Source organism: Lentzea sp. NPDC058450 (assembly GCF_042721395.1).
GTDB lineage: Bacteria > Actinomycetota > Actinomycetes > Mycobacteriales > Pseudonocardiaceae > Lentzea.
Genome location: NZ_JBHXLO010000023.1, coordinates 1 through 113196, shown reverse-complemented (window position 1 = coordinate 113196; position 113196 = coordinate 1). Strand labels below are relative to the sequence as shown.

The 113196-nt window shown below is 69.3% G+C and carries 99 protein-coding genes and 2 pseudogenes (1 of these 101 only partly in view); 48 read left to right on the top strand and 53 right to left on the bottom strand.

Annotation, left to right across the window (positions count from 1 at the left end):
• On the bottom strand, nucleotides 1-382 hold the 5' portion of the coding sequence (locus ACFWNN_RS30290) for a MarR family winged helix-turn-helix transcriptional regulator (protein WP_382443335.1). It extends 56 nt beyond the left edge of the window; the window shows 382 of its 438 coding nt (coding positions 1-382); the start codon lies at nucleotides 380-382; its stop codon lies off the left edge, out of view.
• 83 nt (nucleotides 383-465) lie between these two features.
• Between ACFWNN_RS30290 and ACFWNN_RS30285 the strand changes: the two genes are divergently transcribed.
• Both ACFWNN_RS30285 and ACFWNN_RS30280 read left to right on the top strand, forming a co-directional pair.
• Entirely contained in the window at nucleotides 466-1230 is a 765-nt protein-coding gene (locus ACFWNN_RS30285; RefSeq protein WP_382443334.1) for an SDR family NAD(P)-dependent oxidoreductase, read from the top strand.
• 52 nt (nucleotides 1231-1282) lie between these two features.
• On the top strand, nucleotides 1283-2068 hold the full coding sequence (locus ACFWNN_RS30280) for an aldo/keto reductase (RefSeq protein ID WP_382443387.1): 786 nt from the start codon (nucleotides 1283-1285) through the stop codon (nucleotides 2066-2068).
• A gap of 199 nt (nucleotides 2069-2267) precedes the next feature.
• On the opposite strand, the gene ACFWNN_RS30275 is transcribed toward ACFWNN_RS30280, so the two are convergent.
• From ACFWNN_RS30275 to ACFWNN_RS30250, 6 genes are all read right to left on the bottom strand, one after another.
• A complete protein-coding gene (locus tag ACFWNN_RS30275; protein ID WP_382443333.1) occupies nucleotides 2268-3602 on the bottom strand; it encodes an ABC transporter permease in 1335 nt (444 codons plus the stop codon).
• Nucleotides 3602-4321 carry an ABC transporter ATP-binding protein gene (locus ACFWNN_RS30270; protein ID WP_382443332.1) on the bottom strand — a complete coding sequence of 240 codons (720 nt, stop codon included), beginning with the start codon at nucleotides 4319-4321 and terminating at the stop codon, nucleotides 3602-3604. The genes ACFWNN_RS30275 and ACFWNN_RS30270 overlap by 1 nt, the downstream gene beginning before the upstream one ends.
• Nucleotides 4321-5316: an efflux RND transporter periplasmic adaptor subunit gene (locus tag ACFWNN_RS30265; protein WP_382443331.1), complete on the bottom strand. Its 996-nt coding sequence runs from the start codon at nucleotides 5314-5316 to the stop codon at nucleotides 4321-4323. Before ACFWNN_RS30265 ends, ACFWNN_RS30270 begins: the two co-directional genes overlap by 1 nt.
• 194 nt (nucleotides 5317-5510) lie before the next feature.
• A complete protein-coding gene (locus tag ACFWNN_RS30260; protein WP_382443330.1) occupies nucleotides 5511-8378 on the bottom strand; it encodes an ATP-binding protein in 2868 nt (955 codons plus the stop codon).
• Between the two features lie 69 nt (nucleotides 8379-8447).
• Complete coding sequence (locus tag ACFWNN_RS30255) at nucleotides 8448-8636, bottom strand: hypothetical protein (RefSeq protein WP_382443329.1); 189 nt, start codon at nucleotides 8634-8636, stop codon at nucleotides 8448-8450.
• Nucleotides 8633-11239: a type 2 lanthipeptide synthetase LanM family protein gene (locus ACFWNN_RS30250; RefSeq protein ID WP_382443328.1), complete on the bottom strand. Its 2607-nt coding sequence runs from the start codon at nucleotides 11237-11239 to the stop codon at nucleotides 8633-8635. The genes ACFWNN_RS30255 and ACFWNN_RS30250 overlap by 4 nt, the downstream gene beginning before the upstream one ends.
• A gap of 142 nt (nucleotides 11240-11381) precedes the next feature.
• Between ACFWNN_RS30250 and ACFWNN_RS30245 the strand changes: the two genes are divergently transcribed.
• The gene (locus tag ACFWNN_RS30245; RefSeq protein ID WP_382443327.1) at nucleotides 11382-12551 is read left to right on the top strand and encodes a helix-turn-helix domain-containing protein; all 1170 of its coding nucleotides are present in this window, start codon (nucleotides 11382-11384) and stop codon (nucleotides 12549-12551) included.
• Here the strand turns inward: ACFWNN_RS30245 and ACFWNN_RS30240 are convergent.
• Nucleotides 12548-13138 carry a superoxide dismutase family protein gene (locus ACFWNN_RS30240; RefSeq protein WP_382443326.1) on the bottom strand — a complete coding sequence of 197 codons (591 nt, stop codon included), beginning with the start codon at nucleotides 13136-13138 and terminating at the stop codon, nucleotides 12548-12550. The genes ACFWNN_RS30245 and ACFWNN_RS30240 overlap by 4 nt on opposite strands.
• A 13-nt stretch (nucleotides 13139-13151) precedes the next feature.
• On the bottom strand, nucleotides 13152-15545 hold the full coding sequence (locus tag ACFWNN_RS30235; protein ID WP_382443325.1) for a hypothetical protein: 2394 nt from the start codon (nucleotides 15543-15545) through the stop codon (nucleotides 13152-13154).
• Between the two features lie 119 nt (nucleotides 15546-15664).
• Here ACFWNN_RS30235 and ACFWNN_RS30230 point away from each other — a divergent pair, with 119 nt between their 5' ends.
• Complete coding sequence (locus tag ACFWNN_RS30230) at nucleotides 15665-17542, top strand: S41 family peptidase (RefSeq protein WP_382443324.1); 1878 nt, start codon at nucleotides 15665-15667, stop codon at nucleotides 17540-17542.
• A 57-nt stretch (nucleotides 17543-17599) separates the two neighbouring features.
• On the opposite strand, the gene ACFWNN_RS30225 is transcribed toward ACFWNN_RS30230, so the two are convergent.
• Complete coding sequence (locus ACFWNN_RS30225; RefSeq protein ID WP_382443323.1) at nucleotides 17600-18169, bottom strand: hypothetical protein; 570 nt, start codon at nucleotides 18167-18169, stop codon at nucleotides 17600-17602.
• Nucleotides 18170-18243: 74 nt separating this feature from the next.
• The gene (locus tag ACFWNN_RS30220) at nucleotides 18244-19170 is read right to left on the bottom strand and encodes a LuxR C-terminal-related transcriptional regulator (RefSeq protein ID WP_382443322.1); all 927 of its coding nucleotides are present in this window, start codon (nucleotides 19168-19170) and stop codon (nucleotides 18244-18246) included.
• A gap of 182 nt (nucleotides 19171-19352) precedes the next feature.
• Here ACFWNN_RS30220 and ACFWNN_RS30215 point away from each other — a divergent pair, with 182 nt between their 5' ends.
• Nucleotides 19353-21149: a S8 family serine peptidase gene (locus tag ACFWNN_RS30215; RefSeq protein WP_382443321.1), complete on the top strand. Its 1797-nt coding sequence runs from the start codon at nucleotides 19353-19355 to the stop codon at nucleotides 21147-21149.
• A gap of 51 nt (nucleotides 21150-21200) precedes the next feature.
• On the opposite strand, the gene ACFWNN_RS30210 is transcribed toward ACFWNN_RS30215, so the two are convergent.
• Complete coding sequence (locus ACFWNN_RS30210) at nucleotides 21201-22448, bottom strand: glycosyltransferase (protein WP_382443320.1); 1248 nt, start codon at nucleotides 22446-22448, stop codon at nucleotides 21201-21203.
• A gap of 83 nt (nucleotides 22449-22531) precedes the next feature.
• Here ACFWNN_RS30210 and ACFWNN_RS30205 point away from each other — a divergent pair, with 83 nt between their 5' ends.
• Entirely contained in the window at nucleotides 22532-23278 is a 747-nt protein-coding gene (locus ACFWNN_RS30205) for a PIG-L family deacetylase (protein WP_382443319.1), read from the top strand.
• Between the two features lie 55 nt (nucleotides 23279-23333).
• Here the strand turns inward: ACFWNN_RS30205 and ACFWNN_RS30200 are convergent, their stop codons facing one another.
• The 4 genes from ACFWNN_RS30200 to ACFWNN_RS30185 all read right to left on the bottom strand — a co-directional run bounded on the left by ACFWNN_RS30200 (nucleotide 23334) and on the right by ACFWNN_RS30185 (nucleotide 29575).
• A complete protein-coding gene (locus tag ACFWNN_RS30200) occupies nucleotides 23334-23945 on the bottom strand; it encodes an LPXTG cell wall anchor domain-containing protein (RefSeq protein ID WP_382443318.1) in 612 nt (203 codons plus the stop codon).
• Nucleotides 23946-24080: 135 nt separating this feature from the next.
• Complete coding sequence (locus ACFWNN_RS30195; RefSeq protein WP_382443317.1) at nucleotides 24081-26951, bottom strand: DEAD/DEAH box helicase; 2871 nt, start codon at nucleotides 26949-26951, stop codon at nucleotides 24081-24083.
• Nucleotides 26952-26962: 11 nt separating this feature from the next.
• On the bottom strand, nucleotides 26963-27625 hold the full coding sequence (locus tag ACFWNN_RS30190; RefSeq protein ID WP_285646032.1) for a Ku protein: 663 nt from the start codon (nucleotides 27623-27625) through the stop codon (nucleotides 26963-26965).
• A 564-nt stretch (nucleotides 27626-28189) separates the two neighbouring features.
• Nucleotides 28190-29575, bottom strand: coding sequence for an SDR family NAD(P)-dependent oxidoreductase (locus ACFWNN_RS30185; protein ID WP_382443316.1), 1386 nt, complete (start codon nucleotides 29573-29575; stop codon nucleotides 28190-28192).
• Between the two features lie 192 nt (nucleotides 29576-29767).
• Here ACFWNN_RS30185 and ACFWNN_RS30180 point away from each other — a divergent pair, with 192 nt between their 5' ends.
• The 3 genes from ACFWNN_RS30180 to ACFWNN_RS30170 are packed head-to-tail and all read left to right on the top strand — an operon-like array spanning nucleotide 29768 to nucleotide 31977.
• Entirely contained in the window at nucleotides 29768-30307 is a 540-nt protein-coding gene (locus ACFWNN_RS30180) for an HAD hydrolase-like protein (RefSeq protein WP_382443315.1), read from the top strand.
• Between the two features lie 54 nt (nucleotides 30308-30361).
• The gene (locus ACFWNN_RS30175) at nucleotides 30362-31564 is read left to right on the top strand and encodes a DUF4231 domain-containing protein (protein ID WP_382443314.1); all 1203 of its coding nucleotides are present in this window, start codon (nucleotides 30362-30364) and stop codon (nucleotides 31562-31564) included.
• Nucleotides 31561-31977, top strand: coding sequence for an SLATT domain-containing protein (locus ACFWNN_RS30170; RefSeq protein WP_382443313.1), 417 nt, complete (start codon nucleotides 31561-31563; stop codon nucleotides 31975-31977). The genes ACFWNN_RS30175 and ACFWNN_RS30170 overlap by 4 nt, the downstream gene beginning before the upstream one ends.
• A 279-nt stretch (nucleotides 31978-32256) precedes the next feature.
• Here the strand turns inward: ACFWNN_RS30170 and ACFWNN_RS30165 are convergent, their stop codons facing one another.
• A complete protein-coding gene (locus ACFWNN_RS30165) occupies nucleotides 32257-32940 on the bottom strand; it encodes a DUF2306 domain-containing protein (protein ID WP_382443312.1) in 684 nt (227 codons plus the stop codon).
• A 91-nt stretch (nucleotides 32941-33031) separates the two neighbouring features.
• Between ACFWNN_RS30165 and ACFWNN_RS30160 the strand changes: the two genes are divergently transcribed.
• The 9 genes from ACFWNN_RS30160 (at nucleotide 33032) to ACFWNN_RS30120 (ending at nucleotide 45836) form a co-directional block, all read left to right on the top strand.
• A complete protein-coding gene (locus ACFWNN_RS30160) occupies nucleotides 33032-33247 on the top strand; it encodes an RNA-binding S4 domain-containing protein (RefSeq protein ID WP_382443311.1) in 216 nt (71 codons plus the stop codon).
• Between the two features lie 376 nt (nucleotides 33248-33623).
• Complete coding sequence (locus ACFWNN_RS30155) at nucleotides 33624-35117, top strand: sugar transferase (protein WP_382443310.1); 1494 nt, start codon at nucleotides 33624-33626, stop codon at nucleotides 35115-35117.
• Nucleotides 35118-35131: 14 nt separating this feature from the next.
• A complete protein-coding gene (locus ACFWNN_RS30150) occupies nucleotides 35132-36154 on the top strand; it encodes a Gfo/Idh/MocA family protein (RefSeq protein WP_382443309.1) in 1023 nt (340 codons plus the stop codon).
• Nucleotides 36154-37155 carry an NAD-dependent epimerase/dehydratase family protein gene (locus tag ACFWNN_RS30145; RefSeq protein WP_382443308.1) on the top strand — a complete coding sequence of 334 codons (1002 nt, stop codon included), beginning with the start codon at nucleotides 36154-36156 and terminating at the stop codon, nucleotides 37153-37155. The genes ACFWNN_RS30150 and ACFWNN_RS30145 overlap by 1 nt, the downstream gene beginning before the upstream one ends.
• Nucleotides 37156-37490: 335 nt before the next feature.
• Nucleotides 37491-38621, top strand: coding sequence for a DegT/DnrJ/EryC1/StrS family aminotransferase (locus ACFWNN_RS30140; protein ID WP_382443386.1), 1131 nt, complete (start codon nucleotides 37491-37493; stop codon nucleotides 38619-38621).
• Nucleotides 38622-38832: 211 nt separating this feature from the next.
• A complete protein-coding gene (locus ACFWNN_RS30135) occupies nucleotides 38833-43545 on the top strand; it encodes a DUF4082 domain-containing protein (protein WP_382443307.1) in 4713 nt (1570 codons plus the stop codon).
• Nucleotides 43546-43552: 7 nt separating this feature from the next.
• Complete coding sequence (locus tag ACFWNN_RS30130) at nucleotides 43553-44200, top strand: acetyltransferase (protein WP_382443306.1); 648 nt, start codon at nucleotides 43553-43555, stop codon at nucleotides 44198-44200.
• Nucleotides 44197-45276, top strand: coding sequence for a DegT/DnrJ/EryC1/StrS family aminotransferase (locus tag ACFWNN_RS30125; protein ID WP_382443305.1), 1080 nt, complete (start codon nucleotides 44197-44199; stop codon nucleotides 45274-45276). Before ACFWNN_RS30130 ends, ACFWNN_RS30125 begins: the two co-directional genes overlap by 4 nt.
• A complete protein-coding gene (locus ACFWNN_RS30120; protein ID WP_382443304.1) occupies nucleotides 45276-45836 on the top strand; it encodes an acyltransferase in 561 nt (186 codons plus the stop codon). Before ACFWNN_RS30125 ends, ACFWNN_RS30120 begins: the two co-directional genes overlap by 1 nt.
• A gap of 44 nt (nucleotides 45837-45880) precedes the next feature.
• Here ACFWNN_RS30120 and ACFWNN_RS30115 read toward each other — a convergent pair whose 3' ends face one another.
• Nucleotides 45881-46348 (bottom strand): hypothetical protein, encoded by a 468-nt coding sequence (locus ACFWNN_RS30115; protein WP_382443303.1) that lies wholly within the window; start codon nucleotides 46346-46348, stop codon nucleotides 45881-45883.
• Nucleotides 46345-47079, bottom strand: a complete 735-nt coding sequence (locus ACFWNN_RS30110; protein WP_382443302.1) for a maleylpyruvate isomerase family mycothiol-dependent enzyme — start codon at nucleotides 47077-47079, stop codon at nucleotides 46345-46347. The genes ACFWNN_RS30115 and ACFWNN_RS30110 overlap by 4 nt, the downstream gene beginning before the upstream one ends.
• Before the next feature lie 107 nt (nucleotides 47080-47186).
• Between ACFWNN_RS30110 and ACFWNN_RS30105 the strand changes: the two genes are divergently transcribed.
• Together ACFWNN_RS30105 and ACFWNN_RS30100 are read left to right on the top strand one after the other, a co-directional pair.
• Nucleotides 47187-48038 carry a helix-turn-helix domain-containing protein gene (locus tag ACFWNN_RS30105; protein ID WP_382443301.1) on the top strand — a complete coding sequence of 284 codons (852 nt, stop codon included), beginning with the start codon at nucleotides 47187-47189 and terminating at the stop codon, nucleotides 48036-48038.
• Nucleotides 48013-48189 (top strand): DUF397 domain-containing protein, encoded by a 177-nt coding sequence (locus ACFWNN_RS30100; protein WP_382443300.1) that lies wholly within the window; start codon nucleotides 48013-48015, stop codon nucleotides 48187-48189. Before ACFWNN_RS30105 ends, ACFWNN_RS30100 begins: the two co-directional genes overlap by 26 nt.
• Here ACFWNN_RS30100 and ACFWNN_RS30095 read toward each other — a convergent pair.
• Both ACFWNN_RS30095 and ACFWNN_RS30090 read right to left on the bottom strand, forming a co-directional pair.
• Nucleotides 48173-49501 (bottom strand): O-antigen ligase family protein, encoded by a 1329-nt coding sequence (locus ACFWNN_RS30095; RefSeq protein WP_382443299.1) that lies wholly within the window; start codon nucleotides 49499-49501, stop codon nucleotides 48173-48175. The genes ACFWNN_RS30100 and ACFWNN_RS30095 overlap by 17 nt on opposite strands.
• Nucleotides 49480-50343 carry a hypothetical protein gene (locus ACFWNN_RS30090; RefSeq protein WP_382443298.1) on the bottom strand — a complete coding sequence of 288 codons (864 nt, stop codon included), beginning with the start codon at nucleotides 50341-50343 and terminating at the stop codon, nucleotides 49480-49482. Before ACFWNN_RS30090 ends, ACFWNN_RS30095 begins: the two co-directional genes overlap by 22 nt.
• A 137-nt stretch (nucleotides 50344-50480) precedes the next feature.
• On the opposite strand from ACFWNN_RS30090, the gene ACFWNN_RS30085 reads away from it, so the two are divergent.
• Entirely contained in the window at nucleotides 50481-51446 is a 966-nt protein-coding gene (locus ACFWNN_RS30085; protein WP_382443297.1) for a hypothetical protein, read from the top strand.
• A 16-nt stretch (nucleotides 51447-51462) separates the two neighbouring features.
• Here the strand turns inward: ACFWNN_RS30085 and ACFWNN_RS30080 are convergent, their stop codons facing one another.
• Genes ACFWNN_RS30080 through ACFWNN_RS30070 form a run of 3 tightly spaced genes read right to left on the bottom strand, consistent with a single transcriptional unit; the run spans nucleotide 51463 to nucleotide 55126 of the window.
• Nucleotides 51463-52656: a glycosyltransferase family 1 protein gene (locus ACFWNN_RS30080; RefSeq protein WP_382443296.1), complete on the bottom strand. Its 1194-nt coding sequence runs from the start codon at nucleotides 52654-52656 to the stop codon at nucleotides 51463-51465.
• Nucleotides 52653-54104 (bottom strand): lipopolysaccharide biosynthesis protein, encoded by a 1452-nt coding sequence (locus ACFWNN_RS30075; RefSeq protein WP_382443295.1) that lies wholly within the window; start codon nucleotides 54102-54104, stop codon nucleotides 52653-52655. Before ACFWNN_RS30075 ends, ACFWNN_RS30080 begins: the two co-directional genes overlap by 4 nt.
• Nucleotides 54101-55126 (bottom strand): glycosyltransferase, encoded by a 1026-nt coding sequence (locus ACFWNN_RS30070; protein WP_382443294.1) that lies wholly within the window; start codon nucleotides 55124-55126, stop codon nucleotides 54101-54103. Before ACFWNN_RS30070 ends, ACFWNN_RS30075 begins: the two co-directional genes overlap by 4 nt.
• A 109-nt stretch (nucleotides 55127-55235) precedes the next feature.
• On the opposite strand from ACFWNN_RS30070, the gene ACFWNN_RS30065 reads away from it, so the two are divergent.
• Complete coding sequence (locus tag ACFWNN_RS30065) at nucleotides 55236-56081, top strand: glycosyltransferase (protein ID WP_382443293.1); 846 nt, start codon at nucleotides 55236-55238, stop codon at nucleotides 56079-56081.
• Here the strand turns inward: ACFWNN_RS30065 and ACFWNN_RS30060 are convergent.
• The 3 genes from ACFWNN_RS30060 to ACFWNN_RS30050 are packed head-to-tail and all read right to left on the bottom strand — an operon-like array spanning nucleotide 56053 to nucleotide 61146.
• The gene (locus tag ACFWNN_RS30060; protein ID WP_382443292.1) at nucleotides 56053-57279 is read right to left on the bottom strand and encodes an MFS transporter; all 1227 of its coding nucleotides are present in this window, start codon (nucleotides 57277-57279) and stop codon (nucleotides 56053-56055) included. The two genes, ACFWNN_RS30065 and ACFWNN_RS30060, sit on opposite strands and share 29 nt — an antisense overlap.
• A gap of 5 nt (nucleotides 57280-57284) precedes the next feature.
• A complete protein-coding gene (asnB, locus tag ACFWNN_RS30055; RefSeq protein ID WP_382443291.1) occupies nucleotides 57285-59108 on the bottom strand; it encodes an asparagine synthase (glutamine-hydrolyzing) in 1824 nt (607 codons plus the stop codon).
• Between the two features lies 1 nt (nucleotide 59109).
• Nucleotides 59110-61146 (bottom strand): glycosyltransferase, encoded by a 2037-nt coding sequence (locus tag ACFWNN_RS30050; protein WP_382443290.1) that lies wholly within the window; start codon nucleotides 61144-61146, stop codon nucleotides 59110-59112.
• A 75-nt stretch (nucleotides 61147-61221) separates the two neighbouring features.
• Here ACFWNN_RS30050 and ACFWNN_RS30045 point away from each other — a divergent pair, with 75 nt between their 5' ends.
• Nucleotides 61222-62553 (top strand): glycosyltransferase family 4 protein, encoded by a 1332-nt coding sequence (locus ACFWNN_RS30045; protein WP_382443289.1) that lies wholly within the window; start codon nucleotides 61222-61224, stop codon nucleotides 62551-62553.
• Nucleotides 62553-63848, top strand: a complete 1296-nt coding sequence (locus ACFWNN_RS30040; RefSeq protein ID WP_382443288.1) for a UDP-glucose dehydrogenase family protein — start codon at nucleotides 62553-62555, stop codon at nucleotides 63846-63848. Before ACFWNN_RS30045 ends, ACFWNN_RS30040 begins: the two co-directional genes overlap by 1 nt.
• Before the next feature lie 229 nt (nucleotides 63849-64077).
• Here ACFWNN_RS30040 and ACFWNN_RS30035 read toward each other — a convergent pair whose 3' ends face one another.
• Together ACFWNN_RS30035 and ACFWNN_RS30030 are read right to left on the bottom strand one after the other, a co-directional pair.
• On the bottom strand, nucleotides 64078-64488 hold the full coding sequence (locus tag ACFWNN_RS30035; RefSeq protein ID WP_382443287.1) for a hypothetical protein: 411 nt from the start codon (nucleotides 64486-64488) through the stop codon (nucleotides 64078-64080).
• The gene (locus ACFWNN_RS30030) at nucleotides 64485-65213 is read right to left on the bottom strand and encodes a PIG-L deacetylase family protein (RefSeq protein WP_382443286.1); all 729 of its coding nucleotides are present in this window, start codon (nucleotides 65211-65213) and stop codon (nucleotides 64485-64487) included. Before ACFWNN_RS30030 ends, ACFWNN_RS30035 begins: the two co-directional genes overlap by 4 nt.
• Before the next feature lie 35 nt (nucleotides 65214-65248).
• Here ACFWNN_RS30030 and ACFWNN_RS30025 point away from each other — a divergent pair, with 35 nt between their 5' ends.
• Both ACFWNN_RS30025 and ACFWNN_RS30020 read left to right on the top strand, forming a co-directional pair.
• Entirely contained in the window at nucleotides 65249-65785 is a 537-nt protein-coding gene (locus tag ACFWNN_RS30025; RefSeq protein WP_382443285.1) for an SLATT domain-containing protein, read from the top strand.
• A 770-nt stretch (nucleotides 65786-66555) separates the two neighbouring features.
• A complete protein-coding gene (locus ACFWNN_RS30020; RefSeq protein WP_382443284.1) occupies nucleotides 66556-67374 on the top strand; it encodes a MarR family transcriptional regulator in 819 nt (272 codons plus the stop codon).
• Nucleotides 67375-67437: 63 nt separating this feature from the next.
• Here ACFWNN_RS30020 and ACFWNN_RS30015 read toward each other — a convergent pair whose 3' ends face one another.
• Nucleotides 67438-68337, bottom strand: a complete 900-nt coding sequence (locus ACFWNN_RS30015) for a hypothetical protein (RefSeq protein ID WP_382443283.1) — start codon at nucleotides 68335-68337, stop codon at nucleotides 67438-67440.
• Between the two features lie 25 nt (nucleotides 68338-68362).
• Between ACFWNN_RS30015 and ACFWNN_RS30010 the strand changes: the two genes are divergently transcribed.
• The gene (locus ACFWNN_RS30010) at nucleotides 68363-68587 is read left to right on the top strand and encodes a hypothetical protein (protein ID WP_382443282.1); all 225 of its coding nucleotides are present in this window, start codon (nucleotides 68363-68365) and stop codon (nucleotides 68585-68587) included.
• 227 nt (nucleotides 68588-68814) lie between these two features.
• Here the strand turns inward: ACFWNN_RS30010 and ACFWNN_RS30005 are convergent, their stop codons facing one another.
• Both ACFWNN_RS30005 and ACFWNN_RS30000 read right to left on the bottom strand, forming a co-directional pair.
• Complete coding sequence (locus tag ACFWNN_RS30005) at nucleotides 68815-69594, bottom strand: enoyl-CoA hydratase/isomerase family protein (protein ID WP_382443281.1); 780 nt, start codon at nucleotides 69592-69594, stop codon at nucleotides 68815-68817.
• A complete protein-coding gene (locus tag ACFWNN_RS30000; protein ID WP_382443280.1) occupies nucleotides 69585-70541 on the bottom strand; it encodes a magnesium transporter CorA family protein in 957 nt (318 codons plus the stop codon). Before ACFWNN_RS30000 ends, ACFWNN_RS30005 begins: the two co-directional genes overlap by 10 nt.
• Nucleotides 70542-70610: 69 nt before the next feature.
• Between ACFWNN_RS30000 and ACFWNN_RS29995 the strand changes: the two genes are divergently transcribed.
• Nucleotides 70611-71936: a serine/threonine-protein kinase gene (locus ACFWNN_RS29995; protein WP_382443279.1), complete on the top strand. Its 1326-nt coding sequence runs from the start codon at nucleotides 70611-70613 to the stop codon at nucleotides 71934-71936.
• Here the strand turns inward: ACFWNN_RS29995 and ACFWNN_RS29990 are convergent.
• Both ACFWNN_RS29990 and ACFWNN_RS29985 read right to left on the bottom strand, forming a co-directional pair.
• On the bottom strand, nucleotides 71921-72784 hold the full coding sequence (locus tag ACFWNN_RS29990; RefSeq protein WP_382443278.1) for a hypothetical protein: 864 nt from the start codon (nucleotides 72782-72784) through the stop codon (nucleotides 71921-71923). The two genes, ACFWNN_RS29995 and ACFWNN_RS29990, sit on opposite strands and share 16 nt — an antisense overlap.
• Nucleotides 72777-73268 (bottom strand): RNA polymerase sigma factor, encoded by a 492-nt coding sequence (locus ACFWNN_RS29985; protein ID WP_382443277.1) that lies wholly within the window; start codon nucleotides 73266-73268, stop codon nucleotides 72777-72779. The genes ACFWNN_RS29990 and ACFWNN_RS29985 overlap by 8 nt, the downstream gene beginning before the upstream one ends.
• A gap of 79 nt (nucleotides 73269-73347) precedes the next feature.
• Here ACFWNN_RS29985 and ACFWNN_RS29980 point away from each other — a divergent pair, with 79 nt between their 5' ends.
• The 3 genes from ACFWNN_RS29980 to ACFWNN_RS29970 all read left to right on the top strand — a co-directional run bounded on the left by ACFWNN_RS29980 (nucleotide 73348) and on the right by ACFWNN_RS29970 (nucleotide 77785).
• Entirely contained in the window at nucleotides 73348-73830 is a 483-nt protein-coding gene (locus tag ACFWNN_RS29980; RefSeq protein WP_382443276.1) for a GNAT family N-acetyltransferase, read from the top strand.
• Between the two features lie 36 nt (nucleotides 73831-73866).
• Complete coding sequence (locus tag ACFWNN_RS29975) at nucleotides 73867-75159, top strand: beta-propeller fold lactonase family protein (RefSeq protein WP_382443275.1); 1293 nt, start codon at nucleotides 73867-73869, stop codon at nucleotides 75157-75159.
• 115 nt (nucleotides 75160-75274) lie between these two features.
• Complete coding sequence (locus tag ACFWNN_RS29970; RefSeq protein WP_382443274.1) at nucleotides 75275-77785, top strand: glycoside hydrolase family 97 catalytic domain-containing protein; 2511 nt, start codon at nucleotides 75275-75277, stop codon at nucleotides 77783-77785.
• Here ACFWNN_RS29970 and ACFWNN_RS29965 read toward each other — a convergent pair.
• On the bottom strand, nucleotides 77782-77970 hold the full coding sequence (locus ACFWNN_RS29965) for an MbtH family NRPS accessory protein (RefSeq protein ID WP_382443273.1): 189 nt from the start codon (nucleotides 77968-77970) through the stop codon (nucleotides 77782-77784). The genes ACFWNN_RS29970 and ACFWNN_RS29965 overlap by 4 nt on opposite strands.
• A gap of 111 nt (nucleotides 77971-78081) precedes the next feature.
• Here ACFWNN_RS29965 and idi point away from each other — a divergent pair, with 111 nt between their 5' ends.
• Nucleotides 78082-78681 carry an isopentenyl-diphosphate Delta-isomerase gene (idi, locus tag ACFWNN_RS29960; protein WP_382443385.1) on the top strand — a complete coding sequence of 200 codons (600 nt, stop codon included), beginning with the start codon at nucleotides 78082-78084 and terminating at the stop codon, nucleotides 78679-78681.
• Here the strand turns inward: idi and ACFWNN_RS29955 are convergent.
• Nucleotides 78647-79195, bottom strand: coding sequence for a LysE/ArgO family amino acid transporter (locus tag ACFWNN_RS29955; protein WP_382443384.1), 549 nt, complete (start codon nucleotides 79193-79195; stop codon nucleotides 78647-78649). The two genes, idi and ACFWNN_RS29955, sit on opposite strands and share 35 nt — an antisense overlap.
• A gap of 99 nt (nucleotides 79196-79294) precedes the next feature.
• Here ACFWNN_RS29955 and ACFWNN_RS29950 point away from each other — a divergent pair, with 99 nt between their 5' ends.
• From ACFWNN_RS29950 to ACFWNN_RS29925, 6 genes are all read left to right on the top strand, one after another.
• Nucleotides 79295-80152 (top strand): LysR family transcriptional regulator ArgP, encoded by an 858-nt coding sequence (locus tag ACFWNN_RS29950; RefSeq protein ID WP_382443383.1) that lies wholly within the window; start codon nucleotides 79295-79297, stop codon nucleotides 80150-80152.
• Nucleotides 80153-80184: 32 nt separating this feature from the next.
• Complete coding sequence (locus ACFWNN_RS29945) at nucleotides 80185-80910, top strand: SDR family NAD(P)-dependent oxidoreductase (protein ID WP_382443382.1); 726 nt, start codon at nucleotides 80185-80187, stop codon at nucleotides 80908-80910.
• 80 nt (nucleotides 80911-80990) lie between these two features.
• Nucleotides 80991-81698, top strand: a complete 708-nt coding sequence (locus ACFWNN_RS29940) for a DUF998 domain-containing protein (protein WP_382443272.1) — start codon at nucleotides 80991-80993, stop codon at nucleotides 81696-81698.
• On the top strand, nucleotides 81623-82033 hold the full coding sequence (locus tag ACFWNN_RS29935; protein WP_382443271.1) for a hypothetical protein: 411 nt from the start codon (nucleotides 81623-81625) through the stop codon (nucleotides 82031-82033). The genes ACFWNN_RS29940 and ACFWNN_RS29935 overlap by 76 nt, the downstream gene beginning before the upstream one ends.
• Complete coding sequence (locus tag ACFWNN_RS29930; RefSeq protein ID WP_382443270.1) at nucleotides 82033-82599, top strand: TIGR03086 family metal-binding protein; 567 nt, start codon at nucleotides 82033-82035, stop codon at nucleotides 82597-82599. The genes ACFWNN_RS29935 and ACFWNN_RS29930 overlap by 1 nt, the downstream gene beginning before the upstream one ends.
• 20 nt (nucleotides 82600-82619) lie before the next feature.
• The gene (locus tag ACFWNN_RS29925; protein ID WP_382443269.1) at nucleotides 82620-82949 is read left to right on the top strand and encodes a hypothetical protein; all 330 of its coding nucleotides are present in this window, start codon (nucleotides 82620-82622) and stop codon (nucleotides 82947-82949) included.
• Here the strand turns inward: ACFWNN_RS29925 and ACFWNN_RS29920 are convergent.
• The 4 genes from ACFWNN_RS29920 to ACFWNN_RS29905 are packed head-to-tail and all read right to left on the bottom strand — an operon-like array spanning nucleotide 82942 to nucleotide 86973.
• Nucleotides 82942-83640, bottom strand: coding sequence for a class I SAM-dependent methyltransferase (locus ACFWNN_RS29920; RefSeq protein ID WP_382443268.1), 699 nt, complete (start codon nucleotides 83638-83640; stop codon nucleotides 82942-82944). The two genes, ACFWNN_RS29925 and ACFWNN_RS29920, sit on opposite strands and share 8 nt — an antisense overlap.
• The gene (locus ACFWNN_RS29915) at nucleotides 83633-84301 is read right to left on the bottom strand and encodes an NAD-dependent protein deacetylase of SIR2 family (protein ID WP_382443267.1); all 669 of its coding nucleotides are present in this window, start codon (nucleotides 84299-84301) and stop codon (nucleotides 83633-83635) included. Before ACFWNN_RS29915 ends, ACFWNN_RS29920 begins: the two co-directional genes overlap by 8 nt.
• Entirely contained in the window at nucleotides 84302-85915 is a 1614-nt protein-coding gene (locus tag ACFWNN_RS29910; RefSeq protein WP_382443266.1) for a hypothetical protein, read from the bottom strand.
• Nucleotides 85912-86973 carry an AAA family ATPase gene (locus ACFWNN_RS29905; protein ID WP_382443265.1) on the bottom strand — a complete coding sequence of 354 codons (1062 nt, stop codon included), beginning with the start codon at nucleotides 86971-86973 and terminating at the stop codon, nucleotides 85912-85914. Before ACFWNN_RS29905 ends, ACFWNN_RS29910 begins: the two co-directional genes overlap by 4 nt.
• 157 nt (nucleotides 86974-87130) lie before the next feature.
• On the opposite strand from ACFWNN_RS29905, the gene ACFWNN_RS29900 reads away from it, so the two are divergent.
• Entirely contained in the window at nucleotides 87131-89107 is a 1977-nt protein-coding gene (locus ACFWNN_RS29900) for a cellulase family glycosylhydrolase (RefSeq protein WP_382443264.1), read from the top strand.
• A gap of 575 nt (nucleotides 89108-89682) precedes the next feature.
• Here ACFWNN_RS29900 and ACFWNN_RS29895 read toward each other — a convergent pair.
• The 3 genes from ACFWNN_RS29895 to ACFWNN_RS29885 form a co-directional block, all read right to left on the bottom strand.
• The gene (locus ACFWNN_RS29895) at nucleotides 89683-91161 is read right to left on the bottom strand and encodes a glutamate--cysteine ligase (RefSeq protein WP_382443263.1); all 1479 of its coding nucleotides are present in this window, start codon (nucleotides 91159-91161) and stop codon (nucleotides 89683-89685) included.
• 102 nt (nucleotides 91162-91263) lie between these two features.
• A complete protein-coding gene (locus ACFWNN_RS29890; protein ID WP_382443262.1) occupies nucleotides 91264-91908 on the bottom strand; it encodes a 4'-phosphopantetheinyl transferase in 645 nt (214 codons plus the stop codon).
• 2 nt (nucleotides 91909-91910) lie between these two features.
• Nucleotides 91911-92729 carry a metallophosphoesterase family protein gene (locus ACFWNN_RS29885; protein WP_382443261.1) on the bottom strand — a complete coding sequence of 273 codons (819 nt, stop codon included), beginning with the start codon at nucleotides 92727-92729 and terminating at the stop codon, nucleotides 91911-91913.
• A 753-nt stretch (nucleotides 92730-93482) separates the two neighbouring features.
• Here ACFWNN_RS29885 and ACFWNN_RS29880 point away from each other — a divergent pair.
• Nucleotides 93483-93839 (top strand): annotated as a pseudogene (locus ACFWNN_RS29880) (transposase); the annotation flags it as partial.
• A gap of 134 nt (nucleotides 93840-93973) precedes the next feature.
• Here the strand turns inward: ACFWNN_RS29880 and ACFWNN_RS29875 are convergent.
• The 5 genes from ACFWNN_RS29875 to ACFWNN_RS29855 all read right to left on the bottom strand — a co-directional run bounded on the left by ACFWNN_RS29875 (nucleotide 93974) and on the right by ACFWNN_RS29855 (nucleotide 98865).
• Entirely contained in the window at nucleotides 93974-95149 is a 1176-nt protein-coding gene (locus ACFWNN_RS29875; protein WP_382443260.1) for a sensor histidine kinase, read from the bottom strand.
• A 14-nt stretch (nucleotides 95150-95163) separates the two neighbouring features.
• A complete protein-coding gene (locus ACFWNN_RS29870; protein ID WP_382443259.1) occupies nucleotides 95164-96906 on the bottom strand; it encodes a cation acetate symporter in 1743 nt (580 codons plus the stop codon).
• Complete coding sequence (locus tag ACFWNN_RS29865) at nucleotides 96903-97304, bottom strand: hypothetical protein (protein ID WP_382443258.1); 402 nt, start codon at nucleotides 97302-97304, stop codon at nucleotides 96903-96905. Before ACFWNN_RS29865 ends, ACFWNN_RS29870 begins: the two co-directional genes overlap by 4 nt.
• The gene (locus ACFWNN_RS29860; protein ID WP_382443257.1) at nucleotides 97301-98215 is read right to left on the bottom strand and encodes a LytR/AlgR family response regulator transcription factor; all 915 of its coding nucleotides are present in this window, start codon (nucleotides 98213-98215) and stop codon (nucleotides 97301-97303) included. The genes ACFWNN_RS29865 and ACFWNN_RS29860 overlap by 4 nt, the downstream gene beginning before the upstream one ends.
• A 362-nt stretch (nucleotides 98216-98577) precedes the next feature.
• On the bottom strand, nucleotides 98578-98865 hold the full coding sequence (locus tag ACFWNN_RS29855; RefSeq protein ID WP_382443256.1) for a hypothetical protein: 288 nt from the start codon (nucleotides 98863-98865) through the stop codon (nucleotides 98578-98580).
• 338 nt (nucleotides 98866-99203) lie between these two features.
• Between ACFWNN_RS29855 and ACFWNN_RS29850 the strand changes: the two genes are divergently transcribed.
• Complete coding sequence (locus ACFWNN_RS29850; protein WP_382443255.1) at nucleotides 99204-99905, top strand: hypothetical protein; 702 nt, start codon at nucleotides 99204-99206, stop codon at nucleotides 99903-99905.
• Here ACFWNN_RS29850 and ACFWNN_RS29845 read toward each other — a convergent pair.
• Both ACFWNN_RS29845 and ACFWNN_RS29840 read right to left on the bottom strand, forming a co-directional pair.
• Nucleotides 99883-102372 (bottom strand): DEAD/DEAH box helicase, encoded by a 2490-nt coding sequence (locus tag ACFWNN_RS29845; RefSeq protein ID WP_382443254.1) that lies wholly within the window; start codon nucleotides 102370-102372, stop codon nucleotides 99883-99885. The two genes, ACFWNN_RS29850 and ACFWNN_RS29845, sit on opposite strands and share 23 nt — an antisense overlap.
• A 10-nt stretch (nucleotides 102373-102382) precedes the next feature.
• Nucleotides 102383-103717: a glutamine synthetase family protein gene (locus tag ACFWNN_RS29840; protein WP_382443253.1), complete on the bottom strand. Its 1335-nt coding sequence runs from the start codon at nucleotides 103715-103717 to the stop codon at nucleotides 102383-102385.
• A gap of 305 nt (nucleotides 103718-104022) precedes the next feature.
• On the opposite strand from ACFWNN_RS29840, the gene ACFWNN_RS29835 reads away from it, so the two are divergent.
• Complete coding sequence (locus ACFWNN_RS29835) at nucleotides 104023-104598, top strand: MarR family winged helix-turn-helix transcriptional regulator (protein ID WP_030474059.1); 576 nt, start codon at nucleotides 104023-104025, stop codon at nucleotides 104596-104598.
• Between the two features lie 446 nt (nucleotides 104599-105044).
• On the opposite strand, the gene ACFWNN_RS29830 is transcribed toward ACFWNN_RS29835, so the two are convergent.
• Both ACFWNN_RS29830 and ACFWNN_RS29825 read right to left on the bottom strand, forming a co-directional pair.
• Nucleotides 105045-106400 carry a pyridoxal phosphate-dependent decarboxylase family protein gene (locus ACFWNN_RS29830; protein ID WP_382443252.1) on the bottom strand — a complete coding sequence of 452 codons (1356 nt, stop codon included), beginning with the start codon at nucleotides 106398-106400 and terminating at the stop codon, nucleotides 105045-105047.
• A gap of 39 nt (nucleotides 106401-106439) precedes the next feature.
• The gene (locus ACFWNN_RS29825; RefSeq protein ID WP_382443251.1) at nucleotides 106440-108464 is read right to left on the bottom strand and encodes a glycoside hydrolase family 95-like protein; all 2025 of its coding nucleotides are present in this window, start codon (nucleotides 108462-108464) and stop codon (nucleotides 106440-106442) included.
• A gap of 380 nt (nucleotides 108465-108844) precedes the next feature.
• Here ACFWNN_RS29825 and ACFWNN_RS29820 point away from each other — a divergent pair, with 380 nt between their 5' ends.
• From ACFWNN_RS29820 to ACFWNN_RS29805, 4 genes and pseudogenes are all read left to right on the top strand, one after another.
• Nucleotides 108845-109531: an energy-coupling factor ABC transporter permease gene (locus ACFWNN_RS29820; RefSeq protein WP_382443250.1), complete on the top strand. Its 687-nt coding sequence runs from the start codon at nucleotides 108845-108847 to the stop codon at nucleotides 109529-109531.
• Nucleotides 109528-109809, top strand: coding sequence for a PDGLE domain-containing protein (locus tag ACFWNN_RS29815; RefSeq protein WP_382443249.1), 282 nt, complete (start codon nucleotides 109528-109530; stop codon nucleotides 109807-109809). Before ACFWNN_RS29820 ends, ACFWNN_RS29815 begins: the two co-directional genes overlap by 4 nt.
• A pseudogene (locus ACFWNN_RS29810) lies at nucleotides 109810-110403 on the top strand (energy-coupling factor transporter transmembrane component T family protein); the annotation flags it as partial.
• A 72-nt stretch (nucleotides 110404-110475) separates the two neighbouring features.
• Nucleotides 110476-111225 carry an energy-coupling factor ABC transporter ATP-binding protein gene (locus tag ACFWNN_RS29805; RefSeq protein WP_382443381.1) on the top strand — a complete coding sequence of 250 codons (750 nt, stop codon included), beginning with the start codon at nucleotides 110476-110478 and terminating at the stop codon, nucleotides 111223-111225.
• Here ACFWNN_RS29805 and ACFWNN_RS29800 read toward each other — a convergent pair.
• A complete protein-coding gene (locus tag ACFWNN_RS29800) occupies nucleotides 111204-111716 on the bottom strand; it encodes a TetR/AcrR family transcriptional regulator (protein ID WP_382443248.1) in 513 nt (170 codons plus the stop codon). The genes ACFWNN_RS29805 and ACFWNN_RS29800 overlap by 22 nt on opposite strands.
• A gap of 73 nt (nucleotides 111717-111789) precedes the next feature.
• On the opposite strand from ACFWNN_RS29800, the gene ACFWNN_RS29795 reads away from it, so the two are divergent.
• Nucleotides 111790-112206, top strand: coding sequence for a nuclear transport factor 2 family protein (locus ACFWNN_RS29795; protein ID WP_382443247.1), 417 nt, complete (start codon nucleotides 111790-111792; stop codon nucleotides 112204-112206).
• A complete protein-coding gene (locus tag ACFWNN_RS29790; protein ID WP_382443246.1) occupies nucleotides 112203-113105 on the top strand; it encodes a phosphotransferase enzyme family protein in 903 nt (300 codons plus the stop codon). The genes ACFWNN_RS29795 and ACFWNN_RS29790 overlap by 4 nt, the downstream gene beginning before the upstream one ends.
• Nucleotides 113106-113196: the final 91 nt, after the last annotated feature.

Sequence of the window (113196 nt, the reverse complement as noted above, 5' to 3'; positions counted from 1 at the left end):
CCGACAGCGACTGGCTCAGCACCTCGTCGTGCGTGGGGCGGGCGTCGGCGAGCAGCGCGTGACCCTTCTCGGTGACCTCGGTGTAGATGCCGCGCCGGTCGGTGGGGCAGAGGTAGCGCGCGAGCAGGCCGCGGTCCTCGAGTCGCGTGACCAGCCGCGTTGTGGCTGACTGGCTGAGCACGACGGCGTTCGACAGCTGGTTCATCCGGAGGTGGAAGCCGTCCTGGCGGTTGAGGACGTCCAGAACGGTGTACTCGCTGACGGAGAGCTCGTGGGCCTTCTGCAGCGCGCGTTCGAGGCGGTCCTCGATGCGGGCGTGCAGTGCCGCGAGTGTGCGCCAGCCCTGTGCGCGCGCCTGGACGGCGTCGTCGTCCAGTGACATAGGTCAACCCTTCTCGAATAGACAGCGTGTGCAACTATTGCGTACGCTCGTAATCGTCTTCAACAAGTCTACCGGGGAGAGACATGGATCTGTCGGGACGCACGGCACTTGTGACGGGCTCCACCGCCGGCATCGGCTTCGCCGCGGCGGAAGGCCTGCTCAAGGCCGGTGCCGCCGTCGTCATCACGGGCCGCACCGAGGACCGCGTGGCCGAGGCGGTCGGCAAGCTGAGCGCTCACGGTGACGTGCGCGGTGTCGCGACGGACCTCGCGACAGCCGAGGGCGCCGCGTCACTGGTCGAGCAGGTGCCGGACGTCGACGTGCTGGTCAACAACCTGGGCATCTACGGCGCGCAGCCGGTTTTCGAGATCGACGACGCCGAGTGGCAGCGCTACTTCGACACCAACATCATGTCCGGCGTCCGCCTGGCCAGGCACTACACGCCCCGCATGGTCGAGCGCGGCTGGGGCCGGGTGATCTTCGTGAGCAGCGAGTCCGGCGTCTTCACGCCGACCGAGATGGTCCATTACGGCATGACGAAGACCGCGCAGCTCGCGCTGTCGCGCGGCATGGCCCAGGAGGTCAAGGGCACCGGCGTCACCGTGAACTCGGTCCTGCCCGGCCCGACCCTGACGCCCGGCGTCGAGGAGTTCATCCGCGACCGCGTCGGCGACGGCGGCGAGGCGGAGTTCGTCCGCACCGAACGCCCCACGCTGCTGCTGGGCCGCCTGATCCGCCCCTACGAGGTCGCGAACCTCATCACCTACGTCGCGTCGGACCTGTCGTCCGCGACGACCGGAGCCGCGTTGCGCGTCGACGGCGGCACCGCACCGACGCTGATTCCGTAACAACCGTAAGGATTTCGCTTTGAACACCGTGAAGCTCAACAACGGCGTCACCATGCCCCAGCTCGGCTTCGGCGTCTGGCAGGTGCCCGACGCGGAGGCCACCCCGGCCGTCGCGGAGGCGCTGAAGGCCGGCTACCGCAGCATCGACACGGCCGCCGCCTACGGCAACGAGGCGGGCACCGGCGCGGCCATCGCGCAGTCCGGAGTGGACCGCGACGACGTCTTCGTCACCACCAAGCTGTGGAACGACGACCACGGCTACGACAGCACGCTGCGCGCGTTCGACGCCTCGATGTCCAAGCTGGGCCTCGACGTCCTCGACCTGTACCTGATCCACTGGCCGACCCCGGCCCGCGACAACTACGTCGACACCTGGAAGGCGTTCGTCGAGCTGCAGAAGGAGGGCCGGGTCCGCGCGATCGGCGTCTCCAACTTCCAGCCCGCGCACCTCCAGCGCCTGATCGACGAGACCGGCGTCGTCCCGGCCGTCAACCAGGTCGAGCTGCACCCGTACTTCCAGCAGGCCGAGGTGCGCGCGTTCAACGCCCAGCACGGGATCCAGACCGAGGCCTGGTCCCCGCTCGGCCAGGGCGGCGACCTGCTGACCGACCCGGCCGTGCAGCAGATCGCGCGGGCGCACGGCAAGTCGGCGGCGCAGGTCGTGCTGCGCTGGCACCTGCAGAACGGCACCGTGGTGATCCCGAAGTCCGTGACGCCGTCGCGGATCCAGGAGAACTTCGACGTGTTCGGCTTCGAGCTGGCGGGCGCCGAGGTCGAGGCCCTGAACGGACTGGACCGGGGCGGCCGCATCGGCCCGAACCCGGACGACCTCAACTAGGCGCTGTCCGGCGAGTTCATCGGGCGACAGTGGCCGCCTCCGGGTCTCTCGCCCGCGCCTCTCACCTGACCAACTCGCCGGACAGCGCCTGGGCTGGGAAACCCGAAACCCCGGACCGCATCTCCGCGGTCCGGGGCTCCGCCGGCGCCGAGCCCAACCCCCGGTGCCGGTCCACCCCCCGTTTCGACGGCCACAGCACTCAGGCCCGCATGACTGTCGCGATCGGGATCCGCGCCGCCCGGATCGCCGGGATCAACCCGCCGAGCACACCCGCGACCAGACCCGCGATCACCCCGGCAACGCCCGCCTCCCAGGGGAACGTCGTCCCCTCCAGCGACGGGAACCGGCTGCCGAACATCAGCAGCGCCACGTGCAGCCCGGCCACGCCCGTGCCGATCGCCAGCCCGGCGGTCAGCAGGCCGGTCAGCAACGTCTCGGCGAGCACGATGCCGGCCAGCAGCAGACGGGACATGCCGACCGCGCGGCGCAGGGCGAACTCCTCGACGCGTTCGCCGACGGTGGCGAGGCCGACGTTGAGGATGCCGGCGACGCCGATCAGCAGCACCATGAAGGCCATGCCGAGGAAGATCAGGCGCATGATCCTCAGCTCGGACTCCATGTTCTCCTTGGACTTCACGACCTGGAAGTGCAGCTGGTCCTGCGGCACACCGGCGGCCACGATCTTGGACTTCAGCAGCTGCTGGAGGTCGTCGGTGCCTGGCTGCAGGTAGAGCTCGAGGCTCGTGCCGCCGCCGCGGAACTTGTCGGCCTCGCTGGTGTTCGCGGCGGCCGAGGGCATCCAGGTGCGGAGCTCGTCGAGACGCATGTAGGCGCGCGGCTGGCCGTAGCCGTCCTGCACGACGCCGAGGATCTGCGGCGTCATGTGGTGGGTGGCGCCGTCGACCATCATCTCGCCAGGGACGCGGTACTGCTTGAGGCCCTTGGCGGCCTCCTCGTTCAGCACGATCCGCGGTGCCAGGGAGGGCGTGGTGTCGAACTCCAGCCAGCTGCCGGAGACCGGGCGGAACGGCTTGAACGGGCGGATGTCGCCGGTCAGCGCCACCAGGCCCACCTCGATGGCCTGGCCGTCCGGCTTCTTCTCCTGCTGCTTCTGCTCGGTGCAGGTGCCGTTGGCGTCGCAGTAGACCATCGGGCCGCCGTAGTAGTCGCCGCCGCGGCCCGCGTACTCGAACGGCATGCCGCCCTCGTTGACGGGGCGGACGCCCGGCTCGCCGATGATGGCGCGCGAGCTGATCATCGCCACGGCGTCGGTGCGGCCCTTCAGCGTGGACTCGACGATGCCGGGCGCGCCCTTCTCGCCCGGGACGTAGCCCATGACCGTGCCGTCCTTGCCCGCCTGGAGCTCGATGTTGGTGAGCATCGCGCGTTCGGCGATCTCGGAGCCCGCCTGCACCGCCACGACCGCGAGGACGCCGAGGAACAGCGACACCATCGACAGGAACGTGCGCAGCTTGCGGGCGCGGATGCCCTGTCCGCCGATGACGACGGCGGACCGGAACTTGCCGGAAAGCATCAGTTGAACCGCCCGTCGCGCAGCTCCATCACGCGGCCCATCTTGGCGGCGTGGTCGTGGTCGTGCGTGACCAGCACGAGGCCGCAGCCCTGCCTGGTCGTGTTGAGCAGCACCTCGACGACGAGGTTGCCGGTCTCGGTGTCGAGCGCGCCCGTGGGCTCGTCGGCGAGGATGATGCGCGGCTGTCGCACGAGAGCGCGGGCGATCGCGACGCGCTGCTGCTCACCGCCGGAAAGCCTGCTGGGCTTGGACTTCGACAGGTGCGCGATGCCGACCTGCTCCAGCGCCTCCATCACCTGCTTCTTGCGCTTGCTCCGCGACGACCAGCCCTGGCCGTTCACCAGCGCCATCGCCACGTTCTGCGCCGCGGTGAGGTGCTTGAGCAGGAAGAAGCGCTGGAAGACGAACCCGAACTCCGCGCTGCGCAACGCCGCGGCCCTGCGCTCGGCGAGCTTCGTGATGTCGTTGCCGTGCAGGAGGTACTGGCCCTCGTCGGCCTTGTCGAACAGGCCGATCAACGACAGCAGCGTCGACTTGCCGGAGCCGGAACGGCCGAGGATCGCGACGCTCTGTCCCGCGTGGACGGTGAAGTCCACTCCGGACAGGATCGTGCGCGGTTCTCCTTGGCCCTTCAGGACTTTCGTGATCCCGCTGAGCTGCAGCAGCGGCGCCTGGGCCGCCTGCACCTGCACGGTCGGTTGGTCGAAGGACTGCGTCATCACGGTCCCGTCGGCTTGGTCTGGTCGCCGCCGCCCTGCTGCTGGCCCTCCGGCAGGTTCGGACCCGGCACCGCCAGCTCCTCGTCCCCGGTCAGGCCCGACTTGATCTCGATGACCTTGCCGTCGGTCAGGCCCAGCGTCACGTCCGTGGTGCGGCGCGAGCCGTCCTGCGCGATCACGTCGACCTTGCCCTTGCCCTGCTGGCCCGCCACGGCCTCGACCGGCACGACCAGCGCCTGCGCTGCCTTGCCCGTGGTGACCTCGATCGACGCGGTGGCGCCGTTGATCATCTGCACGTCCGCCGGCGCCGTGCACACGATCCGCAGCCCCGTCGAGGAGCTCGGCTGCTGCTGAGGTTGTTGCGGCTGCTGGGGCTGCTGCGGCTGGTCCTTCTTCTCGCCCTCCTTGGTGTCCGGCGTGACCGGAGGCTTCTCCGGGATGGTGCCGGTCGGCAGCGCGGCGATCGTGCCGAGCACGGTGCACGGGAACGGGCCCGGCCCGTTCTTGATCTGCGCCGTCACGTCGGTCAGCGCGCCGTTGATCTTGTACGCCTGCTGCCCGTCGATGTCGCCGACGATCGCGTACCCCACGTGCTTGGCCGACGCGATCGGCATGCCCGCCGTCACCGTCGCCTTGTCGTCCACCAGCCTGCCGCTGAACGTCGATCCCGCCGGGGCCTCGACGTAGTTCGGCGTCTGGCCCTTCCACACCGTCGCGACCCGGATCGGCCGCGTCGGCGTGCCGTTCGGCGTCGGCACGTCGAAGTACCTGACCTGCCCGTCGGTCGGCGCGACGAGCCCGAACGTCGGGTTCAGGTCGACCTTGCCCGCGATGCTGAGCTTCGTCGTCAGGTCCTGCTTGGTGGGCTTGACCTTGGTCATCTGCGTGCCGCGCGGCGCCAGCTCCGGATTGGCCTGATCCGGACCTGACGGACTGCACGCGGCCACGCTCACCGTGACCAGCGCGCACAGCGGCGCGAGAAGAATTTTGCGCACGAATGTCCCCCATGTCGTTTCGGCCAACCTACCGATAAGGACACCTGATGACGCGGGGAGGTTGCATCGGACTTTCGGCCGATGTACATCGACCTGCTGGTCATGGGTTTTCGTGCGCGGGACACCCGTGAATGCGCTTGCCGCGGTGTGCGGTAACGTCTTCGGGCTTGTGGCCCTGCCCGAAAGGCTTGACGTCAGCGGCCCAGCTCCGCGGCGTACGCGGACAGGGATTCCCGGTCGGGGTGACCGGTCTTCGCGATGAGCGACGCCACGTGCTTTTCCACCGTGCGCGGGGAGATGTGCAGCCGCGTGCCGATCGCCTTGTTGCCCATTCGGTCAGCCAGCAGCACGAACACCTCGAACTCGCGCACCGTCACGCCGTGCCCGCGCAGCTGCGACGGCACGGAGTCCGTGCCGCTGCGCCGTTGCTGCACCGGCACTCCCGCCTGTCGCAACAACCCCCGGCACGCCGACGCGACGGCGGGAACCGTGGCCTGGTGGAAGAACTCCTCCGCGGACCGCAGCCACGCCACCGGATCACCCCACCCGGCCGCCGAGACCGCCACCAGCCGCAGCCCGAGGTGCCGGGCCAGCGGGTACGGCGCGGCGGCCTCCTGCGCGCGGTCGAACGCCTCCAGCGCCTCGGCGAACCGGCCGGAACGCCCCAGCAGCACCGCATGCGCTAGCTCGGTGAACTGACGGTTCCAGCGCATCGCGGCGGCGGAAGCGGCCGTCAGCGCCGTGTACTCCGGCCAGTCGAACCGGCCGTCCAGCACGCCCAGCAGCACCCGCAGCCCGTGCGTGCCGGACAGGTGGAACGTCGTGGGGTTCTGCGACTCCAGGTCGAGCGCGCGGTCGAGCTCCGTCATCGCCAGGCCGTGGTTCTCCTCCAGCAACGCGCAGAACGCGCGGGCGAGCCCGAAGCACAGCGGGTACTCCTGGGCGCCGCTCTTCGCCACGGCCTCGAACTCGCCGATCGCGTCGTCGGCCCCGGCGCGGTCGCCCTGGTGCGCCGCCAGCACGGCCTTCGTCATCAACAGGTACCGGGTCAGCGCGTGGAACCGCAGCCGCGTCGTGATGCGCAGGCAGCGGTCGACCTCCCCGGCGGCCACGGCGTAGTCGCCGGTCAGCACCGACTGCAACGCGAGGATCGCGTCCACGTTGTGCGCCACCGTGATCGCGCCCACCCGGCACGCCTCCGCGTGCGTGCGGTCGAGCGACGCCGTGCTGCCGTGCCGCAGCCAGTCGTTGCCCGCCAGGCGAACCAGCGCGTAGACGTGCTGAATCGGCAGCTGGTGTTCGTCGGCCAGCGACAGGGCCTTGCTGAAGCACGCGTTCGCCTCGTCGATGTCCTGCTCGCGCGCGATGATCCCGAGCAGCTGCCACGCCTCGCACGCGACCATCGGCAACCCGGCGCGGTCGGCCGCGAGCGCCGCCTGCCGGGCGAGGCCCGCCGCCGACGAGATCCGGTCCGCGCTCGGGATGTTCAGCGCCAGATAGGCGGAGTTGACGTCCAGCTGCGCGGCGAGCTCGTCCGGGGCGTCCGGCCCGAGCAACGTCCGCGCGATCCGCACCTGTTCGACGCCCTCGGTGAACCACCCGGCGAGATAGGCCACCCTGGACAGTCGCGTGTGGAGCTTCGCGCGCAGGGTTCCCTGCAGGTCACCGACATCGAGGGCGAACGCGCGTTCGAAGTCGCCGGTGTCGGCCAGCGCGGGCAGCAACGTGTCGAGCACCTCGGCCCGCGCGCCGCACTCGGAGTGCAGCAGGTCCTGCGCGCGGTCGAGCAGCGCGACGGCCGACTCGGCGGCGCCGCCGGCCAGCGCGCGTCTGCCCGCCTCCGCGAACAGAAGTCCCGCCTGCGCCTGGGAACCGGCGTCGAACCGCAGCTTCGCGACCAGCGGGCACCAGTCACCGGGCAGGCCGGGATGCAGGTCCTCGATCGCGTCCGCCGTGCGCGCCGAGAGGTCCACGCGTTCGGCCAGGGTCAGCTGCGCCAGCAACGCGTCGGCGGTCAGCGGATGCCGGAACGCGTACCAGTCCGGTGCGGGCTCGTCCGGCGTCACGAGCTGCGCGGCCACTCCGGCGTGCAGGTGGCTGAGCAAAGCCCGGTCGTCCGTGCCGGTCACCTTCTGCACCACCGAGAGCGGGAACCGGTGCCCCAGCACGGCCGCGATCGACAGCACCTCACGGCCCTGCGGCCCCAGCCGGTCCGTGCGGTGCGCGACGCTGCGCACGAACGCCGCCGGCACGGGGAGTTTCAACGAGCCCAGCACCTGCCAGCCGTGCGCGCCCGCGACCAGCAGACCGCCGCTGACCATGCCGTGCAGCAGTTCCTCGATGACGAACGGGTTCCCGGCGCTGTCCGTCCACAGGCGATCGACCAGCTCGGCCGGCACCAGCTCGCTGTCCAGACAGGCGGACGTCATCTGCCCGACCTCGTCCTGCGAGAGTCGGTGCAGCTCGACCAGCGAGCCGGACCCGCGCTGCACCATGCGATGCACGAGCTCCAGCGCGTTGCCGGGCTCGGTGCGGATCGTCGCCAGCAGCAGGACCGGCTGGTCCTCCAGATTGTCCGCGAGGTACTCGACCACGGCGAGCGTCTCCGCGTCGGCCTCGTGCAGGTCCTCCAGGACCAGCAGGCACGGCGTCTTGCGCGCCACCGACGCGAGCAGCCGCAGCACCGCCTCGGCCAGCACGACGACGGACTCGGTCGTGGACCTGTGGTCGTGCCAGTCGGGGATCAGCGTGCCCAGCACCGGTTTGTACGGCCCGAGCGCCGAGTCGTCCGGCGGATCACCGCGGAACAGGCCCAGCAACGCCTCCGCGATTGGACGAAACGGCACCATAGGGCCGATGGTCGTGCCGCGTCCTTTGAGCACCCGCATGCCCGCGTCGTACGCCTGGCCCGCGGCGTGGCGGGCCAGGCGTGACTTGCCGATGCCCGCCTCCCCGATCAGGAAGACGGCGCCACCGCGGGACTCGCGCGTGTGTTCGAGTGCCCCCGTGATGGCCGTGACCTCGCGATCACGGCCGACCACGTGAGGCGCTCGGGTCTGCATGTCTGGACCCTAACGTTCCCGTGACTGGTTCCGTATCGGCTGCCCAGGCGTATTAGGGGTGAAACTTTCTTACTTGGCGCTCACCGTGGTGTCCGTCATGGCCGGGGTGAGCGCGACGAACGCGCTCATCGCCATCGTCAGACCCATCAACGCACGGGCGCGCGCACCCGCGAACGTCTTCGGCGCGAGCTCCATCTCCCCGATCGCGTGCTCGGCCGGTTCGTGCTGGTCGGCGGTGCGGTGCAGGGACTCGTTCATCGGGAGGACTCCTCTTCTCGGTGTGGTTGCATCAACAGCACTGACGGGATCGGGAACCCTTGTCGCAGCAGGCCGTGACCGATGCCGGCCAAGCCTGTCAGGAGTCCGGGCGAGGGGACACCACCAGGCGTGGCACAGTGCGCGCCGTGTTCGTCCAGTGCTCCCAGCACCAACGCCGTGCGCCGGGTCGCGGCGCTCGGGTGGTGGACGGCGAGCGCCTCGATCACGCCCAGCTCGCCGTGGCAGAGACTCATGTCCCGCAACGGTTCCCGGGTCGCGAGCAGCCCGGCCAGGCGTTCGTCGTCGCGCGCGAGGGCGACGCCGGCGAGGCCGGAGCACCAGCCGATGTCGGTCGGATCGAGGTCGTCGCACTCCAGGAGATGCCGAGCGGCCATCTGAGACGGTTCGTCACGAACCGTTGCCGCGTAACGCTTCAGCGCCCATCCGATACCCGCACGCCCTCGGGCGAAACCGCTTGCGGTGCTGAAGGACCTACGCAGAGTAGAGGCGTAGTGGTCGGCCAGTTTCCGCGCTTCGGGCGTGCCGACGGCGAGCACGGCGGCCAGCGAGCCCGCGACGCCGTCCACGACCGTGCACGACGAATCCTCTTGGGGCATCAGCCGCACGGCCCGCGTCAGCAGGTCCGGGTCGAGGTCGAGCAACGGCGTGAGGCGCGCGAGGCCGTAGGCGATGCCACCGAGGCCGTGCACGCCACCGCCCGCGGCCGTGACGAGCTCCGGCTCTGCGGCGAACATCTCCAGCAACGCCGGCAACGGCCGCAGCGCGTCGCGGGCGAAGTCGACGTACCGCGCGGCGCCGGTGAGCGCGCCCAGCTCGGCGAGGAACAGCGCCACGCCCGTGTACCCGTTGGTGAGGCTCGCGCCGAGCGGCTGCACGGTCCAGTGCCGGTCGTCGACGAGTTCGAGGCCGAGCCAGTTGACCCGGTCCCGCCCGGTGACGGCGTGCGCGAGGATCTGGTCGGCGATCCCGCACGCGGCGGACAGCAGCCGGGCAGGGTCGGGGTCGACGGGGGCGACGTGCGCCGTGCACGCGACTCCGCTGTGGTGCGACACCGGCCGCGGCCGGGAGGCCAGCAGTGCCGTGATCACCCACTGCTGGTCGTGCCGGTCGACCTCGCTCATCCCGAGGATCTTGCGGGTGACCGCGTGCAGCCCGGGCTCCGGCAGCATCCCCGGCAGCCGGAGCCCGGACGCGGTCCACAGGTCGGTCGACCCCGGCCTGCACGTGAACAGCGGCACGTCCCCGCGCCACAGGTCGGACACCTCGAACGGCACGAGCCGGTCGAGCAGTGGATCGTCCACCACCAGCACGCCGAACGCCAGGTCGCGGTCGAGCGCGTCGGCGAGCACGGACGGGTGCGTGGACTCGTCGAGCAGCCGCGCGTACTGCCGCGTCGCGCGCGCAACGAACCGCACTTCTTCGTTGGCGCACTTCCGGACGAGCCGCAGCAGCTCGTCCCGGTGCGCGACTATCGCGTCGTAGGCCGTCTGGAACCCGGCCAGCAGCGAGTCCTGGTAGTCGGCGGGTTCGGCCGGGACGCCGTCGAGGATCGGCCGGTTGGCGGCGCCGCTCGCCGCTTTGGGCCGTCTCACCAGCCGCATCCGGTCCGTGCCCGGGTCGGCCCAGTCGACGGCGTTGAGCGGTGACAGCACGCCTCGGTCGCCGCCGACGCCGGACACGTCCGCGACGCCGTTGTCACCCAACAACACGTGGGGGAGCAGGGCCGTGCGGTGCACAGAGTCGACCAACGCCCGTGCGGCGGGATCGGTGTCGGGCGTGAGCGTGGGGTGGAAGAGCGTTTCGACGTCCACGAGCACCGGCTGGTCACCGCACGCGATGAGGTTCTCGTAGTGCATGTCGGTGCCGTCGGTGGCGTACAGCAACGCGAGCAGCGCGCCGAGCCGTTGGTAGAACTCGGCGACCCCGGCCACGTCCGCGCACGGCTCGTGCGGGATGTGCTCCAGCCAGCCGTAGCCGTTCCGCGGCAGGAGTTTCGGCGTCCTCAGCGTGATTCCGGTGTGTGTGGAAAGCCAGGCGAGCTGCTCCTGGAACCGGACGTGCAGGCCGATCGGGCGGGGCCGGTAGACGAGCTTCGCGCCGGTCTCGAACGTCAGGATCGCCACGGTCCGGCCCTGCTGGTGGGCGTCGCCCTGGCCCGTCTCGACGGAGACGAGCGTGCCGGGGTCGTCGCCCGCGAAGAGCGTGCGGACGATCTGGGAGCGGTCGCGGGTGAACCGCGACGACAGCTCGTGGTGCGTGGACACCGCCTGTTCGCAGGCCTGCGCGAGGAGCCGCGCGAGCACCGGGTAGCGGGTGAAGATCGCGGACAGGCTGAGCGTGCGGGTGAACTCGGTGAACCGCTCCGCGCTGGTAGGGCTCGTGAGCGTCGGCTTGGCGGTGTGCAGTTCGAGCACGAGGGTGCGCGCCGCGATGGCCACCAGCCGCCGGCCGAGCTGCTCGGCGAACGCGGCGTCGAACGGCGGCGCGACCTCGGCGCGGGACGCGTCGATCAGCGGGCGCAGGGCGTGGGCGAACGCCGCTGTCCAGCTCTCGCCCGTGCTGGTCTCGGCCGCTGAGGTCACCCGGCCAACCTCGCACGCGCGGGCGCGCGGCACATGGGGACCAACCCCCCAGATTTAGGTGGGCGACGTGAATATGGGGGATCGCCACCCATGTATCGCCGGCCGATCGGCCCGAGACTCAGTGTCTAGGGAGGGGAACGGGATGAGGGAGTTCGGAGAACTGCTGCGCACGCATCGCATCGGCGCGGGCCTCACCCAGCAGCAGCTGGCTGACTTCGCGATGGTGAGCGTGCGGGCGATCCGGGACCTGGAGTGCGGACGCACCCGCTCGCCCAGGGCGGAGACGGTGAGACTGCTCGCCGAGGGCCTGAGGCTCGACGAGGGCAGCCGCGCGGACCTGCAGCAGGCGGGAGGACGGGCAGCGGGCCGCACGGCCGTGGCACCGCCCGCGCCGGCCGGGTCGTCCGGGGTGATCGTGGGACGTGAGGCGGAGGCGGCGGCGTTGACGGCGCTGCTCACGGAGGGAAGGCCCGGAGTGGGGGCTCCGGGTGCCCGGGACGTGAGCGGTCGTGTGCCGGAGGCGCGCGGTGGTGCGGGGGTCGTGTTCGGCGCACCCCTCGACCGCACGTCCGGCCGGCTGATCACCATCACCGGCGTGGGCGGCGTGGGCAAGACCCGCCTGGCCCTGGAGGTCGCGGGCGACCTGCACTTCCGGCACGGCTGGTCCGTGCTGTGGCACCCCGCGCAGGCGAGCCCGTCCGTCGACGACGAGCAGAACACGGTCCTCGTCACCGACCAGCGGCCCGACCCGCGCCTGCTGGAGGAGCACCCGCGGCTGCGGATCGTCGTGACGGCCCTGGCGCCGACCGGGCTGCCCGGCGAGCACGTGTTCCCGCTGGGAGCGCTCGGTGACGACGCGGCCGTCCGGCTGCTGCTCACGCACGTGCACCGGGTGCGGCCCGCGTTCAAGCCGGAGCCCGCCAACCAGGCGGCGCTGATGGGCCTGGTGCACGAGCTGGACGGGCTGCCGTCGGCGCTGGAGTTCGCGGCCGGGTGGTTCATGGTCTACTCGCCGCAGCACCTGCTGGAACGGCTGCGGTCCAACCCGCTCGACCCCACGTCGGCGCACCTGCGGGACGCGCTGCGGCGTTCACTGTCCACGTTGGACGACGAAGGCCGCGAGCTGCTCGCCAGGCTGGCCGAGGGGGAGGACGCCGGGCACAGCGCCCCGATGAGGGACCTGTGCGTGCGAGGGCTCGTCCGTCGCGCGGGACCCCGATACGAGGTGCTGAACCTCGTCCGCGCGGCGGTGCGGGAACCGGTGTCAGGGCCGCACCTGGCAGCAGGCGTGGCCCTGACCTGGCCCGTCTAGAAACCGGCGGTCAAGCAGGCGAGGCGGTCACCGGCGGTGCCCGCCTTGCCGTGCTCGGTGCTGGAGTGCGTGGCGTGCACGATGACCGAGTTCGCCTCGCCCTTGCGGAACTCCCACTTCACGCCCGCCTTGCCGGTCGCGGTGCCCGAGGCGTCGGTGGTGAAGTCGAGCCAGATCTCGTTCTCCGCGTTGGCGTACTTCGAGTCGACGCTCGGCGACACCGGGTCCTTCTCGTTCTGGTAGTGCGGGCCCGCGTCGGCACCCTTGGCACCGCACGGCTTGGTGTGCACGTGCGCGCCGTACTGGGTGTTCGGCAGCAGGCCGGAGACCGTCAGCTCCACCGAGGTCTGTCCATTCGCGACGGACGAGCCGGTGGAGAGCTTGGCGCCCACCGGAATCCGTGCCACGTCGTAGGTGATGCCCTTCGGCTGGTCACCGGTGGCGGCGGGGGCGGCCACCGACGTCTCGGCGATCGGCTTGATCGCCGGCGCGGCCGGGGGAGCGGGCGTGTCCGGCGTGCTCGAACAGGCGGCGAGCCCTCCGGCGAGCAGAACGGCACCCACGAGGGTCGCCACAGTCGTGCGCATGTCTCTCCTTGAGTCAACTGCGTTCCAGGTTCCCACCCCCTGCACGTTCACGATCGGGCGACTGGTTCAGATCAATTGAGACGAGCTCGGCGAACGCGTCCCGGTAGGCCGCGCACAGGTGATAGCCGCCGTGAGTCTCCACTGTGTCCTCTCCGCCGCCCTTCTCGTCGGCGCGGCGGTCCACGGAGTTGGCCGCCCACCCGTGCACCGGGAAGCCGAGGTAGTCGGTGCGGCGCCACAGGTTCAGCCAGCTCTTGCCGAGCAACGCCGACAACCCGCCCTCCGGTGCCGCTCCGGCCACCCGTCCCCACGGGTCGCGCGAGAACATCGCGCCGGCCCGCACCGAGGGCGTTCCGAGCACCGCGGGACCCAGCAGCTCCGGGAAGATCCGGCCGAAGTACGGCCGCAGCTGCACGCCGTACGTCAGCAGCCGCATCCGTTTCAGGTACCCGGCGGGCAACGCGTACAGCGCCGCGACGGCCAGCACCGCGCCCAGGCTGTGCGCCGACAGCACGACCCGGTGGTCCGGCGACTCGTCGAGGAACTCCCGCGACCGGTCGGCGATCTCCGGCACCGCGCGCTCCGCGTAGCAGGGTGGCGCGAACGGGTGCGCCGTGCGCGGCAGGAAGCACATCAGGTCCCACACCAGCCCGAGCGGACGCCGGTTCGTCAGCATCCCCGCCCCGACGAACGACCCGACCACCGCGACCCCGGCGAGCCCGGTCACCCAGTCACCCTTGTCCACCACCCACCCGACACCCCACCACGACGCCCACGACGGCGCCGCGAACGTGAGATAAGTCGTGAGCAGCAAGGAAAGCACGCCGAGCAACGACAACACGCCCGCCACGTTCTCCGCCCGGTGCGTCACCGCCACCACGTGTCGCACCCGCACGACGAGCGCGTCGGCCTGCGCGTCCAGCACCGCGGGCGTGATCAGCCGTGACAGCAGCACAAAGGCCTGCGCCAGCACCAGCAGGATCAACGGCACCAGCGCACACGCGAACGCGGCGGCGAACCACGAGTAGAACGACGGCACGGCCAAACCGGTGCCCACCCAGCCCCGGAAGGTCAGCACCAGCACCGAGCTCAGCATCACCGACGACAACAACGACAGCCCGAGCAGCACCCCGGGCCCGGCACCGCGCCACGCCTGCCACTCGTCCCCCGCCAGCGGCCGCGCCCGCCACGCCAGCGCCCCGCCGAACACCACCGCGCCGACCCAGGCGAGCGAGAACCAATACGTGGCGACCATGAACGCCACGAACAACGCCAGCAGCACCAACGGCCCCTTGGCGTCGTTGCGCCGCCACGACCACGCGGCCATCACCGAACCGAGCAACGCCACGACGACCACCGGCGGCCCCCACGACGTGAGCCACAACGGCGCGTCGAAACCGGGCTCGGCTACGTACAGGCCGAACCCGTGCGCCACCAGCAGGACCACGGCCGAGACCATCAGCAGCCACGACCACAGCCCGCCCTTCTCGCGCGTCGGCACGTCCGGGCAGTCGGCCGTCGTCACCACCACCCGTGCCATCACGACCGCCAGCACCGCGCCGGCCAGCACGGTCATCACGAGGAAGAACCCGTGCTGCCACAACGACGTGCTGGTCACCAGCACCACCACGCAGCACCCGGCGGAGATGTGCAGCCGCGACAACCGGCGGATCCGGGGGCTGCCCTCCCACATCGACTTCCGGCTGAGCATCACGCCGTCCCGCGGCTCCGGTTCCACCCGCGCCGCCGCCGACTCGTACCTGCTGCGCGACAACGACGTCAGCGCCAGCAAGCCGAGCAACAGCACCAGCGGCACGGCGGACGCGGCGAGCACCCGGACGTGCCGCGCGGGGTTCCCGAGCACGTCCAGGAACTCGGGCACCCGCTTGCACGTGACGTCCGGCAACGAGCACTGGATCGCGACCACGTCGATGGCGACCTCGCACACGGCGAGCACCAGCAGGACCGTCAGTCCCAGTCCGAAGAGCCGCGTCGACGCCGCCCCGCGCCCGGCGTTCCACCACACCATCCGCCGGGCCCCGGTGAACGAGCCGTCGGGGAGTTTCCGGGCCCAGTAGGCGACGTTCGCGAGCCCGAACGGCAGCAGCAACGCCCATCCCACGCGCCCCAGCGCGTTCGCGAGCACCGACGGCACCCCGCTGCCCGGCACACCGGGCGTGCTGCGTGCCATGCCACCCCACGAGTAGGCCTCGCGCCGCACGTCCGCGGGCACCCGACCGGCGTGATCCGGTGGCAGCTCGGCGAGTTTGTCCGGTTTCGGCCGCCAAAAGCTGCCGAACCGGTCCCCGCGGAACTGTTCCACGGCATGATCGGGGAGGGCGAGCATCGCGTCCGGGGGCGTGTTGTTGACCCCGTGGATGCGCAGTTCCAAGACCCGTGCAGTCATCGGCGCCTCCCCTTTACTCCAGTTGTCGTCCTGAAAACTGCTCCGGTTAGCGGCCGAACGGGTGAAAAAGGTGTATCCAGAGGCCCTGCGAAGCCTCTACTGAGCAAGGAGGCCCCACCATGACCGCAACCGCTCACCCGAACGTCGCAAACTCCGTCGGACTGGCCGAGTTCCTCGCCACCGCGGGCACGCTCACGCTGGCGCAGCGCAAGCTCCTCGTCGACCAAGCGCTGATCCTGCTGGAGCAGAACTACGCACACCTGCCTCTGAAAGTCGCCATGCACGCCGTGAACCCCGTGCAGAGACTCAGGGTTCTGAGAGCCAGACTCGAGAGACAGACCGACGCCACCGCCGAGCCCGAGTGGCAGTTCCACCGCGAGCTGTCGAGCACCTTCCACTCGGTGCGCGACCTGCACACGAACTACCTGCTGCCCGCGCCGTTCGCGGGCAAGATCGCCTTCCTGCCGTTCCAGTTGGAGCGCTGCTTCGCCGCGGACGGCACGGAGCAGTACCTCGTCGCGCGCACGGTCGCGGACTTCGACGGGCTCGCGGTCGGCGCCGAGGTGACGCACTGGAACGGCACGCCGATCGCGCGGGCGGTCGCGTTGAACGGCGCGATCTTCGCGGGCAGCAACACGGCGGCGAACCTCGCGCGCGGCCTGGAGTCGCTCACGTTGCGCCCCTTGGTGATCCAGCTCCCGCCCGACGAGGACTGGGTCGTCGTCAGCTACCGCACCGAGGCCGGCGCGGCCGAGGAGATCCGGGTCGACTGGCAGGTCACCGAGAACCTGCCGCCGATGACGGACGTCGACGCGCTCAGCCCGGCGGCGGCCGCGCAGGGCGTCGACCTCGACTCCGACGAGAAGGCCCGCGCGAAGAAGTTGTTGCACGCGCCCAAGGTCGTGCAGGCCGAGGCCGCCGGGGGAGCGGTCGCGATGGCCGCGCAGGACGTCGCGACGACGATGCCCGGCGTGTTCCGCGCGCGTCCGGTCGTCACGCCGTCCGGCACGTTCGGGCACCTGCGGATCTTCACGTTCAGCGTCGACGACCCGGACGCGTTCCTCGCGGAGTTCGTGCGGCTGGCTGGTTTGCTGCCGCAGAACGGACTCGTCGTCGACGTGCGCGACAACGGCGGCGGCCACATCTTCGCGTCGGAGTTCCTGCTCCAGACGATGACGCCGCGCCCGATCCAGCCGGAACCCGTGCAGTTCCTCAGCACGCCGCTGAACCTGCGGATCTGCCGCCGGCACGCCGAGGACCCGACCGGTCAGATCGACCTCGGCCCGTGGTTCCCGTCCCTCGAAGGCTCGACGGAGACCGGGCAGGCGTTCTCCAACTCGCACACCATCACGCCGGTCGACGGCGCGAACGCGATCGGCCAGACCTACCACGGCCCGGTCGTGCTGATCACCGACGCGCGCTGCTACTCGGCCACCGACATCTTCGCCGCCGGCTGGGCCGACCACGAGCTGGGCCCGATCCTCGGTGTGGACGACAACACCGGCGCGGGCGGCGCGAACGTGTGGACGCACGGGCTCTTGACGACACTGCTGAGGATCCCGGCGCCGATCGACGCCGAGTCGCCGTACAAACCGTTGCCCAACAAGGCGAACATGCGCGTGTCGATCCGCCGCACGTTGCGCGTCGGCAAGCTCGCCGGCACGCCGGTGGAGGACCTGGGCGTGCGCCCGACGCACCAGCACAAGGTCACGCGCACGGACCTGTTGCAGGGCAACAAGGATCTCCTCGCCCGCGCGGGCGAGCTGCTGAAGGAGCTGCCGGTGCGGCGGCTCGGCGTGGCGGTCGCGGGCACGACCGTCTCCCTGGACACCGTGAACCTCGACCGGGTGGACGTCTACGTCGACGGCCGCCCGATGACCTCGCTGGACGTGACCGACGGCGCGCACACCGCGACGTTGGCCGCGACCGGGCAGGAGGTGCGCGTCGAGGGCTTCGCGGACGGACGGCTGGTGGCCGCGCGCAAGGTCGCCAGCTGACCGAGCGGGCGCTTCCGGTAGCTTCCACGACCGGAAGCGCCCGCTCTCTCTGCGGTGCTACTTCGTGAAGGTGTAGGCGCGGTCGGAGGCCACGGCCGCCACCTGCGCCTTCGAGTCCTTCGCCCAGCTCTGCGCCCAGACGACCTCACCGTTGCGGCGGTAGTTCCACGCGATGGTGATGCCGTGCGCGGTGTCCTCGGTGAACACGGTCAGCCCACCCCGGCCGTCCCGCACCCGGCCGGTGCAGTTGTCCCGCTCGCACAGCTGCGCGGGCGAGGTCTGGACGAAGCCCGGCGCGTTGACCTGCACGAACACCTGGGTCTCCACGCCCTTGCGCTCGTAGGACCCGCTGCTGGTCAGGTACTGCTGCCCGTCGCTGATGGAGCCGGGCGACTCGCCGCCCCACGGCGACAGCGTGACGTTCGCGGTGCGGAAGATCCGCGGGTACGTCTCCTGCTGGCGGGCGGTGAACCCGGCCGCCAGCTTCTCCAGCTCCGCCTTGGTCTTCACGACCGGCGTGACGTCCTTCGGCGGCCACGTGAGCTCGTCCGACGCGGACGCCGTCCCCGCGAGCCCGATCAACGCGAGGCCCGTCAGGGCAGCCGCCATCACCTTGCGCATGCGCATTTGTCGAATCCCCCTGGTGAGTACCTGCTTGCACTGAGTGAGACGCCACAAGATCACCGGAGGTTGCGCGCGAGCTACAACCAGCCCCGCCGCATCGCCTGCACCCCCGCCTGGAACCGCGTCTGCGCCCCGCACCGGTCCATCAGCTGCCGCACCCGCCGTTGCACCGTCCGCGGCGCCAGCCCCAGCTGCCGCGCGATCGACTCGTCGGTCAGCCCCGCCGCCAGCAACCCCAGCAGGTTCGGGTCCACATCGGACGCCGCCGCGTAGATCCCACCCGGACTGAACGGGATTCCCTTCTCCCAGTACAGCTCGAACGTCGACCGCAGCACGTCCAGCAACGCCGACGGCCGGATCAGCAGCACCTTGTCGACCACGTCGCCGTTCACCACGGGCAGCACGGCGGCGTGCTTGTCGATCACCGCCAGCTTGAACGGCAGGGTCGGCGTGACGCGGGCGCGTTCGCCGGCCGCGACCAGTTCGATGATCTCCGTGACGCGGCCGGGGAGGTCGACGGCCGAGCGGTCGTAGACGACGCGCCACTGGACGTCCCGCAGCCGTGTCTCGTCCTCCAGGGCCACGTGCTGGCCCAGCGGCGTCACGTAGGGCGGCTGGTCGAGGACGCAGACCTCCTCGCGGGCGCCGCGCAGCAGCGTGTGCCACAGCTCGCGGACCGCGGCCACGCCGGCGACGACCTCGACGAACGCGTTGTCCGCCAGTTCCTCGTCGCGGTTGCGGAGGTAGAGCTCCATCAACGGGCCGACGTCGGCGCGCGCCCGGCGGTTCGCCTCCTCGCGGGCCGCGATCAGCGCCTCGACGGCGAGGTCGGGCGCGACGGCCTGCCAGACGTCGCCGGGCAGGTGCCGCACGAGGCCGAGCTCCCGCATCTGTTCCAGCACCGAAGAGGAAACGCCCACTTCGTCCGTGGTGCGGCTTCCGCCCGTTACCAGAAGCTCGTAAACGGCGGTCAGCTCCGGCGGAACGCCCAGGTGTCCGAACACGGCCATATTGTGCGCCATTCAGCGCAGTACCCCTGTCGTGAACACGCCAGTGTCGTTATTCGGACTCGGCTAGACCTGTTTTCGCAGGTGTGACGCGACTTACGGTCCCTCCACCTCCGCAGCCGGTTCAGAACCCTGACGCCCTCAACGGCACGCGAAGGCCCTGCGTGGAAGGACCTCACGTGAACAACTTGCGACGCACGAGTGTGTGCGCCGCGGCAGTTTCCGCCGCCGTGCTCAGCGTTGTCGCCCCATCGGCGACCGCTGCCCCCGCCCAGATCCAGTCCCAGCCGGACTCGACCCAGGTGAACCGTCCCTTCGAGCGGCTGATCGTCGGCTACAAGCCGGGCACCGCCGAGGCCTCGTCCGACTCCGCTGCCACGGACGACGCCCGCAAGAAGGGCAAGTCCCTGCACCGCCGGATGTCGAGCGGCGCGGTCGTCGTCGATCTGGGCTCCAAGACCACGAACGCCGACAACACGATCCAGGCGTTCAAGAACGACCCGAAGGTCGCCTACGTCGAGCCGGACCTGCTGATGCAGCCGCTCGCCGACCCGAACGACACCGAGTACTCCCGGCAGTGGGACCTCTTCGAGGCCACCGCGGGCATGAACGTGCCCGGCGCGTGGTCCAGCAGCACCGGCGCCGGCGTGACCGTCGCGGTCATCGACACCGGGTACGTCGCGCACAGCGACCTGGCGAGCAAGGTCGTCGCGGGGTACGACTTTGTTTCCGACTCGGCTCGTGCTCGCGACAACAACGGCCGTGACTCCAACCCGGCCGACGAGGGCGACTGGACCGCACGCGGTGAGTGCGGCACGGACGCCAACGGCCAGCCGGTCCCGCCGTCCGACCAGGGCTCGTCCTGGCACGGCACGCACGTCGCGGGCACCATCGCCGCGGCCACCAACAACGGCAAGGGCATCGCGGGCATCGCCTACGACGCCAAGATCCAGCCGTTGCGCGTGCTCGCCAAGTGCGGTGGCGCCACCTCGGACATCGCCGACGCGATCACCTGGGCGTCCGGCGGCACGGTGAGCGGCGTGCCCGCGAACCAGAACGTCGCCAAGGTCATCAACATGTCGCTGGGCGGTCAGTCGTCCTGCTCCACGACCTACCAGAACGCGATCAACGGCGCCATCAACCGCGGCACCACGGTCGTCGTCGCGGCGGGCAACTCGAACGCCAACGTCGCCAACTTCACCCCGGCCAACTGCAGCGGCGTCATCACCGTCGCCGCCACCGGCCGTGAGGGCAACAAGGCGTTCTACTCCAACTTCGGCACCCGCATCGACATCGCCGCCCCCGGTGGCGAGACCCGTCGCGGCACCGACACCCCCGGCACCATCACCACGCCGGAGAACGGCATCTGGTCCACGCTGAACGCGGGCGCCACCACCCCCGGTGCCGAGAACTACAAGCCCTACCAGGGCACCTCGATGGCGGCCCCGCACATCGCGGGCCTCGCGGCGCTGCTCGTCGCCAAGAAGCCCTCGCTGACGCCGGCCCAGATCAAGGACCTGATCAAGACGAACTCCCGTCCGCTGCCGGGCACCTGCTCCGGTGGGTGTGGCGCGGGCCTCGCGGACGCGGCCAAGACCGTCGCCGCCGTGGACACCACGCCGCCGCCCTCCGGTGGCCTGGAGAACACGACCGACGTGGCCATCCCGGACCGCGGCGCGGCCGTGACGTCGTCGATCACCTCGACGCTGACCGGCAACGCCTCCTCGGCCACCAAGGTCGGCGTGGACATCGTCCACTCCTACCGCGGTGACCTGGTGATCGACCTGATCGCGCCGGACGGCACCGCCTACCGGCTGAAGAACTCGTCCTCTTCGGACAGTGCCGCCAACGTGGTCGCGACCTACACGGTCAACGCCTCGTCCGAGGTCGCGGCGGGCACGTGGAAGCTGCGGGTCCAGGACGTGTACTCCGGTGACACCGGGTACATCAACGCCTGGAACCTGACCCTGCGATAGCTCCACGAGTTCGCCGAGGGGCGGCGCCTTCCCTGCGGGGGCGCCGCCCTTTCACGTGCTGACCCGCCTGCGGTTGCGGAGCGCGATCCGTTCGAGGTACCCGGCCACGTCCCGGATCGACGGCAGCCCGAGCACGTGCCGTTGCGCGCGCCGCACCCCGGCCCGGATGCCGTGGTCGGTGAGAGCGTGCTCGCACGCCCTGGCAACGGCGTCCGCGCGGAAGTCCTGCACCCTGACCCCCAGCTTGAGGTCGTTGACCCGATGAGCGTTGTGCATCTGATCGTGCAGCACCGGCAGCACGGCGATCGGCACGCCGGACCGCATGGCCTCCCGCACCGAGCCGTACCCGCCGTGCGACACCAGCAGATCCGCGCCCTGCAACAACAACGCCTGCGGCAGCTCCTCCACCAGGTGCACGTTCGGCGCCGCCGACTCCACCGGCAGGCCACCCGTCAGCACCACCGCCTCGCAGTCCACAGTGGACAGGCCCTGCGCCACGGCCTCCAGGTGCGCGAGCGGCGAGCGTTCCAGGACCTGGGCGGGCAACGCGTCGAAGTCGAACAGGTCCAGCGCCGACTCGGACGCGAACACCCCGCCCGACGTGCTGGTCGACGCCACGACCAGCGGCCGCGCCGGGTCGAGGTCGGCGAGCCACTGCGGCAACCGGTCACCGGGGCTGTGATGGGTGGGCTGCTGGAACGCGAACGCCGGCGGCATCGGCTGGCGGGCGAACGAGTAGCCCGGCGGCACCGCGTCGAGCCGCCCGTACCGGTGCGCCGAGTCGAGGGACTCGTGCAGCGGCTGCCGCAGTTCCGCGCGGCGTTCGTTCAGAGCGTTCAGCAACGTCAGCCGGTCCAGGTACTGCCCGACCCCCGTCGGCGCCGTCACGTGCGGGATGCCGAGCCGTTCGGCGACGAGCAGTCCCGCGAACTCGATGCCGTCCCGCAGCACCAGATGCGGCCGGAAGTCCGCGGCCACCGGGAGCAACGCCTCCACGGCCGCCGCGATGTGCGGGCCCGCCGACAGCTCGACGATCATCTCGTCGGAGAACGGGTCGTAGTTCGGCGGGAGCGTCAGGACCTCGCCCTGCAGCAGGTCGGCGAGCTGGTCCGCGACCTCAGGGAACACCGGGGCCGTGGTGACCGGCTCGTCGGCGAAGGCGCGCAGCACCGACCCCGGGCCCGCCACCAGGACCTCGTGCCCGAGTGAGGTCAGCACGGCGGTGAGAGGCAACGCGGTGCGGGCGTGGGCAGCCGAGAGCGCGACTGTGTACAACACGCGCACGAACTTCCTCCCCACGTCCCAAGGTTCGTCCCCACCCTAGGGAATCGCGGGGGACGTGAGGGACTGGCGGAATTCCACTGCCGGGTAACGTCGAGGACATGGCCACACTGGTGACGTTCCACGCCCACCCCGACGACGAGTGCATCGTGACTGGTGGCGTGATGCGCAAGGCGTTCGACGAGGGGCACCGGGTCGTGCTCGTCGTCGCGACGCGCGGCGAGGCCGGGGAGGTGCCGGACGACCTGGCCGAGGGCGAGGAGCTCTGGCAGCGGCGGGTCGTGGAGACGCACGCGTCAGCGGACCTGCTGGGCGTCGCGCGGGTGGAGTTCCTGGGGTACCGCGACTCCGGGATGATGGGCGACGAGCTCAACTCGCAGCCCGGCTCGTTCTGGACCGCCGACGTCGAGGAGGCGGCCCAGCAGCTCGCGGCGATCCTCCGCGAGGAGGACGCACGGGTGCTCACCACGTACGACAGCTTCGGCGGCTACGGCCACCCCGACCACATCCAGGTGCACCGCGTCGGCATGCGGGCGGCGGAGATCGCCGGCACCCCGGTCGTCTACCAGGCGCTGGTGCGGGAGTCGGAGTTCCGCCAGGCGTTCCGGCTCGCGGGCATGGAGGAACCGCCGCCGCTCGACGGCGCGGTGCCGGAGTCGGAGATCAACGTCGGCGTCGACGTCACCGAGTACCTGGCGCTCAAGCGGAAGGCGATGCGCGCGCACGCCTCGCAGATCTCGGAGGAGTCGTTCTTCCTGACGCTCGACGAACCGACGTTCGCGCACGCGTTCGGCACCGAGTGGTTCATCGGGCCCGATGGCGGGCCGGCCGGCGCTTTGGACCTGTAGAAGGCAAAACGGGGGCGGTCCGAAGTGGACCGTCCCCGTCTGTCGTTCAGCTAGTTCACGCGCTGCGACGGCGGCGCAGGAACAGCAGGGTGCCGGCACCGGCGCCCACCAGACCCAGACCCGAGAGCAGCAGCCACGTCGGGGACGCGCCGGTCGCCGCGAGGGGCGGTTCCGGAGCGCTGCCGCCGGGGGCGGCGGGGGTGGTCGACGGCGGGACCTCGGCGGAGGACGAGGGCACCTCCGGGGCCGTGGTGGCCGGAGTCGTGGTCGTCGTCGCCGGCTTCGTCGTGGTGGTGGGCGGGGTGCCCTTCACGCACGGGTCGACCTTCTTCGTCTCGGTCTTGTTGTAACCGTCCCACGAGGTCACAGTGATCGTGAACTCGTGCTTGACGGTGGCGTCGAAGTCGTTCTTCTTCCAGTGGAAGGACTCCGGGAACTCCGTGGTCTTCAGGACTTCCTTGCCACCGTCGGTGAGCGTGACGGTGTTCTTGCCCTTCTTGCTGGCAACGTACTTCTCGAGGTCGATCGACACCTTGGTCGTCTTCGCACCCTCGTCACACCCCGCGGACCAGATGGGGTTGTGCGCCTGCGCCGTGCCCGTCAGCGCCAACGTTGTCAGCGCAGCGGTGGCGGTCACCGCGACTACGCCCAGAACTCTCCTTGCCAACGAATCTCTCCTGCTCTGCGTTGATGCGTGGCGGATCGAGCAAACATTCATGATCTGAATCACCCGACCGGGTGAACCGCGCCACGCTAACAACACAGAGGGGTCAGAAGGTCACCGTATGACAACGCTACGGTGTCACCACGGATAGATCCTCATGTTTTCTGTTAGGCCGATCGTGCCCGCGACCAACCTCATCTGCTCCACTCCGCGCACGTCGGCGTCCAGCAGGCGGGGCGAGCAGATCATCACGGCGAGCGTCTGGGCACGGGACAACGCCACGTTCAATCTGTTGCGTGACAAAAGAAAGTCCAGGCCACGGGGCAGGTCCACGGTGGACGACGACGTCATGGACATGATGACGGCGGGTGCCTCCTGGCCTTGGAAGCGGTCCACAGTGCCCACCCGAGTTTCGGTGAACCCCGCATCAGCGAGCCTGCGACGGATCACCCGGACCTGCAGGTTGTACGGCGCGACAACGAGAATGTCCGCATCGGTCAGTTCGCGTGTTTTGCCGTTGTCCGTCCACGTTCGACCGACGATCTGCCGCACCGTGTCGACCACGGCGTCGGCCTCCTCGGTCGACGACGTGATGTTGTGGCGGTGGTCGACCTCGCGCAGGTAGATCCCGGGCTCGATGCCGGAGATCGACCGGTTGGCCGCCGATTCGTGCGAATGGAGCAGACCGGCATAGGAGAGTTCGGACACGGGACGACAAACTGCCGGGTGCATTCTGCGGGTCTCGGCGAGGAAATAGCCCAGATGCGGGGGAATGACGTCCGCGTCGCCGAGCAGATGGCCCAGCGCGGAGGCGTCCGACCCCGGCGGGTGCACGCCCTGCACGACCTGGGGGAGTTGCTGGGGATCGCCGAGCAGCACGAGGTTGCGAGCCGCGGTCGCCACGGCCACCGCGTCGGCGAGGGCGAACTGGCCGGCCTCGTCGATGATCATCACGTCGAACGGCTGCGCCTTGATCACCATGTTGGAGAAGGTCCACGCGGTGCCGCCGACCAGGTGGCCCTGCGGGTGCTCCTCGCGCCACCGGGCGAGCGCGCCGTTGTCCTTCGGCTGGTCCCAGGGGAGGCCCTCCTCGGGCTTCTTCTCCTTGGGGCGCTTGGCCATCGGGATGTCCGGATCGACCGACGACAGCACGTTCTCGACGGCCTTGTGCGACGTCGAGGTGACCGCGACGGTCTTGCCCTGGTCGATGAGGTGCCGGACGAGCTTGGTCGCGAGGTACGTCTTGCCGGCGCCGGGCGGGCCCTGCACGGCCAGGGTGCCGCCGTCGAGCTGGTCGACGGCCTTGATCACGGCCTGCACCACGTCGTCGTGCTGCGGCAACGGTTGCGCGGGCGGCGTGCGCAGCAGCAGGTCGATGCCGGGGTTGCGGGGGAGCAGCGGCAGCAGCCCGACGGCCTGCTCGGCGAGGTCCGCGACGGCCTCGTCCTTCGGCGACGCGGGCACCGGACTGCCTGGCAGCACGGCGATCGGCATCTCCCCGTGCTCGACCGCGTTGCTCTCGGTCAGCACCAGCTCGTACGGGTTGTCGTCGGACACCGCGGCGTTGCGCGTCACGTTGCCGGGGTAGAGCAGCCGGACCTGTTCGCCCGCACCGAACGGATGTGGTCGCTCGGGGTCGATCCGCGCGTGCACCTGCCGTTTGTGCGTGCGGACCCGGCCCGCCGGCGGCACCCAGTCCTCCGCGCGCACCGTGATCGGCACCGCGCAGTTGGAGTCGGTCTCCAGGTCGGAGATCGGCGCGAGCGCCTGCCGGAAGTAGTCGCCCCACGCCGGACTCGCCTCCCGCCGGTGGTACCCGACGGTCGCGGCGAACAACGCGTGCCCTTCGGCCATCAGCGGTTCGGTCAGCGCGGCCATCCGGCGAGCCCGTTCGGCGGCCTTCTCCAACGCCGCCTCGTCGCGCTCCTCCCGCACCGCGGTCTCGATCTCGCGCTCGGTCTTGATGCGGTGCAACAGATCCCGCACCCCGCGCGTCGGAACCTCGTCGTCCAGCAACGGTTTCAACGCCGGCAGCGTGTACTCCCTCGTGGACACCCGCAACACCCGCCGGGTCAACGCCCCGAGGTCGACGGTCCGCCGCACGAGTTCGTCCACTTCGGACTCCAGCGTCGCCGACCGCGCGGCCCGTCCCGGCAGGTCGTGCGGCGTGAAGTGGTAGACCGTGCCCTCCGGCGTGCGCGCGACGAACTCCGCGAACGTCCCCGACCACCCCGGCGTGCGGAACGTGTCGCCGTCGACCTCCAGGAACACGTCGTCCTCGGCCGGCTCCGGCAGGTTCGCCAACGCCTCGGGCGCCACGACCTCGTAACTGGTGACGCCAGTGCGCTCCTGCTGCACCTGCAATCGGGCCTGCGCGGTCAACGCCGTGAACGACGCCGGCGACAACGTGGCGGGCCGTTCCTCGGTCTCCGCAAGCGCGTCGATGGTGTCAATGCCGGCTGAAACCAGCTTCCGCCGCTGATCCGCCCGCAACCCGGCCACCAACGACAGGTCCCGCGCCGCCTCACGACCAGAGGCGCAATGACGAGCGAACCGGCACCCCGCGCACGCGGCCCGCACGTCCCCCCACGACCGCGCCGGCGCAGGTCCGGGCTTCGCGAGCCGCGTCCGCAACCGCGCCACCAACGGCAGGAAGTCAGCGACCCGGAACGTCATCCGGCGCCCGTCCACCACCAGGTGCGCGCGCCCGGCCCCCGCCGCCTCGGCCACCGCGACCAGCGACAACACGGCCAGGGGAGTGGAATCGGGAGCCTCGTCGCACGGCTCGTACCCGTCGGCCGTGCGCACGAGCGTCCGCGCGGAGCAGTGGAACACGCCGTCGAAGAACACGGCGTCCTCGACCAGGTCCGCGCCGGACCGCATCTCACCGGCGGTGCGCTCGGCGGCACGCGCCAGCTCGGCGGGATCACCTCGCCGCTCGTCCCGCGCCAGATGGCTGCGGTGTTCGCACTCGAGCAGGTCGACGAGATCGGACGGGCTGGCGAGCATGACCGCCGATGCTAGACGTTCGCCTCCACCAGGTGCAGCAAGGCCTCGTGCCGCGTGTTCGGGTAGTCGTGCGGCCGGAACGGCCGTGTCTGCGCCCGCACCAGCGCCGCCGCGGCCGCCAGCTCACCGGTCCGCACCTCGGTGTCGCGGTGCAGGAACGCGAAGTGCGGCTCGCGCACCTCGTCCGGCCACAGCAACGTGTGCAGCACCAGCACCCCGGCCTGCGGCCGCAAAGCCGCCAGCGTCTCCTTGCCGCGCAAGGCGAACTTCACGATCGCCGCCGTCTTCGTGCGTTCCAGCGTCTCCCGCAGCAGCACGTACGACCGCACCGCCAGGTCGTCCGGCTCGACGTAGTAGCTGCGGTGCAACGCGACCGGATCGACGTCGGTCTGCGGCGCGAACTGCTGCACGTCGATCACGCCGTCCTCGGGCGCCGGCAGGTCACCGGGGTCGATCTGCACGATGCGGCCGTCGTCGAGTTCGTAACCGCGCCCGATGTCCTCCGGCGTGAGCCGCAACGAACACTCGCCGCACACCTGTTGATGGCGCACGCGACCGCTGTCCTCGCGATGCACCAGGTGCACCTTGCTGCGGTGCTCGGTGGCCGCCGAGACCAGCCGCACCGTCATGGTCGTCATCCCGAACCGAAGTGCTCCCCGCCACACAGTTCTCATGACAAATGAGTACTCGAACAGATGTTCTACTAGACATCGCAGCTGGTGAAAGGCCTCGTTCGGACGCGTCCGAGAGGTGTCCCGGACGCGTGTATCCGACAAAAAGTCACCCGAGTGGACGGCCCGAGGCACGCGAACCACCCCACACAACCGCAGTCGTCAACGCAAGGCAACCACCGACGCAAGCCAGGCGCGCGCACCCAACCGGACGGCCGTCAACGCACGCCAACCACTTACGAGGCCTGGCACGCGATGCCGAAGGCGAGCCCGAACGGGCTGATGCCCGCCACAGAGCCGGTTCCACCGCTCAAGGCGATTGGGGCTTGACTTTGGGTGCGAGGTGCTAGCTTCTCGAGCTCGGCCGGGCGCTTTTCAGCCCGGCCTTTTCCGGCCGACCAGCGCCTCGCAAGGGCCCCGAAGTCAAGCCCCAATCGCACACCCCAGATCTTTCGTCGAGACCCGCGCAACCAACTCTCGCAACCGCAGCCCAACCAACAAAACGCGACCAACCCCGCTGGAACGCGACCGACCCAGCAAAGCCGACCCGAGCTCGCGTGCCAACCCTCACCAAGGCGACGGCGCGTAGTCCTTCAGGAAGCACCCGTACAGGTCCTCGCCGGCCTCACCGCGCACGATCGGGTCGTACACCCGGGCAGCGCCGTCGACCAGGTCCAGCGGGGCGTGGAACCCCTCCTCGGCCAGCCGCAGCTTCATCGGGTGCGGCCGCTCGTCGGTGATCCACCCCGTGTCCACGGCAGTCATCAGGATGCCGTCGGCCTGCAACATCTCCTCAGCACTAGTCCGCGTCAACATGTTCAAGGCAGCCTTGGCCATGTTGGTGTGCGGGTGCCCGGAACCCTTGTAGGCCCGCGAGAACTGCCCCTCCATAGCCGACACGTTGACCACGTACTTGCGCCGGTAAGACGACTTCGCCATAGACGCCCGCAGCCGCGAGATCAGCAGGAACGGCGCAGTCGAGTTGCAGAGCTGCACCTCCAGCAGCTCCACCGGGTCGACCTCGTCCACGTTCTGGATCCACGAGTTCGAGGAAGCGGTGTCCGGCACGAGCCCACCCGCGTCGATGTCCTTCGAGCCCGCCATCAACGCCAGCGTCGTCACGGAGTGCGCCTCGGGCACGGCCGTGCCCGGCAACGCCAACTGCCCATGCCCGCCGAACGAGATCAGCTCAGGACGAGCGGCGTCCCCGGTCAGCTCGGAGTGCTCGGCGTGGGCCAGCGGCGCGTAGGCACCGGCGGACCGGCGCACGGTCTGCGCGGCGTTGTTGATCAGGACGTCCACCGGGCCGCGGGAGGCGACCTCGTCGGCCAGCGCGAGCACCTGGGACGGGTCGCGCAGGTCGATGCCCACGATCTTGAGCCGGTCGATCCACTCGTCGGCGTCCGGCATCGAGGCGAACCGGCGGGCCGCGTCGCGCGGGAAGCGGGTGGTGATCGTGGTGTGCGCGCCGTCGCGGAGCAGACGGAGCGCGATGTACATGCCGATCTTCGCGCGGCCGCCGGTCAGCAGGGCGTTGCGGCCGGTCAGGTCGGTGCGGGCGTCGCGCTTGCCGTGGTTGAAGGCGGCGCAGGCCGGGCACAGGTTGTGGTAGAAGGCGTCCACCTCGACGAACCGCGACCGGCACGTGTAGCAGGAACGCGCGCGCAGCAGCGTGCCCGCCGTGGCCCCGGACGCCGTCGACACGAGGGGGAGGCCCTGGGTCTCGTCGTCGATGCGGTCCGGCGAGCCGGTGGCGGTGAGCGCGGTCACGGCGCGGTCGTTGGCCACGATGGCGGCCTTGCGCTCGGACTTACGGAACTTCTTCGCGGCCTTGAAGATCTTCGCGGTGGCCCGGCGGACGCGCACGGCGTCGTCGTGTTCCGCCGGCAGGTCCTCGACCTGGGCAAGCACGCGCAGGCAGACTTCCAGCTCTGCGGGGTCGATCGAGGTCATGAACAGGCATTTTACGGGAGTTGGGGGGTGGTCCGGTGACCGGGCCGGAGGTGCTGGTGCTGTGGGACATCGACAACACGCTGATCTCGGCGCGGGGATTCGGCGGACTCATGTACGGCCACGCGTTCCACCGCGCGTTCGGCCGCCCGCTGCAGGGCCCCCGTCGATCTCGGCGGGCGCACCGAGCGGGACGTGATCGAGGAGGTCCTGCGTCAGCACGACATCGAGACCACGGCCGACGCGCGCAGGCTGCTCAGCACCGCCCTCAGCACCTCGTTCGAGGATCGGAGAGCGGAACTGCCGGGTCACGGCGAGGTGCTGCCGGGGGCGCTCCGGGCGCTCGAGCACTTCGCGAACGACCCGCGCGTGCACCAGGCCGTGCTGACCGCGAACCTGGCGAGCGTCGCCCAGATCAAGCTGGAGGAGTTCGGCCTCGCGCACCTCGTCGACTGGGACGCCAGCGCGTTCGGCGACGACCACCTGGACCGCGCCGACCTCGTCACCGTCGCCCGCGACCGCGCGCGGCACGTCCGGCCGTTCGCCGACGAGGAGGTCGTCGTCATCGGCGACACCCCGCACGACGTGTACGCGGCGACGAAGGCGGGCGTGCGGCTGATCGCCGTCGCCACCGGGCGGAGTTCGAGACAGGATCTCCACCGAGCTGGAGCCCAGATCGTGATCGACGACCTGAGCGACCTGGAACTGCTGATCAGGAGCGTGCACGCGAGGTGAGACACGACTGTTCGGCCCTGGCCTCACCTCGATCACACCGTTATGGTGCCCGGCATGCCCACAGCAGGCGGCCCGACAGTCAAACGGCTGTCCCAGCCGGACGCCGACATCAAACCCAAGGCCCTCGGCTTGCCCCGGGGCCGGACGGTGATCTCGGTCTTCGGCTCCACCCAAGACATCGAGACGGATCTGGCGGCGAAGTTGTTGCCGGTGCTGAGATCCGTCGTCGTGACCGCGGCCCGCAACGGCGCCGTGTTCGTCACGGAAGGCACTGACAGAGGCGTTGTCCACTTGCTGGGCATGGCTTTGCAGGCGTGCGAACAGCGCTGGCCCGTCGTGATCGGGGTCGCGCCGAGCAGCAAGGTGCACGACCTCACCGAGAGCTCCACCAACGGTCAGGTCGCGCTGGAACCCAACCACAGCGTCGCCGTCATCGTCCCCGGTTCGGAGTGGACGGACGCGACGCCGGTGCTGTTCCGCACGATCGACGCCGTGCGCCACAAGAAGCCCGTCGTCGCGCTCGTCGTCGGAGGCGAGAACGAACGCGAGGTGATCGACCACCTCAGCGGCGACAACCCGTTGCTGGTGCTCGCCGGCACGGGCGGGCTCGCCGACCGCATCGCCACCGGTGACCTCACCGGTGACCTCGCGGTGCTGGTGCGCAGCGGCAAGATCTTCATCATCCACGTGGACGAGGGCGCAGGGAAGGCCGTCACCGCCCTGGAACGGTTGCTGGGCAAGGAGAAGCCCGTCCGGCCGCCGGGGATCTGGCCCAAGGTGCGCTACCGTGCGCCCGAGGCGAGGCCGTTGGTCGACCCCGGTTTCGTCGTCGCGTACCCGAAGCTCGCCGACGCCATCCACGACGCGAACCAGGTCGTGGCGCCGACGTTCCAGGAGCTCGACGCCGAGGCCGACGTCGAGCAGAACCGCTACCGGCTCACGGCCGTGCTCGCCATCGCGGGCGGCCTGACGACGACGGTGTTCGCCGCGTTGCAGATCTGGCTGAAGGACACGCCCTGGCCCGGCGTGCTCGTCGTGGCGGGCGGCGCGTTCGCCGCGGCCATCACGATCGTGGCCCGCAAGCGCGAGTCGCTCGACAAGTACCTCACCGCGCGCTCCCGGGCGGAACGGTTGCGCGCCTTGTACTTCGCGCACCTCGCCTCCGTGGCCCCGGCGTCCGAAGAGGAGCGTCAGGACAAGGTCGCCGATCTGGAGGCCGCGGTCAGCAACCGCAAGCACGAGGTGGTCAGGACATGAGCGACAAGCTGCGCCAAGCCCAGTTCGTGGAAGCCTATCTGCGGCACCGCTTCCAGGACCGGCTCGACCACTTCGAACGGGCCCGCAAGCGTTACTCCCGCGCGCGCACGTGGACGGTCGCGGTCGCCGCCGCGCTCTTCATCGCCGCCGCCGCGGCCGCCGCCGTGGGAATGGCGGACGGGCCGCGCAGGGCCATGTGGGGTTTCGTGGCAACGGTTCTGGCCGCCGCGGCCACCGCCGTGTCGCTCTACGAGGCCACGTTCGGCTTCCGCCGCCTGGCGCGGGAGAGCGCCACCACTTCCGTTGCGCTGCAACGGCTTGCGGTGGACGGTCCCACGCCGGACGACGTGGACGACGAACGGCTGGTCGCATTCGTGACCGAAGTGGAGTCGGTGCTGAGGTACGGCCGGTAAAGCCAAATCCTGGCGACAAACGCACGAAGTTCGTTCCAGGAAAACGCTTCCACGGTTTGTACGCTGCGTGGATGGTCGATTACGGTAAGCACGGGTTCTGGTGTTTTGGTCACCCAGTTGTCATGATGGCCACATCCCCCGATGCGGAAGCAGGCACGACATGACTTGGGCGCGTCCCGCGATCGCCGAGCCCGAAACCGGCACGTTTGCCGAGGCCAAGGCTCTGGAGAAGGAGCACAGCACGATTCAGAACAGCAAGGCGGCGCGCACCGTGGCCTGTCACGCCACGGACGCGCTCGACTGCGCCGACCTGCTGGAGATGCTGGGCCTCAGTGCTACGGAGGGCAAGGTCCGGGTGTAACCCCGCGACTGGATCCACCACTCGGCGACCAGCAGGTTCACCACGAACGACAGCCAGTTCGCGGTGGCGAAGACCATCAGCCCGTCCCCGTCGGGCATCAGAGCGCCGAGTGAAAGCCCCCACAGACGACCTGTGACGGCGGCGCCAGTGAGAGCGAAACCGCGGATCATCCAGATGCGGTGCTCGCCGAACTGGCGCCGCCTCGCCGTTTTCAGGCCGTACACGGCGGTCACGAACCACAGGACGGACAGCACCGTCAGTGGCGCCGAAGACGCCAGGCCGGCCAGTGACAGCTGCGCGCACACGACGCCGAGAAGAGACGACGGCAGCACGGCCCCGAAGTAGACGCGGCCCATCACCCGGTGCACCCGCGGGTGCCGGGCCCGCAGCCGCGGCCAGAACTGCGAGACACCCGCCAGGACGGCGACCGTTCCGGTGAAGATGTGCGCGACGAGAAGGCCGTAGTGGACCGCTCCGTGCAGCGGCGGCCGCGCCTGCTCCATGTCCAGAGTGACGTACGCGCTCGCGGCGAAGATCGTTATCGCCGCGCAGACGAGTCCCGACACCGCCAACCAGGCGGTGTACCCCCACGAAGTTTTCATACTCGTAAGGCTGTCAACGGTTTCACTCGAACGCGCTGGTGTCGGCCCCCGAGCAAGCAGTGGGGTGCGCCCTACTGGGATGATGTGACTCATGCGGACGGTCGAGATCTCCGAAGAGCCGATCAGGCTAGGACAGTTCCTCAAGCTGGCGCAGCTGGCCGAGGACGGCGGACACGCCAAAGTGCTCATCGAGGACGGGGAAGTCCACGTCAACGGCGCTGTGGAGGTCCGGCGCGGTGCCCAGCTGAGGCACGGTGACGTAGTGGTCGTCAACGGTGACGAAGTGCGCATTTCCGTTCGGCCGTAGCGCATTACTCCGTTCAGCGGTAAGTGCATGCACAATCGCAGTCGATCAGACTAGGGCCTGAAGGCCTGTTCTGAACGAAATACCCCGCGCCGTACGTACTCATTGTGTCCCTTGTGGACATCTGGAAACGCGTTACGTCGCTTTGGTTTCCAGTTGGTGAGACGCGCGTCACGTCCGGTATTCGGACTTCGGGAAACTTTTTTCCAGGGTCTGTAACGCCGATCCCGGTACGCGCGAATCACCGGTTGCGAGCTTCGGCTGCCGATCCAGTTCATCGGCGTTGACGAAGATCGCGGAGTCCGAAGAATCAAGGTCCTCGGGGTGACCTGTGCACGTGCACGTCCGGAATCGCCGCTGAGCCGGGGAGATCAGAACGATGAGTGAGCAGGTCCGCGCCGCCCGTGACGTCGACGGGTTGCGCTCCACGCTCAACACGCTGTCGGAACGCAGACAGACCCACCCACCCGTAGCGCGTTGGGAAAGTCGTTACCGCTATGCCGTGATCACCGCCGATGTGCTGACCGTTGCCCTGGTCGTCATCGCCGTCGGTGCCGTCATGAGCATGCGGCACACCGCTTTCGGTCCGCTTTCCCTCGCATTGCTGGACATACTCACAGTAGTCCTCGTCGTCGGCTCGCTCGCGATCAACCGCGTGTGGCAGCCGGCGGTCCTCGGTCAGGGGGCAGAGGAGTTCCGAAGACTCGGCCGGGGTTTGTTCGGTGCCGTCGTGGCGCTCGGCCTCGGAGCGCTCGCCGTCGACATCCCCGGCGCTCGCCTGTGGATCTTCGTCGTAGTCCCCGCGATCGCCCTGGTCGCGTTTCCCATGCGCTACCTCCTGCGCCGCCCGCTGCACCGCGGCCGCAGTGAAGGACGTTTCCTGCTCTCGGTCCTCGCCGCGGGAAACCTGGACACCGTCGAGGACCTCATCCACCGCACCAAGCGCGTCGCCCACCTCGGCTGGCGCGTGGACGCGATCTGCACGATCGACGGCCGCGGCCGCTCCGGCACCGAGGTCGACGGCGTGCCCGTCGTCGGCCAGCTGCGCGAGCTCGCCGAGCACGTCCGCCGCGGTGGGTACCGCATCGTCGCCGTCACGCCCGACGCCTACTGGACACCTCGCCGTCTCCAGCAGCTCGCGTGGGCACTTGAGGGCTCCGGTGCCGAAATGGTCGTTTCGCCCGGGCTCATGGAGGTCGCCGGCCCGCGACTGCACATGAGCGCCGTGCTCGGGATGCCACTGCTCCGCGTGAGCGAACCGGCACTGAGCGGATTCCGCCGACTGGTCAAGGAAGTCGTGGACCGTGTGGGAGCGTTCCTCCTCCTCGTCCTGTTGGCGCCGCTCATGTTCGCCGTCGCCGCGTTCGTGATGATCGACAGCCGGGGACCCGTGTTCTACCGCCAGAAGCGGGTCGGCAAGACCGGTGTGCCCTTCACGATCATCAAGTTCCGCACGATGGTGACCAACGCCGACGCGTTGCGCGCCAGGCTCGCCGCTGTCGACGAAGGCAACGGCGTGCTGTTCAAGATGAAGAAGGACCCGCGCATCACCAAGGTCGGCACGTTCCTGCGCCGCTACTCGATCGACGAGCTGCCGCAGCTGTTCAACGTCCTCGCGGGCAGCATGTCGCTCGTCGGCCCGCGCCCGCCGCTGCCGGAGGAGACCGCCAGGTACTCCTCGGACGTGCGGCGCCGGCTGCTGGTGAAGCCCGGCCTGACAGGCCTGTGGCAGGTGAGCGGACGCAGCGATCTCTCGTGGGAGGAGTCGGTGCGCCTCGACCTGCGCTACGTCGAGGACTGGTCGCTGGCCCTCGACCTCGTGATCATGTGGAAGACCTTCCGCGCCGTCTTCGGCGGTCAGGGGGCTTACTGATGGGGAACCAAGACGTGATTGGCCTTGCTGTCATCGGGGCCGGGTACTGGGGGCCGAACCTCGTTCGCAACGCCCAGGCCACCCCGGAGCTCCACCTGCGTCACCTGTGCGACCTGGACGTCGACAAGGCTCAGCGCGTGCTGGGCCAGTACTCGACCGTCCGCGCCACGGCGTCGCTCGACGAGGTTCTCGCCGACCCCGACGTGCACGCCGTCGCCATCGCCACCCCGGCCGCCACGCACCTGCCCGTCGCACTGGCGGCGCTGGAGGCCGGCAAGCACGTTCTCGTGGAGAAGCCGCTCGCGGCCAACTTCGAGGACGGCCTGAAGCTCGTCGAGACCGCGGAGCAGCGCGGCCTCACGCTGATGCTGGACCACACCTTCGCGTACACGTCGTCGGTGCAGCACCTGCGCAAGATCATCCGCGGTGGCGAGCTCGGTGACATCCAGTACATCGACTCCGTGCGCATCAACCTCGGTCTGGTGCAGCCCGACGTCGACGTGCTGTGGGACCTCGCCCCGCACGACCTGTCGATCTTCGAGGCGATCCTGCCCGACGACGTCCACCCGGTGGAGGTCGCGGCACACGGCTCGGACCCGATCGGCGCGGGCGTCGCGTGCGTCGGCCACCTGACCGTGCGCCTCTCCAACGGGGCGATCACGCACGTGCACGTGAACTGGCTGTCGCCGACGAAGATCCGCACGATGGTCATCGGCGGTTCGCAGCGCACGGTCGTGTGGGACGACAACAACCCGGCGCAGCGACTGTCCATTTACGACCGGGGCGTCGACAAGTCCCCGGAGCAGCAGAAGATCTCCTACCGCACCGGCGACATGGTCGCGCCGGCGCTGGTGGAACGCGAGGCGCTGCGCACGATGATGGCGGAGTTCGCCGCGTCCATCACCGAGAAGCGGGCACCTCTCACCGACGGCCGCGCGGGTCTGCGCGTGCTGGCGGTGCTGGAGGCGGCGTCGGAGTCGCTGCGCTCCGGTGGCGTTTTCGTTCCTGTTCAACAAGTTGAAGGCAAGGTGTCCTGATGTCTGCCCAGAACGAATTGGGCCAGCCGATCGCCGGTCAGCGCGCGCTCGTCACGGGCGGCGCTGGAACAATCGGGTCGTCGGTCGTGGACCAGCTCGTCGAGGCCGGCGCGGCCGAGGTCGTCGTGCTCGACAACTTCGTGCGCGGCCGCCGCGAGAACCTGGCCTCCGCCCTGGAGTCCGGTGTCGTCCGCATCGTCGAGGGCGACATCAACGACAAGGCGCTGGTGCGTGAGCTGACCGAGGGCATGGACCTCGTCTTCCACCTCGCCGCCATCCGCATCACTCAGTGCGCGGAAGAACCGCGCCTGGCGCTGGAGTGCCTGGTCGACGGCACGTTCACGATCCTGGAGGCCGCTGCGGCCGCCGGCGTGAAGAAGGTCATCGCGTCGTCGTCGGCCTCGGTCTACGGCCTCGCGGAGTCGTTCCCCACGAACGAACGGCACCACCCGTACAACAACGACACCTTCTACGGCGCCGCGAAGGCGTTCAACGAAGGCATGCTGCGCAGCTTCAAGGCGATGTACGACCTCGACTACGTGGCACTGCGCTACTTCAACGTGTACGGCCCGCGGATGGACGTCCACGGCCTGTACACCGAGGTGCTCATCCGCTGGATGGAGCGCATCGTCGACGGCAAGTCGCCGCTGATCTTCGGTGACGGCGCCCAGACGATGGACTTCGTGCACGTGCACGACATCGCGCGCGCCAACATCCTCGCGGCGAAGGCGCCGGTCACGGACACGGTGTACAACATCGCGTCCTCGCAGGAGACCTCGCTCAAGGAACTCGCCCTCGCGTTGCTCGCGGCGATGGACTCCGACCTGCCCCTGGAGCACGGCCCCGAGCGCAAGGTGAACGGCGTGACGCGCCGGCTCGCCGACATCAGCCTCGCGGCCACCGAGCTCGGGTGGAAGCCCGAGATCGAGATGGACGGCGGACTGCGCGACCTCGTCGCGTGGTGGCGTGCCGAGAAGGCCGCCGCCGAGCAGAACGCCTGACGGCTCAACCGCAAGACGCTCGACCGAAGATCGCGAACGAACCAGCAACGCGTTCGCCCGCAGGACTGCACGACCAGCACCACCCGCGAGCGCGGCGGCCCCGCCAGGTCGCCGCACTCGCGTCCAGTACCACCCGCGAATCGTGGCGGACCTGCCGTGATCGCACCGCGAACCGCACGATCGTTCACACCCCAAGACCGCGGACGCGGCCGACACCCCCAGGTCCGCCGCGTCCGCACCCACTCCGCGGCCGCCGCTCTGCTCCACCCGCCGTCGAGCAGAGCGGCGTCCGCGGACACCAACTCCGCCAACGAAGAGGTAGAGCTTTGATCCCGGTGATGCGGCCGTTGCTCGGCGAAGAAGAGGCGCTCGCCGCCGCCGAGGCCGTCCGGTCCGGCTGGGTGGCGCAGGGCCCCCGAGTCCGCGAGTTCGAAGAGGCGTTCGCCGCGTCCGTCGGCGCGCGGCACGGTGTCGCCGTGTCGTCGTGCACCACGGGCCTGCACCTCGCCGTGCACCTGCTCGGCATCGGCGCCGGCGACGAGGTCGTCGTGCCGTCGCTGAGCTTCATCGCCACGGCCAACTCCGTGCGCTACACCGGCGCGACCCCCGTCTTCGCCGACGTCGAGGTCGAGACCGGCAACCTGAGCGCGTCCACAGTGGAGCCCGTGCTGACCGACCGGACCCGCGCGGTCATGGTCGTGCACCAGGCCGGCGTGCCCGCCGACGTCGACGCCATCAAGGCGTTGTGCGAACCGCGCGGCATCGCCGTCATCGAGGACGCGGCCTGCGCGGCCGGCTCGACCTACAAGGGCAAGCCGGTCGGCACGAACGCGACCGTCGCCGCCTGGTCGTTCCACCCCCGCAAGCTGCTCACCACCGGCGAGGGCGGCATGGTCACCGTCGACGACGCCGAGTGGGCGACGAGGCTCAAGCGCCTGCGGGAGCACGGCATGAGCGTGTCGGCGGCCGACCGCCACCACGGCGGCAGCGCGGTCATCGAGCAGTACCTCGAGACGGCGTTCAACTACCGCATGACGGACATCCAGGCCGCTGTCGGACTCGTCCAGCTGTCCAAACTGGACGCGATCATCGCCCGTCGCCGTGAGTTGGCCGCGCGTTACCACGAGTTGCTGACCGATCTGGACATCACGACCGTTCGTGACCCGGAGTGCGGAACGACCAACTACCAGTCGTTCTGGGTCTGGCTGCCGGAGGGTGCGGACCGCCAGGAAGTGCTTGCGGGCCTTGCCGAACGCGGTGTGAGTGCCCGGCGCGGGATCATGGCGTCCCACCTCGAACCGGCCTACGACGGACATCCGGCCACGAACCTCCCGGTGACGGAGGCGTTCACCACCAGGACGCTGATCCTGCCGCTGTTCCACGACATGACCGAGTCCGAACAGGACACAGTCGTGTCAGCGTTGTCGGAAACTCTCCACGCACAGCGACTGACCGTGCGTGGTTGAAAGATAAAGATTCAACCGTCACTGGAACATTTTTGTGTTGACACGTAACAGTTCCAACCAGATCGCCGACGTTCGGAGTAGCAGCCCTGTGCTGTCCAGCGTAGTGCGCGGATCACACACGGTAACTCCGTCCGAGAGGTGAAACCCAATGGTGGCTCAGCAGTCGCGTCTCGTGCGGGTGCTTGTGATCACGGCATTAATCGCATCCACGATGTTCGTGCTCGGGGTCTTCAACCCGGGCAAGGCCAACGCCGCCCCGTGTGACATCCCCGTCACCAACAAGGTCGCGTGTGAGAACACGCAGACCGGCGCGGACGACTGGCAGGCGCAGTACCGGGACGACACGATCCTCGGGTACACAACGGACATCAGTTACAACGTGGGCCAGACCGTCAGCTTCAAGATGCTGACGTCCGCCTCGTCGTACAAGCTCGACATCTACCGGATGGGTTGGTACAACGGCAAGGGCGCCCGCTACATGGGCACGGTCCAGCGCAACACCCCGCAGAACCAGCCACCATGTCTGCGGGAAGAAGCGTCAGCGCTGATCGACTGCGGCAACTGGGCCGTCTCCCTCACCTGGAACATCCCGTCCACCGCGGTGTCCGGCATCTACTACGTGCGCATGACGCGCAACGACACCGGCGCCGAGAACGAGATGGCGTTCGTCGTCCGCGACGACAGCTCGCAGTCGAAGATCTTCTTCCAGACCTCCGACGCCACCTGGGTCGCCTACAACCGCTACGGCGGCAACAGCCTCTACTTCGGTGACGGCCCCGGCCAGGGCGGCTCCTCGTACAAGGTCAGCTACAACCGCCCCTACACCGGCGGCGACGGCGACGAGAACTTCATCTTCAACGCCGAGTACCCGATGCTCCGGTTCATGGAGCGCAACGGGTACGACATGAGCTACACGACAGACGTCGACTCGGCGCGCCGCGGTCAGCTCATCAAGAACCACAAGGTCTTCATGGCGGTCGGCCACGACGAGTACTGGTCGAACGAGCAGTGGAACAACGTGATGGCCGCCCGTGACGCGGGCGTGCACATGGCGTTCCTGACCGGCAACGAGATCTTCTGGAAGACCAAGTGGGACAAGAGCATGGACTCGTCCCAGACCGACTGGCGCACCATCATCTGCTACAAGGAGACCAAGGGCGCCCAGAACGACGGCACGAACACGTGGACCGGCACCTGGCGTGACCCGAGGTACAGCCCGCCCCAAGACGGTGGCAGACCCGAGAACGCCCTGCTCGGCAACATGTTCACGGTCAACGGCCGGCGCGACGACTCGCTCCAGGTCCCGGCCGCGTACGGCAAGATGCGGCTCTGGCGCAACACCGACCTGGCCAACCTCGCCGCGGGCACCACGTACACGTTCCAGCCCGGCACGCTCGGCTACGAGTGGAACACCGTCTACGACAACGGCTTCCAGCCCGCCGGTGTCGCGCAGATGTCGCGCACCACGGTCCAGCTCGACGGCTACTACGCGCTGAAGAACTACGGCGACGAGTACGGCTCCAGCACCGAGACGCACGCCATCACCTACTACCGGGCGCCCTCCGGCGCGCTGGTGTTCGGCGCGGGCACGGTGCAGTGGGCGTGGGGCGTCGACGACGAACACGCGTTCCTCACCAACACCCCGACGTCGGACAAGCGGATCAAGCAGGCCACCGTCAACTTCCTGGCGGACATGGGCGTGCAGCCCTACCAGCTGTGGGCTCCCGACCAGCTGACGATCTCCGGCGCCATCAACGACAACACGGCGCCGGGCGTGCAGATCAGCACGCTGCCCGCGCAGTCGACGGTCGGCCAGGCCTACACCTTCAGCGGCACCGCGATCGACGCCGCCGGCAAGGTCGCGGGCGTCGAGGTCTCGACCGACGGCGGCACCCGCTGGCACTACGCCAACTGGCAGGCCGGACAAACGTCGTGGAGCTACACCTACACGCCGAACCAGTCCGGCACGGCGCAGATCAGGGTCCGCGCGGTCGACGACTCGCTGAACCTCTCCACGCCGGTCAGCGCGACCCCGACCGTCACCGCGAAGACCTGCCCGTGCGGCATGTTCGCGGGCACCGAGGTCCCGAAGGTCACCTCCGCCGACGACAGCTCGCAGCTCGAGCTCGGCGTGAAGTGGCGGGCCGCGAGCAGCGGTTACGTCCGCGGCGTCAAGTTCTACAAGGGCACCGGCAACACCGGCACGCACACCGGCAGCCTGTGGAACAACAACGGTGACCTGCTGGCCACCGGCACGTTCACCAACGAGAGCGCGACGGGCTGGCAGACGCTGCTCTTCCCGCAACCGGTCGCGGTGAACGCCAACACCACCTACATCGTCAGCTACTACACGCCGACCGGGCACTTCGCGTACGACACCGGCGGTTTCTACCAGCAGCAGGCGTACATGCAGCCGATCACCGGTCTGCAGTCCGGTGTGGACGGACCGAACGGCGTCTTCCGCTTCGGCGCCGGCTTCCCGAACCAGACGTTCGACCACACCAACTACTGGGTCGACGTGGTGTGGGCGACGGACCCCGGTCCCGACACCCGCGCGCCGATCCAGAGCGCGATGTCCCCGGTCAGCAACGCCGGTTCCGTCGCGCTGAACACCACGGTGTCCGGCACGTTCGACGAGAACGTGACGCTCAACTCGGCCCAGGTCACGGTGACGGGCCCGAGCGGTGCGGTCACCGGCACCAAGACGATCTCGAACGACGCCCGCACGATCACGTTCACGCCGTCGGCACTTCTGGCGGCGGCCACGTCCTACACCGTCTCGATGAGGGCGGCGGACGCGGCAGGAAACCTGTCCACGCAGACGAACTGGACGTTCACGACAGGCTCGCCGCGCCCGGCGACCTGCCCGTGCACCGTCTGGGACGACTTCGCGGCACCGGCCGTGATCGACTCCGGTGACACCAGCGCGGTCGAGCTCGGCACGAAGGTCCGCTTCGACGGCAAGGGCGAGGTCCTCGGCGTCCGCTTCTACAAGGGCACCGGCAACACCGGCACGCACACCGGCTCGCTGTGGACCTCCACGGGTCTGCTGCTCGCGACCGGCACGTTCACCGGCGAGACCACGTCCGGCTGGCAGAAGCTGATGTTCAGCTCGCCGGTCCAGGTGCAGGCCAACACGACGTACGTGGTGTCCTACACCGCCCCGAACGGCCGGTACTCGGTCACCTCCGGCTACTTCAACGGCCAGGAGGCGAGCTACCAGTCGCTGCACGCGTTGCAGAACGGCGCGGACGGCGGCAACGGCGTCTACAAGTACGGCACGGGTTTCCCGAACAGCTCGTACAACGCCACGAACTACTGGGTCGACGTCCTCTACCGCAACGGCCTCAACGGTGACACCACGCCGCCGACGATCACGACCCGCACGCCGGCCGTGAACGCGACGAACGTGGGCCTGCAGAGCGCTCTCACGGCGACGTTCAGCGAGCCGGTCGACCCCGCGTCGGCGCAGATCTGGCTGAAGGACCCCAAGGGCGCCAAGCTGTCCGGCTCCGTGTCGCTCTCGGGCGACCAGAAGACGGTCACCTGGACGCCGTCCGGCAAGCTCGTCCCCGGCACGCAGTACCAGGCGCACGTGGGCATCGCGGACGTCAACGGCATCGCGATGCCGAACGCCGCGGAGTGGAACTTCACGACCACGACGACACCGACCTGCCCGTGCTCGCTCTTCAGCACGGCGACGGTGCCGGACGAGACGTCCGCGGACGACTCGGGTGCCTACGAGCTCGGCGTCCGGATCACCCCGACCCAGTCGGGCCAGATCACGGGTGTCCGGTTCTACAAGGGCACGGGCAACACCGGCACGCACACCGGTTCGCTGTGGAACGCCAGTGGCACGCGTCTCGCCACCGGCACGTTCACCGGTGAGACCGCGACCGGCTGGCAGAACCTGACGTTCGCCCAGCCGGTGATCGTCAGCGCCGGCCAGACCTACACCGCCTCGTACACGACGACCACCGGGCACTACGCGGTGAACGCCGGGTACTTCGGCACGGGTCCGGTCAACTCCGGTCCGCTGTCGGCCCCGCAGGAGACCAACGGCGTGTTCGTGCCCGGCACCGGGTTCCCGACCATGACGTACGGCTCCGGCAACTACTGGGTCGACGTGGTCTACCAGCCCAACGCCGACAACACGGCCCCGGTGGCGCAGTCGCACACGCCGCTGACCGGCGCGTCGGGCGTGGCGCTCAACACCACGGTCACCGTGTCGTTCGACGAGCCCGTCGACCTCAACTCGGCGCAGTTCGACGTCACCGACCCCGGTGGCGCGAAGATCGCCGGCACGAGGGCGCTGTCGCCGGACAGCAGGATGATCACGTTCACCCCGGCGGCACGGCTCGCGGCGTCCACTGTGTACTCGGTGAGCGCGAAGGCCGCGGACACGTTCGGCAACATGATGGCCAACCCGGTCACGTGGTCGTTCACCACGACGAACACGCAGACCTGCCCGTGCACGCTCTTCAGCGGGGCGACCGTTCCTTCGGTAACTTCGGCTGATGACAACGGCGCGTACGAGCTGGGCGTCAAGTTCACGTCCGCCACCAACGGCCAGATCACCGGTGTGAAGTTCTACAAGGGGGCCGGCAACACGGGCACCCACACCGGTTCGCTCTGGTCCGCGGACGGCCAGCGCCTCGCCACCGGCACGTTCTCCGGTGAGAGCGAGTCCGGCTGGCAGACGCTGACCTTCAGCTCGCCGGTGTCGATCACGGCGAACACCGAGTACACGGCCTCGTACACGACCACCACGGGGCACTACGCGGTCAACGCGGGCTACTTCGGCACGGTGACCTCACCGCCGCTGACCGCCTCGCCGTCGGCCGGTGTGTTCACCGCCGGGTCCGGGTTCCCGACCTCGACCTACAACGGTGGCAACTACTGGGTGGATGTGGTTTTCCAGTGATGAAACGGTGACCGCAAGGCCACTGCTGCTCGTCGGAGCAGGCGGACTCGCTCGCGAGACCCTCGCGGCGGTCCGCCTCCTCCCGGAGACGTGGAACCCCGTCGGGGCGCTCGACGACTCCACCGCCCTGCACGGCACCCTGATCGACGGGGTGCCCGTGCTGGGCGGGCTCGACGCTCTGAGTGAACACCCGGACGCGGCCGTCGTGCTCTGCATCGCCAGTGCGCGACGGTCGCTCGTCCGGCTGAACGTGGCTCGACGACTGGACCTGCCGGACGAGCGATGGGCGACCGTCGTTCATCCGGCGGCCGTCACCTCCGGCGCCTTCATCGGCGCCGGCACGATTTTGCTGGCGGGTGTCGTCATCACGACCCCGCTTTCTGTTGGACGGCACGTGGTGGCGATGCCCCAGGTGCTGATCACCCACGACGACGAGGTGTCGGACGGCGTCACGTTCGCCGGCCGCGCCTCGCTCGCGGGATCTGTGCACGTCGGGGAGGCCGCGTACCTGGGACAGGGAGCCATGGTGCGCGAGGGGTTGAAGATCGGCGCCGGTGCCGTGATCGGCATGGGAGCCGTTGTCCTGCAGGACGTTCCGGCAGGAGAGACGTGGGCCGGTGTGCCGGCCCGCCCGTTGCGTGGGGAGAGCGCGTGATCGAGATTCCGCTGGTGGACCTGCGTGCCCAGCACGAGCAGGTGGCCGACGAGGTGGCCGACGGCTGGGCAGAGGTGCTCAAGACGACGGCCTTCATCGGCGGCCCCCAGGTCGCCAGGTTCGAGTCGGAATTCGCTGCCTACCAGGAAGTTCCGCACGTCATCGGTGTCGGCAACGGCACCGACGCCATCGAGCTGGCGTTGCGTGCGCTGGGCGTCGGCCACGGCGACGAGGTCGTGCTGCCCGCCAACACCTTCATCGCCACGGCCGAGGCCGTCGCCCGCTGCGGCGCGACGCCCGTGCTCGTGGACTGCGTGGACGACACGCTGCTGATCGACACCTCGCAGGTGTCCTCTGTGGTCACTTCGCGCACCAAGGCCGTTGTGCCGGTGCACTTGTACGGCCAGGCCGCCCCGGTCGAGCTGCTGCCTTTGGGAGTGCCGGTCGTCGAGGACGCCGCCCAGGCCCAGGGCGCCCGCCGCAACGGCGTGGCCGTCGGTGGGCTCGGCGTCGCGGCCGCGACCTCGTTCTACCCCGGCAAGAACCTCGGCGCGTACGGCGACGGCGGCGCGGTGCTGACCACGTCCGACGCGATCAACGAGTCGGTCCGCCTGCTGCGCGAGCACGGGTCGCCGCGCAAGTACGAACACCCGGTGCTCGGCTTCAACAGCCGCCTCGACACGCTCCAGGCCGTCGTGCTCTCCGCCAAGCTGCGCCGCCTGGAGGCCTGGAACCAGGCCCGCCGCGCGGCCGCCTCCCGCTACACCGAGATGCTCGCCGACGTTCCCGGCGTCCGCGTCCCGACGGTCCTGGACGGCAACCTGCCCGTCTGGCACCTCTACGTCGTGCGCGTCGCTGACCGCGACCGCGTGCTGTCCTCGTTGCACGAGGCCGGCATCGGCGCCGGCATCCACTACCCGACGCCGCTGCACAAGACCGGCGCCTTCGCCCACCTCTCCGGTACCTTCCCGGTGGCCGAGTCGTCGGCCGCGGAACTGCTGTCGCTGCCGCTGTTCCCGGAGATCACCGAGGCGCAGCAGGCCCGCGTGGTCGAGGCCCTGAAGGAGGCGCTCTGATGTCCGGTGTCCGCGTGCACCCGCACGGCCTGTGCGAATCGGACGACGTAGGCGACGGCACGCGCGTGTGGGCGTTCGCACACGTACTGCCGGGCGCGCGCATCGGCCGTGACTGCAACATCTGCGACGGCGCGTTCGTCGAGTCCCGCGCCGTGCTGGGCAACAACGTGACGGTCAAGAACGGCACTTTGGTCTTCGACGGCGTGACGTGCGAGGACGACGTGTTCCTCGGCCCCAACGTGCTCTTCACCAACGACCTGCGCCCGCGCGCCCACGTCAAGAAGACGGGCGACGCGCTGGAGACGACCCTGGTCCGCCGTGGCGCCACCTTGGGCGCCGGCGCGGTCGTGGTGTGCGGCACGGAGATCGGCGAGCACGCGTTCGCCGCGGCCGGCGCGGTGGTGACGAAGTCGGTGCCCGCGCACGCGTTCGTGGCGGGCAACCCGGCCGTGGTGAAGGGCTGGGTCTGCGCGTGCGGCGCCCGGCTCTCAGATGATCTCTCCTGCCCCGAGTGCGCCACCCGGCACGAAGAGACCCCGGACGGCCTGAAAGCCGTCTGACAACGCACCGAGGCCCCCGGAAATGTCCGGGGGCCTCGCTCGTGTCAGGACCGCGTGCGGAGCTTGCTGAGGTAGTCGCCCTGCACCGGCACGTCGTACCAGTCCTCGGAGTGGATGAAGATCGCCGTCACCCCTGACTCGAGGTCGAGGTGCGTCACGCCCTCCTCGCTGCGGGCGGAGCCGTAGCCGCAGGCCGCCTCGTCCAGCGCGGCGAGAAAGTCCTCCATCAGCACCGAACCAAGCTCACCGACGTGCCGCGAGCCCAGCACCTCCGGGAGCCGCAGCGGGTGCTCCGGGCTCAGTTCGAGGTTGACCTCACTCGCCCGATCGCCGGACTTCAGCAGCGACAGGCTCTCCCAGTGGATTGGGTAGCCGTCGAACTCCGGGTGCCTCCGCAGCGCCGGGTGGGGTCTGCCAGGGCCGAGCAGGTCCTCCGCCTCGGCCAGCGCCATGCCCGCGTGCACCAGACCGATCCGGCCGGTCGTCGCGAACTCCAGCACCACGTCGATCACTCAGGCACCCACTCGCCGAGCTGGTCGAGCACGCGCACGTCGCCGTCGATCTTCAACGGCTCCAGCCCGCCCCGCCCGTAGAACACCATCAGGAAGTCGTGGGCGGCACCCTCGGCCGTGGCGTCCGGCGCGGTGCCGTCCGGCTCCACGACCCGCGCACCCTCCGCGGACATCCTGATCCGCCACTGCCCGCCCTCGTTGATCCGGTAGTCGACGACGGCGGGGTCGTACGGCCACGGGCTCGACGTCGAGAAGCACGTCCTGAGGAACTCGTCCACGCCGTCCAGGGCGATCTCCGCCGGAATCGGCTCCGGCGCGCCGACCGTGACCTGGGCGTCGTAGGTGTGGGCGGCGACCTCGTGCAGCTGGCGGCGGGCCGCGGTGGCGACGATCAACGGCGACTGCGACTCGCCCCACCAGCCCCAGCACGCGCGGTCAGGACCGGCCTTCTCCAGTGCGGCCAGGAGCAGCTGCGTCGACTCCGTCACCCACTCCACCAGGCGCTCGCGGGGAGCCTCGACCGGAGTCCGGTCGGTGGGGCCGTCCGTGATGATGCCCGCCCACTTGCGGCGGCCGTCGCCGATGTGCTGGACGAGGTCGAACAGCGTCCAGTCGGGGCAGGTGGGGACCTGGGCGCCGAGGTCGGGCGCGGTGGCGATCGTGGCGCAGAACGCGGTGGTCCGCTCCTCGATCAGGCGGAGCAGTTCGGGGAACGCAAGCGGGGTGTGCACGGCGGTTGTCTATCACCGGCCATCGCGGACCTGCCAGCGGTTTTATTGTCCGTTTTCACCCGTACGAGCCGTTCATTGGAGCTGCTTCAACAGTTAGCGTCCGGGAGATGACTGCGATCATTTCCACCGCGTACAGCCGCGACCTGGGCGACGAACTCCGCGGCTTGCGCGAAGCCTCCACCAGTCTGGGCGGTCGCGCCATGGCGGCGAAACTGGGGTGGGACCCGAGCAAGGTCTCCAACATCGAGACCGGCAAGGTCCGGCCCACGGAGATCGACCTCGCCCAGTACCTGGCGGTCTGCGACAAGGGCCTCGACTACCTCCAGGACTTCGCCGACCGCTACCGCCACGCCTTCGACCTGTACATCGTGCAGGTACCGGACAACCTGCGCACGCTCGCCATGGTCGAGGCCATGGCCAAGAAGATGTTCGTCTACGAGATCCTCGCGATGCCGGGCCTCCTGCAAACCGAGGCCTACGCACGCGCGCTCTTCCTCGAAACCGCTCTGGAATCCTTGGACGATGTCGAGCGCTACGTGGCGTTGCGGATGGAGCGGCAGACGATCTGGCAGCGGCCCTATCGCCCCGCGAGCGCGTTCTTCATCCACGAGTTGGCGCTGCGCTTGCAGATCGGCGACGCCAAAGTGATGGAGGACCAGTACCTCCGCCTTCTCTTCAACGCCCACGTCGTGCGGATCGTGCCGGCGAACGCGGTGGGCCTCGCCATGCAGTCGAAACGCACGTTGTTCGAGTTCGGCAAGGCAGCACCTGTGACCTACGGCGAGACGGACGTGGCCAAGGTTTTCGCGCAGGACGGCGCTGCCGTGGCGACAGCCAGGAAGCTCTTCCAACGGTTGGATGCGGTTGCTTTGGATGAGGAACAATCTCGGAACATGCTGGCGGCGTACGCCAGCGGACTTCGAGAGGACCCTCATGGCCTGCGAACGGACCTGGCGTAAGAGCTCCTACAGCGGCGGCACCGGCGACAGTGACTGCGTGGAGGTGTCGCTCGCCCAGGACGCACTCGTCCGGGACTCGAAGAACGCGGGCGGCGACGTTCTCGCGTTCTCGGTCCCTGCCTGGCGCAGCCTCGTCAGCTGGCTGAGCTGACCTCGGCCGACTTGCGTTCGTCCGCCTCCCGTTTGGCTATTCGCAGCAACGCCCCCGACACCCCGATGAGCATGAACGTCATCCCGGTGGCCACGCTGAACGCGAGCTCGTCGAACGTCGCGGCCCCCAGCGCGGACGTCAGCAGCGAGGCGACGAGGCACATGGCGATGCCGCGGATGTCCTCGTCGCGGGACAACGCGCGGGCCCGCAGCGCCGCGAAGATGCCGCCCAGGAACAGCAGCACGAACGCGATCAGGCCCAGGTAGCCGTTCTCGATCATCGTCAGCAGGTACTGGTTGTCGAGGATCGTGTACTTCGACGGCAGGAACGTGCCGAAGCCGCGGCCCAGCCACGGGTGTTTGGCGATCTCCAGCCAGGCGCCGTCGTAGTCCTTGGTGCGGCCCTGGAACGACGGGTCGTCCTCGATGTTGGAGAACATCGACGTGACCGTGCCGAACAGGCCCGGCACGACGACCGAGGCGCCGCCGAGGAACACCGCGCCGACGCCCAGCAGCGGCAGGCCTCGTTCGCGGGGGAGCAGGATCGCCATCACGATGCCCGTGATCACCAGGCCGAGGATGGCGGTGCGCGAAAGCGACAGGATGGACATCAGGGCCAGCAGCGACAAAGCCAGCCACCAACGGCCTACCGGTTCGCCCTTGTCCTTGGCGCGGAACACCATGTGCGCGGCGAACGGGACGCCGAGCACGCACACCAGGCCGAACTCGATCGGGTGGTTCACCGTGCCGGCCGGTCTGAAGAAGATGGAGCGGGACTCCAGCGCCGAGTAGCCGTTGTCCTGCACGCGCAGGCCCGGCAGCGTGATGTACGAGGCCAGGTCGAGGCCCAGGCCGAACTGGAACAGGCCGACGAACGCGCTGACCGTCAGGCACGCCACCATGACCCGCAACGCGCGGCTCAGCCGTTCGCCGTTGCGGATGCCGTCGCACACGAACACCGCGAGCGCCGACATCGACACGATGCGGATCAAAGCCGAGTCCGACACCGACAGTTCGTCGATCGGCAGGTAGCGCCGGGTCGCGAGGGCGTACGTCATCAGGTGCAGCATCACGTAGATCGCGAGGATCGTGCGGACGGCGTTGCGGCCCTTGGCCATGCCGAGGTGGTCGACCAGGTGCGCGGCGAACCACACGACCATGAGGCACATCGCCATGAACAACGCGGGCGGCAGCGTGATCGGGACGAACGCGATCGTGAACCTGGCCGGGACGACCAGCAGCGCCACCATGTAGAAGATGAGAAGGGTGGCGCCGTCGGCTCGCTGGGCGGTCAGTCGTCTTTCGTCGGCCATGCCGGGTCAGGTTTGGGAGCGGCGATGATGACGGTCTTCTGGTGCGCGTTCGGCATGCCCTGCGGCATCGGGCGCTGCGGCTGCGGCGGGCCGCCGTTGCCGTTGCTCTGGGGCTGGGGCTGAGGCCGGACCGGCGGGACGGGGGCCGGCGTGGTGTCCTTCTCGGACGGTGCCGGGTCCTTCTCGTCCTTGCTCTCCTTGCCTTCCTTGCGGCGCTTCGACTTGAGCATGATCGAGTCGGCGGCGAACGTCGAGGCGAGCGTCAGCAGGAGCAGCACGACCGTGGCCGCGCCGACGTAGCGGACCTTGCCGCCGATCTTGGCCGAGGCCGTCGTCGGCTTCACCAGGACCTGCGCGGTGATGAACGTCTGTTCGGGCGCGCTCAGCGCCTTCTGCTGCGCCGCGAGCTCCGCGACGGTCTTGTCGAGCACCTTGCCGACGAGCGCCTCCGCCGACTCGGCCGAGTCGGACTCGGTCGTGATGAACAGCAGCGGGCCGCCGACCGGGCCGGTGTTGGCGGTGTAGACGGACGTGGAGCCCTTGCCCGCCAGCTCTTCCGCGGTCTTCGGGTCGCCGAGGATCTGGGTGAGGATCTGCGCCGTGGTCGTGAGGCTGCCGTCGAACTGCAGCAGCGGGTTGACCTTGACGACGTCCTCGGGCTTGGTGTTGGCCGTGTAGCGGCCGCCCGCCGCGGGGGAGGTGAGGACCAGCACGCCGCTCGACTCGTACCGCGTGGGCACCGTGACGTAGACGTACAGCGCGAGGATCCCCGTGAGCAGCACTGCGGGCAGGGCGATGTACCACCGCCGCCGCAGCACTCGTACGGTTCCCCAGAAGTCCATCAAAATCCCCGATCCGCGGCTCGGTCTTGCGAACGCAATGTCCGTAGGGTATCGCCTGCTTTGAAAATCGGGGTGAGCTGCCAACTGTTACAGGCCGTAGCTGACGAGCGATGAAGGAAGGGAATCCAGGAGGCAGCATGCGTGCAGGACGTCTGACCGTGACCATCGCGGCCATTCTCGTGGTCATCGGTGGAACAACGGCTTACGTCGTGACAGCGGCCACCGACGCGAAGCAGCCGGCGGGCGCCGAACAGGTGTCGCTGGCCAAGACCGGCGATCTTCTCTTCGTCGATCTCGCGGGTGGCCAGAACCGGGTCGAGAAGCTCGCCGACGGCGGCTCTCGCACCCCGACGGAGCTGGCCTGCCAGCGGTTTTACGCCGCCGGTGGCACGAGCGTGTGCCTCAAGCTCTCCGGTCCGGGACCGACCTACGCGGCGGAGGTGAGCCGGGGCGGCAAGGTCGTGAAGACCGTCGGGCTGCCGGGCATCCCGAGCCGCGCGAAGGTCTCGCAGTCCGGGAACGTGGTGTCGTGGACGAGTTTCGTCACCGGCGACTCGTACTCGGTCCCCGGAGGCTTTTCCACCCGAACGGGATTTTACGACCTGCGCACCGGCGAGACGGTCGAGTCGCTCGAGCACTTCGCCGCCACTGTGGAGGGTGCTCTGCTCACGGCCAGTGACATCAACTACTGGGGCCTGACCGTGGGTTCGGACGACAGGACGTTCTACGCCACCCTCGCGAGTGGCGGGTTCACCTGGTTGGTGAAGGGCGACCTGGGCGCCAAGGCCGTGACGTCGTTGCGCCGTGACGCGGAATGCCCGTCGCTGTCGCCGGACGGCACGAAGGTCGCCTACAAGAAGCGCATCGGCCGCCTCGGGCCGTGGGACCTCGCGGTGCTCGACCTCGCCACCAACGAGGAGAAGCGCCTGCCCGGCACCGCGGGCATCGACGACCAGACCACGTGGCTGAACGAGAACGAGGTCGCGTTCGCCGCCGTGCCGAAGGACGCCAAGCTGCCCGCGGTTCACGTCGCGCCCGCCGACGGGTCGCAGCCCGCGCGGGTGCTGATTCCGGAAGCCACGTCGCCTTCGCCCGTCATGTAGAGAACGTGGGCGCGAGTCATGTGGCGAGTTCGCGGCGGAGCACCTTCTCGAGCTCATGGCCTGCCGCATCCCAGGACCGTCCCTCCACACTGGACGCGGCCGCGCGTGCGGTCGCGTCGAAGTCCGGCGTTGTGACCACTTCGGACAACGCACGCGCCAGTGAGTGCGGGGTGGGTGTCGCGTACCGGACGTGGTCGTTGTCCAGTACCACGCGGTTGAAGTGCGCGTCGTTCACGACGGGGATGCAGCCGGCCGCGAGCATCTCGTGCGGCACGAGCGACACGTTGGTCATCGACAGCGACAACCCGGCGAAGCACCGGTTGTAGATGGCGTTGAGGTCGTCCGGCGTGACCAGGCCGTGGTCGATGAACTGCGGGCCGAGGTCGCCGATCTTCTCGCCGTAGACGTGGATCTTGAGGTCGGGGTGCTTCGCCGCGAAGACCTCCAGCGCGAGGACGCCGAGCTCGTACGCCCGGCGCGGGGCCTTCTTGCGGGCGTAGAAGACGATGCCGTCGCGCTGGTCGTCGCCGAGTTTGTACCGGTCGGCGTCGCAGCCGAAGTCGAAGTGGTCGGCGGGCATGCCGTGCTCGTCGCGGACCTTGTCGGCGAGGAACCGCCCGGCCGTGAAGCCGTGCATGCCCATCCGGTAGGTGTTCTCCGCCAGCGCGTACAGGCCGCCCTGCGGGTAGAACCACGGTTCGTAGTCCTGCACGAGGTAGAACCTCTTGCCGGCGCACGGGTCGTTGAACGCCGGGTACGCGGTGATCCACGCCGTGGCGAACACCGCGTGGGCGTCCGCCATGCCGTCCGTGACGTCGTGGATGCCGCCGCGGAAGAACGGGAACGCCGCGCGGACACCGGGTTCGAGGTCGGCGACGGTGTTGCCGAACGTGTCGTACAGGTAGAGGTCGCAGCGGTGGCCCAGGTCCTCGAGGTGCCGGATGAGCCGGAACATCGTGGTGTGGCCGCCGGATCCCTTGGACGGGGGAGTGGTGACCCAGTTGATCGTGAGCCTGCCGTCCTGGGGGATCGGCGGGATGACGACGGGCTTGCGCTGCTCGACGTCCGCCGCGCGCACGTCCTCCAGCCGGACGGGCAGTTCCTCGCCCTCGGCCCCGAGCCGGCGCGACGCGGCCGTCAGCAGCCGCGCGCCGAGCTGTTTCGCGCCCTGCTCGCGGACGATCTTGGTGACCTGCCTGAGCCGCCTCACGCGCCTGCCCTCTTCTTCAGCACCGCAATGACCTCATGCCGCATCGGGAACACGACGACCGCGTACGCGAGGCACGCCGCCGCCCCGCCGACGAGGATCTGCAACAACTGGCTGTCGATCACGTTCCTGATCGCCAGCACCACCGCGACCATCACCACGCCGCCGAGGAACGGCCGCAGCAGCCGGACGCCGAGCGCCCCCGCCCGGATCCCGTACGGCTTGAACGTGATGAGGTACGCGGGCGTGATGATCAGCACCGCCACGACGACGTGCGCTGCCGCCACACCCCGGATGCCGTCGAGATGCGCGCCCAGTGCCAGCAACGGCACGAGCGCCCCGAGCCACACCAGGTGGATCACGAGGATCGCCTTGGACCGCCCGGCGGACGCGAGGAAGTCGTACCCGAGCTCCAGAGCGACCCGGACCGCGCCGAGCAGCACGAGCAACGCCAGCGCGGCCGCCGCGGGCGCCCACCGTTCGCCGTACACCACGCGGATCAGCGGTTCGGCCAGCGCCGCCAGCAACACGCACGCCGGCACGGTCACGAGCGCCAGCAACCCCAGCGCCCGCCCGAACGCCTTCTGGAACAGCTCGGGATCTTCGCGCACCTTGGAGAACGCGGCCAGCGACACGCTGCGCACCGGGGCGCTGAACGCCGCCACCGGCCAGCTCGCGAGGTTGAACGCCAGCAGGTAGAAGCCGAGCGGCACGGTCCCGAGGACCGCGCCGACGACGATGTAGTCGACGTTCATCACGCCGAAGATCAGCAGGCTCGACCCCGCCAGCGGCAGGCCGAACGCGAGGAGTTCCCTGGCCTGCACGGGATTCCAGCCGGGCCGGAACCGTTCCTTGGTGAGCCAGAACATGATGACGGCCGCGGACAGGTTCTGCGCGATCCGCTGCCACGCGAGGCTCCACGCCCCGAAGCCCATGATCGCCAGCACGACGGCCACCGCCGTGCCGCACACGAACGCGGCCGTGTCGGCGTAGAACTTGTGGTCCTGCCGGAAGTTGCGCTGCATCATCGCGCCCGGCACCGCCGTCGCGCCGGCGATGACGAGGGCGATCGACATGAGCTGGATGACGCCGGTCGCCTCGGGGGCGTCCATGGCGTTCGAGAACCAGGGCGCGCCGACGACGCAGATCAACGCCAGCAGACCGCCCGACGCGAGGGACAGCGTCGTGACGGTCGGGGCCATCTCCTCGACGGGGCCGTTGTGGCGGACCAGGGCCGCGCTGACGCCGAGTTCGGAGACGCTGAGGACGATGTTGAGGACGACCAGGGCGACCGCGAAGACGCCGAACTGCTCGGGCGCGATCAGGCGCGCGAGCAGGATGCTGATGCCGACGGCGGCGAGACGCTGGAGCAGCGAGTTGATCGCGCTCCAGCGGATGGCCGACGAGACGCGGCCTTCGAGCTGACCCTTGTCCTGCTCCACCGTGCTCACTGCTCGCCCCGCCACTTCCACTTTTGCGTGCCCACCCACAACTTCACTCTCTTGTAGGCGTGCGGGGCGAGGAAGAGTTGCGTCTTGTTCAAGAACTCGGGGCTGAACTTCTTGCGCCGCTGCAAGGCCTTGTACTCGGGCAGCGTCTCCAGCTCCGGGTAGGTCTCGCGAGCGAACTCCAGCAGTTCCTGCTCCGTGCCGTCGAGCTGGTTGCGGTCGTGCAGCCGCACGGCCCGCCACAACGCGTCCCCGGCGATCGCCTTGCGCGCCATCGCCCGCAACCGTCCCGGCAGCCCGGGGTTCTCCGCGAGCACCAGGTCGAACACGTCCCGCCGCTGCTCCAGGTCGGCGAACACGGACTTGAACGTCGTGCGCATCATCGAGTTCTCGTGCACCCGGTAGTACGCGCCGGGCTTGCCGGACACGTACCCGATGTCCGACACGGCCGCGATCCGCAGCCACATCTCGAGGTCACCCGCGTGGGGGAGGTCGGCGCGGTAGCCGCCCACCTTCTGCTGGATCTTGGTGCGCACCACGACCTCGGGCGAGGAGATCACGTTGCGGCTGCTGCGGAAGCGGTTCTCGATCCAGTCCTCGCCGCGCCACACCTTCGACGTCACCGGCAGCTGGGTGATCTTCGGCAACGCGTCGTGGTCGCTGTAGTAGACGACCCGGCCGTAGACCATGCCCACCGAGGGGTTCTGCTCGAAGACGGCGGCGGCGCGCTGCAACGCTCCCGGCGCCAGCAGGTCGTCCGCGGACAGCAGCACCGTGTAGTCGGCGGTCGCCCAGTCCAGCAGGCCCTCGTTGTAGGTGGCGATGTGTCCCTTGTTCACCTCGTGCCGGTAGCCCTCGACGCGCTTGTCGGCGGCCATCAGCTCGGCCATCACCTCGGGCGTGTTGTCCGACGACGTGTCATCGATCACCAGCACGCGCACGTCCACGCCTGGCTGGTCCAGGACGCTGCGGACGCACGTCGGCAGGAAGTGGGCGTAGTTGTAACAGGGGATCACGACGTCCACTGTGGGAAGCGTTGGCACAACCTGGGTATCGGTATCCCCGCGCATTCGTTAGCGCCGCAACGTTTTGGATCCGGCACGCGATGTAGTGGTGACCGGAGTAAGGGGAGTCATGGCCGACCACGTCATCCTGACGCGCTTCAACCTGCCTTCGAAGGGCGCCGAAAGTTACGTCCGGGCAAAGGAAGGATGGCTGACCGAACGCGTTGCGCTGTTCGAGCGCTACTGCCTGCCATCGGTGGTCGCGCAGACGGACAAACGGACGCGGTGGCTCATCTATTTCGACCCCGAATCACCGCAATGGCTCAAGGACAAAATCGCCTCCCACGGTGACGCGTACACGCCCGTTTACCGTCCGGAAGTGTCGCGGGAAGAGCTCAGATCGGACATCCGGTCGCTTTTCGGTCAGGTCGGTGAGGAACTCATCACCACCAACCTGGACAACGACGACGGCCTCGCGGTCGACTTCGTGGAACGCCTCTGCGCCGCCCCGCGCCCGACCACGACCGCGGCGTACTACCTGGTCAACGGCCTGATCAAGTCGCCGGGAGGCCTCTACCACCGGGTCGACCGGCACAACGCGTTCGTGAGCGTGCGCGAGTCCTGGGACGAGCCCGTCACGTGCTGGGCGCACTGGCACAACCACATGCACCTGCACTTCCCGGTGGTCGAGCTCGAAGGCGGGCCCGGCTGGCTGCAGGTCGTGCACGGCGGCAACGTGTCGAACCGCACGCGCGGCCGGCTCGTCTCGCCCGAGCCCTACAAGGCCTCGTTCGGCGACTCCCTCGACGACGTGTCGGCGCCCAACACGCTGGCGGTGGCGCAGGACCGGCTGGTCGACCAGCCGATCCGGTTCGTGCGCGACTCGGGCCGCGTGGCCGCGAAGAACGCCGCCATGAAGGTCCTCGGCAAGGGCGGCTTCGAGAAGATCAAGCAGAAGCTGGCGTCTCGCGGTTGATTCCGTAAGCGATGATCAGCGTCACGGTGAGTGCGCACAGCGCCACCGTGACGCTGAGTGAAAAGTTCGAGAACTGCAGAAGAAGTCCAAAAGCGACGGACGAAACGAGACGCCCCAGCGCCTGGCCCGTCTGCACCACGGACAGCCCGGAGGCGCGCAACGACTCCGGCGCGGACTCGCTCACCTTGGCCGACAGCACGCCGTCCGTCGCCGCGTAGAACAGCCCGTGCAGCAGCAGTGCGACGATCGCCACACCCATCCCGCCCTCCGGGATGAACAGCAGCGCGTACACGCCCAGCAGCAGCGCGTGGCCGCCCAGGAACATCCGCCAGCGCCCCACCCGGTCCGCGAGCTTGCCGAGCGGCGTGGCGGCCGCGAGGAAGACGACCGCCGTGCCGAGCGGGAGCAGGGGCAGGTAGCCCAGCGAGATGTTCGTGGCCTTCTGCACCAGCACGTAGACGAACGCGTCCGACACCGTCGCGAGGCCGAGCAGCCCGGCGCTGAGCGTGGTCCGGCGGAACGTCCGGTCGGTCAGCAGGTTGAGGCCCGCGCGGAACGACGGCCGCGGCCCCTTCGGCACCTTGTCGGTCGGCGTGTCCCGGACGAACGCGACAAGCACGATCAACCCGATGACCGCGAACGCCGCCGACACCGCGAAGATCGGCCCCGGCACCGTGCCGATCTGGAAGAGCAGCAGGAACGTGATCAGCGGCCCGAGCAGCGCGCCGAACGTGTCCATCGTGCGGTGCACGCCGAACGCCGCCCCGAGCCGGTCCTCCGGCGTGGCCAGCGAGATCATCGCGTCCCGCGGCGCCGTCCGGATGCCCTTGCCCGCCCGGTCCGCCGCCATCAGCGCGCCGATCCCGAACGGTGAGGCGCCGACCAGCGGGAAGAACACCTTGGTCACGGCCGAGAGCCCGTAGCCCGCGGCCGCGACGGCCTTGGGCCTGCGGAACTTGTCCGAGAGACCGCCGCCGACCAGCCGCAGCACGGCCGTGGCGCCGGTGTAGATACCGTCCAGCAGGCCGAACTGCGCGTAGCCCAGGTTCAGCGTGAACAGCAGGTACACCGGCATGAACGCGGTGATCATCTCGGCGGAGACGTCGGTCAGCAGGCTGACCGTGCCGAGCGCGAACACCGTGCTCGGCAACCGCTTGCGGAAGTCCGTCTTGGACGGACGGGAGGACGCGACGTACATGGCACCTACCAGCTGAGCGTTTGGTGCCACACCTCAAGGGACAGCAGCGTCCAGATGCGCGGCTGCTCGTTGCGGTCACCCGAGTCGTGGTCGTCGAGCAGCGATCGCACCGCTGCCCGGTCGAAGGTCTTGCCCACGAACGACGTGGGGCCGGTGAGCAGGTCGTAGGCCATGTCCCGCAGTCCATCGCGGAACCAGGCGTCGAGCGGCACCTTGAAGCCGGACTTCGGCCGGTCGACGATGTCGGCCGGCAGGTGCTGGCGCGCGACCTCCTTGACGACCCACTTCGTCGTGCCGCCGCGCACCTTCACGTTGCTGGGCAACGAGAACGCGAGCTCGGCGACCCGGTGGTCGAGGAAGGGCGGGCGCAGTTCGAGCGACGCGGCCATCGACATGCGGTCGCCGCGTTCGAGCAGGTTGTCGGCGAGCCAGGTGTGCGAGTCGGCGTACAGCATGCGCCGCAACGCGTCCCCGCGCCCGTTCTCGTACGGTGCGAGCACCGAGCGGGTCGCCGGGCCGCCGAGCAGCGCTGCCCGTTCGGACACCGTGAACGGGGCGAACCAGCCGCGCATGCGTTCGGCGTAGGTCGGCTCGGCGATGGCCCGCAGCGCGATGCCCAGCCGTGCCTTCGACGCCGGCAGCGCCTTCTCGATGCGCTTCAACGCGGCCGACGGCGCGAACCCGGCGAGGCGGGTGGCCTGGGCGAAGCGGTACTTGGGGTAGCCGCCGAACAGCTCGTCGCTGCCCTCGCCGGACAGCACGACCTTGACGTCGCGGCGGGCCAGTTCGGCCAGCCGGAACACGGCCACGTCAGCGGGTTCGGACAGCGGCGCGTCGCGGTGCCAGGAGAGCTTGGCCCAGCTGTCGCGGAAGTCGTCGGCCGTCACGATCACGTTGTGGTGGTTGCTGCCGACGAGCTTCGCGACCTTCTCGGCGTGGTGGATCTCGTCCACGCGCGGGTCGCCGAAGCCGGCGGAGAACGTGTGCAGCTCGGCGTCACCCCGTTCCCGGGCCACCAGAGCCGTGATGAGCGACGAGTCCACGCCGCCGGACAGGTAGGCGCCGACCGGCACGTCCGCGACCAGAGCGTCGCGCACGGAGGCCGTCAGGGCCTCGTCCACGAGCCGCACGGCCTCCTCGGGCGTGACGGACCGGATCTCCGACTCGCGCGGCAGCTCCCAGTACGGCGCGGTGCGCACCTCGCCCACGGTCGTGACGACCAGGTGGTGGCCCTGCGGCACCTTGCGCACGCCCCGGACCAGCGTGTGCGGCGCGGGCACCGAGCGGTGCGCCAGGTAGTCGTGCAGCGACTCGTGGTCGACCTCGGCCGCGCCGATCGCCGGCAGCAGCGCCTTGATCTCCGACGCGAACGCGAACATCTTGGCGTCGACGTAGTAGTAGAGCGGCAGGATGCCGAGCCGGTCGCGGAAGAGGTGCGTCTCGTTCGTCTTCGAGTCGTGGATCGCGTAGGCGAACTGACCGCGCAGCTTCTCGACGGCCTTGGGCCCGTGCTGCTCGAACAGCGCCAGCAGGACCTCGGTGTCGCCGTTCGTGCGGAACGGGTACGACAGCTCCTCGCGCAGCTGCCGGTAGTTGAGGATCTCGCCGTTGAACGCGATCTGCGTCGTGCCGGACGCGCCCGCCATCGGCTGCGGCGACCCGGCCAGGTCGATGATCGACAGCCGGGTGTGCGCGAAGCCGACCGAGCCCTCGCTCCAGAACCCGCTGTCGTCGGGGCCGCGGTGGTGCAGCCGCTTCGCCATCTCGGCGAGCACCTCGCGCGAGACGGGAGCGCCGTCGAACCTTCTGATGCCTGCGATGCCGCACATGTCAGCGGTCCTCCGCGATCTGCATGAGCTCGCGGGCCCGCGAGTCCCACGACGAGGTCAGCACGGCCGCGCGGCGTTCGGCGGGGGTCTTCAGGCCGCCGTCCTTGAGCGTGAGGCGGATCTGGTCGATGAAGTCGGCCTCGCCCTTGGCGATCCGGATGACGTCGCCGTACCGCTCGACCTCGGGGAAGTCCGTCGACACGACGGCCAGGCCCAGGGCCAGGTACTCCTTCATCTTGATCGGGTTGGCGTGCTTGATCCAGTCGTTGTCCAGCCACGGCATCAGCGCCACGTCGAACCCGCTGCCGTAGCCGGGGATCTGGTCGTAGCTGCGGAAGTCGAGCCAGTGCACGTTGGGGTACTTGGCGTAGCGCTCCATCGAGCAGGTCGCGTCGCCGATGAGCACGACGGACGCCTCGGGGAACTCCTGGGCGACCTTCTCGATGAGGTCGAAGTCGACGAGGTAGTCGTCGAGGCTGCCGAAGAAGCCGATGCGCGGGCCGGGGACGCTCGCGATGTCCGCGGGCAGCTCGGTGCGGCGGGTGAAGTGGTCGACGTCCACACCGTGGTCGAGGAAGTGGGCGCGGGTGCCGGTCAGCTTCGACTCCTCCTCCTGGAGGGCGCGGCTGACGTAGAGCACGGTGTCCGAATTGGACAGCAGCTGGTTCTCCAGCGCGGCGATCGTGCCCTGGTCGGCCTCGGGGAACGCCGAGTGCCGGTCGGAGCGGTTGAAGATCAGGCCCTTGGTCTTCATCGGCTCGACCACGTCCCAGGCGGTGGGGATGGTGGCGACGACGACGGGCGTGCCCATGCGCAGGAAGAAGCACACGGCCTTGACCTGGGTCCGGACCAGCACGGAGTTCAGCTTGCGCAGCCACGGCTTGCCGTAGAACGGCAGGGGAGCGGGCGTCATCACGTAGAAGTTCGGCGTGTCCTCGATGGGACGGCGGACCAGCTTCGCGACGCTCGCCGCCTTGCGGAGGATGCGGCGCAGGAACTGCGTGCTCTTGCCCGGCGACGGCATCCGCAGGCCGATGCTGTTGACCAGCAACACCTTGCGGTGCTTGGCGACCCGGCGCAGCAGCTGGAAGTCGGAGTGGGCGCGGTTGTGGTACCACCAGTCCTGTGCGGAGAAGCACAGGTAGCTCGGTCCCTCGGAGGCGACTTCCTCCGGCCAGCGACGCATGCTGAACAGCCCTTTCAACGCGGTGCGGTGCTTCGGCGACCGCGCGCGAAGCCCTTCGTTCACGACCATGGCGAGCCACATGAAGGCGGCGGCGAACCTGCCGTGCAGCTCGCGGTGCAGGCGGACCTTGTTCGAGGTGAGCATCGACCAGAGCCGGGCGTTCGTGGAGACCTCGCCGCCGATGTGCGTGACCACGGCGCGCGGCTCGAACCAGACGCCGCCGGCCCTCAGCATGTACTCGGTTTCCTCCGAATAGAGGAAGTACCGTTCGTCCAAAAGGCCGTGCTGCTCGATGACCTCGCGCTTGACCAGCCACGCGCAGCCCGTCGCCCAGTCGGCGTGGTGGGCGCCCTGGTAGGCCTTGGTGTCCGTGACGGTCTCGCCGAGGCCGATCGCGCCTGCCCGGCCGCCACCGATGAGGGCCTCTGCGAGGGCGCCTGGTGCGGTCGGCTTGCGGCGCAGCGAGAGCGAGAGTGCGCCGTTCTCGTCCACGAGCTTGGGCGCGACGATCGGCCTGTCGGCAGCGCGCAGTGATTCCACGGCTCCTGGGTGCAACCGGATGTCGGCGTTCAGGATGAGAACGTCGTGTCCTTCTGCCGCTTTAATGCCCAAATTCACACCCGCGGCGTATCCACCGTTGACGGGACTGCGCACGATTTCCACGCCGGGGCGAGTGGCGGCCGCCACAGTTCCGTCGGTGGAGGCGTTGTCTACGACGATCACTTTCACGTCATCCGGCAGCGAGTCAAGACATCCGCCGATGACCTGTTCGCTCTGGTAAGTGACGATGACCACCGCGACAGGTGACCGCTCCACAACCGCTCCTCGCTTTTCGGGCCTCTGCGCGTACATCGAGCCGTTTGCAACCTCCGTTACGAGATTCGGGTCGGCTGTAACCGTTTGGCCTTCCAGAACGAGAACCAGAGCGTGACGTCATCGCCTCACGTGTTGATCATCGTGCAGAACCTCCCCGTCCCGTTGGACCGCCGGGTGTGGCTGGAATGCCGCGCCCTGACCAACGCCGGGTACGAGGTTTCGGTGATCTGCCCCAAGGGTCCGGGTGATCCCGCCTACCAACTCCTCGACGGAGTGCACATCTACAAGTACGCTCCGCCGCCCCAGGCCGAGGGCGCGCTGGGCTACGCCTGGGAGTTCCTGTACTGCTGGGTGCGCACGGCGTTGCTGAGCGTGAAGGTCGCCGGCCGCAGGCGATTCCACGTCATGCAGGCGTGCAACCCGCCGGACACCTACTGGGCGTTGGCTTTGTTGTGGCGTTTGGGTGGCGTGAAGTTCGTCTTCGACCACCACGACCTCAACCCCGAGGTGTTCCTCTCGCGCTTCGGCGAGCCGTCCGGGTTCGCGGGCAAGATGCAGTACCGGATCCTGAAGTGGCTGGAGCGCCGGACGTTCCGGACGGCCAACCGGGTGACGTCGACCAACACCTCGTACCAGAAGATCGCGTGGACCCGAGGCGATGTGCCGCCCGAGCACACCACCGTCGTGCGCTCCGGTCCGGACACCACCGTGATGCGGCCTGTCGAGGGCGTGGACGAACTCCGACGCGGCGGCAAACACTTGGTGGCCTATCTCGGAATCATGGGACCGCAGGACGGCGTCGACGGGGTCCTCGAAGTCGCACGGAGAGTTGTTTTCGACCGCGGCAGGACCGATGTGCGCTTCGCGCTGCTGGGGTTCGGCGACTGCCTGGAAGACCTGAAGAAGCAGGCCACGGCCTGGGGGCTCGATCCTTACGTCGAGTTCACCGGACGGGTTGGGCCCGAACAGATCACCCGCTACCTGTCGACTTCCTCCGTCGGACTGGGCCCGGATCCGTTGTCGCCTTTGAACGACGTGTCCACTATGAACAAGACCATGGAGTACATGGCCTACGCGCTGCCGGTCGTCACGTACCGGTTGCAGGAGACCGTGGTGTCCGCGGGCGAGTGCGCCGTGCTGGTCGAACCGGGTGACGTCGAGGGCTTCACGACGGCGCTGCTCGACCTGCTCGACGACGCGGAACGCCGCGCGCGGCTGGGCTTCGAGGGCCGGCGCCGGTGCGAGTCCGTGCTCGACTGGCGCCCGCAGGCCGAGAACTACGTGGGCGTGTTCGACGGGCTCACCGGCTTCGTCTCGCGCGGCCCGTTCCCCGACGGCCGGCCTGAGCTCGTGGCCGGCGTCGACCAGTGGGGCAACAAGATGATCGACGTGAGCGACGACGCCGTGCTCCGCGCGTTCGCCGTGAACCGAACGGGAGAATGATGTTCGTCAGAAGGATCGCTGTCGTCGGCACCGGCTACGTCGGTCTGACCACCGGTGCCTGCCTCGCCTCGCTGGGCCACCGGGTGGTGTGCGCGGACGTCGACGCCTCGAAGGTCGAGCGGCTCTCGCGCGGTGAGGTCGACATCCTCGAACCGCGTCTCGCCGAGCTCGTCGCCGAGGGTCTGGCCTCCGGCCGTCTGTCGTTCGTGCTGGGCGCGTCCGCGGCCGTCTCGGACGCTGAGGTCGTGTTCCTCTGCGTGCCGACGCCGATGGGTGTCGGCGGCATCGCGGACCTCCAGGCCGTCGAGTCCGTTGTGGACGAGACGCGCGACCTGCTGCCGTCCGGCTGCGTGATCGTCAACAAGTCCACCGTGCCGGTGGGCACGTCGATCCGCACCGCCGAGCTGCTGCGCCGCGACGACGTGGCCGTCGTGTCGAACCCCGAGTTCCTCCGCGAGGGCTCGGCCGTGCACGACTTCCTGAACCCCGACCGGATCGTCGTCGGCTGCGACCAGCAGGACGCGGCCGAGCGCGTGGCGGCGCTGTACGCCCGCCTGGGCGCGCCGACGGTGCTGACCGACGCGGCCTCGGCCGAGATGGTCAAGTACGCCGCCAACTGCTTCCTGGCGATGAAGCTCTCGTACGTCAACGCGGTCGCCGAGCTGTGCGAGCGCCTCGGCGCGAACATCACCGACGTCACCGAGGGCATGGGCTACGACAAGCGCATCGGCCAGGCGTTCCTGAACCCCGGCCCCGGCTGGGGCGGCTCGTGCCTGCCCAAGGACACGCACGCGATGCTCCAGGTCGCGGACGCGGCCGACTTCGAGTTCCGCCTGCTGCGCGCCACGATCGACACCAACGAGCGGCAGCGCCAGCGGATGGTCGAGAAGGTGCGCCTGGCCGTCACCGGCAAGCGCGGCGGCTCCCTGTCGCACGTGCGCCTGGGACTGCTGGGGCTCACGTTCAAGGCCGGCACGGACGACCTGCGCGACTCGCCGGCGTTGGCGGTCGCGGCGTTGCTGAAGCAGGCGGGCGCGGAGCTCGTCGGCTACGACCCGGCGCTCGCCGGTGGCACGGACCTCGGCGCGGTGTCCGTTGTGGACGATCCGTACGTGGCGGCGAAGGACGTCGACGCGCTGGTCGTGCTGACCGAGTGGCCGGAGTTCCGTTCCCTGGACTGGGCGCGTCTCGCGGAGACCGTGCGGCAGCCCGTTGTCGTTGACACGCGCAATCTTTTGGACCCGGACGTGCTGCGTCTCGCGGGCCTCACGTGCACGTCGCTCGGGCGCGGCTGAGTCCTTTTAAGACTGTCCTCTTAGCTCAATGGTGTGACAGGGCGCGCGAGGTTGTTGTGCTGGCGCTTTGATTCCCGGCATCACCCGGTGGGACTCGCCCGCCGGGTCTTGTCGGGGAGGTTCCCGTGGCTGGACTCATGGACATGGTTCACGGTCTCATGCACCAGGCGACTGACTTGCTGGAGCAGGCGAGCGACCTCGCGTCGAGCCTGCTGTCCGCGCTGCCGCTCTAAAGACCGGCGAACAGGTCTGTCTCCGGCAACGGGGCGTTCGTCCGGTCCAGGTCTCGGAAGTAGTGCTCCCACTGCTTCTGGTCGGCGGACGCCCCCACGCTGATGCTCGTGGCTCCCTCGGTGGCGGTGAGGTAGAGCTTCTGCGGGATTCCCGTCCGGTAGACCGCGAGCTTGGTCGCTCGGAGCGGTCCGTTGTAGTCGCAGACGACGACCTGCGGTTCGTACTTCTCGATGAGGTCGTACGGGTCTTCTGTCTCCACGTGCGTGACGCCGAGTTCTGCGGCTTGGTTCCGCACGTTCTCGTTCTGGCTGTGCACCACGGTTCTGACGCCCTGAGCCGTGTAGAGCTTCAGCGTTCCGGCGGTGGTGGTCAGGTCGTCCGCCAGCACGACCAGCAGGGTCCTCACCACCGCGGCAGGTCCGGTCCGTGGTGGGTGATGCCGGCGAACAGGTCGGTCTCCGGCAGCGCCGCGCCGGTGGTGTCGATCGCGCGGATGTACGACTCGGCCGCGAACCGCTGCTGCGCCGTCAGTTTCCCGATGAGCGACTGGCTCTCGTAGCAGTGCAACGCCTTGCGCTTCACGTCCGCGACCCCGGAAGTGTCCACCGTGGTCGTGGCGAGGCTGTCGTGCGCCTCCAGGTACAACTTGGCCGGGATGCCGGTCTCCTTGACCGCGTGGTGCGCGACCCGTGCCGCGTGCACGTGGTCGCGGTGCTGGTGCGGGTTGTGGTGGTCGTGCGTGACGACGATCTGCGGCCGGTAGTGCTCGATCAACGCGGCCACCCGTCCCGCCGCGGTCTCCACCGGAATCGAGCAGAACGCACCCGGCAGCAGCTGGCCGGTCTCGCCGGAGTCGTGGTACCCCAACAGTTCCAGGTCCGTGACGCCCAGCACGTCACAGGCCGCGTTGAGCTGAGCCCTGCGCCGTGCCGCCACCGCCTGCGGGTGGTGGTTGAGCTCGCCGGGCTTCGCTCCGTCGGGCATGTCCCCCAGCTCGCCGCTGGTGCACGTGACGAGCACGATCCGGACGCCTTGGCGGGCGTAGTGGGCCAGGATTCCTCCGGTCGACCGCGACTCGTCGTCGGGGTGAGCGTGGACGGCCAGCAAGGTTCTCGGTCCATCGAACTGCACGCGGGGGAAGGTACCTCGAAACTATTGTCTTGCGGGTGACCGACTTGCCGTCCACTTCGCCCACTGCGTCTTCCGCGTCGACTTCCGCGTCGCCTTCTGCGGAACCTGCCGGGGCGCCGCCTGTTCTGCCTTCCGGATTGCAGCCGGTGGAGCTCGCCCGGCACCTGCAGTCGCAGATCTCCCGTGGGCATGCCTATGCGCGGTCGCGCAAGCAGCGGTTCAGGTGGAAGTCCGTAACTGTCCGACTGACCACTTTGGTGCTTTCGGCGGTGTCCACGATCATTCTGGGACTCCAGAACCTCGATCCCTGGACTGGGACTGCGTTTTCTCTGGTCGCGGTGGTGACCGTGGTGTCCGCTTTGGAGCCGTTCTTCGCCTGGCGGTCGTTGTGGGTGTTGATGGAGGAGGCCAGCTACAAGTTCCATCGGCTGGAGGATGATCTCGGGTACTACATCGCGTCCACTCCGGCCGATCAGGTAGATGCGGAGCGGGTGCGGGAGATGTTCGAGCAGTACCAGGAGATCTGGGACTCGTTGAGTGGGCGGTGGTTGAGGTTCCGCGACAACGCGTGAGGTGGGGTCGCGTCACCTTGTGCGGTGGTTGGGTCGGGCGCAAAGATCTTGGACGAGTTTTGGTTGCGTCATCGCCGCTGGCGCGTCGATAGAGATTGGGGCTTGACTTCGGGGCCCTTGCGAGGTGCTCATCGGCCGGAAAAGGCCGGGCTGAAAAGCGCCCGGCCGAGCTCGAGAAGCTAGCACCTCGCACCCAAAGTCAAGCCCCAATCTCTTCGGCTGCGTGGTTGCGTTTGTGCTGGTACGTCACGTCATTACCGGTTGCCGTGGTGCGCCCAGGAGGGACGCCTCGCCTTCGGCATTGCGTTGAGGCAAGGAAGCTCGGCTGCGCCATTGCCGGACGCGCGCTCGTACGGGCTCGCCTTCGGCTTCGCGTGTCCTAAAGCCATTGCTGACCTGAGTCTTGGCCCCACCCGTCTTGGCTCACCACCGACCCACGCGCCCCGCCACCACGCCCCGACTACTGCCGCTTGGCCACCTCGCTGAGGGCCTCTGCGCTCGGCGACCTCGTCCCGGCCGCTGCCGCTTGGCCACTTCGCCTCGGCTGCTGGCGCTTGGCGCCGCTGCCGCTTGGCGACCTCATCTCGACCGCCGCCGCTTCGCCGCCTCGCCCCGGCCACTACCGCCCGCCCACCCGTCCGCCTCGCCTCGCCTCGCCCGTGCCCTCGCCCACCTCGCCTCGTCCGCGCCCCGCCCACCTCGCCCATGCCCCTCGCCGCCTTGCCTCTGACCTGCCTCGCCCCTGGCCTGCCGCGGGGCAGGATGGGGGCATGAGGCCTGTCGCGCGTCGCATGTTCGAGCTGTTGGAGCCCATCTGCCTGGTCACCTTCTTCGCCGACGAGTGCGGGGAGGAGTTGGCCGCCCTCGGGCACCCCAACTACTGGTCCGGCTACTTCGCCAGCCGGGCGGCGCCGTTGGGGCGGGTTCCGGCTGAGGTCGTGCACGCGGCGTTCTACAACTTCGGGCCCGGCGAGGCCGCGCGGCACATCCCTCGGGCGTGGGAGACGATTCCCGCCGAGGCGTCGTTGGCCGCTCGGGAGCGGGGGAGTGCGGCGTCGGTGCGGCGCATCCTGGGGGAGCTGGCCGGGTCTGACGAGGTGGTGCGGGCTGCTGACCTGGTGACGAAGGCTGCGGTGAGTGCCTCGACGGTCGGGCGGGTGATGTATGCCGGGATGCGCACGGTGCCTGTGCCGGTGGAGCCGGTGGCTCGGTTGTGGCACTCGGCGACGATGTTGCGCGAGCATCGCGGGGACGGGCACATCGCTGCGCTCGTGGGGGCGCGGGTCGGTGGGATTGAGGCGCACGTGTTGTCGGCGTTGGCGATGGGGGTGTATCCCGCCGAGTCGTTCGGGCGCATCCATCACCTGCCGAAGGAGCTGTTGGTGTCGGTGATGGGTGGGCTGCGGGCGCGCGGGGTCGTTGACGCGGACGGGCGGTTCACGGACGCTGGGCGGGAGCTTCAGCGGCGGATCGAAGTGCTCACGGACGAGTTGGCTGAGGAGCCGTACGAGGCGTTGTCGGTTGAGGAGCTCGGTGAGTTGGTGGCGGTGTTGGAGCCGCTGTCCGCGAAGGTGAAGGCCACGCAGTGATGCCTGCACCGCCGGCGGGGGCTCGGCGGTGCAGGCATCACGGAGGGGAATTGCGGGGAGGGGTTACGGGGTGCCGGCGGGCTTGCCCTTGCCGTCGGCCGCGTTCGGGTCGTGCAGGAAGTTGTCCTGCCAGACCGCCCACTTGCCGGAGGCGCCCTTCTGGCTCACGTAGGCCGCGCCCCAGCCTGTGCCGGTGAAGCGGTTGTTGATCGACTTCATGTTGCGGCCGTAGGTGTTGCCGAAGCCCGACTCGAGGCCGAGCTGGTAGCCGCCGCCTTCGAGGAGGTTGCCTTCGACGGTGACGTTGTCGATGTCGCCGCCGTAGGTCTGGATGAAGAGGGCGCCGGTGTCGTTGCCGGTCGAGCAGTCGATGCGGTTGTTGCGGAACGTCAGGGTGCGGCCCGCGTTCTTGTCCAGCGGGAAGTCGCGGACGGTGGCGCCGTCGTTGTGGCTCTCGCCCTCGGAGCGCAGGCCGCGGACGTAGTTGCCCTCGGCGAGGCCGCTCAGCGAGCTGCCGGTGTTGTAGAAGCAGATGCCGGAGCCCATGCCGCTGATGTAGTTGCGCTGCAGGGTGCCGACGCCGAGGAACGCGCAGGAGCCCGCGATGGTCTTGGCCGACAGGGCGGAGCCGTCGATGTTCGAGTCGCGGATCGTCACGGGGGCGCCGGTGACCTGGCAGGAGTTGCTGCCGCACGGGCCGTTGGTGGTGATCAGCGGCTGCGTCTCGCCCGCACGGGTGGGGCGCACGCAGGACTTCTCGATGGTGATGTTGCCCGCGAAGAGCGTCAGGGTCTGCTCGATGCGCTTGCCCGAGATCACGGTGCCGGCGGCGGGGGAACCCGAGCCCGTGTAGAGCGGCAGGGAGTCGCAGTTGAGGCCGTGCGCGGCGAGGCCGGTGTTGGCCTGGGTGAGCTTCCAGCCGGGGGAGCCCGCGGGGGCGGGGGTGTTGGCCGGCGGCTTCACGGGGCCGTTCGTGGCGGACTTGGTGGTGGAGCTGCTGCTGGGTGCCGCCGAGCTGCTCGGGGCGGCGGAGGAACTGCTGGTTTCGGTGCTGGTCGAGGTGGCGCTGGTGCTGTCGGCGATCGGGGTCGGTTGGGCCGCCTTGGTCGGGGTACAGGCGGCTAACGCGATGACACCACCGGTCAGCAGTACGGCCAATCTCAGTCTCACGGCTGGTTCTACCTCCACGCGCGCTCACGACGGGGGACCGTGAACTCGCTAATTGTGTCGTCGGCCGTTGCGGAATGTGTACAAAACTCGTGCGACGGAGTTCGTACGGGGCCTTTGAACGCACAGCACGATGCACGGCACGAACGGAGGAGTCAAGCGCAACCCGTTGGGGTGCAACATCATCTTCCGTCCGGCGGGGAATGCTCCATCCGTGTGAGCAGGTAGATCACGGTTTTATCACCGAGCCATATGATTCTTTGATGTGTGAGATCAGCGACCCGTGAAAGCTGCCCGTCCGGGACCCTCCGTGAGGAAGCTGTGCACAGCGCGTGGCAGGTCCTCTGTCTCGTACAACGCCGCCGCGATCGTCGTGACGTGAGCGTCGGCCTCCGGGACGCCACCGTTCTCGAAATGCGCGAGCACCTGTTTGGTCGCAAAGTGTGCCTGCGTCGGGCCGGTCGCCAGAGACAAAGCGAACTGCTCGGCCGCGAGCGCGAAGCCCTCGTCCGGAAACACTCGGTTAACGACATTCCAACGTTCGAGGGTCGCCGCGTCGTAAAGGTCGCCGGTCATCACGAACTCCTTCGCGCGACCCACCCCCGCCCGGGCCGCCAGCCGCTGCGTGCCGCCCATCGTCGGCGTCAGCCCCACGACCTTCTCCACGAGCCCGAACCGCGCCGACGACGACGCCACGATCAGGTCGCACGCCACCGCCAGCTCGAAAGCCCAGGTCAGGCACAACGCGTGCGCCGCGAACACGGTCGGGATCGGCAGCGCGGCGAGCCGCTGGGGCAGCACCAGCATGCGGTCGAACAGCCGCTGGGCCTCGTCGCGGTACTCCTGCTGCGCGAACAACGACACGTCGACGCCGCCCGACACGACCTTGCCCGTGGCGTTGACCAGCAACGCCCGCGCGTCGCCCAGTTCGTCCAGGGCCTCGTGGAACTCCGCGTCGAGGTCCAGGGAGTACAGGTTGAGCGGCGGCGCGTCGATCGTGATGATCGCGAGCTCGTCCCGGCGGGTCAGGTGGATCTTCAAAGTCACAACCAATCGCGGCGCTTGAACATCAGGTACAGAACGTAGGAGAGGGCGAAGATACCCAGCGTGGACACCCAAAAGCCCCATTTCTGCTCAAACCCGGGGTAAGGGACGTTCATGCCGTAGTACCCGGAGATCGCCGTCGGCACCGCGATGATCGCGGCCCAGCTGGTGACCTTCTTCATGATCGAGTTCAGCTTGTTGCCCTGCACGGCCACCTCGGCCTCGCGCAGGTTCGTCACCAGCTCCCGCATCGACTCGGTCAGCTCCGCCGTGAACAGCGTGTGGTCCTTCACATCGAGGTAGTACGGCATCATCGCGTCGTCCACGAGGTCGTGCTCGCGGTGCAGCAACGACCCGAGCACCTCCCTCATGGGCAGCGCGACCCGCCGCAACTGCACCAGTGCGCGCCTCAGCTGCAACGCCTTGCGCCCGACGTGCGGCTTCTCGTCGTAGATGCGGTCTTCCAGCGCCTCGATCTCGTCGTCGAGCTTCTGGGCGGCCGCGTACTGGCCGTCCACGACGTCGTCCAGCACGCCGTGCAGCAGGAACCCGACGCCGGACGACGCGAGCTGCGGCGCGCTGTCCCACCGCCGCACCACGCCGCCGAGGTCGTAGTCCTCGCTCTCGCGCACCGTCACCAGCGCGTTCTTCGCCACGAAGACGTCGACCTCGCACGTCCTGATCTCGTGCTGCTCGTACCGGACGGCGTAGACGCTGAGGAACAGGTGGGTGGGGTAGCGGTCGACCTTCGGGCGCTGCCGTTCGGTGAAGGCGTCCTCGATCGCGAGCTCGTGCAGACCCAGTTCGTCGCGGAGCAGACCTATCTCGTCTTCGGACGGCGCGCACAGGTCGAACCACACCACGGCGGAGTGATCTTGGAGATGCTTCGCGATCTCGCTGACCGGGAAGTCCCTGTCCACGAGTTCGCCGTTGCGGTACAAGCGGGTCCGACCCATGGGTGACAACGATACGTAGATCTACTCAGATGTGAGGTTTGAGCCCGAGTTCCCGCTACCCTCGATCCGGTGAAGGTGGACCAACCACAACGCATAGGCGACTACCTGCTTCTGGGCAGGCTCGGTCGTGGTGCCATGGGAACGGTCTACCTGGGACAAGGCAGCGACGGACGCCAGGTGGCGGTCAAGGTCGCCCGTGCCGAGCTGGCCGACGACCCGCGCTTCCGGGAGCGGTTCCGCCGCGAGGTGCAGATGGCCCGGGCGGTCGGCAGCGCCGGCACGGCGGCCGTCGTGGACGCCGACACGCGCGCGCCGCGGCCGTGGATGGCCACCGAGTACGTGCCCGGCCCGACGCTGCAGGAGGCGATCGAACGCCACGGCCCGTTGCCGGAGCACCATTTGAGACGACTCGCCGAAGGTCTGGCCGAGGCGCTCACCGCGATCCACCGCGCCGGTCTCGTCCACCGCGACCTCAAGCCGTCGAACGTCCTGCTGGGCGCCGACGGCCCGCGCGTCATCGACTTCGGCATCTCGCGCGCGATGGAGCACACCGCGCTGACCGAGACCGGCATGGTCTTCGGCACGCCCGGCTTCCTCTCGCCCGAGCAGATCACCGGCCAGGAGGTGGCGTCCCCGTCGGACGTCTTCGCCCTCGGCGCCGTGCTGGTCTACGCGGCGACGGGCAAGGGCCCGTTCGGCGAGGGCCCCACGGCCACGTTGCTCTACAAGGCCGCGCACGGCGAGCCGGACATCGACGGCGTGCCCAAGGCGCTGCGGCCGCTGGTGCAGAAGTGCATGCACCGCGACCCGGCCAAGCGCCCGGAATCGCCCGAGGTGACGCGGCTGCTCGCGCAGGTCGTGACGCCGAAGCCGCCGACCACCAAGCTGCCCGCGCCGATGACGCCCGCGGCCGCGACGTTCTCGACGTCGCGGTTCGTGCCGATGGCGTGGGGCACGCTGAACCTCGCCGCGGCGCTGCTGGCCGCCGCGATCGCCGACCCGGCCGCCAAGGCCAACGGCGCCACCCAACTGCTGGCGCTGGCCGCGTTCTGCGTGCTGGTCGTGCGCGCGGTGCGGTACTTCTCCGCCGCCGCCCGCCGCAAGGTGGTCATCGAGATCAGCCGCGAAGGCATCGCCACGACCCGCAACGGCAAGTTCCACCAGTACTGGTGGTACGAGCTCGCACGGGTGCGCGTGGTGCCGCACAAGAAACGGCCGTGGGTCGTCGTGTGGCTGAAGGACCCGGCGCCGCGCCGCTTCTTCGGCGCGCATCACGGCGGTGTGCGGGTGTTCCCGATCGCGCACGAGCGGACCAGGAGGCGGCGCGAACGCGATGTCGCCGAGCTGCGCGCCGCCCTGGCCTGGTACCTGCCCCGGTCCTACGACGGGCGCTGATCGGTCCAGTCGCGCGTGACCGTGACGGACAGCAGCACCGTGCCGATCGGCAGCCGGTTCTCGGGGACGTTCTCGCGTTCCTCGTAGCCGGCGACGTCACCGGTGGCGGGGTCGACGGTGAAGCTCGCCTTGCCGCCGCCGACGAACACGGACCCGTCCGCCCACTGCACGCCGTCCAGCGTGGCGAGCTCGCCGTAGATCTGCGCCTTGCGGTCGTTCGGGGTGAACGGCGAGAGCACCGCCGAGGAGACCGAGCTGATCGTCTCCCCCGGATCGCGGCTCACCGGGTAGAGCAGGCTCGTCTCGTTGCACGGGGTGACCGGGCAGTTCGTGCCCCACAGCGCCGGGCCCGAGTACTGCGCGCTGGGCTCGATCGGCGGCATCTCGGGGATGCCGGGAAGGGCACGCTGCCGTCCGGTCGGCCTGCGGTCCACCCGCGTCTTCTGGCCGTCCGCGACCGGCAGCCACACCTCGACGCCGAACTCCACCTGCGCCGCGTGCCAGACCCCGTCGATCTTGTCGGTGTACGTCTGCCAGATCTCGTAGCGGGAGTGCCGCAGCCGGCCCTTCGGCTGCGCGTCGCGGATGAGCTTCGCCGCCTCGGTGAGCGACGTGGCGGGGGCGCCCGGCATCTCGGCCGGCTCCTCGACCCGGTCCGGCCGCAGGTACACCACGAGCCCGGCGATCACGACCACCGCGACGGCCGCCGCCGCGATCCCCACCCAGCGCCGTGACTTCGGCTGGGGCTTCTCGACGAACAGCTGTTCGCGCAACCGGGCCAGGCGCACGTCGTCGGTGCCGCGTGCCGGGTACAGCTCGGCGAGGTCGTCGTCCAGCACGTCACGCATGTTCCACTTCCTTCAGCTTCGCGCGCAGGCGGTGCAGCCGCGACCGGGCGGTGCCGGGGTTGAGGTCGAGGGCTTCCGCCGCCTCCTGCACGCTGAGGCCGGCGAGCGAGGTGAGCAGCAGCAGGTCGCGGTCCACCTGGTCCATGCGCGCCAGCTCGCGGGCGATCCGGCGCAGGTGCGCACGGGCGTCGACGCGGGTCACCACCGTGTGTTCGAGCGACTCGGCGACACCGAGGTCGACGCCGTAGCGCTCGGCGGTGCGCAGCAGGCGGACCTCGCGCTTGGCGTGGCCGCGCAACAGGTTCGTGGCGATGCCGTAGAGCCAGCCGACGACGCTGCCCTTGTCGGGGTCGTAGTTATCCTCGCCGCGCATGGCGGCGAGGAACGTCTCGCTCACCAGGTCGTCGGCCACGTCGCCGCCCACCCGCCGCGCCAGATATCTGTGCAGCGGATGTGCGTGCTCGTCGAACAGCTCCGCGAACATCACGTCCCCACTTGGCTTCCCGCGGCACCGGTGTTGCAGTGACCTGAATCACAGTGGACGTCCTTCTGATGATGGTCGCATGACCTGGATCGTGACCGCCGCCGACGCCGCGCTCTCGCCGCTCAACCGCGAGTACAACGCGGAGATGATCAGCCGCTACTGGGGACGGCCGACGAACGACGCCGAGATCGACGCCTACGAGCGCGACGAGCAAGATCACGACGTGCCGGTGTTCCTCGTCGTTTCCCGTGATGGCAACGATGTCGGCTGTCTGGGCATGCGCTTCCTCGACAACGGTGTCGGCGAGCTGACGCGGATGTTCGTGCGCACGCCGTTCCGCGGTCAGGGCGCGGCGTCGGCGTTGATCGTCGCGATGGAGGCCGAAGCGGCCCGGCGCGGGCTCGTCGCGTTGCGGCTCGACACGCGGAAAGACCTTGTGGAGGCAAGGAGTCTGTACGCGAAGCACGGGTTCGCGGAGATCGCCGCGTACAACGACGCCGAGTACTCCGACCACTGGTTCGAGAAGAGGCTAACGTCCTCTGATCCTGCCGCGATGAGCTGAGAAGGTCGGGGTGTATCGCGCCAGGAGGCAATGAACATGCGGTTGCGTCCACTGGTGATGGCTGCGGCCGTCACCACGGCACTGGTGGTGACTCCGGCCCACGCGGCTCCCGCCGGTCGGGTGCTGGGTTACGTCGCCAACAACGGCGGCGGGGTGTCGGTCATCGACACGGCCACGAACGCGGTGTCCACGACGATCGCCGACGGCAACGGCAACTCGCCGTACATGGCGGCGGTCGCGTTCGACGGCACCCGCGGTTACGTCACCAACACAGTGCAGAACACGCTCACGGTCATCGACACGCCGACCAACACGGTCGACAAGTCCATTCCCGTCGGATCGCATCCGGCTGGTGTGGCGGTGGCACCCGGTGGCGGCTTCGCCTACGTCACCAACTACCTCGACGGCACGGTGTCCGTCGTCGACACGGCCACGCTCACGGTCACCGCGACCATCGCGGTCGGCTCGAACGCCGACGGTGTCGTCGTGACCAAGGACGGTTCGGCCGTCTACGTCACGCACGACCAGCCCGGCCCGAGCAAGGTCTCGGTCATCGACACGACGTCCAACGCCGTCGTCGGCACCATCCCCGTCGGCAACGCCGCGACGGCCATCGCGGCTTCCCCCGACGGCACGCGGATGTACGTCGTCAACAAGGGTTCGGACAGCGTCTCCGCCATCGACGTCGCCACGCGCACCGTCGTCGGCACCGCCGCCGTCGGCTTCACGCCGCACGGCATCGCGGTCATGCCCGACGGCAGCCGCGCGTACGTGACGAACAGCGAGTTCGACCGGGTGTCCGTCGTGGATCTCGCCTCCATGACCGAGACCCAGAAGATCCTCGTCGGCGACCGCCCGATCAGCGTGGCCCTCACGCCGGACGGCGGGTCGGCCTACGTGACGAACTACAACAGCAACTCGGTGTCGATCATCGACACGGCGTCCAACACGGTCACCGGCACGCTCGCCGTCGGCCAGCGCCCGGTGGGCATCGCGATCAACTTCGTGCCGCCCGCCGCGTCCAAGCTCGTCGCCGGTACCGCGCAGCTGCAGGTGCGGCTGCTCGGGTTCACGGTCCGCGGGCTCAACGCCACGCTGACCGACAAGCACACCGGTGCGCCGGTCGCCGGTCAGCAGGTCGTCTTCCGCACGGTGAAGGGCAACCCGCTCTGCACCGCGACGACCAACGCCTCCGGCAAGGCCACCTGCGACGCGAACGTGTCGTTGCTGGTCGGCCTAGCCACGCTGCTGCAGGGCTTCACGGCCTCGTACGCGGGCAACAACGAGCACGGCGGTGCCACCTCGCACGGGTACATCCGCCTGCTCTAGTCATCTCCTGTCATGGTTGTTACATCCCTTGACTCGGGCGAAAGGCGCGTTCTAGCGTCCGGGTCGAGGGATGTACCTCCGGTGACCGCCGCCCCGGTTCACGAGGGGAGTGTCCGTGGCGGTCAGAGCACTTGCCGTTGTGCTGCTGGTGCTGGGGCTGGTGGTGCCCGCACAGGCTTCCGCCGCTGGTCCGCGAGCTGTGGTCCGCGTCGACGGCGGGGTTGTTTCGCTTGAGGTGACGCACCGGGGGAAGACCGTCGTCCAGCCGTCGCCGGTCGGGATCAGGACCGAGCGCGCCGACTTCTCCGCCGGGTTGTCGTTGACCGGCAAGTCACGCCGGGCGATCTTCGAGCGCTACCGCACGACGTCCGGCAAGAAGCGCGACCGGGTCGTGCGGGCGGTGGAGACGGTGTACCGGTTCGCCGCCGCCGGTGGCCGGCTCGACCTCGTCGTGCGGGAGTCTCCTGACGGCGTCGCCTATCGGTACGAACTGCCGCAGAACACCGGTGCCGTCGTCGGGGAGGCGTCCGCGTTCCTGCTGCCCGCGGACTCCGTCGCGTGGCTGGCCAAGTTCCGTCGTGACTACGAGAACCCGTTCCTGCGGATGACGGCCTCCGGAGCCGAACGGGCCGAGTACATGCATCCGGCGCTGTTCGAGGTCGGCGGGACGTACGCGCTGATCACCGAGTCCGATGTGGACGGACGGTACTCCGGCGGGCACCTCGTGCACGCCGGCGGTGGGCGGTACGACGTCAGGCTGTGGGACGAGAAGGTCGCGGTCTCCGGGGCGCTGAAGACGCCGTGGCGCACGATGATCGTCGGGTCCCTGGCCACCGTGGTCGAGTCGACGCTGGTGGACGACCTGGCGCCGGCCTCGAAGGTGCGAGACGCGTCGTGGATCGAGCCGGGCCCGGCCGTGTGGACGTGGCTCGCCGGTGGCCGTCCCGTGCAGCAGGACCTGGTGCGGCAGAAGGAGTTCGTGGACTACGCGGCGGCGCGCGGCTGGCCGTACGTCGTGGTCGACGCCGGGTGGTACGACGACCCGGACTGGCGGCGGACCAGCTTCATCCCCGAGCTGGTGCGCTACGCCGGGGCGCGGGGCGTCGGCATCCACACGTGGGTGCGGTTCAGCAGCGTCGACACGGCCGAGAAGCGCGCGGACTACCTGCCGTGGCTGCAACGCTGGGGCGTGCGGGGCCTGAAGATCGACTTCATGGACTCCGACGGCCAGGAGCGCTACCGCTGGTACGACGAGATCCTGCCGGAGACCGCGCGGATGCGCTTCCTGGTCAACTTCCACGGCGCCACGCTGCCGCACGGCGTCCACCGCACCTGGCCGCACGTCATGACGACCGAGGCCGTGCACGGGGCCGAGAAGTCCAGCGGCCTCACCACCTCGCACCTGACCGCGTTGCCGTTCACCCGCAACGTCGTGGGCGGCATGGACTACACGCCGGGCGGTTTCCACCGGGCGCGCGCGAACACCGATGGTGGCGAGCTGGCGCTGACGGTGCTGTACGAGTCCGGGGTGCAGAACCTGGCCGGACGCCCCGACTCCTACGACGCCCGGCCGTTCGCGCGCTGGTTCCTGGAACAGGCGCCCGCCGCGTGGGACGAGACCCGGCTGCTGTCGGGACGTCCCGGCGACAGCGTCGTGCTGGCACGGCGTTCGGGAGACCGGTGGTTCGTCGGCGGGGCGGTGGCCGGAGCCGCGCGGACGCTCGACCTGCCGGCTTTGGGCGGCGGGAAGTGGCTGGTCGAGGTCGTGCGGGACGGCGAGGCCGGACTGGTTCGGGAGTCCCACGTGACATCCGGGAAGCTGACCGTGCCGGTCGCGGCGGAGGGCGGTTTCGTGGCACTGGTCTGCCGCCCGGAACGAACTACCTGCGCTCGCCCGACGGGCGGCGTGCCGTCCACGTCCGTCGTCGTTTCACCTGAACGGGTGGCAGTGCAGCCAGGGCAGGCGTTCGAGCTGAGCGGCACCTTCACCAACACCTCGGACCGTCCGCTGCACGGCGTGACGTTCACGCCGCGCGTGCCGTCCGGGTGGAGTGCGTCCTCGGCCGTGCGTGCGGCACGGGTCGCACCGGGGGAGTCGCTGACCGGCCGCTGGACCGTCCGCGTCGGCGCGAACCCCGTCGTGGGGCTGACAGAAGTGCCCGCGGTGGCGCGGTTCGCCGGCGTCGAGGCGGAGGAGGCGACGCGTGCTCACGTGTGGAAGCCGTTGGCCGCCGGACAGGTTTACGTCGCCGGCAACGACCTGTCCGTCGAGGGCAGGACGCTCACGACCGGCGGTGTCCGGTTCGGCAAGGGCATCGGCACGACGCCAGGTGACCGGACCGTCGAGCTCGGCGCGTGCAGCCGGTTCGACGCCACCGTCGGAGTCGACGACGAGGTGGACGGCCGCGTGGACCGGGCGGCCGGTGCCGGTGGATCGGTCGTGTTCGAGGTGCTGGGCGACGGCCGTGTGCTGCACACGAGTCCGTTGCGCCGGTCCGTCGACTCGGCGCTGCCCGTGTCCGCGGACGTCAACGGCGTGCGGGTGCTGACGTTGCGGGTGTCGGACGGCGGGGACGGGACGAGTCTCGACCACGCCGTGTGGGGCGATGCGCGGCTGATCTGCTAGGCCGCCATCGGGAGGTCGGTGCGGAGCGCCTGGATCCGGTCCTCGCAGGACTGGCGGCAGGCGACTCCGTGGACGACCTGCCAGCCTGCGGGCACCTGCAGCACCGCGGGCCAGATCGAGTACTGGCCCGTTGGGCTGACCAGCACCAGGAACATGGTGTGAGCCTGAGCGAACGGGGAAGTCATGGCTCCAGAGTGACGGGGGACACCTATGGTGGCGCTATCTCCACGCTCAAGCTCACGTGAACTCCTGGTTCCCGATCTTGGTCCGCATGTGATTACGTGGTGCGCGTGACTGTGGAACAGGTGGTCCTGCTGGCCGAGGACGGAACGGCCGTCGGCGTCGAGGACAAGGCAGTGGTGCATCACGCGGACACACCGCTGCACCTGGCGTTTTCCAGCTACGTCTTCGATTCCGCGGGCAACACGATCCTGACCCGCCGGGCGTTGCACAAGAAGACGTTCCCCGGCCTGTGGACCAACACCTGCTGCGGCCACCCGTTGCCGGGCGAGGACATGGCGCAGTCGGTGCTGAGGCGGCTGCGCGACGAGCTGGGCATGGAGACGCCCGCTCCCGAACTGCTGCTGCCCGCGTTCCGGTACCGCGCGGTGATGGACGGCGTGGTGGAGAACGAGATGTGCCCGGTGTTCCGCGTGCTGTCCGACGCCGAGCCCGTGCCGAACCCGGACGAGGTCGACTCGACCGAGCGGGTGCCGTGGAGCGAGTACGCGTCGAGCGTGCTGGACGGCACGCGGGCCGTGTCGCCGTGGTCCCGCCTCCAGGTCGCCGAGCTGGTCGAGCTCGGACCGGACCCGCTGGCGTGGCCGGTCGCGGGGCCGGAGGGACTGCCCGCCGCGGTGCTCACGAACTGGCGATCAGCGTCACCCCGAGCGTGATCATCACGGCCGCGATCAGGCCGTCCAGGACCCGCCACGAGCGGGGCTTCGCGAACAACGGGCTGAGCAGGCGCGCGCCGTAGCCGAGGGCCACGAACCAGGTGATGCTCGCGGTGACGGCGCCGACTCCGAACAACCACCGCCCGGCGGCGATCGAGCCGAGCAGCAGCACGGTGTCGAGGTAGACGTGCGGGTTCAGCCACGTCAGCGCGAGCGCCGTCAGCACCGGCCTGCCCGTCGTGTCGGGTCCGGCGGTCATCGCTGACGGCGTGAACGCCCGGCGCGCGGCCAGGAAGCCGTAGCCCAGCAGGAAGATCCCGCCGACGACGGCCGCGACCGTGATGGCCTTCGGGAAGGCGTTGACGAGCGCGCCGAAGCCCGCGACGCCCACGGCGACCAGGATCGCGTCCGAGAGCGCGCAGACGGCGACGACCTGCGCGACCGCGTGCCGCCGAAGTCCTTGGCGCAGCACGAAAGCGTTCTGCGCGCCGATCGCGACGATCAGGGTCATCATGGTGCCGAAGCCGAGGAACAGGTCTCTCACCCGGTCCACGCTATTGACGCCTTCTTAATGAGACCAGCTACAGATTCTTACGTACCATTAGCGCTCGTGATGGACCTCGACCTGGTGCGGACGCTGCTCGCGGTCGTCGACGCGGGCACGTTCGACGCGGCTGCGGCCGCCCTGCACGTCACGCCTTCCGCTGTCTCGCAACGCATCAAGGCGCTGGAGCAGCGGACCGGCCGGGTGCTGCTGGTGCGGGCGCGGCCGGTGCGGCTCACGCCGTCCGGTGAGGTGCTGGTGCGCTACGGTCGCCAACTCATGGCGCTCGACCAGGACCTGGACGCGGCGCTGGGGGAGTCCGCGGTGGTGCGGGTGCCGATCGCGGTCAACGCCGACTCGCTCGCCACGTGGTTCCTGCCCGCGCTGCAACGGGTTCCGGCGTCGTTGCGGATCTCGTTCGACCTGCACCGCGAGGACCAGGACCACACGACGGCGTTGCTGCGCCAAGGAGTGGTGATGGCCGCCGTCACGTCGTCGCGTGAACCGGTGGCGGGCTGCTCGGTGACCAAGCTGGGCGAGATCCGTTACGCGGCAATGGCTTCCGAGTCCTTCGTGGAGGACCACGCGGCCGGGCCGCCGAAGTCGTGGCTGCCGGACGCACCGGTCGTCGTGTTCGACCGCAACGACGACCTGCAGGACCGGTTCGTGCGCACGCTCACCCGCGGCCGGGGCGCGTCCGAACACCGCCACTTCGTGCCGTCGTCGGAGGTGTACGTACGGACGATCGTGGCGGGCCTCGGCTGGGGAATGGTGCCGCCGCAACAGGTCCAGGCCGGGCTGGTCGATCTCGCACCGGGCCGCACCATCTCCGTTCCGCTGTACTGGCAGCAGTGGAAGCTCGACTCGCCGGCGCTCACGGCCGTGGCCGAGGCCGTCATGGCGGAAGCGCGCGAGGCGTTGCGTTAGGAGCTAGCCTCGTCGCCATGACCGGCGAACCGATGAACCTCAACGGGAAGACCGCAGTCATCTACGGCGCGGGCACGATCGGTGGCGCGATCGCCGAGGCGTTCGTGGCCGCGGGTGCGGACGTGCACCTGGCCGCGCGCACCGAGGCGTCGCTGAAGGAGAAGGCCGCCGCGATCGGCGCCCGGTACGCCGTGGTCGATGCGCTGGACGAACGCGCGGTGGACGAGCACGCCGCCACTTTCGAGCGCATCGACATCTCGGTCAACGTCATCTCCGACAACGACGTCCAGGGCACGCCGCTGCACGAGATGAGCGTCGACGACTACCTGGCCCCGGTCGTCACGAACGTCCGCTCGAAGTTCCTCACCGCCCGCGCGGCCGCCCGGCACATGATCCGGCAGGGCGGTGGCGTCATCCTGTTCTTCGGCGGCACCAGCGACGGCCAGGTGCACCGCCGGTGGCACCTCGGCGGCCTGGTCACGGCGTTCGACGCGGTCGAGGCGATGCGCCGCCAGCTCGCGGCCGAACTGGGCCCGCACGGCGTGCGGACGGTGACGTTGCAGACCGGCGGCATCCCCGAGTCGATCCCGGTGGACTTCCGCGACCAGGTCGAACCCGACATCGTCGGCCAGACGGCGCTGGGCCGGGCCGCGACCCTGCGGGACGTCGGGCGCGCGGCGGTCTTCGCGGCCTCCGACTGGGGCCGCACGATCACGGGAGCGCAGGTCAACGTCACGTGCGGGGCGATCCTGAGCTGAAGCTGTCGGAACGCTGGGGGGAACCTGTCGGGTTGCTGAACCCAGGAACCCCGCGCGTTCACCCGGTCGTTGTCCGATATGTGCTGATACCTCGTCTAGCCGCCGCCGGCGGTTCACTCGCCGTCGTGGCGACGATCGCCATGGTCGGACTGCTCGACCTGACCGTCGGCCCGTTGCGCCGCACGATCAGCGAGTACGCGCTGGGCGACTACCGCCCCGTCTTCGACGTCGCGGTGCTGCTGCTGGTCGCGGGCTCGATGGCGATCCTGTACGTGCTGGTCCACGAGGGGCTGACGCGCTGGCGTTCGGTCGGGGCGATCGCGCTGACGCTCTGGTCGGCCGGCCTGTTCCTCGTCGTGCTGTTCCCGAAGACGAACTGGGCGATGGGCACCAACGAGCTCAGCGGCAGCATCCACCGGTTCGGCAGCATGGTCGCGTTCGTGAGCCTGCCGGTCGCGATCATTGCGCTCGCCCTCCCGTGGGTGAGGCACGAGGTGTGGTCGCGACACGCCAGGTGGGTTCTGGCGTCCGGTTTGTTGAGCGTTGTCGCATTCATGCCGCTGCTCTACGCCGTTGTGCTGGGCGTGGTCTCCGACGTTCGGTGGTGGCGCGTGTTCCCGTTGGGGTACATCGAGAGGATCTTGCTCGCGGCCGAGGTGCTCGCCGTGCTCGCCGTCGGGCTGTGGGCCGTCGCGGCCAGTAGGGTTGCGCCATGGCGAGTTGGGGAGACCTCGCGGATTACGTCCGCGCCGAGTACGACGTCATCCACGACGAGGGCGAGGAGCTGAGGATCCTCTTCACCTTCGGGGACGACGACGAGGACGACGACGAGCGCACGCAGGTCGTGATCATCGTCAGGGAAGTGCTCGACAAGGTGCACGAGTGGGTCCAGATCGCCTCCCCGTGCGGGCTGGCGTCCCAGGTGAACCTCCACGACGTGCTCGTGGAGGTGGGCAACTCCACCGTGGCGTGCGGCCTCGCGATCATGGGGGAGCACGTGGTGGTGCGGCACTCGCTGCCGTTGTCCGACCTCGACATCCACGAGTTCACCGACCCCCTGCAGCTGCTCGCCGGTACCGCGGACACGTTGGAAGAGCAGTTCTGGGGAGGAGACGGCTACTGATGTTCGACTTGACGCCTGCGGCCGGCCAGTTGGCGGGCCTGGTGCGAGGAGTGACGGACGGCGACCTGAAGGCGCCGACCCCGTGTCCCGACTACACGGTCGCCGACCTGCTGGACCACGTGAACGGCCTGTCGGTCGCGTTCACGATGGCGGCGTTGAAGACCCCGCTGGAAGGCACGGCCTCGGGTGACGCGTCCCGGCTGCCGCTGGACTTCCGCGAGTCGATGCCGGTGCGGCTGGACGAGCTGGCCGCGGCGTGGCGTTCGTCTTCCGCCTGGGAGGGAATGACCCGGGCCGGCGGCGTCGACCTGCCCGGCGAGGTGGCCGGAGCGGTCGCGCTGGACGAGATCGTGCTGCACGGCTGGGACCTCGCCCGTGCCACCGGCCAGCCGTTCGAGGTGGATCCCGAGCTGCTCCAGGTCGTTCACGGCTTCGTGTCGTCGATCGGCCCGGATGACCGCGACGGCTCGCTCTTCGGAGCCGCGGTCGAGGTCGACTCGAATGCGCCCTTGCTGGACCGTGTCCTGGGACTCAGTGGGCGGAATCCCGCCTGGAGCCTAGGTTAGGCTCTCCTAATGTGAGGACGATGACGGTGCAGGTTCGGGCAGGGCTGGGCGTGGGACGCCTCGCCGCCGCCATGGATTCGCTGGTGGAACTGCATCCGGAACTGTGTCGCAGCGGCTTCGCACACCACGAGGTCGAGGATCCCGCCGCCGCCACCCCCGCGGCCCTCGCGGAGGCGGAGGCGGGACTCGACCTGCAGACCGGCGTGCTGATGCACGTCGTGTGGCTCGACGCCGGACCCGACCGGACCGGCCGGATCGTGCTGGTGCTGCACGACATCGTCGCCGACCGGCTGCCGCGGATCCTGCCGTGGCTGGTGCAGGCGTGGAAGCAGCCCGCGCTGGTCAGCTGACCTTCCGCGCCACGAACACGTGCTCGAGGCCGGGACGGTCCGGGGCGTCGCGGACGTCGGTCGTCTCGAACCCCGTCGCGGTCAGGCTTTCCTCGATCTCCTCGCGGGAGCGGAACCGCAGCGTCGAGTCCGAGGCGATCTCCGTGCCGTCCGGGAAGCGGTAGGTGTGCCGGAAGGACACGAACGGCAGGTCGACGCCGAGCAGCTCGCGCCGTGTCCGCACTCCGTTCTTCTCCCGGTGCACCGGGACGCTCCAGCCCTCCCAGGCCCTTGCCTCCGGTCGTCGTGACTCGAACACCAGGTGCCCGCCGGGTTTCAGCGCGGCGTGGATGCCGCGCAGGGTGGCCTGCCAGTCGTCGCCGAGGAACACCTGCGCGACGTTCGCGGTCATCGTGGCGAGGTCGACCTGGAGCGGCGGCAGCGTCGTGGCGTCGCCGTGCAGCCAGGTGACGCGGGAGTCCTTGGCGCGCGCCAGTTCCAGCGACGCGAGCGCCGGGTCGACGCCGACGACGGTCAGTCCCGCCTCGGCCAGCAGCGTGCCGAAGCACCCCGTGCCGCAGCCGACGTCGAGCACCGACCGCGCGTCCAGTCCGGCGGCGATCTCCAGATAGGGGACGAGATCGTCGCGCTCGCCGTCGAACAGGTCGTAGAGCGCCGCCAGCCTGGGGTCGGCGAAGAGCGCGTCAGGCATGCCACATCCTCGGTCCGACGACGAACGGCATCAGCAACTCGATCACCTCTCGGTCCGGTCTTCCGTTCAGCTCTTCCTCGGCGACCCGCCGGGCGATCCCGGCCAGGAAGTCCGCCACCTGCACCCGTGCGTCGTACTGCGAGTCGACCAGCGTCAGGCTCTGCAGCCGCGGCGCGATCGTCTTGAGCTGCCTGATCCGCCCGGCCGTCAGCGACAGTTGCTGGTCGTGCACGATCGACACCGGCCCGCCCCACTGCGCGACCGCCCGCAGGATGGCCGGGAACAACGGGTCCAGGGTGCCGCGCGGGCCGCGGGCGCGCAGCAGGTCGTTGTACAGCTCCAACGGCCCGGTCACCGCCCCGAACTCCGCCCGCACCCGCGACGCCAGGAACCGCCGCTTGTCCAGCAGCTGCACGCGGGCGCGTCCGGCGAGCGGGCCGTCCTGGCCGAGGAACCACAGCAGCACCCAGCGGTTCTTCTCGCGCAGCAGGTGGTTCGCCTTGTACTCCTGCGCCGGTGACTTGATCATCTCGCGCAGCTCGTCCACGCACCCCGCGGCTTCCGTTTCCGACAGCGCGACGCCCGCGTGCGCGAAGACGGCCGTGACGCCGCCGACGAGCTTCTCGCCCTCGGAACCGGACTCGTCGCAGGCGATCTCCATCTACGACATCCGGAACACGGGGCCGCGCGCGCGGAACGGCAGGTGTGCGCCCGCCGGGACGAGGAACGCGTGCTCGCGCCGGATCCGCAGCACGTCGCAGCCGCCGTCGGTGATGACGAGGATCGGACCTGCCTTCGGGAAGTCGTCGGCGCGTTCGAGCAGATCGACGCCGGGCTGCAGCACCGTGCCGCCGCGCCCGCGCACCGTCACCCTGCCCGCGATGTCCTCGGGGGGCAGGTATCCCGCGTCATACGCCATCGCGTCACAGAAAACCACGCGTGCGGCGGGTACGTCACGTGCCGCCGAGTAGGAGGCGATCGCGCCGAGGGCCTTGCCCAGCAGCCGGGGGTCCATCGACCCGGACGTGTCCAGCACGACGCCGAACGTCGGCCGCTGGTCGAGGGTCTCCGGCCGGATCCAGCCCGGCCGTGGAATGTCCGGAGTGGACGCCTGGCGCCGCGACGCCCGTGCGTAGGAACGCCGTTTCTCCGGCGCTGGAACGAACTCCTCGAACCAGCGCGCCAGCTGGGCGTCCCACGACAGCGGCGGGTGCTCCAGCGCGCGGATCTCCTCGACGAGCCCGGCGGGCAGCAGGCCGCGTGCGGACGTGTGGTAGCTCAGACCGGTGAGGAGTGCGCGCCGGTAGAAGTCGTCGAGGTCCGCGAAGTCCGCCGGGCCGCGCAGGGGTTCCCCGAGCAGGTCGCCCTTGTGGTTGCCGCGCAACGTGTGCAGCTTGCGGTAGCGGCGCAGGTCCGTGGTGATCCGGTCGTAGACGGACTCGACCGACAGCCCGCGCAGCTCCGGGTCGTGCAGGAGACCCTCCGGTGCGCTGCCGACGCCCATCTCGACCAGCCAGCCGTTCACGACGAAGTCCGCGGCGACGTTCCACAGGTAGGCGTCCCGGCCGCCGACCCGGTCGCAGTGGCGCAGCGCGGCGTGCAGCATCTCGTGCGCGAGCACGAACCGCCATTCGAGCCTCGTCAAGCCCGCCAACGGGTTCACGTAGATCTCGGCCGACGCCGTGGACACCGCCGCGATCGAGATGTCCCAGCCGCGCGCCAGCTCCGCGTCCGCCACGATCTTCATCGTCGTCGCGAGCGCGCCCAGCAGCGGGTAGTTCGACACGAACCAGCCGAGCGCCAGCTCCCACTGGGTCTTGACCGGCCGCGAGTCCGTCAGCGACGAACGCGCGCCGCCCGCCACGTCGATCGCGGCGACGGCGGCGTTCGAGAGCCCGGCGGCGAACCGATTGGTCCACTTGTCCGGATCCTTCGACGCCTCCCCGCGCACACAGCGGTCCGGGTCCCACGAGTCGGGCGTCCGGCCGACCTTCAGCGCGGGCTGGAACTCCAGCACCTGCTTGCAGTCGTGCGTCTGGAAACCCAGGTGCAGCAGGCAATGCGCGAACACCCACGCCCACTCGTCCTCGGTCGCGCGGCGCGTCGGGTGAGCGAAGAGCATGCCGTCGAGAGAGATGTCCGCCCACGGGTGATCGGAGTCCCGGCGCACGTACGTGCTGAGGGCGGCGAACAGCGGATGTGTGTTGATCCGCCTGTCCGCCGCCTGGAACGCCAGCACCGCCGGGTCGACGTGTGCCTTGCCGCGCTTGCTCATCCGCGTGCGGCGACCAGCCGCGGCAGGTCACGGGTGACCTCGACGAGGAACCACGCGGGCAGCACGGGGTTGCCGTCGTCGTCGGCCGCGATCACCATCTGCGCGACCTCCAGCGACAGCTCGGCCAGTTCGAGCAGCAGCGCCTTTCCCCGGTGCGCCAGCTGCTTTCCCGCCGCCGGCGCGTGTGCCTTGTCGTGCGGCAGCTCCTTGACCAGCCGCGCGCGGAACGCCTCGCCGAGGAAGTACAGCAGGTCGCGGTCCTGCGGAGCCGACGGCCAGCGGGCGTCGCCGCGCAGCACGGCGTCCAGCCCGTAGGCGTTGCGCACGGTCTTGACGTACGCCTTGAACATCGACGCGTGGTTCGCCGTGACCGTGCCGAACGCCAGCACGCCGAGGAGGTCCTCGGAGATGTCGTCGCCGAACGAGTGCAGCGCGTCGGAGAGCATGTGCCAGCCGCGGGGCGTGGAGAACGTCTCCTCGACCTTCGGCGCGGCGCTCCACAGGTGGTCCGGGCGCTGGGTCAGGTACTCCAGCACCCACGGGTGGATGTCGTTCTCCCGCGCCCACGACAGCCAGTCGCGCGAGGACGCGGTGAGGTGCACGTGGATCATGCGGTTCACGAGTGCGGACGCCATGGGGCGCGCCAGGGCGTTGTCGACCGCCCTGTTGCCGGCGCCGATCACGATCGAGCCCTTCGGCAGCTCGTAGGAGCCGATGCGCCGGTCGAGGATCAGCGAGTAGAACGCCTTCTGCACCTCGGGGGCGCTGGCGTTCAGTTCGTCGAGGAAGAGGCAGTAGGGGTCGTGCCGCGCGATCGACTCCGGTGGGGCGAAACGGCTTCGGCCACCGACGAGTTCCGGAACTCCGATGAGGTCCTCCGGCGCGAGCTGGGTGCCCAGCAGCGTGACGCACTCCAGACCCAGCTCGGCGGCGAACTTGCGGACGAGTGAGGACTTGCCGATACCCGGTGCTCCCCAGAGGAAGACCGGTCGGACGACGGCGACGTGCAGCAGCACCTCCGGAAGCTGTGCTGGTGTCACGGTGACTGTGGATCGCATCAGGGCAGGAGCATCCCAAATCCGACTTGTTCCGGTCGCCCGAATTTATTGACAGGGGCAGTGGTCTAGTGCTGTGATTCAACCCACCACTGATAGGAAACCTTCTTAACTAAATCGCCGCCGCGCCCTGCTGTTCCCCTTACACAGGAGGCACCCTGTGGCCAGACCCTTGTTGTTGGCTCTGCCGGCAGCACTAGCAGTCTCCGTCGTACCGGCCGTCCTCGTTCCGACCGTCGCCAACGCCGCCGTGACCGAGTACCAGGCGGAGAACGCGACGATCACGAACGGCGTCGTCGAGTCGAACCACGCCGGCTTCACCGGCGCGGGCTTCGTCAACTACGACAACGCGACGGGCAGCGCGGTCGAGTTCACCGTCAACTCGCCCACCTCCGCGGCCGCGAAGATCACGTTCAGGTACTCGAACGGGACGTCCACCAACCGTCCCATGAACATCTACCTGAACGACACCCTGAAGCAGAGCGGCTGGTCGTTCCCCGGCACGGGCGCGTGGTCGACGTGGAACACCAAGACCATCACGCTCGGCCTCAAGGCGGGCAGCAACACCATCAGGACGGTCTCGTCGTCGGCGAACGGTGGTCCGAACCTGGACCGCATCGACGTCGACACCCCCGGCGGTGGCACGCCGGACACCCAGGCGCCCTCCGTCCCGGGCAACCTGCGTTCGACCGGGTCCACCTCCTCGTCGGTCTCGCTGGCGTGGGACGCGGCCACGGACAACGTGGGCGTGACGGGGTACGTGCTGTCCAACGGGCAGTCCGTTTCCGGCACCTCGCACACCGTCACCGGTCTCTCGCCGGACACGGAGTACACCTTCTCCGTGCAGGCGCGTGACGCGGCGGGCAACACGTCCGGCGCCTCCGAGTCCGTCACGGTGCGCACGCAGCCCGGCGGAGGCGGTGGCGACACCGAGGCTCCTTCCGTCCCAGGCAACCTGCGCTCCACCGGTACGACGTCCTCTTCGATCTCGTTGGCGTGGAACGCTTCCACGGACAACGTGGGCGTCACGGGCTACACGTTGTCGAACGGCCAGTCCGTTTCGAGCACCACGGTGACGGTCACCGGCTTGACGGCGAACACCGACTACACCTTCACCGTGCGGGCGCGCGACGCGGCGGGCAACCAGTCCGGCGCCTCGAACTCCGTCACGGTGCGCACGCAGCCCGGTGGCGGCGGCACCAGGCCGCACGACATCAACGGCCTGCTGCGGGTGTGCGGCGTGCAGCTGTGCAACCAGTACGGCAAGCCGATCCAGCTCCGCGGCGCCAGCACGCACGGCATCCAGTGGTACCACCAGTGCTCCAAGCCCCAGTGGTGGGACGCGCTGACGACCGACTGGAACGCGGACTTCATCCGCGTGGCCATGTACATCCAGGAAGACGGCTACGAGACCGACCCCCGCAAGTTCACGGACCTGATGCACGGCTACATCGAGGAAGCCACCCGCCGAGGCATCTACGTCCTGGTCGACTGGCACCAGCTCTCGCCCGGCGACCCGAACTACAACCTGGCGCGCGCCAAGACGTTCTTCACGGAGATCGCCCAGCGCCACAAGGACAAGACCAACATCATCTACGACATCGCCAACGAGCCGAACGGCACGTCGTGGGCCAAGGTCAAGTCCTACGCCGAGCAGATGATCCCGGTCATCCGCAACATCGACCCGGACAGCCTCATCGTCTCGGGCACCAACGGCTGGTCCACCTTCGGCCACTCCGACGGCACCAGCCCGTCCGAGGTGCTGAACAACCGGGTCAACGCCACGAACTTCATGTACTCGTTCCACTTCTACGCCCAGGCACACCGGGACGCGTACCTGTCCGTGCTCGACCAGGTGTCGTCGCAGGTGCCGGTCTTCGTGACCGAGTTCGGCACCCAGGCGGCCTCGGGCGGCGGCTCGAACGACTTCACCATGTCGCAGAAGTACATCGACCTGATGGAGCGCAAGAAGATCTCGTGGGCCAACTGGAACTTCTCCGACGACGGCCTCACCGGCGCCGTCTTCAAGACCGGCACCTGCGCGGGCACCACCTTCGCGGGCACCAACGTCCTGAAGCCGGCCGGCGTCTGGGTTCGCGAACGCATGCGCACCCCGGACAACTTCCCGACGTCCTGACGTTCTCTCCCGTTGGCAAGGCTCCATCCCGGCTGATGCCCGTGGCCCCATCGGGGCCTTGAGCGGGCGGCGGCGGGCGCAGACAGAGCGGTGCGGCGATGTTCTCGCCGCACCGCTCTCGTCGTTCGTGGGGGTACGGCTACCGGGCTGTGGACAGCCGTCATTTCTTGTCGGTGCGGGGTGGTAGCTTCGTATTCGCCGGTGGTCGAGGCGTCCTCGCTGGAAGCGCCCCGCCGCCCCTGATTCTCTGCACGGGTTAGGCCGGTGCGTCGACGGCGGGCAGTGTGCACCCGCCTGAACCCACCACCTCAGCCCCAGCCGGCTCGGCTCTATCTGTCCTCACCCGCCGGCAGTCCGCCCGCAGGCTGGCCTTACCCGCCAGCAGAGTCCTGCTCACCTGACGCTTGGGCCCTGCCTGCCAACAATGCGTTGCCCGGTGACCGCTCAGCCCACCCGTCAACTCAGCCCATCCACCAGCGGGTGCAACCCCGTCCGCGGGGCACAGCCCACCCGTCAGCTCACCCACCCGTCAGCCAAGCCCGACCGGCGCGGCCCACCCCACCTGTCGGCTCGGCCTACGTGAGCGGCCAGGCGTGGACGGGTTCGTTGGCGTGCATCAGGTCCACATAGGTCCGCAGCATGGTCCGCAACGCATCCGCGCGGTCCATGTGCGTGTGGTCGTAGTGCCGGTGGAACTCCCGCGCCTGCCAAGTCGCGCCGTTCACGCCGGTGAGGCACCGCTGCTCGATCACGCCCAGCAGCCTGTCCCGCTCGGCCGAGTCGACGCCCCACCTGATCAACCCCTCGTGCGCGAGAGGAAGGAGTCGCCGCAGGACCAGCTCCACCACCGGCACGGTGCCGACGCCGGGCCAGTACATCTGGGCGTCCATGCCGTTGCGGGAGGCCGCGTTGAAGTTCTCCTCGGCCGCCTGGAAGCTCATCTGCGACCACAGTGGACGCTCGTCCTCGGCCAGGGCTCGTACCAGGCCGAAGTAGAGGGCGGCGTTGGCGAGGGTGTCCACGATGGTCGGTCCGGCGGGGAGGACTCGGTTCTCCACTCGCAGGTGCGGGCGGTCGCGGACCACGTCGTAGACCGGGCGGTTCCAGCGGTAGATGGTGCCGTTGTGCAGCTTCAGCTCGTTCAGGGCAGGGGTGTCGCCCTTGTCCAGGACGGCCAGCGGGTCCTCGTCGTCGGTGATCGGCAGCAGGGCGGGGAAGTAGCGGACGTTCTCCTCGAACAGGTCGAAGATCGAGTTGATCCACCGCTCGCCGAACCACACGCGCGGGCGCACGCCCTGGGCCTTGAGCTCGTCGCCTCGGGTGTCGGTCGCCTGCTGGAACAGGGCGATGCGGGTCTCTCGCCAGAGTTCCTTGCCGAGGAAGAACGGCGAGTTGGCGCCTACGGCCACCTGCACGCCGGCGATGGCCTGGGCCGCGTTCCAGTAGGCCGGGAACTGCTCGGGTGAGACCTGGAGGTGGAGCTGCGTGCTGGTGCAGGCCGCCTCGGGGACGATCGAGCTCGCGGTGAGGTGCAGGCGCTCCACGCCGTCGATCGAGATCTGCAGGTCCTCGCCTCGGGCGGCCAGGACCTGTTCGTTCAGCAACGCGTAGCGCGGGTTGCTGGAGAGCAGGTCCGGGGCGATGTGCCTGCTGCGCAACGTCGGCAGGATGCCGTTGATGACCATGTGCGCGCCGACCTCGCGCGCCTTCTCCTCGGCGGAGTTCAGGCTGCGCCGGACCGTTTCCTCGAAGGAGGTGATGCCACCGCCCGCCAGGCGGCGCGGGGCCACGTTGATCTCGATGTTCCACTGGCCGAGCTCGGTCACGAAGTCCGGGTCGTCGATGACGTCCAGGGCCTCGTGGTTCTTCATCGCGGGATCGCAGTTCTCGTCGATGAGGTTGATCTCGATCTCGAGGCCGGTCATCGGCCGTTCGAAGTCGAACCTCGCCTCACGGAGCATCCGCGCGAACACGTCGAGGCACCGGCGCACCTTGGTGCGGTACCGCGTGCGGTCCTCGCGCGTGAACTCGTGCTTCGCGACGTCCTCGCCCATGGTGGCCTCCCGGCGGTCGAGGGTTCACAACACCACTGTGCACCATGGTTGATCAATCCGACACCCGTGTGTCTTGTTCCCCCGAACAGGACAGGTCGAAACCTAACTTCGAACGGGCACGGCGATCGTGGTGAGCAGGAGCTCGCCCTGCACGAGCCAGCGGCCGTCGAACCCGGCGATCGGGGTGTCGGGCAGCAGGATGCGCGAGTGGAACGTGCCGTCGGCGTTGAGCGTGATGTCGGCGTCCTCGAACCCGAGCCAGCGGTTCGTGACGGGGAACCACGCCTTGTAGGTGGACTCCTTCGCGCTGAACAGCAGGCGGTCCCAGCAGATCTTCGGGTCGTCTGCCTTCAGGCCGGGCATCCGGCGCAGCTCGGAGGGGATCGCGATCGCCCCGAGCACGCCGTCCGGCGCCGGCTTGTGCGGTTCGGCGTCGATGCCGATCGTCGAGTAGTCCTCGGCACGGGCGAGCGCCGCGGCCCGGTAGCCCGCGCAGTGCGTGAGGCTGCCGACGACACCGGACGGCCACAGCGGCTCGCGCTTCGGGCCCGGCAGGATCGCGGCCGGTGCGACGTCGAGCGACGCCATCGCCTCGCGGGCGCACGCGCGCACCGTGCTGAACTCGAAGCGGCGCTTCGGCACGGAGTTGCCGAGCAGCGCCTCCTCCTCGGGGTAGAGCTCGACGGGGATGTCGTCGTTGTACCGCTCCACCGCCGCGATGGGCGGGGGAAGAAGTTGCTCCAGCACTGTTACGACTCCCGCAGTACGTCGTGCAGCTTCACCTGGGTGGTGCCGCGTGGTTTCCACTCGCGCGGGTAGCCGAGCGAGACCTCGTCGAAGCGCACGCCGTCGTAGCGCGTCGTGCGGGGGATGTGCAGGTGGCCGTAGACCATCTCGACGGCGTTGAACCTGCGGTGCCAGTCGGCGGTGAGAGCGGTTCCGCACCAGAGCGCGAACTCGGGGTAGCGCAGCACGAACGTGGGGTCGCGCACGAGCGGGTAGTGGTTGATCAGCACCGTCGGACCGTTGATCGCGCTGAGCCGCTCCTCGGTCTCCGCCACGCGCGCCTGGCACCAGGCCTCGCGCGACGGGTACGGGTCGGGGTGCAGGAAGTACTCGTCCGTGCAGACCACTCCCGCTTCGTGCGCGATCGCGAGTGCCGACTTCACGTCCGTGGCGCCTTGTGGCCTAAAGGAGTAGTCGTACCCGAGAAATAGTGGACAGACAGTGACGGGGCCGTTGGGGCCGTCGAACGTCACGTACGGGTCCTCGGGCGTGATCACGTCCAGGCTGCGGCACAGCTCCACGAGCTGCTTGTAGCGCATCTCGCCGCGGGCCTGGTTGGGGTCGTCCTTGGTGGTCCAGAGCTCGTGGTTGCCCGGCGACCAGATCAGCTTCGCGAACTTCGGGCGGAGTTTCCGCAGCGTCCACTCGATGTCGGCGAACTTCTCGCCGATGTCCCCGGCGACGATCAACCAGTCCGACTCGTCCGGCGATGAGATCGCTTCCACGACGTCGCGGTTGTCCTGGTAGGAGACGTGCAGATCGCTGGTGGCCAAGAGCTTCACACGTCGACGGTAACCGGGCCGTCAACGACTGGATCATTACCGCTCGATGGAGACAGGAAGCCGTCACCCGGTCGTGTCACCAGGCACACGACCGGTTATCCGTTCGTCGCAGACCGTGCGCCACTCGTCTCAACAGGACCGGCCGCGCATCGCCACCGCACGTCCGTTCATCGCCTTGTTTGGCCTACCTACTTACCTGTTTTCTGGCCGCCTTCTTACTGTGAGCGCTGTCACCTGACGGAAAAAGTCCTGGCGGAGGACCACACCATGACCGACTCACAGTTCGCTCGCACCCCGGACCCGCGGCTCGCGCGGCAGGTCCCGCCCCGTCAGGTGCCTGGGCGCCCCGTGGCCCCGCGTCAGCCGGTCACCGGCCAGATGTCCGGCCAGGTGCCGGTCACCGCGCGCCAGCCGGTCGGCCAGATGCCGACCGCCGCTCGCCCGCCCGTCGGCCAGGTGCCGGTGCGCTACGGCCAGCCGGTGGACCCGCGTCTGGCGGGCAACCCTTCGTTCCGCCGGACGGTCGGTGCCGAGATCGCCCGGCACGCCCAGCAGCACCAGGCGTACGCCGTGCCGCAGCGGCGCACCACGGCCGAGGACACCGCCCTCGCGACCCTGCTCCGCTCCCGTCAGCGCGCCGAGTCCGCCCGCCAGGACCCGCGGCCCGCCGACGTGGCCCCGCGCACCGACTCCTGGATGCGCTCCACCTCCTGGCCCTCCGCCGAGCACGGCGTCGAGGCCGGTCGCGGAGACGTGATCGAGCAGCTCTCGTCGCGGCTGGTCTCGGCGAACCTGTGGTCGCTGGTCGAGCCGCTGATCCCGCCGGCCAAGGTGCGGCGTCAGGGCGGTGGACGTGGGCGGGTGTGCAACCGGTCCGTGTTCACGGCGATCGTGTTCGTGCTGTCGTCCGGGTGTGCCTGGCGGCACCTGCCGGCTTCGTTCGGGGTGACTGTGCCCACCGTGCACCGGCGGTTCCAGGAGTGGACCGACCTCGGGCTGTGGGTTCGGCTTCGGCGCGCCGTGGCCGAAGGAGCCTGCGGGGCTGACGAGGTCGACTGGGTTCGGGCCGTGCTGGACGCGGCCGACCGGCGTGCGGCCAAGGCTGCCAGCTGAGGCTGATCGGGACCGTTCAGGGGATGCAAGACCTGCCGGAGTCACCTTGGGGGTGGCTCCGGCTTCTTGTTTGCGTTGCTAACGAGTGACCGCTCATCGTGCCGGTGGACCGCTTGTCGCGCCGTCCGGTCTCACATGCCGTTGATGCCCGCGTGGTACTTCGGGACGCGGACCGTGATCTTCGTGCCCAGGCCGCAGGCCGTTTCCACCACCAGGCCGTACTCGTCGCCGTAGACGCGGCGCAGGCGTTCGTCGATGTTGCCCAGGCCGATGCCTGCCGACTCGTCGACCTGGCCCGCGAGGGTGCGGCGGAGTTTCTCCGGGTCCATGCCGATGCCGTCGTCCTCGATGGTGATGTGGGCTTCGGCGCCGCCGTCGTTGGCGTAGATCTGGATGTGGCCCGGCTCCACCTTGCCTTCCATGCCGTGGCGGACCGCGTTCTCCACCAGAGGCTGGAGGCAGAGGAACGGGACTGTCACCGGGAGGACCTCCGGCGCCACCTGGAGGGTGACCTTGAGGCGTTCGCCGAAGCGGGCTCGTTCCAGCGCCAGGTACTGGTCGATGGAGCGGAGTTCCTCGGCGAGGGTGGTGAAGTCGCCGTGGCGGCGGAAGGAGTAGCGGGTGAAGTCGGCGAAGTCCAGGAGGAGGGTGCGGGCCCGTTCTGGGTTCGTGCGGACGTACGAGGCGATGGCGGAGAGCGAGTTGTAGATGAAGTGCGGCGAGATCTGGGCTCGAAGCGCTCGCACTTCGGCTTCTACCAGGCGGGTTCGGGAGCGGTCGAGTTCGGCCAGCTCCAGTTGGCCTGCTGCCCAACGGGCCACCTGGTTGGTGGCACGGACCAGTCCCGCTGAGGCTTCCCGGGAGTAGGCGGCGAGCGTGCCCACCACTCGGCCTTCCACGGTCAGGGGGGCGACCACCGCGCAGTTGATGGGGCAGTTGGGTTCCGCGCAGCCTATGTCGAAGGCTTGGGTCCGGCCGGTGTGGAAGACGTCTTCCGCCTGGGCCATCGCGTCTTCCGCGTGGTGGTCGGAGACGCCCTCCCAGGCGACCACCTCTGTCTCGTCGGTCAGGGCGAGGGCCGGGGTGTCCAGCAGGGTGCGGAGGTGCCTTGCCGACTTCTTGGCGGCGTCCGGGACCAGGCCCGCGCGCAGGGGCGGGGCGGCTGACCAGGCTGTGTGGAGGGTTTCGTAGGTGACGCGCTGGGCCTCGGTGGAGAGCTGCTGCTTGTTGCGCGTGCCTCGCCACAGGACGAGGACCGCTGCTCCGCCGACGATCAGGATCGCGGCCGCGGTGAGGAAGTCTTGCATCGGGGCGTCACCTTCTAGCTTCGCTCGTCGGCCTGGGAGTTGCCGGCGCCGTCCAGCCCGAGGTTCTCGGGCGCGTGGAGCTTGACCATCGTTCGTTGCACGCCCGGTGGCGTGTGGCGCTGGGTGAGCAGCGAGACGACGTACATCACGGTGAAGCCGAGGGGGACCGTCCAGGCGGCGGGACGGGACAGCAGGATTTCGTACCAGGCGTCGCCGGTGTCGGCGAACATCGTGACCAGGCCCGCGGTCAGGGCCGGGACGCCGCCCGCGAGCATGCCGGCGATGGCGCCGATGGTGGTCGTCCTGGTGGACCAGATGCCGAGCATGAGCAACGGGCACAACGACGACGCGGCCACGGCGAAGGCCAGGCCGACCATGTCCGCCACGGGCATGCCGGTGGAGATGAACGTCATCGCGAGCGGCACCAGGCCCGCGAGGACCGTGGAGATGCGGAAGCCGCGCACACCGCCCAGGCGCAGGACGTCCTGGGAGAGCACGCCCGCCAGCGAGACGACCAGGCCCGACGACGTGGAGAGGAACGCCGCGAAGGCGCCGCCCGCCACCAGGGCGCCCAGGAGCTGGCCGCCGATGCCCTCGATCATCCGGGTGGGCAGGACGAGCACCACGGCGTCGGTCTGGCCCGTCATCAGCAGTTCGGGGGTGTAGAGACGGCCGAGCGCGCCGTACATCGGGGGCATCAGGTAGAAGACCGACAGCAGGCCCAGCACGATCAACGTCGTGCGGCGCGCCGCGGTGCCGTTCGGGTTGGTGTAGAAGCGCACGATCACGTGCGGCAGGCCCATGGTGCCGAGGAACGTCGCGATGATGAGCGAGTAGGCGCCGTACAACGGGAAGTCCTGGCCGCTCGACATCGGCAGCGACCACATCTCGTTGGTGTTGTGCTCCATCGTGGACAGATGGGGGACCGGGGCGTCCTTCGGGAACGTGAACTCCGAGCCCTGCCCGATGCGGTGGTAGCCGTCGACGAGGGTGAAGCCCGCGTTCTCGATCCGCACGTCGTCGATCACACCGGTGCCCTTGACGAAGATGGGCTTCTCGGCGTGGATCGTCGTGGTCCGCTGGAACGAGACCTCGGTGTCCTGCCGGAACGTCGGGTACTCCGGCTTCGTCAGCGAGTCGGCGCCCTGCACCTGCCACGCGATGATCAGGAACGCGATCGGCACGGCGATCGCGGTGAGCTTGAACCAGTACTGGAACGCCTGCACGAACGTGATCGACCGCATCCCGCCGGACATCACGTTCACCGTCACGACCACCGTGACGATCAGCGCGCCCACCCAGTCCGGCGCACCCGTCACCGTGTTCAGCGTCAGGCCCGCGCCTTCCAGCTGCGGCAACAGGTACAGCCAGCCGATCGCCAGCGCCAGGATCGACGCCACCGCCCGCACGCCGCGCGACCGGAAGCGGGCCTCGGCGAAGTCGGGCAGCGTGTACGCGCCGGAACGGCGGAGCGGCGCCGCGACCATCGTCAGCAGCACCAGGTACCCGGCGGTGTAGCCGACCGGGAACCACAGCATGTCCGGCCCGTAGGCGAAGATCAGCCCCGCGATGCCGACGAACGACGCCGCCGACAGGTACTCGCCGCCGATCGCGGAGGCGTTCCACCACGGCGAGACGGTGCGCGACGCGACGTAGAAGTCGGACGTGGTGCGGGAGACCCGCAGCCCGTAGGTGCCGACCAGGATCGTGCCGAGCGCGATGACCACCACCGCCACGATGGCGTAACCACTCGTCATGGACGTTCGACCAGCTCCGCGAACTCGCGCTCACTGCGCTCGGCCTGCCGCACGTAGAACCAGCCGGCCAGCAGCAGCATCGGGCACGTCGCCACGCACAGCAGGAACCACGGCAGCCCGAGCCCGAGGATCCGGAACTTGCCGAGCTCCGGCTCGATCGCGAACAACAACGGCAGCAGGCCCAGCGCGCCGCACGCCACCAGGCACACCGACAGGCCCAGCCGCCGTTGCGCGCGGATCAGCGTGCGCATGTAGACGGCGCCGAGCTCGCTCTGCTCGTTGATCTCGCGCGTGCCCGAGTACGGGCGTCGTGCGCGGGGTGCCCGTGTGCGCGGGCTCGTCACCACCACGCGCTGGGTCGGTTTCGGGTCCGGCCGCGGAGGTGGCGGCGTCGTCACGACCCCAGCCCGTTCCTCGGTTGCAGGACGCCGGCGGAAGCGGCCTGACCCGCGACGGGTGTGGGCCGGGCGCGGCGGACGAGCAGCTGGCGCAGGTGCCGGGCGTGCCGGCGGCTGACCGGCAGCACCGCGCCGCCGATCGTGACGCTCAGGTGCCCGTCCTCGAGGCGCAGCTCGTCGATGTGGCCGAGCGAGACCAGGTGGCTGCGGTGGATGCGCACGAAACCCGCGCTGCGCCACCGTTCCTCGAGACCGTTGAGCGCCGCGCGGACCAGGCCGCTGCCGGTCGCGGTGTGCAGGCGGGCGTAGTCGCCGTGCGCCTCCACGTACCGGATGTCGGCGAGGCGGATGAACCGGGTGACGCCGCCGAGTTCGACGGGGATGACCTCGTCACCCATCTCCGGCGGCGTGGAGTTGGCCTGCTGCACCGGCGCGGGCGAGGCGGGTTCGGCGGCGGCTGCCTTCGAGTCCCAGACCTCGTGCACGATGCGGTGCACGGACTCCGCGAGCCGCTCCGGCCGCACGGGCTTGAGCAGGTAGTCGAGCGCCTTGAGCTCGAACGCCTCCACGGCGGGCTGCTGGTGCGCCGTCACGAACACGACGGGCGGCGGCTGCGCGAACCGCGACAGCACGCGGGCGAGGTCGAGACCGTCCAGGCCGGGCATGCGGATGTCGAGGAACACCGCGTCCAACGGCTGCCCGGCGTCCATGGCGCGGTGGAGCACCCGAAGCGCCTTGGTGGCGTCGGTGACCGCCTCCACGTGAGCGATGCGCGGATCGGAGCGCAACAGGTACGTGAGGTCTTCCAGCGCGGGCGCCTCGTCGTCGACGGCGAGCACCCTCAGCGAGCGTTCGAGGCTGCCACGTCGATCCGGCCCCTCGCAGATGGGGCAGGGCAGACCTGAGGTCATTCGAGATCGAGTCCAAACTGTGTGCGGCCGATCCTCACGTGGCGGCGATTAGACCACGCTCGGTCATCGCGCGCCGGGTGAGCCGAGGGCGTCGGATACGCGATCATGCCCCCTCACGGAGGGTGACCCGCCGCGGGGGTCCGGTTGCACTGCGTGTGCACCGCGTGTTCCCCCTCCTGCCCGCGCAACCCCGATCGGCCGCATCATCCGCCAGGGGGAGGACGTGCGGAAACCCTCCGATCGGGTGTGTCTCGGATGAGAGACCGATGCCGCTATCACGCAGCGTGCAGTTGCCTGGTCAGGCACGTCGTCCGCTTTTGTCAGTCAAAAAGGCGGCGATCGGACGGGGAAGAGGGCGGTCGCTAGGGCTGCCGGAGCGCGCGGGGCTGTGCGGCGAGCGCGTCACCGAGCGTGATCTCCAGCTCGATGAACGACTCCTCGGCACGCCGGGCTGCCACGCTCACGGACGCGGCGGCGGCGGGGCCGATCAGTCTGCGGGTGGGGGCGCGCAACGCCTGGATGGCCTCGGACCACTGGTTCGAGAGCTTGGCGAGACCGCTCAACGTGTCCACGAGCTGCTCGGTGGTGTCCGGCGGTGACGCGACGATCTCCGCCAGCCGGTCGCGAAAGGCGTCCAGTGCCGGGTCCACTTCACTCCTCCAGCCGGGCTGCGCCAGGAATTTCTCCCACTGGGCATCACCATATCCCGCCCTCAGTGGTGCAGCGCAATGATGTTGCCCCCAACGGCGTCGCGCGGTCAATCGATTGCGCATTCCGTCTCAATTGGCGCTTGTCTCAACTGGGGAATGTGTGTTGTTTCAACTATGGGGGAGGTTTTCCGACGTCACGTAGGGTCCCGGCACTCTAAACGCGGCATTGGTGTTACATCCTCCCGGTGTGCGAATGACCTCTTTTGCCGTAGCCGCTGCGCCGTTTGTGGCGGTAACCGCGTGATATGACTGGGGTTCGCCTGATCTGGGGGGATCACATGAAGTACTTCGTCGTCCGGGACTTCCGGCCCGGCGTGCAGGCCGTCATCCGCACCGGGATGCGCGGTGAACAGATCCACGTCGGGCCCGCCGGCTGGGTGCGGTCGGGCATGCTCCAGTACCTGAAGCGGGTGGACACGTCCGACGCCGCGCGCCGGGTGACCGAGGAGGAAGCCGAGGCGGTGATCGCCGCGAGGCCCGCGCGCCGGTGCTTCCGCGTGCTGTCGGCGGAGGGGCCGCACCTGCCGTTCGCGGTGGTCGCGGTGGACGGCGAGCACGAGCGGGCGTTCACCCGCGAGCTGGCGTGGAGCGCGTCGGAGCTGTTGGCGGGCCTCGCCGGCCGGAGCGGACTGCGGGTCGAGGAGGTGTCGCAGGAGACTTCGGCGGACCTCGAGGCGTTCAAGCTCGCGTTCGCGCACCGGACGTTCCAGCGGGACCACGTGTGGGAGCCGGGCTCGTACCACGCGATCTTCACCAGCGTGGAGGGCGCTCTCGACCTCGCCAACGCGATCGCGCTGGTCCGAGGCGACTCCTGGCAGGAGTACGCCTACCGCAGGGGCGAGTGGGAGCGCTGCTCGTTGCTCAGGGGCATCAGCAACGGCGGCAACACCTACGAGGAGCTGCCGATCAGCCCGGACGAGGCGCGCTGGTTGATGGCGCGCCTCGACGAACGACGGCTCAGAGACGACCCACGTCCGTGATCGTCACGACCGCCTCGCCCAGCTCGTCCGACGCCGCCAGGTCGACCTCGGCGTTGAAGCCCCAGTCCTTGTCCCCGGCCGGGTCCTCGAAGATCTGCCGGCACACCCAGCGCTCGCGCTCGACGTTGATGATCAGGAACGCCGGGCCGCGCGCGTTCGGGCCCGCGCCGATGTCCGAGTGCTCCTCGAAGTACGGCTCCAGCGCGTCCATCCACTCCTTGGCCGTCCAGCCCGACTCGTGGTCGAGCTCGCCGAGGGAGTACCAGTCGCGCTTCGCGGCCAGCTCGACGCGGCGGAACAGCGCGTTGCGGACCAGGACGCGGAAGGCGCGGACGTTGCGGGTGACGGCCGGCGGCAGGTCGACGCGGACCTCCGGGGCGGCCTCGTCGCCGGGGTTGGTGAGCTTCTCCCACTCGTCGATCAGCGACGAGTCGACCTGGCGGACGAGCTCGCCGAGCCACGAGATCAGGTCCTGCAGCTCCTCGGTCTTCGCCTCGTCCGGGACGGTCTGCGACAACGCCTTGTAGGCGTCGGCGAGGTAGCGCAGCACGAGGCCCTCGGAGCGGGCCAGGCCGTAGAACGCCACGTACTCCGTGAACGTCATCGCGCGCTCGTACATGTCGCGGACGACGGCCTTGGGGGAGAGATGGTAGTCGCCGACCCACGGGTGGCCGCGGCGGTAGGTGAAGAACGCGGCTTCCAGCAGGTCGTTCAGCGGCTTCGGGTACGTGACCTCCTCCAGCAGCTCCATCCGCTGGTCGTACTCGATGCCGTCGGCCTTCATCGCGCCGATCGCCTCGCCGCGCGCCTTGTGCTCCTGCGCGCCCAGGATCTGCCGCGGGTCGTCCAGGATGGACTCGATCACCGACAGGACGTCGAGCTCGTAGCCCGGCGCCTCGCGGTCGAGCAGTTCGACGGCGGCCAGCGCGAACGGCGACAGCGGCTGGTTCAGCGCGAAGTTGAACTGCAGGTCCATCGTGAGGCGGAAGTCGTCGCCGTGGCGTTCCACGACACCGGCCGCGACCAGCGCCTTGTACATCGCCAACGCGCGCTTGATGTGCTTGAGCTGCTTGCCCCGGTCCTCGTGGTTGTCCTCCAGGAGGTGCCGCATCGCCTGGAACGCGCCACCGGCGGGACGGCCGATCACGTTCAGCAGCATCGCGTGCGAGACCTGGAACGACGACGTCAGCGGCTCCGGTTCGGCGCCGACGAGCCGTTCGAACGTCGACTCGCTCCACGACACGAAGCCGTCCGGGGCCTTCTTGCGCACGACCTTGCGGCGCTTCTTCGGGTCGTCGCCGGCCTTGGCCAGCGCCTTGATGTTCTCGACCTCGTGCTCCGGCGCCTGCACGACGACGGTGCCGACGGTGTCGTAGCCCGCGCGGCCGGCCCGCCCGGCGATCTGGTGGAACTCCCGGGCCTTGAGGATGCGCGTGCGCGTGCCGTCGTACTTCGAGAGCGCGGTGAACACGACCGTGCGGATCGGCACGTTGATGCCGACGCCGAGGGTGTCCGTGCCGCAGATGACCTTCAGCAGACCTGCCTGCGCGAGCTGCTCGACCAGGCGGCGGTACTTCGGCAGCATGCCGGCGTGGTGCACGCCGATGCCGTGCCGCACCAGCCGCGACAGCGTCTTGCCGAACCCGGACGAGAACCGGAAGTTGCCGATCGTCGAAGCGATCTCTTCCTTCTCGGCCTTCGTCGCCACGTTGACGCTCATCAGCGACTGCGCGCGTTCCAGCGCGGCGGCCTGCGTGAAGTGCACGACGTAGATCGGCGCCTCACGTCCGTGCAGCAGGTCTTCGATCGTCTCGTGCAACGGCGTGGTGACGTACTGGAAGTTCAGCGGCACCGGGCGTTGCGCCGACCGGACCACCGCCGTCGGACGGCCGGTGCGGCGCGTCAGGTCCTTCTCGAAGAACGAGACGTCGCCCAGCGTCGCCGACATCAGCAGGAACTGGGCCTGCGGCAGTTCGATGATCGGGACCTGCCAGGCCCAGCCGCGGTCGGGCTCGCTGTAGAAGTGGAACTCGTCCATCACGACCTGGCCGACGTCGGCGTCGGTTCCGTCGCGCAGCGCGATGTTCGCGAGGATCTCGGCGGTGCAGCAGATGATGGGCGCCTGGTCGTTGACGCTGGCGTCGCCGGTCATCATGCCGACGTTCTCCGGCCCGAACACCTCGCAGAGCGCGAAGAACTTCTCCGAGACCAGCGCCTTGATGGGCGCGGTGTAGAAGCTGCGCTGGTTGCCCGCCATCGCGACCAGGTGGGCGCCGATGGCCACCAGGCTCTTGCCGGACCCCGTGGGGGTGCTGAGGATGACGTTCGCGCCCGAGACGAGCTCGATGACCGCCTCCTCCTGCGCCGGGTACAGCGCCAGGCCGCGCTCGGTCGCCCAGGTGGAGAAAGCGTCGAACAGTTCGTCTTCGTCGGCGATCGAGGTGAGCCGGTCCGTGAGTGCAGTCATCGCAGGTGAACTATAGGTGGTACGCGTATTCGGTGAACTCCCAGTCGGTCACGAACCGCTGGAACCGGGCCACCTCCTCCCACTTGAAGTCCACATAGGACCGGATGAAGTCCTTGCCCAGCACGTCGACCATCGCCGTGTCCTCCTCCAGGTAGGCGAGGGCGTCCGGCAGCGTCGCGGGCAGCGTGGGGGCCTTCGACGGGTCGTAGCCGTAGCCCGCGGACGGCCGCGGCGGCTCGATCTGGTCGCGAATGCCCAGGTAGGTGGCGGCGATCAGGCCGGCGATGCCGAGGTAGGGGTTCGCGCTGGCGTCGCCGAGCCGCAGTTCGAGGCGGGTGGTCTCGCCGCGTTCGGCCGGCACCCGGAGCATCGCGCTGCGGTTGTCGAGACCCCAGTCGATCAGCCACGGCGCGAGCGAGTCCGGCCCGAACCGCTTGTAGGAGTTCACCGTGGGGTTGAGCAGCGCGGCCAGGGCCGGGGCGTGCTTGAGGATGCCGCCGATGGCCCAGCGCGCCTCGTCCGACAGGCCGCTGCTCGTGCCCGGCGCCTGGAACGCGTTGCGGCCGTCCTTCTCGTGGCACGACAGGTGCAGGTGGAACCCGCTGCCGCCGCCGTCGTTGAACGGCTTCGCCATGAACGTCGCGAGCCTGCCTTCGCGCCGTGCGAGTTCTTTCACGCTCGTCTTGAAGCGGAACGCGCGATCGGCCGCGTCCATGGCGGGCGAATGGACGAGATTGATCTCGAACTGCCCGCCGGCGTACTCGTGGTTGCCCCCGGTCGTCTGGAGACCCGCGCTGGAGAGCGTCCGAAGAGTTCTCAACAGATGACCGTCTGAATCGCCGCGGCGGCCCGTCGCGTAGACGTTGCCCGGCTCATCGCAGTAGGGACGCCACCCGTTCGGGCGATCTTCGTCCGGTTCGCACAGAAAATATTCCAGCTCGGGACCGACCACCGGGCTCAGACCGGTGGTCTCGAATATTTCCAGGGCCCTGCGCAGCACCTGCCGCGGCGATTCGTCCACGGGCCTTTCGTCCGCGGGGCTCACGGCGTCGCCGATGCACCACGCCACGCCCGGCTCCCACGGAATCGGGAGGAGCGTGTCGAGGTCCGGGACCACGATCACGTCGGGCAGCCCGGCGTCGAGCACACCCCCGTTCTCCGTGGTCTGACCACCGGGTGTGGTGCTGTAGACAGCTCTGCAGAAGCTCAGTCCGCGCTGAATAACCGCAGGTAGATGCTCTACGAGGACGTCACGGCCCCGATCGGTGCCGAGCAGGTCGGGAAACACGACGCGCACCACGTCGATCCCTTCCTCGCCGAGTCTCGCCGCGAGTTCCCGTGTCACCTGTTCACCGACCACGTCGAACTACCTTTCCGGCACAGTGTGTCGCTGACGCGGAGGGGATAACGTTGAGGGGCAAACGCTATCGACCGCTCCGTGGAGCAAAGACCAGTCGGTGCTCCGCACTCATCGTCCACCACCGGGCAACAGTCCGTAACTGGACGGGTGACGACCGTCACGAGATCATGCACGATGTGGGATCGTGATCAAAGAGGTTGCGGATCGACTCGCACCACATCACAGACATAGTTCGGAACCGCAAGTATTGTGCCGGGAACACCTGAGGTCCGAGCACGGGAGACTTTGAGTTGTCTGGTCACCACACGATTGCCGAGACCGAGAAAGCCGTCCAGGCGAAGCTCGGTGCGGTGCCGCTGCATCGCGAGCAGATGGCGGCGGTGTCGAACATCCACCGCGCCGCCACCGCGATCCGGCAGCACCTGGAGAACTCGGTGCTGCGCACCAGCGATCTGACCTGGACCGGCTTCGTCGTGCTCTGGGTCGTGTGGATCTGGGGCGAGATGGAGACGCGGTACGTCGCCGAGGAGGCCGGGATCTCCAAGGGGACCCTGACCGGCGTCGCCAAGACGTTGCAGTCGCGCGGGCTGCTGGAACGTCTCGGGCACCCGACGGACGGGCGGCTGGCCGTTCTGCGGCTCACCCCTGAGGGTGAAGAACTGATGGCCGACCTCTTCCCCAAGTTCAACGAGGAAGAGGTGTTCGTCTCGGACCCGCTGGAGTCCTCCGAGGCTCAGTCGCTGGCGGAGATGTTGCGGCGGATGGTCACGCATCTCGAGGCCAACGGGGAGCAGCGGCGGTTGGACCTGCGCGGGGACACGCCGTTGCCGCCGCGTCGGTCCGGGCGGCGGGCAAAGCACGGCTAGAGGTTGTGCTGTGTTGTGTGGGCGACTCACCGGGGGTGAGTCGCCCATTCGGCGTTGGGGCCGTTCGTTTTGGGGCATGTCACCAGTGCGGTGGTTGCGTCGGGTGCAAAGACAACTGCGGACGAGCGTGGTCCATGCATCGCCGCTGCGCGACGATAGAGATTGGGGCTTGACTTCGGGGCCCTTGCGAGGCGCTCATCGGCCGGAAAAGGCCGGGCTGAAAAGCGCCCGGCCGAGCTCGAGAAGCTAGCACCTCGCACCCAAAGTCAAGCCCCGATCTCAAGCGTGCGTGGTTGCGTTTGTGCTGGTACGTCACCACACCGCTGTTCCGATGTGCGGCGCTCGTACGGGCTCGGCTTCGCCTTCGCCTTCGCGGCTGGTCGGAGTGTCAGACCTGGTGAGTACGTTGGGTCGCGGGGGAGCCTGTGGCCAAGGGGACCTTTGCGTCAGCGTGCCAGCAGGCTGAGCACGCGGGCGTGGAGCGTGTCTAGGTAGTCCTCGGACTCCGGCTTCATCAGGACGCTGCGGAGCACCCGTGCGCCGTCCGCGTCCGCCGTGATGCCGGGGTGCCGTGCCTCGAAGGCCGCCCTGGAGGCGCGGGCCACGCTCAGGAAGATCGGGTCCTCCGGGGCGTTCATGCCCGTGTCCATGACCCGGTGTGAGGCCGCGTCGATGGCCGAGAGCGTGCGGGGGTCGGTGCGCGGGAAGTACGTGACGATGTCCAGTTCGGGCTCCTGGTAGAGCTCCAGGGAGTCGGACTCGCGGATCATTTCGGACCAGCGGACGGCTGCCCGCCGGCCGGCCGCCAGGACTTCGCCGAGGCCGTCACGTGTCAACGGGAGTAGACGAAGGGTTAGCCAGAGGCCTGCTGCCGCGGCGCCCGCGCGGGAGCATTCCAGGCTGATCTCGCCCAGGTGGAGTTCGTCCGAGGTGAAGTACGTGTACGGGGAGTCGTGGAGGTAGAAGCGGCCCACCTCCGGGTCCTTGAAGAGGACCGCTCCGCAGCCGTAGGGCTGGAGGCCGTGTTTGTGGGGGTCGACGACCACGGAGTCGCAGTCGGCGATGGCCTGCCAGGGGGCCGCGGGGAGGTCTGTGCCGGCCAGGAGGGTGAAGAAGCCCCCGTAGGCGCCGTCGACGTGGACCCTCGCGTCGTAGCGGCGGGTCAGTTCGCGGACCTCGTGGACCGGTTCGATCGCGCCCAGGGCCGTGGTGCCCGGGGTGACGACGACGGTGCCGACCTTGCCCGTTTTGAGGAGGGTCTCCAGGGCGTCCAGGTCCATGCGGCCCCGGTTGTCCGCTTGGACCGCGTGGCCCTCCATGTTGAGGACGCCGCACATCCGGGAGTGGGTGTAGTGGGCCTCCGCGGAGTACGCGATGCCCTGCGTGGGGTGCAGGGAGCGGGCCACGAAGAGGGCCTCCAGGTTGGCGATGGTGCCGCTGGAGGTCAGGTGGCCCAGGTGCTGGGTGGAGTAGCCGAACATCTGCGCGAGGTCGGAGATGATCTCGCGTTCCATGGTGGCGGTGGCCGGGCCGCCGTCCAGGGCGTGGTTGTTCGGGTTGATCAGCATGGCGCTGAGGTAGCCGACGACCGCCGCCGGGTGCGGGGGCTTGAGCATCTGGCCCGCGTAGCGCGGGTGGAAGAACGGGTAGTTGTCGCGCAGGCGGTCCTGGAGTTCGGCCAGCGCCGAGCCGAAGACGGTGGGGTCGACCTGCAGGGACGAGTGGGGTGTGAAGGTGCCGTAGTCGGCCGTCCACTTCTCGTGGTTGGCCAGGGCCTCGTTCAGCCAGTGTTGAAGGTCCACCGCACACCCCGCTCGGTCCCGAAAGTTCGAATTTGTACGTTACGGCAGACCCCAGCGGGAAGACGAGCCGTTCGCGTTCACATCACGGGCTGTGGTGGTGGGGCGCGTGCCGCGGCGCGATACCACGGCGCTCTGGCCTCGGCGGAGCGGAATCTCGATGGCGGAACCGACTGACTTGTACTCCAGACGGCGGCCCCAGGCGTCGCGGACGTCGATGTCGCCCTTGATGCCGTGGTCCAGGAGCAGGGGAGCGCCCGCCTCGGAGTGGATCCTCACCCAGTCTGTGCGGCCGGACGAGCGGGAAGCGTCCACTAGGAACGCTCCCTGCGTGCGCAGGGACGAGATCGAGGCATCGGCCCAAGTGGACGACACCGACGGGAAGACGCGGACGGTGTTGTTGTGCGACTGGACCATCATTTCCAGCACGGCCTGGGCGGACATCAGCGGCGACTCGATGGCGAGGTTGCCGCCCTCCCGGTAGAAGGTGTTCTCGGTCAGGACGGCGTTCGCACCGACCTGCTTGCGGTCCAGGAAGTAGCGCAGGAACGAGAGGGCCTCCTCCGGGCGGTTCATCGCCGACGCCATCGCGGAGGCCGCGCCGTAGCTGTAGCCCGCCCACGCCTCGCGACGGGAGACCCAGTGGTCGAACGTCTTGTCGATCAGCGCGCGGTGTTCGGGCATGTCGTAGGTCAGCTCGCGCAACGGGTAGAACCAGAGCATGTGCGAGAAGTGGCGGTGCGAGTCGTTCAGCGACACGTCCTTGCCGATCAGCGCGCCGTTCGGGCCCTGAGCGTAGGGGACCAGGCGGGTCGCGATGTCACGCCAGCGCGGGTTCTCCTCGATCGAGAGGAGGGTGCGGACGCCCCAGCGGATCAGCGACAGGTCGTAGGTCGTGTCCGTGGCGTTGGCGTACTCGGGGGAGCGCGTCTCCGGGAGGTGGAGCCTGCCGTCGGCGCCCTCGGTGAGGAAGCGGGCGTAGTAGTTGACGGCCTTGGTGAGGATGGGGAAGAGGACGTCCTTGAGGATCTTCCTGTCCATCGTGTGCCGGTAGCCGAGCCAGACGTTGTGGCACGCCCACAGGAGGTTGCCCGTGTGGTCGTTGGGGGCCACGCCGGGGACGCCGCAGTAGCGCGGGCCGGAGCGCAGCGTGCGGTCGCCGGGGTGGCAGATCGCGTAGGAGTTGCCGTCGCGGTACGACGGGTTCACGTTGAGTTCCAGGTTGTGCTCGAAGCGCTTCAACGTCGTGGTGACGGCGTCGAGCTCGTGGTGGTTCGAGCCGTTGATCAGCGGGTACGAGATCTGGACGTTGAGGTTCCACCAGACGGCCGTCCAGCTGTTGCCCTGCTCGGGGAACCACGGGCCCCACTCGGAGATGACCGGCGCGTCGGCGCGGGTGGCGGCGGCCATCTTGTAGAGCTGAAGCCAGTAGAAGCGCTGGACGAGCTTGTCCGGCACGGAGATCAGCGACTTCGCGAAGTAGGCGTTCCACCAGCGGCGGTGCTGAAGGGTCAGCACCTCGAACGGGATCGCGAGCGCCTGGCGGACCTCGCGGATCGCGTCGGACGTGTGCGTGTTCGCGGGGTGCGTGTACGCGACGTGGGCGGCGAACCGGGTGCCGCGGGTCTGCCACGCCGTCGTGTAGCCGCCGCCCGCGTGCAGGGGCTGGGCCGCGTAGGAGACGCCGTTGGCGGTGCTCACCGTCGGCGCCGGGTTCGCCGTGTAGTCCGCCGGCCTGCGGATCTGGCGGGTGGTGGAGGACTCCAGCGGCTGGAAGTTCCACGTCGCGTCGCCGCGGACCGTCGCCAGGAACGTGCTGCGCGTGTTGTGGACGAGCATCGTGAACGTCGCGGAGCCCTGCGTGGTCGTGACCGAGCCGGTGAGCTCGGCGTTCCACAGGTCGAGAGTCCAGTCGACGGCGGTGATCGCGCCGGCGAACTTGAGCGTCAGATAACCGATGGGCAGGCGCGAGAGGCCTACCGCGGCCTCCCAGTGCTCGCGCTGGTCCTGGACCTCCGAGTGGCTGAGCATCAGCTTCAGCTCGTCCGGAGTGCGGCCCGCGTACACCTGGACACCGAGGAAACCGTTGGCGAGAAAGGGACTATCGCCCCAATTCGCCGGAAGCCGCTTCCATTCCATGCGAGCGTCCCGGACCACGTCCCGGTGCACGTTGTGACCCGATGTTTCGGGGGTTGACGGGGCCGCGACCGAGGTGCCCGCGCCCAGTGCGGAAGCCCCCACGGCCGCACCCGTTCCGTACAAAAAGGTTCTACGCGACAGCTCTGTCACTGGATGTCCCTCCGTGCCGGGGCGGCGGCGGAACGGATCTAACCGCAGAAGTCATCCGATGACTAGCGAAGTCTGTGACGATCAACGCCTTCTTGCCTGCAAATCGTTGTTGCACAGTCCTAGCCATAGCCGAGGTCGGGCAATTAGCGTCTCGGCTCATGTCACCTGTTGCCATGCACATGAGCGACGGTCTCCTGAACGCGCCGGTCTCGGTCGTCTTCCTCGTCATCGCGGCGGTGGGCGTCGGGTTCGCGTTGGTCAAGGCCCGGGCGGACCTCGACGACCGCACGGCGCCGATGGCGGGCCTGGTGGCCACGTTCATCTTCGCCGTCCAGATGATCAACTTCCCGATCCTGCCCGGCGCCTCCGGGCACCTCCTCGGCGGTGCGCTCGCGGCGATCCTGGTCGGTCCGTACGTCGGTGCGCTGTGCGTGACGATCGTGCTCGTCGTGCAGGCGCTGCTGTTCGCGGACGGCGGCCTCACGGCGCTGGGCGCGAACGTCACGAACATGGCGTTGATCGGCACCGCGACCGGATTCCTGGTCGCCGTCGCGCTCCGGAAGTTCGCCCTCAGGGGCAAGGGCGGGCTCGCCGCGGTCGCGTTCGTCTCGGCCTTCGTGAACACGCTGCTGGCCGCGACGGGCTTCGTCGTCGAGTACGCGATCGGCGGCGCGGGCGGCGTCGAGATCGGCAAGGTCGCGCTGCTGATGTGGGGCCTGCACGCGCTGATCGGCATCGGCGAGGGCCTGATCACCGCCGCGACCGTCACGTCGGTCGCGGCGATCCGGCCCGACCTCGTCTACCTGCTGAAGGGCAACGCCAAGCCGCTGGAGGTGCGGTCGTGAAGAAGTTCTTCATCGGGTTCGCGTTCGTGTCGCTGCTGATCGCCGGGGTGCTGTCGTACTTCGCGTCGGGCGACCCGGACGGCCTGGACAAGACCGTCGAGGACACCGGCATCGCCGAGCACGCGCAGGAGCACCCGTTCTCGGGCAGCACCTTCGCCGACTACGCGTTCGGCGGCGACGACAAGTTCACCGGGCTCGCCGGCGTGCTCGGCGTGGTCGTGGTGCTGGCGCTGTCGTTCGGCCTGTTCTGGTTCCTGCGCAAGAAGACCGACGCGTAGGTGAGCGGCAGCCACGACGTCCTGCACCACGCCGGCGACTCGCCGGTGCACCGCCTCGCGCCCCACGTGAAGATCCTCGTGGCGTTCGCGGCGGTGCTGGGCGTCGTGGCCACGCCCCGGACGGCGTTCCCGCTGTTCGGGCTGTACCTGCTGCTGATCGTCGCGGTGTGGGCGGTCGCGCGGGTGCCCGTGCTGTGGTTCCTTAAGCGCGCGGTGATCGAGGCGCCGTTCGTGGTGCTCGCGTTCCTGCTGCCGATCTTCGGTACGGACCCGCGCACCGACGTCCTGGGCGTCTCGGTGTCCGTCGAGGGATCACTGGCGGGCTGGAACATCCTGGTCAAGGGCACGCTGGGCGTGCTGATCAGCCTGACGCTCGCCGCGACGACCGCGCCCGGCGACCTGTTGCGAGGGTTGCAGACGTTGCGGGTGCCAGCGCCGTTGATCATGATCGCGACGCTGATGCTGCGCTACGGCGAAGTCGTGGTGGGGGAAGCGAAACGGATGCGGGTCGCCCGCATCTCGCGCGGCGACGACCCGCGGTTCCTGTGGCAGGCCGGGGCGCTCACCCGATCGGTCGGCACGTTGTTCATCCGGTCCTACGAACGCGGAGAGAGGGTGCACCTCGCCATGGTGTCGCGCGGCTGGACCGGCAGGCCTTCCGGCACGATGACGATCGTGCCCAAGACGCCCGCCGCACCCGCCCTGGAGGTCTCGAAGCTCGCCTTCGCCTACCCGGACGGCCACCAGGCGTTGTTCGGCGTGGACCTGCGGGTGGAGCGGGGCGAACGGGTCGCGGTGCTCGGCCCGAACGGTGCCGGCAAGACCACCTTCGCGTTGCACCTCAACGGAGTGCTGTCCGGTGGCTCCGGGTCCATCTCGGTCGCCGGGCTGGACGTGGACCGCGGGAACCTGCGCGAGATCCGCCGCCGGGTGGGCCTGGTCTTCCAGGACCCCGACGACCAGCTGTTCTGCCCGACGGTCGCCGAGGACGTGGCGTTCGGGCCGCGCAACTTCGGTCTGTCCGATGTGGACGACCGGGTCGCGAGGGCGTTGCGGTCGGTCGGCATGGAGTCGGTCGCGGACCGCTCGCCGTTGCACCTCTCCGGCGGTCAACGGCGCCGCGTCGCGCTCGCGTCCGTGCTGGCCTGCTCGCCGGAGATCCTGGTGCTCGACGAACCGTCCGCGAACCTCGAACCGGTGGCCCGCCGCGAGCTCGCCGAGCTGCTGCTCTCGTTGGCGCCCACCATGCTCATGGTCACGCACGACCTGCCGTTCGCCCTCCAGATCTGCCCGCGCAGCGTGCTGATCGACGACGGCGTGGTCGTGGCGGACGGCCCGACCCGCGAGATCCTCGCCGACGCCGACCTGCTGGCGCGGCACCGGCTCGAACTGCCCTACGGCTTCCGGCTCGACTGAAGCCCGGTCAGCACGATCTCCAGCAGCACGGCGGGATTCGCGCCCTCGTGCATGCTCTGGAGCATCCCCTTCATGAGCGCGACCAGGTCCCGGGTCGTGATGTCCGCGCGCACGGCCCCGGCGGCCTGGGCCCGTTCCAGCAGACCGCCGAGCGTGGCGTGCAGGGAGTCGCGCAGCTCTGACGGGACCGCGATCGCGTCGGACATGTCGCGCTTGGCGGCCGCTTCACCGGCCATCTTCGTGAGGAACGCCGTGAGGTCCGCGCCGGCGTCGTCCGAGGGCGCCGCCGAGGAGATCATGGCCTGGACGCGGGACTCCGTGACGGCCTGGAACAGCGCCTGCTTCGTCGGGAAGTGCCGGTAGACGGTGCCGGGCCCGACGCCCGCCCGCGCGGCGATCTCGTCCAGCGGCACGTCGAAGCCCTGCTCCGCGAACAGCTCCCGGGCGGCGAGCAGCACCTTCTCGCGGTTGCGCGCGGCGTCGGCCCTCATCGTTGCCAACCGGGGCGTGCGTTCCGTATCGTCTTAAGCGGGGTCACCGTTCCGATTCTACGAGGGGTCGATCATGACGCGCACACCAGCACAGATCGTCGAACACGTCCGGCGCCAGGTGGCGGGGGAGCAGATGCACGACTCGTTCGCCGACCTCTTCACCGAGGACGGCGTGATGGCCTACCGCTTCCCGGCGCCGTTCCAGGAGCCGGAGATCCAGGGGCGGGAGGCGATCCGCGCCTACTTCGACCGGATGCGCGGCGCGCGGGTCCGGGAGAAGATCGAGATCCAGGACGTCGAGGCGATCACCCGGCTCACCGACGACCCGGACGTCGTCGTCGCCGAGATCACGCATCGCGGCTGGTCGAAGGTGAAGCAGGACTACTACTCGTTCACCGCGGTCGCGATCATCCACTTGCGGGACGGCGAGATCGCCCGGTACGACGACTACATGAACCCGCTGCTGCTGACCGAGCTCCTCGGCGCATGACGTTCGACCTGTCCGCCTGGTGCGCCGCCGAGCTGGGGAGCGGGCCGGTCGAGGTGTTCTACGACCGCGTCTCGATCTCCTCGGTCTTCGGGGTGCGGCTGGCGGACGGGCGTTCGGCGTACGTGAAGGCCCGCGCGGACGACGGCCGGGCGGCCTCGTGCCTGGCCGCGCAGAAGTCGTTGGCGGAGCGGGGTTTCCCCTGCCCACGGCCGCTGACGCCGGTGGTGCGGGCGGACGGGCTCGCGGTGCACGCCGAGGAACCGGTGCCCGGCGGGGAGATGCTGCGGGGCGACACCCCTGACGTCGCCCGGCGCTACGCCGCTGTGTTCGCCTGGTCGATGGCGTTGCTGGCGGACGTCTCCGTGCCGCCGGTGCCCGCTCCCCGCTGGGCCCGGTGGGACCACACCGATCCAGGGTTGTGGCCCGCCATCGACTTCCTCGACGTACGGGACCAGAGCGTCGTGCCGCCGTTCGTCGTCGAGGCCGCCACTCGGCTGCGCAAGCGGTTGCTGGCCACCGATCTGCCGTGCGTCCTCGGGCACGCCGACTTCGAGGCGCAGAACCTCCGCTGGCACGGCGGCGAGGTGCTGGCCGTGCACGACTGGGACAGCCTGGCGTGGCAACCGGAGGCCGCCCTGGTGGGCGCGGCCTCCGGAGCGTTCGCCAACGTGCCGCCACCGGGCCTGGTGCCGGTGGAGAGCTCGGCGGCGTTCATCGAGACGTACCAACGGGTGCGCGGGCGGGCGTTCTCCGCCGAGGAGATGGAGATCGCGTGGGCCGCGAGCATGTGGACCGCCGTGCACAACGCACGGTGGGAAGTGCTGCACGGCGACCCGACCCCGTCAGGTGACGCCGTGCACGAGCAAGGTCCCGAACGGCTGCGGCTCGCTAACGCCTAGGTGTATTTGGCCATCAGGTTGGTTGCAATCGGGTGATGGGTGGGTGGCCTCCGAGTGCGCTGTGGCGGCGTTGAGTGTTGTAGTGCTCGAT

Excerpts from the sequence above, each read along its gene's own strand:
- ACFWNN_RS30260 (WP_382443330.1), bottom strand. The coding sequence starts at position 8,378 with ATGCAGACCCGAGCGCCTCACGTGGTCGGCCGTGATCGCGAGGTCACG.
- ACFWNN_RS30230 (WP_382443324.1), top strand. The coding sequence starts at position 15,665 with ATGACCGCAACCGCTCACCCGAACGTCGCAAACTCCGTCGGACTGGCC.
- ACFWNN_RS30285 (WP_382443334.1), top strand. The coding sequence starts at position 466 with ATGGATCTGTCGGGACGCACGGCACTTGTGACGGGCTCCACCGCCGGC.
- asnB (WP_382443291.1), bottom strand. The coding sequence starts at position 59,108 with ATGTGCGGCATCGCAGGCATCAGAAGGTTCGACGGCGCTCCCGTCTCG.
- ACFWNN_RS30195 (WP_382443317.1), bottom strand. The coding sequence starts at position 26,951 with ATGCTCGCCAGCCCGTCCGATCTCGTCGACCTGCTCGAGTGCGAACAC.
- ACFWNN_RS30065 (WP_382443293.1), top strand. The coding sequence starts at position 55,236 with ATGGCCGACCACGTCATCCTGACGCGCTTCAACCTGCCTTCGAAGGGC.
- ACFWNN_RS30085 (WP_382443297.1), top strand. The coding sequence starts at position 50,481 with ATGCGTGCAGGACGTCTGACCGTGACCATCGCGGCCATTCTCGTGGTC.
- ACFWNN_RS29920 (WP_382443268.1), bottom strand. The coding sequence starts at position 83,640 with ATGCCTGACGCGCTCTTCGCCGACCCCAGGCTGGCGGCGCTCTACGAC.
- ACFWNN_RS29945 (WP_382443382.1), top strand. The coding sequence starts at position 80,185 with ATGAACCTCAACGGGAAGACCGCAGTCATCTACGGCGCGGGCACGATC.
- ACFWNN_RS30020 (WP_382443284.1), top strand. The coding sequence starts at position 66,556 with ATGAGGCCTGTCGCGCGTCGCATGTTCGAGCTGTTGGAGCCCATCTGC.
- ACFWNN_RS29895 (WP_382443263.1), bottom strand. The coding sequence starts at position 91,161 with ATGGGCGAGGACGTCGCGAAGCACGAGTTCACGCGCGAGGACCGCACG.
- ACFWNN_RS29910 (WP_382443266.1), bottom strand. The coding sequence starts at position 85,915 with ATGAGCAAGCGCGGCAAGGCACACGTCGACCCGGCGGTGCTGGCGTTC.
- ACFWNN_RS30120 (WP_382443304.1), top strand. The coding sequence starts at position 45,276 with ATGTCCGGTGTCCGCGTGCACCCGCACGGCCTGTGCGAATCGGACGAC.
- ACFWNN_RS29915 (WP_382443267.1), bottom strand. The coding sequence starts at position 84,301 with ATGGAGATCGCCTGCGACGAGTCCGGTTCCGAGGGCGAGAAGCTCGTC.
- ACFWNN_RS30170 (WP_382443313.1), top strand. The coding sequence starts at position 31,561 with ATGAGCGACAAGCTGCGCCAAGCCCAGTTCGTGGAAGCCTATCTGCGG.
- ACFWNN_RS30240 (WP_382443326.1), bottom strand. The coding sequence starts at position 13,138 with ATGCGCACGACTGTGGCGACCCTCGTGGGTGCCGTTCTGCTCGCCGGA.
- ACFWNN_RS30160 (WP_382443311.1), top strand. The coding sequence starts at position 33,032 with ATGCGGACGGTCGAGATCTCCGAAGAGCCGATCAGGCTAGGACAGTTC.
- ACFWNN_RS30205 (WP_382443319.1), top strand. The coding sequence starts at position 22,532 with ATGGCCACACTGGTGACGTTCCACGCCCACCCCGACGACGAGTGCATC.
- ACFWNN_RS30225 (WP_382443323.1), bottom strand. The coding sequence starts at position 18,169 with ATGCGCATGCGCAAGGTGATGGCGGCTGCCCTGACGGGCCTCGCGTTG.
- ACFWNN_RS30255 (WP_382443329.1), bottom strand. The coding sequence starts at position 8,636 with ATGAACGAGTCCCTGCACCGCACCGCCGACCAGCACGAACCGGCCGAG.
- ACFWNN_RS30090 (WP_382443298.1), bottom strand. The coding sequence starts at position 50,343 with ATGGACTTCTGGGGAACCGTACGAGTGCTGCGGCGGCGGTGGTACATC.
- ACFWNN_RS30275 (WP_382443333.1), bottom strand. The coding sequence starts at position 3,602 with ATGCTTTCCGGCAAGTTCCGGTCCGCCGTCGTCATCGGCGGACAGGGC.
- ACFWNN_RS29950 (WP_382443383.1), top strand. The coding sequence starts at position 79,295 with ATGGACCTCGACCTGGTGCGGACGCTGCTCGCGGTCGTCGACGCGGGC.
- ACFWNN_RS30145 (WP_382443308.1), top strand. The coding sequence starts at position 36,154 with ATGTCTGCCCAGAACGAATTGGGCCAGCCGATCGCCGGTCAGCGCGCG.
- ACFWNN_RS30105 (WP_382443301.1), top strand. The coding sequence starts at position 47,187 with ATGACTGCGATCATTTCCACCGCGTACAGCCGCGACCTGGGCGACGAA.
- ACFWNN_RS30185 (WP_382443316.1), bottom strand. The coding sequence starts at position 29,575 with ATGACCTCGATCGACCCCGCAGAGCTGGAAGTCTGCCTGCGCGTGCTT.
- ACFWNN_RS30235 (WP_382443325.1), bottom strand. The coding sequence starts at position 15,545 with ATGACTGCACGGGTCTTGGAACTGCGCATCCACGGGGTCAACAACACG.
- ACFWNN_RS29925 (WP_382443269.1), top strand. The coding sequence starts at position 82,620 with ATGACGGTGCAGGTTCGGGCAGGGCTGGGCGTGGGACGCCTCGCCGCC.
- ACFWNN_RS29860 (WP_382443257.1), bottom strand. The coding sequence starts at position 98,215 with ATGACCTCAGGTCTGCCCTGCCCCATCTGCGAGGGGCCGGATCGACGT.
- ACFWNN_RS30190 (WP_285646032.1), bottom strand. The coding sequence starts at position 27,625 with ATGAGAACTGTGTGGCGGGGAGCACTTCGGTTCGGGATGACGACCATG.
- ACFWNN_RS29870 (WP_382443259.1), bottom strand. The coding sequence starts at position 96,906 with ATGACGAGTGGTTACGCCATCGTGGCGGTGGTGGTCATCGCGCTCGGC.
- ACFWNN_RS29935 (WP_382443271.1), top strand. The coding sequence starts at position 81,623 with ATGGCGAGTTGGGGAGACCTCGCGGATTACGTCCGCGCCGAGTACGAC.
- ACFWNN_RS29820 (WP_382443250.1), top strand. The coding sequence starts at position 108,845 with ATGTCACCTGTTGCCATGCACATGAGCGACGGTCTCCTGAACGCGCCG.
- ACFWNN_RS30280 (WP_382443387.1), top strand. The coding sequence starts at position 1,283 with ATGCCCCAGCTCGGCTTCGGCGTCTGGCAGGTGCCCGACGCGGAGGCC.
- ACFWNN_RS30155 (WP_382443310.1), top strand. The coding sequence starts at position 33,624 with ATGAGTGAGCAGGTCCGCGCCGCCCGTGACGTCGACGGGTTGCGCTCC.
- ACFWNN_RS29850 (WP_382443255.1), top strand. The coding sequence starts at position 99,204 with ATGAAGTACTTCGTCGTCCGGGACTTCCGGCCCGGCGTGCAGGCCGTC.
- ACFWNN_RS29795 (WP_382443247.1), top strand. The coding sequence starts at position 111,790 with ATGACGCGCACACCAGCACAGATCGTCGAACACGTCCGGCGCCAGGTG.
- ACFWNN_RS30050 (WP_382443290.1), bottom strand. The coding sequence starts at position 61,146 with ATGTACGCGCAGAGGCCCGAAAAGCGAGGAGCGGTTGTGGAGCGGTCA.
- ACFWNN_RS29980 (WP_382443276.1), top strand. The coding sequence starts at position 73,348 with ATGACCTGGATCGTGACCGCCGCCGACGCCGCGCTCTCGCCGCTCAAC.
- ACFWNN_RS30165 (WP_382443312.1), bottom strand. The coding sequence starts at position 32,940 with ATGAAAACTTCGTGGGGGTACACCGCCTGGTTGGCGGTGTCGGGACTC.
- ACFWNN_RS30100 (WP_382443300.1), top strand. The coding sequence starts at position 48,013 with ATGGCCTGCGAACGGACCTGGCGTAAGAGCTCCTACAGCGGCGGCACC.
- ACFWNN_RS29955 (WP_382443384.1), bottom strand. The coding sequence starts at position 79,195 with ATGATGACCCTGATCGTCGCGATCGGCGCGCAGAACGCTTTCGTGCTG.
- ACFWNN_RS29790 (WP_382443246.1), top strand. The coding sequence starts at position 112,203 with ATGACGTTCGACCTGTCCGCCTGGTGCGCCGCCGAGCTGGGGAGCGGG.
- ACFWNN_RS29800 (WP_382443248.1), bottom strand. The coding sequence starts at position 111,716 with ATGAGGGCCGACGCCGCGCGCAACCGCGAGAAGGTGCTGCTCGCCGCC.
- ACFWNN_RS29875 (WP_382443260.1), bottom strand. The coding sequence starts at position 95,149 with ATGCAAGACTTCCTCACCGCGGCCGCGATCCTGATCGTCGGCGGAGCA.
- ACFWNN_RS30040 (WP_382443288.1), top strand. The coding sequence starts at position 62,553 with ATGTTCGTCAGAAGGATCGCTGTCGTCGGCACCGGCTACGTCGGTCTG.
- ACFWNN_RS30095 (WP_382443299.1), bottom strand. The coding sequence starts at position 49,501 with ATGGCCGACGAAAGACGACTGACCGCCCAGCGAGCCGACGGCGCCACC.
- ACFWNN_RS30245 (WP_382443327.1), top strand. The coding sequence starts at position 11,382 with ATGAGGGAGTTCGGAGAACTGCTGCGCACGCATCGCATCGGCGCGGGC.
- ACFWNN_RS29975 (WP_382443275.1), top strand. The coding sequence starts at position 73,867 with ATGCGGTTGCGTCCACTGGTGATGGCTGCGGCCGTCACCACGGCACTG.
- ACFWNN_RS30060 (WP_382443292.1), bottom strand. The coding sequence starts at position 57,279 with ATGTACGTCGCGTCCTCCCGTCCGTCCAAGACGGACTTCCGCAAGCGG.
- ACFWNN_RS29985 (WP_382443277.1), bottom strand. The coding sequence starts at position 73,268 with ATGTTCGCGGAGCTGTTCGACGAGCACGCACATCCGCTGCACAGATAT.
- ACFWNN_RS29845 (WP_382443254.1), bottom strand. The coding sequence starts at position 102,372 with ATGACTGCACTCACGGACCGGCTCACCTCGATCGCCGACGAAGACGAA.
- ACFWNN_RS30000 (WP_382443280.1), bottom strand. The coding sequence starts at position 70,541 with ATGGGTCGGACCCGCTTGTACCGCAACGGCGAACTCGTGGACAGGGAC.
- ACFWNN_RS30135 (WP_382443307.1), top strand. The coding sequence starts at position 38,833 with ATGTTCGTGCTCGGGGTCTTCAACCCGGGCAAGGCCAACGCCGCCCCG.
- ACFWNN_RS29930 (WP_382443270.1), top strand. The coding sequence starts at position 82,033 with ATGTTCGACTTGACGCCTGCGGCCGGCCAGTTGGCGGGCCTGGTGCGA.
- ACFWNN_RS29990 (WP_382443278.1), bottom strand. The coding sequence starts at position 72,784 with ATGCGTGACGTGCTGGACGACGACCTCGCCGAGCTGTACCCGGCACGC.
- ACFWNN_RS30175 (WP_382443314.1), top strand. The coding sequence starts at position 30,362 with ATGCCCACAGCAGGCGGCCCGACAGTCAAACGGCTGTCCCAGCCGGAC.
- ACFWNN_RS29805 (WP_382443381.1), top strand. The coding sequence starts at position 110,476 with ATGACGATCGTGCCCAAGACGCCCGCCGCACCCGCCCTGGAGGTCTCG.
- ACFWNN_RS30270 (WP_382443332.1), bottom strand. The coding sequence starts at position 4,321 with ATGACGCAGTCCTTCGACCAACCGACCGTGCAGGTGCAGGCGGCCCAG.
- ACFWNN_RS29905 (WP_382443265.1), bottom strand. The coding sequence starts at position 86,973 with ATGCGATCCACAGTCACCGTGACACCAGCACAGCTTCCGGAGGTGCTG.
- ACFWNN_RS29965 (WP_382443273.1), bottom strand. The coding sequence starts at position 77,970 with ATGACTTCCCCGTTCGCTCAGGCTCACACCATGTTCCTGGTGCTGGTC.